Source organism: Novosphingobium percolationis (assembly GCF_020179425.1).
Classification (GTDB): Bacteria; Pseudomonadota; Alphaproteobacteria; order Sphingomonadales; family Sphingomonadaceae; genus Novosphingobium; species Novosphingobium percolationis.
The window spans coordinates 223,074-335,638 of sequence record NZ_JAILYM010000003.1; the positions used below are offsets into that span (position 1 = coordinate 223,074).

General features: G+C 65.5%; 107 protein-coding genes and 1 tRNA gene (2 of these 108 cut by a window edge). 62 read left to right on the top strand and 46 right to left on the bottom strand.

Features of this window, described 5'->3' with window-relative positions; translation table 11 throughout:
• Positions 1-376 carry the final stretch of a M16 family metallopeptidase gene (locus K3A84_RS09525; protein ID WP_404823134.1) on the top strand. 2,528 nt of this gene lie to the left of the window's left edge, so only the last 376 of its 2,904 coding nucleotides appear in the window; its start codon lies off the left edge, out of view; it ends in the stop codon at positions 374-376.
• Between the two features lie 120 nt (positions 377-496).
• Positions 497-1,870, top strand: coding sequence for a class II 3-deoxy-7-phosphoheptulonate synthase (locus K3A84_RS09530; RefSeq protein ID WP_225009107.1), 1,374 nt, complete (start codon positions 497-499; stop codon positions 1,868-1,870).
• A gap of 61 nt (positions 1,871-1,931) precedes the next feature.
• Here the strand turns inward: K3A84_RS09530 and K3A84_RS09535 are convergent, their stop codons facing one another.
• From K3A84_RS09535 to K3A84_RS09545, 3 genes are all read right to left on the bottom strand, one after another.
• Positions 1,932-3,005 (bottom strand): phosphotransferase family protein, encoded by a 1,074-nt coding sequence (locus K3A84_RS09535; RefSeq protein WP_225009108.1) that lies wholly within the window; start codon positions 3,003-3,005, stop codon positions 1,932-1,934.
• Positions 3,006-3,018: 13 nt separating this feature from the next.
• The gene (locus K3A84_RS09540; protein ID WP_225009109.1) at positions 3,019-4,110 is read right to left on the bottom strand and encodes a Zn-dependent alcohol dehydrogenase; all 1,092 of its coding nucleotides are present in this window, start codon (positions 4,108-4,110) and stop codon (positions 3,019-3,021) included.
• A 93-nt stretch (positions 4,111-4,203) separates the two neighbouring features.
• A complete protein-coding gene (locus tag K3A84_RS09545) occupies positions 4,204-5,055 on the bottom strand; it encodes an SDR family NAD(P)-dependent oxidoreductase (RefSeq protein WP_225009110.1) in 852 nt (283 codons plus the stop codon).
• 174 nt (positions 5,056-5,229) lie between these two features.
• On the opposite strand from K3A84_RS09545, the gene K3A84_RS09550 reads away from it, so the two are divergent.
• The 4 genes from K3A84_RS09550 to K3A84_RS09565 all read left to right on the top strand — a co-directional run bounded on the left by K3A84_RS09550 (position 5,230) and on the right by K3A84_RS09565 (position 9,347).
• Positions 5,230-6,393 carry an acyl-CoA dehydrogenase family protein gene (locus K3A84_RS09550; RefSeq protein ID WP_225009111.1) on the top strand — a complete coding sequence of 388 codons (1,164 nt, stop codon included), beginning with the start codon at positions 5,230-5,232 and terminating at the stop codon, positions 6,391-6,393.
• Positions 6,394-6,417: 24 nt separating this feature from the next.
• Positions 6,418-7,557: an acyl-CoA dehydrogenase family protein gene (locus K3A84_RS09555; RefSeq protein WP_225009112.1), complete on the top strand. Its 1,140-nt coding sequence runs from the start codon at positions 6,418-6,420 to the stop codon at positions 7,555-7,557.
• Between the two features lie 99 nt (positions 7,558-7,656).
• Complete coding sequence (locus K3A84_RS09560) at positions 7,657-8,460, top strand: SDR family oxidoreductase (RefSeq protein ID WP_225009113.1); 804 nt, start codon at positions 7,657-7,659, stop codon at positions 8,458-8,460.
• 5 nt (positions 8,461-8,465) lie between these two features.
• Complete coding sequence (locus K3A84_RS09565) at positions 8,466-9,347, top strand: SMP-30/gluconolactonase/LRE family protein (protein ID WP_225009114.1); 882 nt, start codon at positions 8,466-8,468, stop codon at positions 9,345-9,347.
• Between the two features lie 100 nt (positions 9,348-9,447).
• Here K3A84_RS09565 and gmk read toward each other — a convergent pair whose 3' ends face one another.
• From gmk to K3A84_RS09580, 3 genes are all read right to left on the bottom strand, one after another.
• Positions 9,448-10,113: a guanylate kinase gene (gmk, locus tag K3A84_RS09570; protein ID WP_225009115.1), complete on the bottom strand. Its 666-nt coding sequence runs from the start codon at positions 10,111-10,113 to the stop codon at positions 9,448-9,450.
• A gap of 66 nt (positions 10,114-10,179) precedes the next feature.
• Entirely contained in the window at positions 10,180-10,602 is a 423-nt protein-coding gene (locus K3A84_RS09575) for a hypothetical protein (RefSeq protein ID WP_225009116.1), read from the bottom strand.
• 49 nt (positions 10,603-10,651) lie between these two features.
• Positions 10,652-11,164, bottom strand: coding sequence for an SspB family protein (locus K3A84_RS09580; protein WP_225009117.1), 513 nt, complete (start codon positions 11,162-11,164; stop codon positions 10,652-10,654).
• A gap of 119 nt (positions 11,165-11,283) precedes the next feature.
• Between K3A84_RS09580 and hisB the strand changes: the two genes are divergently transcribed.
• The 14 genes from hisB (at position 11,284) to K3A84_RS09650 (ending at position 21,294) form a co-directional block, all read left to right on the top strand.
• A complete protein-coding gene (gene hisB / locus K3A84_RS09585; RefSeq protein ID WP_225009118.1) occupies positions 11,284-11,877 on the top strand; it encodes an imidazoleglycerol-phosphate dehydratase HisB in 594 nt (197 codons plus the stop codon).
• A complete protein-coding gene (gene hisH, locus K3A84_RS09590) occupies positions 11,870-12,490 on the top strand; it encodes an imidazole glycerol phosphate synthase subunit HisH (RefSeq protein WP_225009119.1) in 621 nt (206 codons plus the stop codon). Before hisB ends, hisH begins: the two co-directional genes overlap by 8 nt.
• Before the next feature lie 64 nt (positions 12,491-12,554).
• A complete protein-coding gene (locus tag K3A84_RS09595; protein WP_225009120.1) occupies positions 12,555-13,712 on the top strand; it encodes a glycoside hydrolase family 130 protein in 1,158 nt (385 codons plus the stop codon).
• 21 nt (positions 13,713-13,733) lie between these two features.
• On the top strand, positions 13,734-14,462 hold the full coding sequence (hisA, locus tag K3A84_RS09600) for a 1-(5-phosphoribosyl)-5-[(5-phosphoribosylamino)methylideneamino]imidazole-4-carboxamide isomerase (protein WP_225009121.1): 729 nt from the start codon (positions 13,734-13,736) through the stop codon (positions 14,460-14,462).
• 14 nt (positions 14,463-14,476) lie between these two features.
• Positions 14,477-15,238: an imidazole glycerol phosphate synthase subunit HisF gene (gene hisF / locus K3A84_RS09605; protein WP_225009122.1), complete on the top strand. Its 762-nt coding sequence runs from the start codon at positions 14,477-14,479 to the stop codon at positions 15,236-15,238.
• A gap of 32 nt (positions 15,239-15,270) precedes the next feature.
• Positions 15,271-15,591 carry a phosphoribosyl-ATP diphosphatase gene (locus K3A84_RS09610; protein ID WP_225009123.1) on the top strand — a complete coding sequence of 107 codons (321 nt, stop codon included), beginning with the start codon at positions 15,271-15,273 and terminating at the stop codon, positions 15,589-15,591.
• 1 nt (position 15,592) lies between these two features.
• On the top strand, positions 15,593-15,970 hold the full coding sequence (locus K3A84_RS09615) for a histidine triad nucleotide-binding protein (protein ID WP_225009124.1): 378 nt from the start codon (positions 15,593-15,595) through the stop codon (positions 15,968-15,970).
• A gap of 87 nt (positions 15,971-16,057) precedes the next feature.
• The gene (locus tag K3A84_RS09620) at positions 16,058-16,519 is read left to right on the top strand and encodes a YbgC/FadM family acyl-CoA thioesterase (RefSeq protein WP_225009125.1); all 462 of its coding nucleotides are present in this window, start codon (positions 16,058-16,060) and stop codon (positions 16,517-16,519) included.
• Positions 16,516-17,217, top strand: a complete 702-nt coding sequence (gene tolQ, locus K3A84_RS09625) for a protein TolQ (protein WP_225009126.1) — start codon at positions 16,516-16,518, stop codon at positions 17,215-17,217. Before K3A84_RS09620 ends, tolQ begins: the two co-directional genes overlap by 4 nt.
• Before the next feature lie 10 nt (positions 17,218-17,227).
• Positions 17,228-17,677, top strand: a complete 450-nt coding sequence (tolR, locus tag K3A84_RS09630) for a protein TolR (protein ID WP_225009431.1) — start codon at positions 17,228-17,230, stop codon at positions 17,675-17,677.
• A gap of 34 nt (positions 17,678-17,711) precedes the next feature.
• A complete protein-coding gene (locus tag K3A84_RS09635; protein WP_225009127.1) occupies positions 17,712-18,647 on the top strand; it encodes a hypothetical protein in 936 nt (311 codons plus the stop codon).
• The gene (tolB, locus tag K3A84_RS09640) at positions 18,644-20,035 is read left to right on the top strand and encodes a Tol-Pal system beta propeller repeat protein TolB (RefSeq protein ID WP_225009128.1); all 1,392 of its coding nucleotides are present in this window, start codon (positions 18,644-18,646) and stop codon (positions 20,033-20,035) included. The genes K3A84_RS09635 and tolB overlap by 4 nt, the downstream gene beginning before the upstream one ends.
• A 79-nt stretch (positions 20,036-20,114) precedes the next feature.
• On the top strand, positions 20,115-20,636 hold the full coding sequence (pal, locus tag K3A84_RS09645) for a peptidoglycan-associated lipoprotein Pal (protein WP_225009129.1): 522 nt from the start codon (positions 20,115-20,117) through the stop codon (positions 20,634-20,636).
• Positions 20,637-20,760: 124 nt separating this feature from the next.
• A complete protein-coding gene (locus K3A84_RS09650) occupies positions 20,761-21,294 on the top strand; it encodes a J domain-containing protein (protein ID WP_225009130.1) in 534 nt (177 codons plus the stop codon).
• Between the two features lie 43 nt (positions 21,295-21,337).
• On the opposite strand, the gene K3A84_RS09655 is transcribed toward K3A84_RS09650, so the two are convergent.
• Both K3A84_RS09655 and K3A84_RS09660 read right to left on the bottom strand, forming a co-directional pair.
• Positions 21,338-22,801, bottom strand: a complete 1,464-nt coding sequence (locus tag K3A84_RS09655; RefSeq protein ID WP_225009131.1) for an FAD-dependent oxidoreductase — start codon at positions 22,799-22,801, stop codon at positions 21,338-21,340.
• A 1-nt stretch (position 22,802) separates the two neighbouring features.
• Positions 22,803-23,609, bottom strand: a complete 807-nt coding sequence (locus K3A84_RS09660) for an SDR family oxidoreductase (RefSeq protein WP_225009132.1) — start codon at positions 23,607-23,609, stop codon at positions 22,803-22,805.
• 147 nt (positions 23,610-23,756) lie between these two features.
• Here K3A84_RS09660 and K3A84_RS09665 point away from each other — a divergent pair, with 147 nt between their 5' ends.
• The 4 genes from K3A84_RS09665 to K3A84_RS09680 all read left to right on the top strand — a co-directional run bounded on the left by K3A84_RS09665 (position 23,757) and on the right by K3A84_RS09680 (position 27,874).
• Entirely contained in the window at positions 23,757-24,518 is a 762-nt protein-coding gene (locus tag K3A84_RS09665) for an SDR family NAD(P)-dependent oxidoreductase (protein ID WP_225009133.1), read from the top strand.
• Positions 24,519-24,530: 12 nt separating this feature from the next.
• Positions 24,531-25,061 carry a VOC family protein gene (locus K3A84_RS09670; RefSeq protein ID WP_225009134.1) on the top strand — a complete coding sequence of 177 codons (531 nt, stop codon included), beginning with the start codon at positions 24,531-24,533 and terminating at the stop codon, positions 25,059-25,061.
• Positions 25,062-25,269: 208 nt separating this feature from the next.
• Complete coding sequence (locus tag K3A84_RS09675) at positions 25,270-26,679, top strand: aromatic ring-hydroxylating oxygenase subunit alpha (RefSeq protein WP_225009135.1); 1,410 nt, start codon at positions 25,270-25,272, stop codon at positions 26,677-26,679.
• A gap of 10 nt (positions 26,680-26,689) precedes the next feature.
• The gene (locus tag K3A84_RS09680; protein WP_225009136.1) at positions 26,690-27,874 is read left to right on the top strand and encodes an aromatic ring-hydroxylating oxygenase subunit alpha; all 1,185 of its coding nucleotides are present in this window, start codon (positions 26,690-26,692) and stop codon (positions 27,872-27,874) included.
• 209 nt (positions 27,875-28,083) lie between these two features.
• Here K3A84_RS09680 and K3A84_RS09685 read toward each other — a convergent pair whose 3' ends face one another.
• From K3A84_RS09685 to K3A84_RS09695, 3 genes are read right to left on the bottom strand one after another with little or no spacing between them, the layout of a single operon-like run.
• Positions 28,084-28,713 carry an EthD domain-containing protein gene (locus K3A84_RS09685; RefSeq protein WP_225009137.1) on the bottom strand — a complete coding sequence of 210 codons (630 nt, stop codon included), beginning with the start codon at positions 28,711-28,713 and terminating at the stop codon, positions 28,084-28,086.
• 2 nt (positions 28,714-28,715) lie between these two features.
• Complete coding sequence (locus K3A84_RS09690; RefSeq protein WP_225009138.1) at positions 28,716-29,432, bottom strand: SDR family NAD(P)-dependent oxidoreductase; 717 nt, start codon at positions 29,430-29,432, stop codon at positions 28,716-28,718.
• Entirely contained in the window at positions 29,422-30,444 is a 1,023-nt protein-coding gene (locus K3A84_RS09695) for an NADP-dependent oxidoreductase (protein WP_225009139.1), read from the bottom strand. Before K3A84_RS09695 ends, K3A84_RS09690 begins: the two co-directional genes overlap by 11 nt.
• A gap of 156 nt (positions 30,445-30,600) precedes the next feature.
• Between K3A84_RS09695 and K3A84_RS09700 the strand changes: the two genes are divergently transcribed.
• Together K3A84_RS09700 and K3A84_RS09705 are read left to right on the top strand one after the other, a co-directional pair.
• Complete coding sequence (locus tag K3A84_RS09700; RefSeq protein WP_225009140.1) at positions 30,601-32,994, top strand: TonB-dependent receptor; 2,394 nt, start codon at positions 30,601-30,603, stop codon at positions 32,992-32,994.
• Positions 32,995-33,075: 81 nt separating this feature from the next.
• The gene (locus K3A84_RS09705; protein ID WP_225009141.1) at positions 33,076-33,840 is read left to right on the top strand and encodes an SDR family NAD(P)-dependent oxidoreductase; all 765 of its coding nucleotides are present in this window, start codon (positions 33,076-33,078) and stop codon (positions 33,838-33,840) included.
• A gap of 75 nt (positions 33,841-33,915) precedes the next feature.
• Here K3A84_RS09705 and K3A84_RS09710 read toward each other — a convergent pair whose 3' ends face one another.
• Both K3A84_RS09710 and K3A84_RS09715 read right to left on the bottom strand, forming a co-directional pair.
• Positions 33,916-34,932: an NADP-dependent oxidoreductase gene (locus K3A84_RS09710; protein ID WP_225009142.1), complete on the bottom strand. Its 1,017-nt coding sequence runs from the start codon at positions 34,930-34,932 to the stop codon at positions 33,916-33,918.
• A 139-nt stretch (positions 34,933-35,071) separates the two neighbouring features.
• A complete protein-coding gene (locus K3A84_RS09715; RefSeq protein WP_225009143.1) occupies positions 35,072-37,369 on the bottom strand; it encodes a TonB-dependent receptor in 2,298 nt (765 codons plus the stop codon).
• Positions 37,370-37,859: 490 nt separating this feature from the next.
• Here K3A84_RS09715 and K3A84_RS09720 point away from each other — a divergent pair, with 490 nt between their 5' ends.
• The gene (locus tag K3A84_RS09720; protein WP_225009144.1) at positions 37,860-40,298 is read left to right on the top strand and encodes a TonB-dependent receptor; all 2,439 of its coding nucleotides are present in this window, start codon (positions 37,860-37,862) and stop codon (positions 40,296-40,298) included.
• Positions 40,299-40,458: 160 nt separating this feature from the next.
• Here K3A84_RS09720 and K3A84_RS09725 read toward each other — a convergent pair whose 3' ends face one another.
• The 5 genes from K3A84_RS09725 to K3A84_RS09745 form a co-directional block, all read right to left on the bottom strand.
• Positions 40,459-40,887 (bottom strand): nuclear transport factor 2 family protein, encoded by a 429-nt coding sequence (locus tag K3A84_RS09725; protein WP_225009145.1) that lies wholly within the window; start codon positions 40,885-40,887, stop codon positions 40,459-40,461.
• Positions 40,888-40,965: 78 nt separating this feature from the next.
• Positions 40,966-41,319 (bottom strand): Rieske (2Fe-2S) protein, encoded by a 354-nt coding sequence (locus K3A84_RS09730; RefSeq protein WP_225009146.1) that lies wholly within the window; start codon positions 41,317-41,319, stop codon positions 40,966-40,968.
• 14 nt (positions 41,320-41,333) lie between these two features.
• Entirely contained in the window at positions 41,334-41,861 is a 528-nt protein-coding gene (locus K3A84_RS09735) for a VOC family protein (protein WP_225009147.1), read from the bottom strand.
• On the bottom strand, positions 41,858-42,598 hold the full coding sequence (locus K3A84_RS09740) for a glucose 1-dehydrogenase (protein ID WP_225009148.1): 741 nt from the start codon (positions 42,596-42,598) through the stop codon (positions 41,858-41,860). The genes K3A84_RS09735 and K3A84_RS09740 overlap by 4 nt, the downstream gene beginning before the upstream one ends.
• Before the next feature lie 32 nt (positions 42,599-42,630).
• A complete protein-coding gene (locus K3A84_RS09745) occupies positions 42,631-43,638 on the bottom strand; it encodes an NADP-dependent oxidoreductase (protein ID WP_225009149.1) in 1,008 nt (335 codons plus the stop codon).
• Positions 43,639-43,767: 129 nt separating this feature from the next.
• On the opposite strand from K3A84_RS09745, the gene K3A84_RS09750 reads away from it, so the two are divergent.
• Complete coding sequence (locus K3A84_RS09750; RefSeq protein ID WP_225009150.1) at positions 43,768-44,178, top strand: nuclear transport factor 2 family protein; 411 nt, start codon at positions 43,768-43,770, stop codon at positions 44,176-44,178.
• A 113-nt stretch (positions 44,179-44,291) separates the two neighbouring features.
• Entirely contained in the window at positions 44,292-46,655 is a 2,364-nt protein-coding gene (locus K3A84_RS09755) for a putative bifunctional diguanylate cyclase/phosphodiesterase (RefSeq protein ID WP_225009151.1), read from the top strand.
• 132 nt (positions 46,656-46,787) lie between these two features.
• Here K3A84_RS09755 and K3A84_RS09760 read toward each other — a convergent pair whose 3' ends face one another.
• The 7 genes from K3A84_RS09760 to K3A84_RS09790 are packed head-to-tail and all read right to left on the bottom strand — an operon-like array spanning position 46,788 to position 54,899.
• Entirely contained in the window at positions 46,788-48,035 is a 1,248-nt protein-coding gene (locus tag K3A84_RS09760) for an NAD(P)/FAD-dependent oxidoreductase (RefSeq protein WP_225009152.1), read from the bottom strand.
• Positions 48,032-49,594, bottom strand: coding sequence for an AMP-binding protein (locus tag K3A84_RS09765; protein WP_225009153.1), 1,563 nt, complete (start codon positions 49,592-49,594; stop codon positions 48,032-48,034). The genes K3A84_RS09760 and K3A84_RS09765 overlap by 4 nt, the downstream gene beginning before the upstream one ends.
• On the bottom strand, positions 49,591-50,484 hold the full coding sequence (locus K3A84_RS09770) for an SDR family NAD(P)-dependent oxidoreductase (protein ID WP_225009154.1): 894 nt from the start codon (positions 50,482-50,484) through the stop codon (positions 49,591-49,593). Before K3A84_RS09770 ends, K3A84_RS09765 begins: the two co-directional genes overlap by 4 nt.
• A complete protein-coding gene (locus K3A84_RS09775) occupies positions 50,481-51,629 on the bottom strand; it encodes a thiolase family protein (RefSeq protein ID WP_225009155.1) in 1,149 nt (382 codons plus the stop codon). Before K3A84_RS09775 ends, K3A84_RS09770 begins: the two co-directional genes overlap by 4 nt.
• Positions 51,626-52,030, bottom strand: coding sequence for a Zn-ribbon domain-containing OB-fold protein (locus K3A84_RS09780; protein WP_225009156.1), 405 nt, complete (start codon positions 52,028-52,030; stop codon positions 51,626-51,628). The genes K3A84_RS09775 and K3A84_RS09780 overlap by 4 nt, the downstream gene beginning before the upstream one ends.
• The gene (locus K3A84_RS09785; protein ID WP_225009157.1) at positions 52,027-52,884 is read right to left on the bottom strand and encodes an SDR family NAD(P)-dependent oxidoreductase; all 858 of its coding nucleotides are present in this window, start codon (positions 52,882-52,884) and stop codon (positions 52,027-52,029) included. The genes K3A84_RS09780 and K3A84_RS09785 overlap by 4 nt, the downstream gene beginning before the upstream one ends.
• A complete protein-coding gene (locus tag K3A84_RS09790; protein ID WP_225009158.1) occupies positions 52,881-54,899 on the bottom strand; it encodes an oxidoreductase in 2,019 nt (672 codons plus the stop codon). The genes K3A84_RS09785 and K3A84_RS09790 overlap by 4 nt, the downstream gene beginning before the upstream one ends.
• 94 nt (positions 54,900-54,993) lie before the next feature.
• Here K3A84_RS09790 and K3A84_RS09795 point away from each other — a divergent pair, with 94 nt between their 5' ends.
• The 3 genes from K3A84_RS09795 to K3A84_RS09805 all read left to right on the top strand — a co-directional run bounded on the left by K3A84_RS09795 (position 54,994) and on the right by K3A84_RS09805 (position 58,380).
• Positions 54,994-55,662 (top strand): TetR family transcriptional regulator, encoded by a 669-nt coding sequence (locus K3A84_RS09795; protein ID WP_225009159.1) that lies wholly within the window; start codon positions 54,994-54,996, stop codon positions 55,660-55,662.
• 92 nt (positions 55,663-55,754) lie between these two features.
• Entirely contained in the window at positions 55,755-55,907 is a 153-nt protein-coding gene (locus K3A84_RS09800) for a hypothetical protein (protein ID WP_225009160.1), read from the top strand.
• A gap of 199 nt (positions 55,908-56,106) precedes the next feature.
• Complete coding sequence (locus K3A84_RS09805; protein WP_225009161.1) at positions 56,107-58,380, top strand: hypothetical protein; 2,274 nt, start codon at positions 56,107-56,109, stop codon at positions 58,378-58,380.
• Positions 58,381-58,414: 34 nt separating this feature from the next.
• On the opposite strand, the gene K3A84_RS09810 is transcribed toward K3A84_RS09805, so the two are convergent.
• Positions 58,415-58,489 (bottom strand) — tRNA-Gln (locus K3A84_RS09810).
• A gap of 125 nt (positions 58,490-58,614) precedes the next feature.
• A complete protein-coding gene (yghU, locus tag K3A84_RS09815) occupies positions 58,615-59,472 on the bottom strand; it encodes a glutathione-dependent disulfide-bond oxidoreductase (RefSeq protein ID WP_225009162.1) in 858 nt (285 codons plus the stop codon).
• Between the two features lie 97 nt (positions 59,473-59,569).
• Between yghU and K3A84_RS09820 the strand changes: the two genes are divergently transcribed.
• Positions 59,570-60,607, top strand: a complete 1,038-nt coding sequence (locus K3A84_RS09820) for a DNA topoisomerase IB (RefSeq protein WP_225009163.1) — start codon at positions 59,570-59,572, stop codon at positions 60,605-60,607.
• Here the strand turns inward: K3A84_RS09820 and K3A84_RS09825 are convergent.
• Positions 60,604-61,275: an HAD-IA family hydrolase gene (locus K3A84_RS09825; protein ID WP_225009164.1), complete on the bottom strand. Its 672-nt coding sequence runs from the start codon at positions 61,273-61,275 to the stop codon at positions 60,604-60,606. The two genes, K3A84_RS09820 and K3A84_RS09825, sit on opposite strands and share 4 nt — an antisense overlap.
• 62 nt (positions 61,276-61,337) lie before the next feature.
• Between K3A84_RS09825 and glmU the strand changes: the two genes are divergently transcribed.
• From glmU to K3A84_RS09885, 12 genes are all read left to right on the top strand, one after another.
• Positions 61,338-62,717, top strand: a complete 1,380-nt coding sequence (glmU, locus tag K3A84_RS09830) for a bifunctional UDP-N-acetylglucosamine diphosphorylase/glucosamine-1-phosphate N-acetyltransferase GlmU (RefSeq protein WP_404823136.1) — start codon at positions 61,338-61,340, stop codon at positions 62,715-62,717.
• A 59-nt stretch (positions 62,718-62,776) separates the two neighbouring features.
• On the top strand, positions 62,777-63,031 hold the full coding sequence (locus K3A84_RS09835) for a ribbon-helix-helix protein, CopG family (protein ID WP_225009165.1): 255 nt from the start codon (positions 62,777-62,779) through the stop codon (positions 63,029-63,031).
• A 2-nt stretch (positions 63,032-63,033) separates the two neighbouring features.
• Positions 63,034-63,399: a type II toxin-antitoxin system VapC family toxin gene (locus tag K3A84_RS09840; protein WP_225009166.1), complete on the top strand. Its 366-nt coding sequence runs from the start codon at positions 63,034-63,036 to the stop codon at positions 63,397-63,399.
• 19 nt (positions 63,400-63,418) lie between these two features.
• Positions 63,419-65,242, top strand: a complete 1,824-nt coding sequence (gene glmS / locus K3A84_RS09845) for a glutamine--fructose-6-phosphate transaminase (isomerizing) (protein ID WP_225009167.1) — start codon at positions 63,419-63,421, stop codon at positions 65,240-65,242.
• 593 nt (positions 65,243-65,835) lie between these two features.
• Complete coding sequence (locus K3A84_RS09850) at positions 65,836-66,486, top strand: sugar transferase (protein WP_225009168.1); 651 nt, start codon at positions 65,836-65,838, stop codon at positions 66,484-66,486.
• Between the two features lie 72 nt (positions 66,487-66,558).
• Positions 66,559-67,470, top strand: a complete 912-nt coding sequence (locus K3A84_RS09855; RefSeq protein WP_225009169.1) for a class I SAM-dependent methyltransferase — start codon at positions 66,559-66,561, stop codon at positions 67,468-67,470.
• Positions 67,467-68,411, top strand: coding sequence for a polysaccharide deacetylase family protein (locus tag K3A84_RS09860; RefSeq protein ID WP_225009170.1), 945 nt, complete (start codon positions 67,467-67,469; stop codon positions 68,409-68,411). Before K3A84_RS09855 ends, K3A84_RS09860 begins: the two co-directional genes overlap by 4 nt.
• Before the next feature lie 10 nt (positions 68,412-68,421).
• Positions 68,422-69,282, top strand: coding sequence for an ABC transporter permease (locus K3A84_RS09865; RefSeq protein WP_225009171.1), 861 nt, complete (start codon positions 68,422-68,424; stop codon positions 69,280-69,282).
• Positions 69,282-70,079 carry an ABC transporter ATP-binding protein gene (locus K3A84_RS09870; RefSeq protein ID WP_225009172.1) on the top strand — a complete coding sequence of 266 codons (798 nt, stop codon included), beginning with the start codon at positions 69,282-69,284 and terminating at the stop codon, positions 70,077-70,079. Before K3A84_RS09865 ends, K3A84_RS09870 begins: the two co-directional genes overlap by 1 nt.
• A gap of 11 nt (positions 70,080-70,090) precedes the next feature.
• Entirely contained in the window at positions 70,091-70,927 is an 837-nt protein-coding gene (locus tag K3A84_RS09875; RefSeq protein ID WP_225009173.1) for a beta-1,6-N-acetylglucosaminyltransferase, read from the top strand.
• The gene (locus K3A84_RS09880; RefSeq protein ID WP_225009174.1) at positions 70,927-71,784 is read left to right on the top strand and encodes a glycosyltransferase family 2 protein; all 858 of its coding nucleotides are present in this window, start codon (positions 70,927-70,929) and stop codon (positions 71,782-71,784) included. The genes K3A84_RS09875 and K3A84_RS09880 overlap by 1 nt, the downstream gene beginning before the upstream one ends.
• Before the next feature lie 7 nt (positions 71,785-71,791).
• Entirely contained in the window at positions 71,792-72,706 is a 915-nt protein-coding gene (locus K3A84_RS09885; RefSeq protein ID WP_225009175.1) for a glycosyltransferase family 2 protein, read from the top strand.
• Here K3A84_RS09885 and K3A84_RS09890 read toward each other — a convergent pair.
• Complete coding sequence (locus tag K3A84_RS09890) at positions 72,693-73,613, bottom strand: glycosyltransferase family 2 protein (RefSeq protein ID WP_225009176.1); 921 nt, start codon at positions 73,611-73,613, stop codon at positions 72,693-72,695. The two genes, K3A84_RS09885 and K3A84_RS09890, sit on opposite strands and share 14 nt — an antisense overlap.
• 390 nt (positions 73,614-74,003) lie before the next feature.
• Between K3A84_RS09890 and K3A84_RS09895 the strand changes: the two genes are divergently transcribed.
• Positions 74,004-74,627: a polysaccharide biosynthesis/export family protein gene (locus K3A84_RS09895; RefSeq protein WP_225009177.1), complete on the top strand. Its 624-nt coding sequence runs from the start codon at positions 74,004-74,006 to the stop codon at positions 74,625-74,627.
• 386 nt (positions 74,628-75,013) lie between these two features.
• Here the strand turns inward: K3A84_RS09895 and K3A84_RS09900 are convergent, their stop codons facing one another.
• Positions 75,014-76,111, bottom strand: coding sequence for an endonuclease/exonuclease/phosphatase family protein (locus K3A84_RS09900; RefSeq protein ID WP_225009178.1), 1,098 nt, complete (start codon positions 76,109-76,111; stop codon positions 75,014-75,016).
• Between the two features lie 78 nt (positions 76,112-76,189).
• Here K3A84_RS09900 and K3A84_RS09905 point away from each other — a divergent pair, with 78 nt between their 5' ends.
• Genes K3A84_RS09905 through K3A84_RS09920 form a run of 4 tightly spaced genes read left to right on the top strand, consistent with a single transcriptional unit; the run spans position 76,190 to position 82,420 of the window.
• On the top strand, positions 76,190-77,434 hold the full coding sequence (locus K3A84_RS09905; protein ID WP_225009179.1) for an outer membrane beta-barrel protein: 1,245 nt from the start codon (positions 76,190-76,192) through the stop codon (positions 77,432-77,434).
• A gap of 36 nt (positions 77,435-77,470) precedes the next feature.
• On the top strand, positions 77,471-79,741 hold the full coding sequence (locus K3A84_RS09910) for a GumC family protein (RefSeq protein WP_225009180.1): 2,271 nt from the start codon (positions 77,471-77,473) through the stop codon (positions 79,739-79,741).
• A complete protein-coding gene (locus K3A84_RS09915) occupies positions 79,738-80,886 on the top strand; it encodes a glycosyltransferase (RefSeq protein WP_225009181.1) in 1,149 nt (382 codons plus the stop codon). Before K3A84_RS09910 ends, K3A84_RS09915 begins: the two co-directional genes overlap by 4 nt.
• 13 nt (positions 80,887-80,899) lie before the next feature.
• Entirely contained in the window at positions 80,900-82,420 is a 1,521-nt protein-coding gene (locus K3A84_RS09920) for an O-antigen ligase family protein (protein WP_225009182.1), read from the top strand.
• Here K3A84_RS09920 and K3A84_RS09925 read toward each other — a convergent pair.
• A complete protein-coding gene (locus tag K3A84_RS09925; protein ID WP_225009183.1) occupies positions 82,365-83,534 on the bottom strand; it encodes a glycosyltransferase family 4 protein in 1,170 nt (389 codons plus the stop codon). The two genes, K3A84_RS09920 and K3A84_RS09925, sit on opposite strands and share 56 nt — an antisense overlap.
• Before the next feature lie 41 nt (positions 83,535-83,575).
• Here K3A84_RS09925 and K3A84_RS09930 point away from each other — a divergent pair, with 41 nt between their 5' ends.
• The 3 genes from K3A84_RS09930 (at position 83,576) to K3A84_RS09940 (ending at position 87,296) form a co-directional block, all read left to right on the top strand.
• The gene (locus tag K3A84_RS09930; protein ID WP_225009184.1) at positions 83,576-84,673 is read left to right on the top strand and encodes an acyltransferase family protein; all 1,098 of its coding nucleotides are present in this window, start codon (positions 83,576-83,578) and stop codon (positions 84,671-84,673) included.
• A gap of 281 nt (positions 84,674-84,954) precedes the next feature.
• Entirely contained in the window at positions 84,955-86,400 is a 1,446-nt protein-coding gene (locus K3A84_RS09935) for an oligosaccharide flippase family protein (RefSeq protein ID WP_225009185.1), read from the top strand.
• 11 nt (positions 86,401-86,411) lie between these two features.
• Positions 86,412-87,296, top strand: a complete 885-nt coding sequence (locus K3A84_RS09940; protein WP_225009186.1) for a glycosyltransferase family 2 protein — start codon at positions 86,412-86,414, stop codon at positions 87,294-87,296.
• A gap of 5 nt (positions 87,297-87,301) precedes the next feature.
• Here the strand turns inward: K3A84_RS09940 and K3A84_RS09945 are convergent, their stop codons facing one another.
• Positions 87,302-88,123: a thioesterase family protein gene (locus tag K3A84_RS09945; protein ID WP_225009187.1), complete on the bottom strand. Its 822-nt coding sequence runs from the start codon at positions 88,121-88,123 to the stop codon at positions 87,302-87,304.
• 108 nt (positions 88,124-88,231) lie between these two features.
• On the opposite strand from K3A84_RS09945, the gene K3A84_RS09950 reads away from it, so the two are divergent.
• On the top strand, positions 88,232-89,143 hold the full coding sequence (locus K3A84_RS09950) for an NAD(P)H-dependent flavin oxidoreductase (protein WP_225009188.1): 912 nt from the start codon (positions 88,232-88,234) through the stop codon (positions 89,141-89,143).
• A 6-nt stretch (positions 89,144-89,149) separates the two neighbouring features.
• Here K3A84_RS09950 and K3A84_RS09955 read toward each other — a convergent pair whose 3' ends face one another.
• Positions 89,150-90,199 (bottom strand): NAD(P)-dependent alcohol dehydrogenase, encoded by a 1,050-nt coding sequence (locus tag K3A84_RS09955; RefSeq protein WP_225009189.1) that lies wholly within the window; start codon positions 90,197-90,199, stop codon positions 89,150-89,152.
• 127 nt (positions 90,200-90,326) lie between these two features.
• On the opposite strand from K3A84_RS09955, the gene K3A84_RS09960 reads away from it, so the two are divergent.
• The gene (locus K3A84_RS09960) at positions 90,327-91,118 is read left to right on the top strand and encodes an SDR family oxidoreductase (RefSeq protein ID WP_225009190.1); all 792 of its coding nucleotides are present in this window, start codon (positions 90,327-90,329) and stop codon (positions 91,116-91,118) included.
• Between the two features lie 199 nt (positions 91,119-91,317).
• On the opposite strand, the gene K3A84_RS09965 is transcribed toward K3A84_RS09960, so the two are convergent.
• Positions 91,318-91,887: an SEL1-like repeat protein gene (locus K3A84_RS09965; protein WP_225009191.1), complete on the bottom strand. Its 570-nt coding sequence runs from the start codon at positions 91,885-91,887 to the stop codon at positions 91,318-91,320.
• A gap of 197 nt (positions 91,888-92,084) precedes the next feature.
• Positions 92,085-93,881 carry an acyclic terpene utilization AtuA family protein gene (locus tag K3A84_RS09970; protein ID WP_225009192.1) on the bottom strand — a complete coding sequence of 599 codons (1,797 nt, stop codon included), beginning with the start codon at positions 93,879-93,881 and terminating at the stop codon, positions 92,085-92,087.
• A gap of 192 nt (positions 93,882-94,073) precedes the next feature.
• Between K3A84_RS09970 and K3A84_RS09975 the strand changes: the two genes are divergently transcribed.
• The 6 genes from K3A84_RS09975 to K3A84_RS10000 all read left to right on the top strand — a co-directional run bounded on the left by K3A84_RS09975 (position 94,074) and on the right by K3A84_RS10000 (position 101,985).
• A complete protein-coding gene (locus tag K3A84_RS09975; protein WP_225009193.1) occupies positions 94,074-95,165 on the top strand; it encodes an acyl-CoA dehydrogenase family protein in 1,092 nt (363 codons plus the stop codon).
• Positions 95,162-96,367 (top strand): acyl-CoA dehydrogenase family protein, encoded by a 1,206-nt coding sequence (locus tag K3A84_RS09980; RefSeq protein WP_225009194.1) that lies wholly within the window; start codon positions 95,162-95,164, stop codon positions 96,365-96,367. The genes K3A84_RS09975 and K3A84_RS09980 overlap by 4 nt, the downstream gene beginning before the upstream one ends.
• A 79-nt stretch (positions 96,368-96,446) precedes the next feature.
• Entirely contained in the window at positions 96,447-97,427 is a 981-nt protein-coding gene (locus K3A84_RS09985; RefSeq protein ID WP_225009195.1) for an NAD(P)H-dependent flavin oxidoreductase, read from the top strand.
• Entirely contained in the window at positions 97,424-98,206 is a 783-nt protein-coding gene (locus tag K3A84_RS09990) for an SDR family oxidoreductase (RefSeq protein WP_225009196.1), read from the top strand. Before K3A84_RS09985 ends, K3A84_RS09990 begins: the two co-directional genes overlap by 4 nt.
• Before the next feature lie 19 nt (positions 98,207-98,225).
• Complete coding sequence (locus tag K3A84_RS09995) at positions 98,226-100,274, top strand: 3-hydroxyacyl-CoA dehydrogenase NAD-binding domain-containing protein (RefSeq protein WP_225009197.1); 2,049 nt, start codon at positions 98,226-98,228, stop codon at positions 100,272-100,274.
• 139 nt (positions 100,275-100,413) lie between these two features.
• Entirely contained in the window at positions 100,414-101,985 is a 1,572-nt protein-coding gene (locus K3A84_RS10000; RefSeq protein WP_225009198.1) for an ArnT family glycosyltransferase, read from the top strand.
• Here K3A84_RS10000 and K3A84_RS10005 read toward each other — a convergent pair.
• From K3A84_RS10005 to K3A84_RS10035, 7 genes are read right to left on the bottom strand one after another with little or no spacing between them, the layout of a single operon-like run.
• Positions 101,930-102,475 carry a VOC family protein gene (locus K3A84_RS10005; RefSeq protein WP_225009199.1) on the bottom strand — a complete coding sequence of 182 codons (546 nt, stop codon included), beginning with the start codon at positions 102,473-102,475 and terminating at the stop codon, positions 101,930-101,932. The two genes, K3A84_RS10000 and K3A84_RS10005, sit on opposite strands and share 56 nt — an antisense overlap.
• On the bottom strand, positions 102,472-103,920 hold the full coding sequence (locus K3A84_RS10010; protein WP_225009200.1) for a 2-oxo acid dehydrogenase subunit E2: 1,449 nt from the start codon (positions 103,918-103,920) through the stop codon (positions 102,472-102,474). Before K3A84_RS10010 ends, K3A84_RS10005 begins: the two co-directional genes overlap by 4 nt.
• A 12-nt stretch (positions 103,921-103,932) precedes the next feature.
• Positions 103,933-104,946: an alpha-ketoacid dehydrogenase subunit beta gene (locus K3A84_RS10015; protein ID WP_225009201.1), complete on the bottom strand. Its 1,014-nt coding sequence runs from the start codon at positions 104,944-104,946 to the stop codon at positions 103,933-103,935.
• A gap of 19 nt (positions 104,947-104,965) precedes the next feature.
• A complete protein-coding gene (locus K3A84_RS10020; RefSeq protein ID WP_225009202.1) occupies positions 104,966-105,940 on the bottom strand; it encodes a thiamine pyrophosphate-dependent dehydrogenase E1 component subunit alpha in 975 nt (324 codons plus the stop codon).
• A 13-nt stretch (positions 105,941-105,953) separates the two neighbouring features.
• Complete coding sequence (locus tag K3A84_RS10025) at positions 105,954-107,168, bottom strand: acyl-CoA dehydrogenase family protein (protein WP_225009203.1); 1,215 nt, start codon at positions 107,166-107,168, stop codon at positions 105,954-105,956.
• Between the two features lie 7 nt (positions 107,169-107,175).
• Positions 107,176-108,327, bottom strand: a complete 1,152-nt coding sequence (locus K3A84_RS10030) for a thiolase family protein (protein WP_225009204.1) — start codon at positions 108,325-108,327, stop codon at positions 107,176-107,178.
• A complete protein-coding gene (locus K3A84_RS10035) occupies positions 108,324-108,719 on the bottom strand; it encodes a Zn-ribbon domain-containing OB-fold protein (protein ID WP_225009205.1) in 396 nt (131 codons plus the stop codon). Before K3A84_RS10035 ends, K3A84_RS10030 begins: the two co-directional genes overlap by 4 nt.
• A 171-nt stretch (positions 108,720-108,890) precedes the next feature.
• On the opposite strand from K3A84_RS10035, the gene K3A84_RS10040 reads away from it, so the two are divergent.
• Positions 108,891-109,718 (top strand): esterase/lipase family protein, encoded by an 828-nt coding sequence (locus K3A84_RS10040; protein WP_225009206.1) that lies wholly within the window; start codon positions 108,891-108,893, stop codon positions 109,716-109,718.
• Between the two features lie 54 nt (positions 109,719-109,772).
• Here the strand turns inward: K3A84_RS10040 and K3A84_RS10045 are convergent, their stop codons facing one another.
• The 4 genes in view from K3A84_RS10045 to K3A84_RS10060 are tightly spaced (at most 10 nt apart) and all read right to left on the bottom strand, a layout consistent with a single transcriptional unit that may run on beyond the window.
• On the bottom strand, positions 109,773-110,354 hold the full coding sequence (locus tag K3A84_RS10045) for a GNAT family N-acetyltransferase (protein WP_225009207.1): 582 nt from the start codon (positions 110,352-110,354) through the stop codon (positions 109,773-109,775).
• Positions 110,354-111,448 carry an alpha/beta fold hydrolase gene (locus K3A84_RS10050; RefSeq protein WP_225009208.1) on the bottom strand — a complete coding sequence of 365 codons (1,095 nt, stop codon included), beginning with the start codon at positions 111,446-111,448 and terminating at the stop codon, positions 110,354-110,356. The genes K3A84_RS10045 and K3A84_RS10050 overlap by 1 nt, the downstream gene beginning before the upstream one ends.
• A 7-nt stretch (positions 111,449-111,455) precedes the next feature.
• Positions 111,456-111,833, bottom strand: a complete 378-nt coding sequence (locus K3A84_RS10055; RefSeq protein WP_225009209.1) for a hypothetical protein — start codon at positions 111,831-111,833, stop codon at positions 111,456-111,458.
• Positions 111,834-111,843: 10 nt separating this feature from the next.
• Positions 111,844-112,565, bottom strand: the 3' portion of a protein-coding gene (locus tag K3A84_RS10060; RefSeq protein WP_404823137.1) for a helix-turn-helix transcriptional regulator. 43 nt of this gene lie beyond the right edge of the window; only the last 722 of its 765 coding nucleotides appear in the window; its start codon lies beyond the right edge, outside the window; its stop codon occupies positions 111,844-111,846.

Consider the following 112,565-nt stretch of genomic DNA (forward strand, 5'->3'; position numbering starts at 1 on the left):
TTCGAGCTGGCCGCTCGACCTGCCTTCGGGCGGCTATCTGGCGGCGACGGTGCAGTTGCGGCCGCAGGATCTGCCCGCTTTCTTCGCCGCTGCCGACAAGATCGCCGCCGACCTGTCGACCAACCCGCCGACGGCGGACGAGATCGCGCGCGTGACCGAGCCGATGAAGCAGCTGATCACCCGCGCCAGCACGGGCAACGGCTTCTACATGTATCAGCTCGAAGGCGGTGCGCTGGAGCCCGGTAAGTTCCAGGACATCCGCTCGATCCTCGTCGACTACAGCACGACCACGCCCGAGCGGATGCAGGCGCTGGCCAGCCGCTACCTTGTCCGCGACCGTTCCTGGCGGTTGCAGGTGGTGCCGCAGAAGAAGTGATGCGAAACGATCGGTTGTTCCGCGCCCATGCGCGGCGCAACCGATTTCACTGATCGCAAGCCTTCCTTTGCATTTGTGGCCGCCGCCGCGTATGGCCGCGCGTCTTGAAAGGAAGGAACTGTGGCAAGCAATTGGAATGCGCATAGCTGGCGCGGGCAAGAGGCGCGGCATTTGCCGGTCTATCCCGACACGGACAAGCTGAACGCGGTCGAGCAGACCCTGACGAGCTTTCCGCCGCTGGTGTTTGCGGGCGAGGCACGCGCGCTCAAGGCCGATCTGGCCCAGGTGGCGGCGGGCAAGGGTTTTCTGCTCCAGGGCGGGGACTGCGCCGAATCGTTTGCCGAGTTTCACCCGAACAACATTCGCGACACGTTCCGCGTGCTGCTGCAGATGGCGGTCGTGCTGACCTTCGCCAGCAAGCAGCCGGTGGTGAAGGTTGGCCGCATGGCGGGCCAGTTCGCCAAGCCGCGTTCGTCGCCGGTGGAGAAGATCGGCGATGTCGAGCTGCCGAGCTACCTTGGCGACAACATCAACGGCATCGAGTTCACGCCGGAATCGCGCATTCCCGATCCCGACAGAATGCTGCGCGCCTATAGCCAGGCAGCGGCAACGCTGAACCTGCTGCGCGCGTTTTCGACCGGCGGCTATGCCAATCTGCGCCAGGTCCACCAGTGGACGCTGGACCACATCGGTAAGAGCCCGTGGGCGACCAAGTTCAGCGAGATGGCCGACAAGATCGGGGAATCGCTCGACTTCATGGAAGCCTGCGGCATCGATCCGCAGACCGTGCCCCAGTTGAAGGGCACGAGCTTCTACACCAGCCACGAAGCACTGCTCCTTCAGTACGAAGAGGCGATGACGCGGCAGGATTCGCTGACGGGCGAGTGGTACGACACCAGCGCGCACATGCTCTGGATCGGCGATCGTACGCGCTTCGAAGGGTCGGCCCACGTCGAATACCTGCGCGGCGTGCAGAACCCGATCGGCATGAAGTGTGGGCCGAGCCTGACGCCGGACGCGTTGCTGGCGATGCTCGATACGCTCAACCCGTCGCGCGAAGCTGGCCGGATCACGCTCATCAGCCGCTTCGGGCATGACAAGGTGGAAGCAGGGCTTGCCCCGCTGGTCCGCGCGGTGAAGCGCGAAGGCCATCCGGTGGTGTGGAGCTGCGACCCGATGCACGGCAACGTGATCAAGGCCGACAACGGCTACAAGACGCGTCCGTTCGATCGCATCCTGTCCGAAGTGAAGGGCTTCTTCGCCGTTCACCGCGCCGAAGGCACCCACGCGGGCGGCATTCACATCGAGATGACGGGCCGCGACGTGACCGAATGCACCGGCGGCGCCGTGGCGATCACGCAGGAAGGCCTGGCCGACCGTTACCACACGCATTGCGACCCGCGTCTCAACGCGGCGCAGTCGATCGAGCTGGCATTCCTGCTTGCGGAAATGCTCAACCTCGAACGCAGCGAAAAGCGCGCCGAAGCGGCCTGATCGCTTCAGCCTTCAGATCAAAAGGGGCGGCGTCGGAGTTTCGGCGCCGCCCCTTTTCGTTTCAGCGCGCGCCCGCCTTCCGCGCGAAGGTCCAGGCGGCCTGTGCCAGCGGCGCCACGCGCTCCGAACTTGCCTTGGCGTGGGCGGACGAGGCGGTGCCGTCGATCACGCGCTTCTTGATGCCCTGCACGATGCCGGTCAGGCGGAAGAAGTTGTAGGCGAGATACCAGTCGAGCCCGGCGACGCCATCGCGCCCGGTCTTTTCACAATAGCGCGCAACGACTTCTTCCAGTTCGGGAATGCCCAGCGCTTTGCGGTCGAGATCCTGCACGCCCGAACGCCCGGCGTTGTCGGTGAACCAGGCGACGCACAAGTATGTGAAATCGGCCAGCGGATCGCCCAGCGTCGACAGCTCCCAGTCGAGCACCGCCAGCACCTTGGGCTCGGTGGGCGCATAGATCATGTTGTCGATGCGGTAGTCGCCGTGGACGACGCTGGTCCGCGTCTGTTCGGGCAGCGTGGCCGGCAGCCATTCGATCAGCCGCTCCATCTCGGGCATCGTTTCGGTTTCGGACAGGCGGTACTGTTTGGTCCAGCGGTCCACCTGCCGCCCGAAGTAGTTGCCGGGCTTGCCGAAGTCCGACAGGCCCGCCGCTTCCACATCGACATTGTGGAGCGCCGCCAGCGTATCGACCATTTCCAGGTAGGTCGCGCGGCGTTCCGGCGGCGTCGCGCCAGGCATGGCGCCGTCCCAGATCGTGCGCCCTTCGATGCAGCCCATGACGTAGAACATCGAGCCGGCGACGCTGTCGTCGGTGCACAGGCCATATTGCGGCGGCACCGGGAAGCCGGCGCGCGAAAGGCCCGCCTGCACTCGGTGCTCGCGGTCGACCGCGTGCGCCGAGGGCAGCAGCTTGCCGAACGGCTTGCGCCGCAGGACATAGGCGCGGCCCGGCGTTTCGATGCGATAGGTCGGGTTGGATTGCCCACCCTTGAACTTGCGCACCGAAAGCGGCCCGGCAAAGCCGGCCACGTTGGCTTCGAACCAGCGGGTCAGCGCCGCTTCGTCGAGCCGGTCCGCGCCTTCGGGTTCGACCGTGCCGGTGAACGCGGCCTGGGCGTCGATCTGCGTCATGGCTTGCGGCTGCTTACTGGTCGAACACGATGACGCTGCGCGCCGTGTGACCCGCCTTCATCTTCTCGAAGCCTTCGTTGATCCCCGACAGCGGGATGCGCTCGGCGATGATGGTGTCGAGATCGAGCAGCCCGCGCATGTAGAAATCGACAAGGCGCGGCAGATCGACCGGGAAGCGGTTGCCACCCATCAGCGCGCCCTGCAGCTTCTTGCCCGAAAGCAGGTCCATCGCGCCAAGGCCGACCTTCTCGTTGAGCGGCAGCATCCCGAGGATGGTGGCGGTGCCGCCCCGGCGCAGCGTGGCGACGGCAAGGTTGGCCGAAGCAGGACGGCCCACGGCCTCGATCGCGTGGTCGACCCCGCCCTTCGTGAGTTCGATGATCTGCTTGGCCGCATCGGGATCGGATGTGTCGATCACGTCGGTCGCGCCCAGCTTCTTTGCCAGTTCGCGCTTTTCGGGGATCGGGTCGGCGGCGATGATACGCCCGGCCCCGGCGATCTTGGCGGCATTGATCGTGGCGAGGCCCACGCCCCCGCAGCCTACCACGGCGACGTTCTCGCCCGGCGTCACCTTGCAGGCGTTGAACACCGCACCGGCGCCCGTCGTCACCGCGCAACCGATCACGGCGGCCCGGTCGAGCGGCATGTCGGGGTTGATGGCGACGCAGGCGTGTTCGTGGATCAGCATCATCTCGGCGAAGGCCGACAGGTTCAGCATCTGGTTGACCATGCTGCCATCCGAGGTGCGCGTCAGGCGCGGGGCCTCGCTCGGCTTGCGGCGGGTATCACCGCCCAGGCACAGCGACATGCGCCCGGTCACGCAGAACTCGCAATGCCCGCAGAAGGCCGAAAGGCAGGTGACGACCGCATCGCCCACTTTCACCGTGCGCACTTCACTGCCCACCGCCTCGACGATCCCCGCCGCCTCGTGACCGGCCACGGCAGGCATGGCGTGGGGATAGATGCCTTCGATGAAGTGCAGGTCCGAATGGCACAGGCCGCAAGCGGCAGTGCGGATCAGCACCTCGTGCGGGCCGGGCTTCGACACGGTGAGATCGTCGATGATCAGCGGCTGACCGGCTTTTTCGAGGATGGCGGCTTTCATCGATCTTCTCCTGAACTGTTGCCGGTCACGCGCGCTGGCGATCGGGGTGTCTTTAAGTCGTCGGTTAAATGCTGCGGGAGGCTCGGGCCGAAATCAAGCCTGTGCCGTGCCCAGCGCGGCCATCGCTTCAAGCTGTTCGAAGATGCCCGGCGCTTGCGGGTCCCACGAATGGCGCGGGCCGATGGTCAGGCCGCCGTCGACGATCAGCGAGGTGCCGTTGACGAAGCTCGCCGCCTCGCTGGCCAGGAACATCACCGCCTCGGCGATGTCGTCGCCCTGGCCGCCGCGCGCGACGGGCTGTGCCTGGGCCGAGATCCCTGCGATGACCGCCTTGGCCTGCTCGGCCATGTCCTCGGACATGCCGACCGCACGGGTGAAAATGTTGGTGTTGATGAAGCCCGGCTGCACAGCGTTGACGCGGATCTGGTGCTTGGCGAGATCGGCGGCGCTGGTCTTGGTCAGGTGCAGCACGCCGGCTTTGGCCACGGCATAGGCATTGGGGGAGTAGCCCGGCCCGATCGCCGCCACGCTGGAGGTGTTGACGATCGATGCGCCCTTGCGCCCCTTCATGTGCGGCACGGCATAGCGGATTCCGAAGGCGACCGAGCGCAGCAGCAGGTCCATCGTGCGGTCCCAGCCTTCGGGCTCGATCTCGTCGATCGGGGCCATTTCGCCGCCCGCTCCCGCATTGTTGAAGACGACGTCGATGCCGCCGGTTTCAGCGGCGGCGCGGTTCATCAGCGCCTTGATGTCTTCGGTGCTGGTGACGTCGCAGCGCACGCAGCTGACCTTGCCGTTCGAGGCAGCGGCGGTGTCGGCCAGCCCCTTTTCGTCGATGTCGGCGGCATAGACCAGCGCGCCTTCACCGGCGAACTTGATCGCGGTGGCCCGTCCGATTCCCGATGCGGCGCCCGTGATCACCACGGTCTTTCCGGCAAAGCGCATGTCCCTCTCCATCTTCTGTCGTTTTGCCGCGCAGCTTAGGCGCGGGCGGGGCTTCGTCAATGCCTTCACGCTTTACGCTACGGCAAGCTGGGATGCCCGCAAACCGCAGAAATCTGCGCTTGCCAGCACGCTCCGACTCGACTTAATTTGTCGATTAAGAGAGGAGCAAATTTGATGTCGGACCTGGATACTTTCCGTCAGGAAATCCGCGCGTGGCTGGAGGAAAACTGCCCGCCGGAAATGCGCGAACCCGTTCGTGACGACGACGACGCCTGCTGGGGCGGCCGCAACTTCACGTTCAAGAACGAAGCGCAGAAGGTCTGGCTCGAACGCTGCGTGGCCAAGGGCTACACCGTGCCTGATTGGCCCAAGGCCTATGGCGGCGCCGGGATGAGCGCGGCCGAAGCCAAGATCTGGCGCGAGGAAATGGTCCGCATCAATGCGCGGCCTCCGTTGTCGAGCTTCGGCATCTGGATGCTCGGCCCGGCGCTGCTCAAGTTCGGCACGGAAGAACAGAAGGTCCACTACCTCGGCCAGATCGCGCGCGGCGAGATCCGCTGGTGCCAGGGCTATTCCGAGCCCGGCTCGGGCTCGGACCTCGTCAGCTTGCAGACCTTCGGCGAGGACAAGGGCGACCACTGGGTGGTCAACGGCCAGAAGATCTGGACGTCCTATGCCAACAAGGCCGACTGGATCTTCTGCCTGGTCCGCACCGACAAGACCAACAAGTACCAGGGCATCAGCTTTCTGCTGTTCGACATGACCACGCCGGGTGTGTCGACCAAGCCGATCAAGCTGATCAGCGGCAGCTCGCCATTCTGCGAGACGTTTTTCGACAACGTGGTCGTGCCCAAGGACCAGATCGTCGGCCAGCTCAATCGCGGCTGGGATGTGGCCAAGTACCTGCTCGGTCACGAGCGCGAGATGATCTCGGCGACCGGCGGTGCGGATCGCGCGGGCTCGCTGGGCGCCACGCTGGGGCGCAATGGCGCGCTGGAGGATCCGGTGCTGCGCGCGCAGGTTGCGCTGTTCGATGTCGATGCGCTGGCCTTCACCTGCATGAGCGAAAAGTTCATGGACGAGGTCAAGATCGGCCGCGGCCATCCCGCCCAGCCCAACATGATGAAGTACGCCGGGACCGAGCTGAACAAGGCGCGGCTCGAACTGCTGATGTCGGCGGGCGGCAGCACCGCGCTCGAATGGGAAAGCGAGGAAACCGAAGGCGGCGCGCTGCCGCGTTCGTGGCTGCGCACCAAGGCGAACTCGATCGAAGGCGGCACCAGCGAGGTCATGCTCAACGTGATCTCGAAGCGCATTCTCGAACTGCCCGGCGCCTGAGCCCTTCCTTAAGAGGAAATTCCAATGCCTTTGTACCTGAACGAAGACCAGGCGATGCTCGCCGACAGTGTCACCGGCTTCCTCGCCGATGAAGGGTCGATCAAGAAGCAGCTGCGCCACTATCGCGACATCAACTGCAAGGATGGCTTCGGCCACGCGCTGTGGAAGCAGTTTGCCGAAATGGGCCTGACCGGCATGCTTGCCGCCGAAGCCGACGGCGGGCTGGGCCTTGGCCATGTCGAAGCGGGCGCGGTGCTCAAGCAGATCGGTCGCAACCTGACGCCGTCGCCGTTCCTGACCACATCGGTCATGGGCGTGACCGCGCTGGGCGAGGCCTCGGCCGACCTCAAGGGGCGCTACCTGCCGGGCGTGATCGCGGGCGACATGGTGCTGGCCGTCGCCATCGACGAAGGCGCCAAGCACCGCCCTGAACGCATCGCCGCCCGTGCCGAGCGCTCTGGCAACGGCTTCCGCCTGTCGGGTCGCAAGGACTTCGTGGTCCAAGGCGCTTCGGCCGATGCGATCATCGTCGCCGCGCGCACCTCGGGCAGCGATAGCGATGCCGATGGCATCACGTTGTTCGCCGTGCCCAAGGATGCGGCGGGCGTGGGCCACAACTCGGTGCGGCTGGTCGACAGCGCGATGGCCAGCCACGTGACGTTCGACAACGTTGAACTCGATGGCAGCGCGGTGATCGGCGAAGTCGACGGTGGCCGTGCGCTGCTGAACAAGGTGTTGGCCGCAGGCCGTCTTGGCGCGGCGGCGGAACAGACCGGCGTCGCGTCGGGCGCGTTCGACATCACCACCACCTACCTCAAGACGCGCAAGCAGTTCGGCCAGCTGATCGGCGAATTCCAGGCGCTCCAGCACCGCGCGGCGCACCTCTATTCTGAACTGGAGATCGCCGATGCCACGGTGATGAAGGCGCAGCAGCTGCTCGACGCAGGCTCCGAAAAGGCCGAGCTGATGGTGGCCGTGGCCAAGGCCAAGGCAGGCAAGGCCTCCAGCCTCGCCGTGCGCGAAGGCGTGCAGATGCACGGCGGCGTCGGCATGACCGACGAATTCGACATCGGCCTCTACATGAAGCGCGAGCGCGCGCTCGCCGAGTTCCTGGGCGACCAGTACTACCACGCGCAGAAGGTTGCCGAACTGAGCGGCTACTGAGTGTGACGGACCAATGAACACGAAGGGCGGATCGGCAGGTGTGCGGGTCCGCCCTTTTTTCTCCCGCCGATGATGCGGCGGGCAGGGGAGAGACAGGCCATGGATTTCACCAAACTGTTCAGCCTCGAAGGCCGCGTCGCGGTTGTTACAGGCGGCTCGCGCGGGATTGGCGAGATGATCGCCGAAGGCTTCATCGCCGCCGGGTGCGCGCGCGTCTACGTCACCGCGCGCAAGGTATCGGTGGTCGAGGAAACCGCCGAGCGGCTGGGGCCGAAGTGCATCGCGCTGCCGGGGGACATTTCGACCATGGCCGGCATGGAAGCTCTCGCGGCAGACCTCGCCGCGCGTGAAGCGAAGATCGACATTCTCGTCAACAACGCCGGTGCGGCGTGGGGCGCGGAATTCGACGAGTTTCCCGAAGCGGGCTGGGACAAGGTCATGGACCTCAACGTCAAGACTCCGTTCTTCCTGACGCAGAAGTTGCACGGGCTGCTCAAGGCCGCCGCCACCGACCATCCGGCCAAAGTCATCAACATCGCCTCGATCGATGGCCTTCGCCCCAATCCGTGGGAAACCTATTCCTATCAGGCGTCGAAGTCCGCGCTGATCCACCTGACGCGGCGCATGGCCGCACGGCTGATCAAGGACAACATCGTCGCAAGCTGCATCTGCCCCGGCGCGTTCCCGTCGGAAATGAACAAGGCCGCGGCGCGCAATCCCGAAGCTTCGGCCAAGGGCATTCCGTCGCGCCGGGTTGGTACGATCGAGGACATGGCGGGCGGCGCGATCTATCTCGCCAGCCGGGCGGGCGACTACGTGGTCGGCACGCCGCTGCCGATCGATGGCGGCATCGTCAACGGCTGGGTGCCGGACAACGCCGTCGATCCTTCGGGCGGGCACTGAGGCCCGTGGCCCGCGACGTTCGCATCCTCGCCACCGGCATCCACTTCGCCGAAGGACCGCGCTGGCATCAGGATCGGCTGTGGTTCAGCGATTTCTACAAGCATTCGATCTGTTCGGTCGGCCTTGACGGCGACATGCGGATCGAGTTGACGATCGAGGACCAGCCATCCGGCCTCGGCTGGATGCCCGATGGCTCGCTCCTGTTCGTGTCGATGAAGCAGCAGCAGGTATGGCGGCGCTGGCCCGATGGGCGGCTCACGCTCCATGCCGATCTGGCGGGGATTTCGGTGTTCCGCAGCAACGACATGGTCGTGGCTGCGGATGGCCGGGCTTGGGTCGGCAATTTCGGCTTCGACCTGGACGGCATGGCGCGGGAAAAGGGCATCGAGGCGATCTTTGCCGACACGCCGCTGGCCAAACTCGCAGGAATTGCGCCCGATGGCACCGTTTCGGTCGCAGCCGAGGGCTTCGCCTTTCCCAACGGCATGGTCATCACGCCCGATGGGGGGACGCTGATCGTCGCCGAAACCTTCGGGATGCGGCTGACCGCCTTCGACATCGGGGTGGACGGCGGGCTGTCCAACCGCCGCCTGTGGGCGAGCACAGCGCCGCGCCTGCCCGATGGCATTGCGCTCGATGCCGAGGGCGCGATCTGGATCGCCAATCCCGGCGCCGCCGAATGCGCGCGCATTGCGCAAGGCGGCGACGTGCTGGAGACGATCCCGGTCGGCGATACCAACTGCTACGCCTGCATGTTGGGTGGGCCGGAAGGACGGCACCTGTTCATGCTGTGCGGCCCGCACAGCGATTCGGAGAAGGCCGCAGCAGCCCCGCTGGCCGCCATCCGCGTGGTCGAGGTGGATGCGGGAAGGGCTGGGTTGCCCTGACAGGCAACCGTCAGCCCCGCGAAGGCGGGGACCCGGCGAGGTTTGCGCTATGCCGCGCTGGGTTCCCGCCTTCGCGGGAATGACGATCGGCGGGCTGTGGTTAGGCCTGCGTCAGCTCGCGCACGAAGTCGATCAGCCCGGTCTGGCGTGTGCGGCGCATCCGTTCGGCCTCGAGAATTTGCTGTACTTTGGCAAAGCACGTCTCGACGTCATCGTTCACGACGACATAGTCGTAGCCGTCCCAGTGGCTGATTTCGGCCTGCGCGCGTTCCATGCGGGCGGCGATCACCTCCGCGCTGTCGGTGCCGCGCCCGATCAGGCGACGGTTCAGCTCATCAAGGCTCGGTGGCAGGATGAACACGCGCACCACGTCGGCCTGCGCCTTCTGGTACAACTGCTGCGTGCCCTGCCAGTCGATATCGAACAGCACGTCATGCCCGGCCTTCAACTCAGCCCGGATCTGCGCCTTGGGCGTGCCGTAGCTCTTGCCGAAGACGTGTGCCCATTCATAGAACTCGCCCGCTTCGACCATGCGGTCGAACTCGTCCTGGCTGACGAAGTGGTAGTCCTTGCCATCGACCTCGCCCGGCCGCATCGGGCGTGTCGTCACCGAAACCGACATGGCGATATCGGGAACTTCCGCCAGCAGCCGCCGCGCGATGGTCGTCTTGCCTGCGCCCGAGGGCGAGGAGAGGATGAACATCAACCCGCGCCGATGCAGCGAGTCTGCCGGGGTGGGGGCGGGCGAGGAAGCGTCGTGGGCCATGCGCGCTAGTGGCGCATCCGACCGTGCTGGGTCAAGCCGGGGCGTCACCGCATGGGCGGGGAAGGATCAGTCCTTCCTGCCCTTGTCCGCCTGTGCTTTCACTTGCGCCTCACCCTTCGCCTTCTGCGAAGCGGCGTGGCGCCGATCGTAAAGCGTCTTGGCGAGAAGACCGCCGCCCACCACGATCGCGCCCGGCACCGACCGCGTGGCGACACGGGCGAGCGCGGTGCCGACCAGCGTCTGCGTCATGCTGCGCCCCTTGACGAGGTGGCCGGCCTTCTTCTGACCGAACTTCTGGCCCAGAATTCCCGTTTCCACGCCGCGTCGCAGCAGCGCGCCGCCCGCGCGCAGCGCGATGTCGGCCAGCAGAACCGTGGTCATCGGGTTGGGGCTGGGGGGCGGCAAGCTGTCTGCGGCATCCTTGGCTGCCTCGATCGGCTTGCGTCCGATCTTGTCCAGTCGGGCCCTGGCACCTTTCAACAAACCCATGTGCTGTCCCTGTCGCCCTGTGTCCATCTCCGGCCCGGCGAAGGGCCGCCTACTTCCGCTTGCCGAAGTCCACCGTCACCACGTTGGAGCCATCGTCGGAGCGCTCAACGACCGGCTTGTCGCTCTGTTCCCCGTCGTCGTCGCCGTCACCGTCGTTGCCGGCATCGTCGAACTCCTCGTGTTCGAGATCGGCGGCCGCCTGGAACTGCAGGCCGAAATCGACTGCGGGATCGACGAAGGCGGTGATCGCGCTGAACGGGATCACCAGCGTCGACGGCACTTGGTTGAAGGTCAGCCCGACGCTGAACTGGTCTTCCTCGACTTTCAGGTCCCAGAACTTGTTCTGCAGGACGATGGTCATCTCGTCGGGGAAGCGTTCCTTCAGCCGCGTCGGGATCGACACGCCGGGGGCGCCGGTCTTGAAGGTGATGTAGAAGTGGTGGTTGCCGGGCAATTGGCCGCCCGTGGTCTCCACCTGTCCCAGCACGCGGCCGACGACGGCGCGCAGGGCCTCCTGCACGATTTCGTCGTAGGGGATCAGGCTGTCGGGGCTATCGTTCATGGCGCTACCCTTCGCCTCACAGCGCTTTGCGGTCAAGGGGCCACGCAGCGGGGACCGCCCGAAGGGGCCTGCAATGCGGGCAATTGATTCTCGCCCGGCGAAGCCTATAGGCGCTTGCCATGCGCACCGGATCGATCAAGCGGAGGACCGAGGAAACCGACATCGACGTGTCGGTCAACCTCGACGGCACGGGCACCTATCAGGTGGAGACGGGGATCGGCTTCCTCGATCATATGATCGAGCAGTTCAGCCGCCATTCGCTGATCGACATTACCTGCAAGGTGAAGGGCGATCTCCACGTCGACCAGCACCACACCACCGAGGACAGCGCCATCGCGCTGGGCCAGGCGATTTCGCAGGCGCTGGGCGACAAGAAGGGTATCACCCGCTACGGCCACACGTATTCGCCGATGGACGAGGCACTGAGCCGTGTCGCGCTCGACATTTCGGGCCGCCCGGTGCTGGTGTGGCAGGCTGCGTTCACCCAGCCGCGCCTTGGCGAGATGGATACCGAGCTGTTCGAGCACTGGTTCCAGTCGATCTCGCAGGCCGCCGGGATCACGCTCCACATCGAAAGCCTCTACGGCTCGAACAACCACCACATCATCGAAGGCATCTACAAGGGCTTCGCCCGCGCGATGCGGCAGGCTGTCGCGATCGACCCGCGCAAGGCCGACGCGGTGCCTTCGACCAAGGGCATCCTCGGTGGCTGAGGTCATCGCGCTGATCGACTACGGCGCGGGCAACCTGCGTTCGGTGCACAATGCGCTGAATGCCGCCGGGGCGCAGGGCGTTCAGGTGACGGCAGATCCCGATGTGGTCCGCGCGGCAGATCGCATCGTCCTTCCGGGAGTCGGTGCATTCGGCGCTTGCACGGGTGCCTTGCGTGCCATCGACGGCATGGTGGAGGCGATGGCCGAGCGCGTCCACGTCGGCGGCGCGCCGTTCCTCGGCATTTGCGTGGGCATGCAACTGCTGGCCGATCGCGGCATCGAGTTCGGCACGACCGAAGGGCTTGGCTGGATCGGCGGCGAAGTGCGGCCGATCGAGCGCACCGACCCTGCGATCAAGGTACCGCACATGGGCTGGAACGATGTCGAACCGGGGCTCCACCCCAGCCTGATCGAACCGGGCGAGGCCTATTTCCTCCACTCGTTCCACTTTGCCGCCACCGAAGGCCGCGATATCGCCGCGATGACCGACCATGGCGGCGGGCTGGTCGCGGCGGTGGCGCGCGACACGATCCTGGGCGTGCAGTTCCACCCGGAAAAGAGCCAGGACTACGGCCTCGCGCTGCTGGCGCGATTCCTCGACTGGAAGCCGTGACCCACCGCACCGGCGGGAACGGATAACGGCCCGGCGCCTTCCTTGGCAGTACGCAAGGAGGGCCATGCCGTTGTCATCGTTTCCCCACGACCAGCTCGTGATCACGCCACACGTGATCGACCTGTCGCGCTCGCCGCTGGCCGGGCATTTCGATGCCGAGACTTATGTGCTGGGCGCGTTCAATCCCGGCATGACCGTGCTGCCCAATGGCAACCTGCTGCTGATGGTGCGCGTGGCCGAAGCGCTGCGCGAGCCAGTGCGCGACGGCAAGGTCCACGCCATCCGCTGGGAGGATGGATGCTACGTCCTCGATGGCTGGCCGCTGGAGCTGGCCGATACCGCGGACCCGCGCAAGTTCATGCTGGGATCAGGGATTTCAGGGGGCGGCGGGTGGAAGGTGATGGCGCTGACCTCGCTGTCGTGGCTGCTGCCGGTGGAAATGACGCCTGACGGGCTGGAGATCGTCGCCGTCCACTATGACAAGGCCATCGCCCCGCAAGGCTCGTACCAGTGCTATGGCATCGAGGATGCGCGGGTTTCGCGGATCGGGGGGCGGTACTGGATGACCACCTGCTCGGTCAGCCCCGAGCGGCATTCGACCACGCTCTATACCTCCGACAATGCGCTTGACTGGACGTTCGAAGGGATCGTGCTCGATCATCAGAACAAGGACATGCTGCTGTTCGAAGGTGTCCTGAACGGCACCTACTGGGCACAGACACGCCCCTTGGGGGACTTGTACTTCGCCTACCCGCCCGGCAGCGCGTGGCGGCCGGGGCCTTCGATCAACCTCGCCACCTCGCCCGACGGCCTGCACTGGAAGCCGCACCTTGCCCCCCACATCCGCCCGCCCGCGGGCAGCGTGGCGACAGCGCGCATGGGCGGCGGCGCGCCACCGATCCTGACCGAGGTGGCGGGCCGGCGCGGCTGGCTCTCGTTGTGGCACGGGGTGGAGCCCAAGGAGATCGTCGGCATCTACCGCACTTACTGGACCCTGCTCGACGAGGCGGACCCGACGCGGATCATCGCGACTGGCGAGTCACCGCTGCTGGAGCCGGACGCGGACCTGACCCGGCCGCTGGAGGATCTGCTCTATTTGCGCGACGTGGTGTTCACCACCGGCGTGGTGGATGCCGGCGACCGCTTCATCGTGGCTTCGGGCGAGGCGGATCTGGCTTGCCGGATCACGCATGTGCCCAAGGAGGCCTTCCGTTCGGCCTGAAGCGCTGCTAGGCGCGCGACCATGATCGTATTTCCAGCCATCGACCTCAAGGGCGGCCAGGTCGTCCGCCTTGCCGAAGGGGACATGGATCGCGCCACCGTCTATGGCGACGATCCCGCGCACCAGGCCGCGCTGTTTGCGCAAGCGGGCAGCCAGTACCTGCACGTCGTCGATCTCGACGGTTCGTTCGCGGGCCGCGCCGAGAACCGCGAGGCGGTCGAGGGTATCCTCAAGAGCTTCACCGGCCACGTCCAGCTCGGCGGCGGCATCCGCACGCGCGCGGCGGTCGAGGGCTGGTTCGACCTCGGCGTTTCGCGCGTGGTGATGGGCACCGCTGCGCTGAAGGATCCCCAGTTCGTCAAGGACATGGCGAAGGAGTTTCCCGGCGGCATCGTCGTGGCGGTGGACGCGCGCGACGGCATGGTCGCGACCGAAGGTTGGGCGGACGTGTCCGACGTCGCCGTGGTCGATCTCGCCCGCCGGTTCGAGGACGCGGGGGTTGCCAGCCTGCTGTTCACGGACATCGGCCGCGATGGCCTGCTCAAGGGCGTGAACATCGAGGCGACCGTCGATCTCGCGCGCCGCGTCGACATTCCCGTGATCGCCAGCGGCGGGGTGAAGGGCATCGACGATATCCGTATGCTCAAGATCCACGAGGCCGATGGCATCGAAGGCGTCATCACCGGCCGCGCGCTGTTCGAAGGCAAGCTCGACCTTGCTTCGGCGATCGCGATGGCCGAGGCTGCCTGAGGAAGGACTCGACCATGACCGTTCGCGTCCGTGTCATCCCCTGCCTCGACGTTCGCGATGGCCGCGTGGTCAAGGGCGTGAACTTCGTCGATCTGCGCGATGCGGGCGATCCGGTCGAGCAGGCGCGGGCCTATGACAAGGCCGGCGCGGACGAGCTGTGTTTCCTCGACATTTCCGCCAGTCACGAAGGGCGTGGCACGCTGCTCGATGTGGTCGCGCGCACCGCAGAGGTCTGCTTCATGCCGCTGACCGTGGGTGGGGGCGTGCGCACGCCGGAGGATGCGCGCGCGCTGCTGCTGGCGGGCGCGGACAAGGTGGCGGTCAATTCCGCCGCGGTCGCCCGGCCCGAACTGGTGCGCGACATTGCCGAGAAGTTCGGCGCGCAATGCGTGGTCGGATCGGTTGATGCCCGACGGGTTGCGCCGGGGAAGTGGGAGATCTTCACCCACGGCGGGCGCAAGCCGACCGGCATCGACGCGCTGGCCCATGCGGAGAACCTCGCCAAGCTGGGCGCGGGCGAGTTGCTGGTCACGTCGATGGACGGCGATGGCACCAAGGCGGGCTACGACCTTGAGCTGACGCGCCTCATCGCCGATGCCGTGCCGGTGCCGGTGATCGCCAGCGGCGGGGTGGGCAATCTCGAGCACCTCGTCGAAGGGGTGACCAAGGGCCATGCCAGCGCGGTTCTGGCGGCTTCGATCTTCCACTTCGGCCAGCATTCCATCGCAGAAGCGCACGCCGCCCTGCGCGCGGCAGGTCTACCAGCACGCTCTTGACCAGTCGGGCCGCCGCCGCCATGCCCGCCTGCATGACCGACGACACGCTGTTCCGCCTCGAAGCGACCATTGCCGAGCGCCTGAAGGGCGATCCCTGCGCGAGCTACGTCGCCAAGCTCCATGCCAAGGGGCTGGGCAAGATCGCGCAGAAAGTGGGCGAGGAAGCGACCGAGGTCGTCATCGCCGCGCTTTCGGGCGATGCGCAGGAGCTGACCGGCGAAGCGGCGGACCTGATCTTCCACCTCCTCGTCCTGCTGGGTGAGAAGGGTGTGACCCTTGCCGACGTACTGGCCGAACTGAACCGGCGCGAAGGCACCTCGGGCATTGTCGAAAAGCAGAGCAGGAGCAGCTGACATGGCGGTCGACGCAACCCAGCCCTATGATGACCAGAACATCTTCGCGAAGATCCTGCGCGGCGAGATTCCGTGCCGCAAGGTCTATGAGGATGACTTCAGCCTCGCCTTTCACGATATCAACCCGCAGGCGCCCACGCACATCCTGGTGATCCCGAAGGGCGCCTATGTGAGCTGGGACGATTTCAGCGGCAAGGCGAGCGAGGCCGAGATCGCGGGCTTCATTCGCGCCGTGGGGAAGGTGGCGCGCGATGCGGGCCTTGTCGCGCCGGGTTATCGCCTGCTGGCCAATGCCGGGACGGACAGCCATCAGGAAGTGCCGCATCTGCACGTCCATCTGTTCGCCGGGCGTCCGCTGGGGCCGATGCTGGTCCGTTGATCGGCAAAAAGGGCGGATTTGCGGGGGCAAATCGTTAACACGTCCTTGCCCAACGATTCGTCGCTGGGTTAGGGTCGCGTCAGTCCCATGATGGCCCCTGATCCCCCCTCTGGCTGCTTCGACGGCCCTGTCCACCTCTTTGCGGTGCGTGTCTATTTCGAGGACACGGACCTTTCGGGTGTGGTCTATCACGCCAACTACCTGCGCTGGTTCGAACGCGCGCGGTCGGACATGCTCCGCCTGCTGCACATCGAGCAGCGCGCCGCGCATGAAGCGGGCGAGGGGGCCTATGCCGTCACCGAGATGGCCTTGCGCTATCTGCGGCCCGCCCGGCTCGACGATGCCGTCGTCGTGCGCAGTCGCGTGACCGAGATTTCGCCCGCCACCTGTCGCATCGTTCAGCAGGCGTACAGGGCCGACACGCTGCTGTGCGAAGCGCAGGTGCGTGTTGCCTTCGTTGCGCCCAATGGCCGCCCGCGCCGCCAGCCGCGCGACTGGGTGGCTGCATTCCAGACCGTTCTCAACCCGGAAGGCCTAACCCCCGCATGACCTTCGACCTGCTTGCCGCCGGCGCTGCCGCCGCGCCCACCCGGCTCAATCCCGTGGCGCTGTTCCTCCACGCCGACATCGTCGTGCAGATCGTGATGGGCGGGCTCGTCCTGGCCAGCGTCTGGGTCTGGACGATCATCCTCGGCTTCTCGCTGCGCATGATGAGCGTGGGCAAGAAGTGCGACCGTTACGAGGAGGACTTCTGGGACGCGCGCGACATCGACGCCTTCCACAAGGAGCAGAAGGGCAAGGACATCCCTTCGGCGCGGGTGGTCAGCGCGGCGCTGGCCGAATGGCGGCGCTCCACGGCGGGCAAGTCCATCGATCGCGAAGGTACGCGCCAGCGGCTGACCATCGCGATGGAAGATGCGGTGGTGGTCGAAAGCGAGAAGCTGTCGAACCGGCTCAACTTCCTTGCCACGGTGGGTTCGGTCGCGCCCTTCGTCGGGCTGTTCGGCACCGTGTGGGGCATCATGGACAGCTTCTTCAACATCGGCGCGCAGCAGAATTCCTCGCTCGCGGTGGTGGCGCCGGGCATTTCCGAAGCGCTGTTCGCCACCGCCATCGGCCTGTTCGCGGCAATCCCTTCGGTCATCGCCTACAACCGCTTCTCGCACCGCGTGAACCGTTTCGAAGGCCGCCTGTTCCGCTTTGCCGACCGCTTCCATGCAACGCTCAGCCGCGAGCTGGAGCAGTAACGGCGTGGCGATGAACCTCCAGCAAGGCGGCGGCGGCCGTGGCCGCAGGCGCCGGGGGCGCGGCGGCGGCGCGGCCATGTCCGAAATCAACGTGACGCCGCTGGTCGACGTCATGCTGGTGTTGCTGATCATCTTCATGGTGACCGCGCCGATGCTGACCGCAGGCGTGCCGATCGACCTGCCCGACAGCAAGGCCGAGGCGCTGAAGGAGGAACCGCACGAGATCACCGTCAGCATGGACGGCCAAGGCCGCGTGTTCCTCGACGACCAGGAACTGGCACCGGGCGAGCTGGCCGACCGGCTGGCCGGGATCGAGAAGGGCGAGAAGGCACCGCTCGTCACGCTGCGCGCCGACCGCAGCCTCGATTATGGCCGGGTGATCGCGGTGATGGGCGAATTGAACGCGGCGGGCTTCAAGTCGATCTCGCTGGTCACCAACGGTTCAGTCGCGGCCCCATAGCCCGATGGCGATGCGTGGATCCTCTCAAGGCAGCATGACGCGCGAGGAAGGCCTCGCGCTGGGGCTGGCGCTGGCCGCGCACGCTGCGTTGATCGCGGCGCTGACGCTGTCGCCGCCGGGCAAGGACATAGCCCCGCCGCCGCAGCGGATGACGGTGACTTTCTCGGACGAGATTGCCGATCAATCGACCTCGCCCGATCCCGCCGCGCAGGCCGCGCCCGACGTTGCGCCGCAACTGGGCGAGCCCGCGCCCGAGGCCCTGCCGCAATCGCCGCCCGAGCCTCAGCCTGCGCCGGTATCGCCAGCGCCTGTGCCGCCTGTGCCGCAACCCAAACCCCTGCCGCCGAAGCCGCAGCCTGCGCCACCTAAGCCTGCGCCAGCGCCGCGGCCGGTTCCGGCCAAGCCGCAACCTGCTCCGCCAAGGCCGGCTCCGGCCCGGCCCGCTCCGGCCAAGCCCGCGCCCGCCCCTGCGAAGCCGGCTCCGGCCAAGGCTGTGCCTTCCGCCAAGGCCGGCGCGCCCGGCAACGAAGCGCCGCGCCGTCGTCCGGACGCGCCCACGGGGGGCAGCCGCATCGGCAACGATTTCCTCAAGGGGATTCCGGGCTCGACCGCGCCCGGCACGGCAAAAACGCCGCCCGCGCAGGCGGTAGGGCCCGAAGTGAAGTCGGCGCTGGTCAGCGCCATCTCGCGCCAGATCAAGCCGAAGTGGGCCGCGCCACAGGGCGTCGATACCGAGAAGCTGGTCACCGTGCTGGCGTGGGAATTGAATCCGGACGGGAGCCTTGCGGGGCGTCCGACCGTTGTCTCGCAATCGGGGATCACCGACGCCAACCGCGCGCAGGCGCAACGCCATGCCGAACAGGCGATCCGCGCGGTCCAGCTGGCTGCGCCGTTCCAGTTGCCCGCCCCCTATTACTCCGCCTGGAAGCGCATCGCGCAGTTCCGCTTTGACAGGAAGTTGTCGCAATGAAGATCCGCAAGATCGCCCTGATCCTCTCGCTATCGGCCTTGCCGATCGTGGCTGTAGCGCAGCCCCAGCCGCTGCCTGCGTCGAAAGTCGCGCCTGCAGGGCAGGCGCCTGCCGATGACGGCGGCCTGACCGGCTCGGTCACCGACGAAAGCGAATGGCAGGATCTCGGCATCGCCATTCCCGCCTTTCCCACCGACACCGCGGTCGCCACCCCGGCAGAGGGCGGCAATACCGAAGCGCTGGGGCGCAATCTGGCGCGCGTCGTGTTTAACGACCTGAAGAACAACGGCCTGTTCAAGCCGGTCGGGCCGGACGCGCTGCCGGGTATCGGCTATCCGCAGGTGACGGCGCCTTCGTTCGACGTGTGGCGCGCCCGTTCGGCGGAAATGCTGGTGCAGGGCTTCGTCAAGGCCGCGCCCGATGGCAAACTCACCGTCGGGTGCTATCTCTATGACGTGGCGCTGGGCAGCGAGCTGATCCGGCAGGGTTATGTCGTGCAGCCCGCCGAATGGCGGCGTGCGGCGCACAAGTGTGCGGACATGGTCTATGCGCGCCTGTCGGGCGAAAGCCCGTTCTTCGACAGCAAGATCGCCTATATTGCTGAAACCGGCCCGAAGGATCATCGCCGCAAGCAGCTGGCGATAATGGACAGCGACGGGGCCAACCACCGCTTCATCACCAATGGACAGGCGACCGCGCTGACGCCGCGCTATTCGCCCGACTATTCCAAGATCGTCTACCTCAGCTACCTCAACGGCTATCCGCGCATCTACGTCTATGACATCGGCAGCGGGCAGCAGCGGCTCGTGACCGAGGGCAAGGGCCCGACCTTTGCGCCGCGCTGGTCGCCCGATGGCAAGTCGATCCTCTATTCGATGGCGCTGAACGGCAACACCGACATCTATCGCGTGTCGGCGCAGGGCGGGGCATCGACACGCCTTACCAACACGCCGGGGATCAACGTCGGCGGTTCCTATTCGCCCGATGGCAGCAAGATCGTGTTCGAAAGCGACCGTTCGGGCAGCCAGCAGGTCTATGTGATGGACGCCGATGGCTCCAACCAGCGGAGGATCAGCTTCTTCGGAGGCCGGGCGGCAACACCCGAATGGAGCCCGCGCGGCGACCAGATCGCGTTCACGCACATCGGCGGAAACTTCCGCATCGCTGTGATGGATCCGAACGGCGGATCCCTGCGTTTCCTGACCGACAGCTGGCAGGATGAAGCACCCACATGGTCGCCCAACGGCCGGATCGTGCAGTTCTTCCGTACCGAAAAGAACAGCGGCAAGACCGGCATCTGGCAGGTCGACCTGACCGGGCGCAACGAACGCAAGCTCAACACGCCGGTGGACGCTTCCGATCCTGCGTGGGGTCCGGTGTTGCCCTAACAAGGGCATCCTTCCGCCATTGCCATTTCGTCGCTCATCCGGCACACTTCGTCTCACGTCTCGCTTAAGGAGCCCCCTTATGCCTAAGCTGACCACCACCAAGCTTCCCGCTCTTGTTCTACTGACCGCCAGCCTGTCGCTTGCGGCCTGTGCGAGCAAGGCGCCCAAGGAACTGCCGCCGCAGCCGACCGCCACGTCGACGACCACGCTGCCCCCCGAGCAGCCCCAGGGCCCGGTGCCAGGCAGCCAGGCGGACTTCCTCGCCTCGGTGCTGGCCGATACGATCCATTTCGACACCGACCGCTACAACATCGATACCGAAAGCCAGGGCGTGCTGCAGAGCCAGGCGCAGTGGCTGGCCAAGTACCCGGGCAAGATGGTCACGCTCGAAGGCCACTGCGACGAACGCGGCACGCGCGACTACAACATCGCGCTGGGTGAACGCCGCGCCAATGCGGCCAAGAACTATCTCGTCAGCCTGGGCGTCGATGCTTCGCGCATCAGCGTGGTCAGCTATGGCAAGGAACGTCCGATCGCACTGGGTTCGGACGAGGCCAGCTGGGCCAAGAACCGCCGCGCGGTGACGATTACCGTCCAGTAAGCGGAACGCCCGGGGCCCAAAAGGGCTTTATGATTGGAGCGCCTTGGCGCAAGGGTCGCGAACGAGCGACTCTTGGGCAAGAGGCGCTCCTTTCGCATTTCAAGGAAACGCAGGGTAGCAGGCCATGGCGCGGCAAGGACGATCCTCCGACTGGGGCTTTCCCCGCTGGCGCGGCTATGGCAGCGCGCGCGATGCGGTCAACGTCCGCCTCTGCGATCGCGCGGGGTGCGACCAGCCGGGCAATTGCCCCGCGCCCAAATCGCCCAACAACCCCGATCGCTGGTACTTCTGCACCACCCACGCGGCCGAATACAACGCGGGCTGGAACTACTTCGAAGGGCTGGACAAGGAAGAGGCCGAGCAGCGCGAGCAGGCCGAGCGCGGCGAAACATCCGGCTTCCGGCAGGCCGCCTGGGCCGAATGGGGCGGTTCGGGCGATGGCACCCGCAGCCGCGACGAATTGCGCGCGTTGGAAGTGCTGGGGCTTGATCCCGACGCTGATTTCGAGACGGTGAAGAAGGCCTGGCGCACCAAGGCCAAGCTGGTCCATCCCGACGTCCGCCCCGGCGACGAGGCCGCGGCCCAGGAGTTCCAGCGCCTGCAGGTCTCCTACGACGTGCTGCGCACCGCCGAAGATCGCCGCACCTGGAAGGGATAGGCAGGAGCGCCGACCGGTTCGGGCCGACGCTCCCGATCCTGCATCAGCGCCAGTTGGCGCCTGCCGCGTGCGCGCCGGCACGGCGGCCGAAGTAGCTGCCGGGCCCCAAGCTGAGGCCGCTGGCATAGGCCTTGCCGGTGCGCGGGATATGCGCAGCGCTGGCGCCGACGACATAGAGCCCGGGGATCGCGTTCGACTTCAGGTCGAGCGCGCGGCCCATCGCATCTGTCTTGATCCCCCCCAGCGTGATGAACAGGTAGTGCGACTTGTCGAAGCTGATGTCGAAGGCGGCATAGGGCCCTTGGTCGAGCGGCTTGATCCAGTCGACATGCTTGTGGAAGCGCGGATCGACGCCCCGGTGTGCGCTCTCGTTGTAGGCGCGCATCGTTTCGACCAGCGAGCCGGTGGGCAGGTCCAGCCCGGCTTCCATCTCCTCGACCGTTTCGTACCCGTCGATCAGGGTGTGCTTCGCCAGCGGATTTTCGGGATAGGCGAAGATCTCGCTGTCGACGATCAGGTACGCGGTCTGGCCCGGCTGCTCCATCACGAAGTTGCCCAGACGGCCATGGTAGACGTCTTCGGACACGAAGCGCTCGCCGTTGCGGTTGACCACGATGCCCTTGATCAGCTGGCCCGGCGGATAGATCGACGCAGTGGGGATCACCCCATCCAGCGCCACCGCATGCGCTCCTGCAGAAAGCCCGAGCTTGACCCCCGCGCCGTCGTTGCTGGGAATGCCCAGCGGTTCGCTGGTTTCGCTCAGCAAAGGCAGGTTTTCCTTGATCAGGTCTTCCGACATGTTGTGGCTGCCGCAGGCGATGATCACGCCGCGCCGCGCGCGGATATACAGCTCGCCACCGACCTGTCTGACCTTCACGCCAACAACCCGGCCATCGGCATCCTGTACCAGCGCGACCACGGCGCTGTCGTAGATCGCGGCGATGCCTTCGGCCTCGCACTTTTCGAGCAGCGGCTTCATCCCCGCCGCGCCCGCGTTTTCACCGACGCCTGCCACCTTGTGCCCGCGCGGGGCGGGGCGGGCGGCTTCGCGGTAGGGCCAGGCCTTTTCATTGCCCGTCCACATCAGGCAGGTGGTGTCGTCGAGCCACACGGCCTTGCCGCCGAAGTAGCTGCGTTCGAACGGCACGCCCTGCGTTTCGAGCCAGTCGAAGTGGTCCTTGCAGTCGTTGGCAAAGGCAATCGCGGCATTGGCGTCGAGCGGGTCGCAGCTGGCAAGCAGGAACTTGGCGAGTTCCTCTGCCGTGTCGTTGTAGCCCGCCGCCTGTTGCACGGCCGTCCCGCCGCCGAGGTAGAAGATGCCGGACGAGAGGGCGCTCGCCCCCCCACCGCCCGATGCGCGCTCGACGATCAGCACGTCGGCCCCTGCGCGGTGCGCTTCCAGCGCGGCGCACGTGCCCGCAACGCCTTGCCCTGCGACAAGAACGTCGACTTCGCGGTCCCAGCCGGGAACTTCGGAAGGCGAAAGGGTGGCAGGAATCGCGACCATCTCAGGCGGCTCCCGTCGCCTTGGCCACCGACGCTGCGATTTCCTCGCGCGTGGGGTTGCGGCGCAGGGTCAGGCCGCCGTTCACCTGCAGGTTCTCACCGGTCATGAAGCATTCGTCGCTGGCAAGGAACACGGCCGCCGCGGCGATGTCCTCGGACGTGCCCCATCGGCCCAGCGGATAGCCGGCGCGGAACGCTTCGAACAGGCCGGGGACCTGGCCCGCGTCCGCCGTCATCGGCGTATCGGTCAGGCCCGGCGAGATCGAGTTCGCGCGGATGCCTTCGGCGCCGAATTCGTGCGCGATGCAGCGGATGATGTGATCGGTGCCCGCCTTGGTGCCCATGTAGATGGCATGGTCGTTGAGCATGATCTGCGCGGTGGCGGAGCTGATGGTCAGGATCGAGCCGCCGCGCCCGCCCATGCTGCGCGCCATCTTGCGCACCATCGCCTGGAAGAACTGGTGCGGGCCGACGAGCTGAAGCGCGGTCATCGCGTCAAGCTCCTCGCGCGTCACGTCGAGGAAGCCCTTGAGCAGCCCCCAGCCGGTGGCGTTGAGCGCGATGTCGATGCCGCCCATCTTTTCGACGGCGGTATCGGCCAGCGCGTTGATGCTGGCTTCGTCGGTCAGGTCGCAGGTCGCCCAGTGGCAGCCGTTGGCCGTGGCGAAGGCCTCCAGCACATCGGCCTTGCGGCCCGAGACGAGCACTTGCGCGCCTTCGTCGAGGAAGCGGCGGGCGATCACCTGCCCCATGTTGCCTTCGCTGCTCGCGCCCAGCACGATCGCGGTCTTGCCTTCGAGACGGCCCATTTCATGCACTCCCGTTTTGCGTTGGCGGTGAGCTATCATGCAGCACGCGTTGCCATTCCTGATAAAAAGGGCAGTGCCCCCTCGCGCGCTCGCGGGGCAGGGTGCGTAGCAATCAAACGCGCATCCGCGCGATCGAGGGAGCACGTCATGGATCTGGGCCTCAAGGGCAAGAAAGTCATTCTCACGGGCGGCAGCCGTGGCATCGGCCGCGCCACCGTCGAACTGTTCGCCGCCGAAGGCGCCGACATCGCGTTCTGCTCGCGCAATCCCGAGCAGGTCGCTGAAACCGTCGCCGCGCTCGAAAAGTTCGGCGTCAAGGTCCATGGTTCGGCCTTCGACATGGAAGCTGGCCCCGACGCCTATCGCGAATGGCTCAAGGGCGCCGAAGCCGCGCTGGGCGGCTGCGACGTGTTCGTGCCGATGATCTCGACCTCGGGCGCAGGCGCCACGGGCGATTGGCACAAGACGCTCGATTTCGACATCATGGGTGCGGTCATCGGCGCCGAAGTGCTGGACGAGGCGCTGAGCAAGAGCGGCGAAGGCTCGATCGTGATCACCGCTTCGACGGCGGGTCTCGAAACCTTCATCGTGCCGCAGGGCTACAACGCGCTGAAGGGCGCGCTGATCGTCTATGCCGGCCAGCTCAGCCAGGCGCTCGGCCCCAAGGGCATCCGCGTGAACACCGTTTCGCCCGGCCCGATCAAGTTCGCAGGCGGCAACTGGGAAGTGATCGAAACCGCCGTTCCCGCGCTGCACGACGCAACGCAGGCGCAGTTCGCGCTCGGCCGCTGGGGCGGGCCGGAAGAAGTGGCCAAGACCATCGTCTTCCTCGCCAGCCCGGCGTCTTCGTACACCACCGGCACCAACGTCGTGATCGACGGCGGCTTCACCAAGCGCGTCCAGTTCTAAGGAACACCTGACATGAGCATCGGGGCACGTGGCATCCAGCATATCGGGGTGTCCGTCCCCGATCTCGACAAGGCACGGTCGTTCTACATCGACCTCCTCGGTGCCGAGGAGGTCGGAACGCCGCTTGAATGGCAAGCGCCCAATCCCTTCATCGATGCGGTGGTGGGGCTGGAAGGCAGCGCCGCGCGGCAGTTCATGTGCCGCCTCGGCAATGCACATATCGAGGTGTTCGAATACCTCGCGCCGCGTTCGCCCGATCAGGATGCGAACCAGGGCGTCTACACCTTCGGCTATACGCATTTCGCGGTGCAGGTGGAGGATATCCAGGCCACCTACCAGCGCCTGCTCGAAGCGGGCATCCGCGTTCACACGCCGCCGTCGATGGACGGGATCACCGTGGACGAACAGGGCCGCAAGCAGGGCTATGCCGCGACCTATTGCCGCGATTTCTTCGGCAACGTGTTCGAGATCATGGAAATCTACTCCGACGACCAGATCCGCCCGGTCTGGCGCGAAGGCGAAGGCGTGATCGCGCCTTCATGAGAGCTGCGTCGCAGGGGTGATTCGGAAAACCGGCAATTTGGCCTGTTATCCGGCCGCGCCCCTGCGGAATGCTGGGTTTTCTTGTCCCGAAAAGTTCAGTTCCTAACCAAAGTCAGAGGGGTTTCGGCCCCTTTTTCTTGACGTCGATCAAACGACCCGAGCCGCCTTCGTGAGAGATTCCGCTGCATCGGAAGATGGAGAGGAATTCATGGCTGATCGCGATCCCGGCGCTCTTGAACGCGCCCGCTGCCCCGGCACGAGTTGGGAGGACATCCTGGCCGGCGACGACGTCAAGCCGCCGGTGTTCATGGAAGAGGACCGCTATGCGTACCTCGGCTCCGAGCCGATCGACGCGGCGCGGTACTACAGCCCTGAATTCTTCAAGGCCGAATGCGAGAAGATGTGGCCTAACGTGTGGCAGTTCGCCGCGCGCGAGGAAGACCTTCCCGAACCCGGCGATTACGTCACTTATGACAATGCGGGCCGCTCGTTCCTGATCGTGCGGCAGGACGATGGCAGCGTGAAGGCGATGCACAACGTCTGCCTGCATCGCGGCCGCAAGCTCAAGACCGACAGCGGCAGCGCCGACCAGTTCATGTGCCCGTTCCACGGCTTTTCATGGAACACCGACGGGTCGCTGAAGAACATTCCCTGCCGCTGGGACTTCGGCCACCTCAGCAACGAGAAGATGCAGCTTCCCGAAGCCAGCGTGGCGCAGTGGGGCGGCTACATCTTCGTGCGCGAAAATCCCGAAGGCCCGACGATCGAGGAATTCCTCGATCCGCTGCCCGAATTCTTCAAGCGCTGGAAGCACGAGGAGTGCGTGACCGTCGCGTGGGTCGGCAAGGTGGTCGACGCCAACTGGAAGATCACGATGGAAGCTTTCATGGAAAGCTACCACGCCTACGTCACGCACCCGCAGCTGATGCCGTTCACGGGCGATGCCAATGCGGCCTACCACGTCCTCGGTCGCCACGTGAACGTCAACTACACGCCCTTTGGCGTGATCAGCCCGCACATCGAGGCGCAGGCGAACGACGAACACTGGCCGCAGCAGCGTATCATCGATGAATTCCGCAAGTACAACGGTCGCAGCGCCGACAACTACGACGCGGAAAAGGACAGCTACGCGATCGACGTGCCCGCAGGGCTGACCGCGCGCCAGGCGCTGGGCGCGAAGATGCGCGAAGTGTCGGAAAAGCAGTTCGGCGGCGATTACAGCGGCGTGTCGGAAAGCGAGCTGCTCGACGCGCTGGTGTTCAATGTGTTCCCGAACTTCGCGCCGTGGGGCGGGTTCATGCCCAACATCGTCTATCGCTGGCGGCCCTGGCCCGATCAGGACAAGTGCCTGATGGAAGTGCGCGTGATCGCCCGCGTGCCGGAAGGTCAGCCGCGTCCGCATGGCGTGCCGATGCACATGCTTGGCGCGGACGAAAACTGGTCCGATGCGCCTGAACTCGGCGTGCTGGGCGCGGTGGTCGATCAGGACATGACCAACATGGAACTGACCCATCAGGGCCTGAAGGTCTCCAAGAACCAGGCCGTGGAACTCGCGGATTACCAGGAAGTGCGCATCCGCCACATCCACCAGACGCTCGACAGCTACCTGAACGCGTGAGGCAGATCTCATGACCGGAATCTATGAAAAGTATGGCGATGCAGCCGAACGGATGCTGCACTTCGTCGAGACCAAGACCACCGACCAGGCCAGCGACGTGCTGCGCGTGCCCGTGGCCGACTACCTGAACGAAGAGCGCTGGAACACCGAGATCGAGCGCATCTTCAAGCGGTTGCCGCTGATGCTGGCGCTCACGATCGAGCTGCCGAACATCAACGACTACAAGGCGATGGACGTGATGGGGATGCCGATCCTCATCACCCGCGGCAAGGATGGCAAGGCGCGCGCGTTCCTCAACGTGTGCAAGCACCGCGCCATGCACCTGGCGCCTGAAGGCAAGGGCAACTGCGCGCGCTTTGCCTGCCAGTATCATGGCTGGACGTATGCCAACGACGGCAAGCTGATCGGCATCGCCGAAGCCAGTACCTTCGGTGACGTGGACCGTTCCACCCTGCACATGACCGAACTGCCGTGCGACGAAGCCGCGGGCCTGATCTTCGTCATCCTCACGCCCGACCTGCCGATCAATGCGATCGAGTGGATGGACGGCATGTACGAGGACTTCGCCGCGCTGAAGCTGGAGACGTGGTACTACCACAAGGCCAAGGTGATGAAGGGCGCGAACTGGAAGGTCGCCTATGACGGCTATCTGGAAGGCTATCACTTCCAGGCCGCGCACACCAACACGGTGGCCACGCGCAGCCCGTCGAACCGCGCGACCTACGAAGGGTTCGGGCCGCACATCCGGCTCGGCTTCCCGCAGAACTCGATCACCCGGCTGCACGATCTGCCGCGCGAGGAATGGGGCCGCCAGGAGAACAACGGCTACGACTTCATCCGTATGCTGTTCCCCAACATGAGCTTCTTCCTCGCCCCCGAAATGGGCCAGCTGGCACAGCTGTTCCCCGGGCCGAAGGCGAACCAGAACAGCACGGTGATGAACTACATCTTCCCGACCAAGCCGGAGACGGAGGAAGGCTTGGCCAAGCTCGACCAGATGTGCGACTTCTTCTTCGACGTCGTCGAGGAGGAAGACTACTTCCTGGGCCTGAAGGTGCAGAACGGCCTGGAATCAGGCGCGATGACGCACCAGACCTTCGGCCGCAACGAGCCGGGCAACCAGTTCTTCCACAAGTGGGTGGCGTACTATCTCGACGAGAGCGGCGCGACGCCCAAGCCGGTGATGAAGGAATAGTTGGGACGCTAACCTGACGGGTAAAAAGGGGCCGCTGCCGGGGTGCCGGTGGCGGCCTTTTCGCGCGCGCATTCTGCCCACCCCCGCTGCGACTAGGCGCCTTTCAGGAACCAAGTCTCGCGCCCCTCCCGCCTGCGGGAGGGGAAGGCAGTGTCACTCCTCCCCTCCCGCAGGCGGGAGGGGTTGGGGGTGGGCTTGCTGCGCGAGGCTTATCGTACTTCGCGGAAGGCCCAGAACTGCGAACGCGAATGGTCGATGAAGTTCTTCTCGTCCTCCAGCGCCTCGGTCGCGACGTCGGCGCGCGAGAGCTGGCGGACGAAGGCGTCGACATCGGGGAAGTGGACTTCGACCATGCCGTCATAGGTGGACGCGGCAAGGTCTGCCTGCGCGGCGAGCGCCCCTGTTGCGGCCTCGTCGGCGTGGATCTGGTGGTAGGTGTAGGGCGGGATCAGCCGCCGCCCGATCTGCGCGTGATGGTTCAGCCAGTAATCGTGGAACGCCGCCCGCGTGAGATTGGGCAGGCGGCGCAGGCCGAAGAACAGGCGGATGGCGTCACCGCCCGACAGCACCGCATGGCGCGTGCCCGCCAACGCGCTGCCACGCTGCGCATCCGAAAGGGCAATCAGCGCCGCCGCATCGGCCCCATCGGGCAGGCGCACCAGCGCATCGGGCACCTGCGCATCCCGCCCCGCCGCGTGGGCGAGCGCGGGCAGCGCGCTGTCGGGCAGCGCGAGGGCGAGCGTGGCGCCCGTCGGTAGCGCGGCCAGCAGCCCGGCTTCGAACGCCGCCTCGCCCATTCCGGCGGGACGGAACAGCAGCAGGTGGCGTTCGAGCGCCATGCTCAGTGTCGCACCATCGCGCCGCCATCGACCCAGACGCCGTGGCCCGACATGAAGCGCGCATCGTCGCTGCACAGGAAGGCGATGACGTCGGCGATGTCCTCGGCCCGGCCCAGCCGGCGCAGCGGGGCCTTGTTCTCCCAGAACGTGCGGTATTCGGGCATCTGGGTGAAGGCGGGCGCGGTCATCGGCGTGTCGATTGCGCCGGGTTGCACGCAGTTGGCGGTGACGCCGAACGGCCCCAGCTCCGCCGCAACCGATTTGGTGAAGCCCAGCACCGCGTGCTTCGACGCGGAATAGGCGCACAGGCCTTCGTCGCCATAGCTCGATGTGGTCGAGCCGATGGTGACGACGCGCCCGTTGCCCGCCGCCTTCAGGTGCGGCACTGCATCGCGTACCAGCCGGAACACCGCGAACAGGTTCACTTCGATCACGCGCTCGAAATAGGCGTCATCGTGGCCTTCGAGCGGGGCGAAGGCGCTGATCCCCGCACAGGGCACCAGCGTATCCAGCCCGCACATCGCCGCCACGGCGCGAGAAACCAGATCGGTGTTCGCGCCGGGCGCGGTGAGGTCGCCCACGAAGTCGACATCTCCCTTCACGTCGGCGGTGAAGACTTGCGCGCCATCGGCCCGCAGGCGCGCCGCGACGGCTGCTCCGATGCCCGAGCCTGCGCCGGTGACGATGGCCTTGCGGCCCGCGAGACGGTCAGAGGCCATCGGCGATCTTCAGCACGAGCTTGCCGGTGTTCGCGCCCGAAAACAGGCGCATGAAGGCGGCATGGGCGTTTTCGAGGCCCTCCTGCACGTCCTCGTCGATGCGCAGGCGGCCTTGCGCCATCCATTCGGCCATGACCGCGCCGCCTTCGGCAAAGCGCGGGGCGTAGTCCATGATCAGGTAGCCATAGAGCGTCGCCTGCTGGGCGAGGATCTGCCACAGGTTGCGCACGCCGACCTTCTCGGGCGAATTGTATTCGCTGATCAACCCGCACAGCACGATGCGCGCGTGCTTGGCGAGGTTCATCAGTTCGGCTTCCATCACGTCGCCGCCGACGTTCTCGAAGATCACATTGACGCCTTCAGGTGCGGCGGCGCGGATCTCGGCAGAAAGCTGCTCGACACTCTTGTTCTTGTAGTCGATCGCAACGTCGAAGCCGTAGTCATCGATCAGGCGGCGGCACTTGGCTGCGCCGCCCGCGATGCCGATCACGCGCGCGCCCATGATTTTGCCGATCTGGCCCACCGCGGAACCTACCGCACCCGCCGCGCCCGAGACGAGCAGCGTTTCACCGGGTTGCGGCTTGGCGACATCGACAAGGCCGAAGTAGGCGGTGAGGCCGACCGCGCCCAGCGCGGAGAGGAACTTGGACGGCGATTCCACCAGCGAGGGATCGACCTTCATGGTGAAGCCGCCAGCCTGGTTGACCGAATAGTCCTCCAGCGCATTGAGGCCCATCACCCAGTCGCCCACCTGGAATTCATCGGTCTTCGATGACGCGACGACGCCGACGGTGGATGCACGCACCGGATCGCCCAGCGGGATCGGCGGCATGTAGCTGGGTGCATCGTCCATCCACCCGCGCTGCGCCGGATCGAGCGAGGCATAGCAGTTGCGGACGACGAAGCCGCCCTCCGGCGCATCGGGAATCGGTTCCGAAACGAATTCGAAATCCTGCGGCACGGGTTCGCCATGGGGGCGGCGAATCAGCAGAAAACGGCGATTTTCGGACATGGCTCAGGACTCTCCCTTAATGCGCTTGGAGCATGACGTGCGGCACGAAGGACACACCTGTAACAAGTTGCAGTTGGTTCAGGCAGGCTCCGTGTCAGGATTAAAGGCGTCGGGGAGGCGCCTACGATGCGTCGCCCCCTTCATGGGAGGGTTTCTATGAGTTACGCGTTCGCGCGTTCGGCCGTTCTGGCCGCGCTTGCCGGTACTTCGGTTCTCGCTTTTTCCGCGCCTGCCTTTGCCGCCGACGAACAGGCTGCGCCTCAGGCTGACAGCGCTGCCACAGCGGATGATACCGGCGCCATCATCGTGACGGCCCGTCGCCGCGACGAAACGCTGCAGTCGACCCCGGTCGCGATCACCGCGGTCAACACCGCCATGCTCGAAGCCAAGGGCGCCGTGAACATCGGCGATCTTCAGGGTGCCGCACCGGGCCTGCTCATCACGCAGCAGAATTCGGGCGCGCAGGCCGCCAACATTTCGATCCGCGGCCTGACCTATGCCGACATCGAAAAGTCGCAGACCCCGACCGTGGGCGTGGTCGTCGATGGCGTGACCATCGGCACCAACACCGGCCAGCTGCAGGATGCGTTCGACGTCGCGCAGATCGAAGTGCTGCGCGGGCCGCAGGGCACGCTGTTCGGCGCCAACACCATCGGCGGCGTGATCAACATCACTCGTTCGAAGCCGACCATGGAACCCGGCCTCAAGGCCGAAGTGACCTATGGCCGCTGGAACAGCTGGGCGGCCAAGGCGATCGCCAACTACGGCGATGGCGAGACCTGGGGCGTCAAGGCCTGGTACTTCCACAACCAGACCGACGGTTTCTACCACAACGCGACCTATGACCGCAGCGCGGGCGGCAGCAAGGGCGACAGCTACGGCGCCAGCATGCTGTTCAAGCCGGCGGGCAGCGCGTTCGATGCGCAGTTCACCATCGAAAACGTGGTGCAGACCTTCGATCCGGTGGTCAGCAACATCGCCAAAACCGGCGAAGCGTTCTGCACCCAGGGCATTCTCGACTATATCGCCAGCCTTTACGGCAAGCCCGCCGGCACGGTGCTGGCGGAACCTGCGGCGCAGTGCAACCGCAACTCGCGGTCGGACATCTACACCACGTTCGGTGATCCGGCGCGCAGCAACTATCGCGCTCCGAACGGCACGCTGCAGATGAACCTCGATCTCGGCGCGGTGAAGCTCAGCTCGATCACGGGCGTGCGTCACAGCCGCGAACAGCAGACGCAGGACTTCGACGGCTCGTCGCGCGATCTGTACTACGTTGATCGTCGCCAGCACTACAAGCAGTTCAGCCAGGAACTGCGTGCTGCGGGCAAGCTAATGGATGGCTTCGACTACGTCGTTGGCGGCTACTACTTCAAGTCGAGCTACGACCTGACGCAATTCTCGCGCGTGTTCGGCGGCGCCTTCCTGACCAAGACCACCGACCTTTCGACCGGCACCTATGATGCCGATGGTCAGCACGTCGAAGGCCAGACCGAAAGCTATGCCGTGTTCGGCGACTTCAACTGGGCGATCGTGGACAAGGTCCGCCTCTCGTTCGGCGGTCGCTGGAGCCACGACAACAAGAAGCTGACCAACAGCTTTGCGGTGACCGGTCCCGTCGGGTCGGGCAATGCGAGCTTCAGCAAGTTCACGCCGAAGGTCGGCCTCGACTATCGTCCCAACAACGATGTCATGGTTTATGCCTCGTGGTCGCGCGGCTACCGTTCGGGCGGCTTCAGCCCGCGCGCGGCAACGGCTGATACCGCCAGCACGCCGTTCCAGCCGGAAACCGTGGACGCCTACGAAATCGGCGCCAAGTTCGCGGCCTTCAACCGCAAGCTGGAAGTCAACCTGGCCGGCTACGTGTCCGACTACAAGAACATGCAGCAGAACCTGACCGTCCCCGGTGGCCCGACGGGCAACCAGACGATCACCGGCAACGTTCCGGGTGGCGCGATCATCAAGGGCGTCGAAATGGACGGCTCGCTGCGCGTGACCGACCATCTCAAGATCACCGCGTCGGCGGCCTACATGGAATCGCACTTCCGCAACTTCGTTGCTTGCGGTGCCTACGCTCTCGGCCCGGTCGCCACCAACGACTGCGGTGCGGGGCTGCTGCCGGTCGATTACTCGGCCAACAACCTGATCTACGCGCCGAAGTTCTCCGGTTCGCTGGGTCTCGAGCACACGCTGCCGACCAGCTTCGGCAAGGTCATCTCGAACATCGGCTGGCGCCACATCAGCCCCTACGACGAGCAGCTGTCGGTTGCTTCGCAGACCGTTGCCACCAACGGCGCGGGTGAAGCCACCGGGGTGACGATCAACGGCAACGATCCCCGTGTCCGCACGCGGATGCAGGATCTGGTCGATGCCAGCCTGACGGTGAACTTCAACCTCGCCAACGGCTCGGAAGCCTACGTCCGCGTGTTCGGTCGCAACCTCGCCAACATCAAGACCACCACCCACGCATTCACCGTGGCCGGTCTCTGGTCGTTCGGCATGGGCCTCGAACCGCGCACGTATGGCGCTACGGTCGGCGTCAAGTTCTGACGAGCTGACGGTGTAAACTCTCTACCACCCTGTGGGGGGCGGAACTTCGGGTTCCGCCCCCTCTTTTTTGGAGAACGATGGATGGCCCGTCTTTCCGGCAAGATCGCCCTGGTTACCGGCGGCGCTTCGGTCCCCGGCCTTGGCAGCGCGACGGCACGGCGCTTTGCTGAAGAAGGGGCGAAAGTGTGGATCACTGACCGCGATGGCGCAGGCGCGCAGGCGCGAGCGGACGAGATCATCGCTGCAGGCGGGCAGGCACGCGCGCTGGCGCACGACGTGACCGACGAAGCGACATGGGACGCGGTTTTCGCCGCGATCGAGGCCGAGGACGGGCGGCTCGACGTTATCGTCAACAACGCCGGGATCGCCGTGCTGCGCCCGATCGGCGAGATGTCCACCGCGGACTGGAAGCTGCAGAACAGCGTCAACCTCGACAGCGTGTTCTACGGCACCAAGCGCGCGGTGCAGTTGATGCGCAAGACCGGCACCAGGGGGTCGATCATCAACATCAGTTCGACCGCCGGCCTTGTCGGCGTGCCGGCGTGCAGCGCCTATGCCGCGGCCAAGGGCGGGCTTCGCCTGTTTTCCAAGACGGTGGCGGTGGAAACCGCGCGCGAGGGCATCCGCGTCAATTCGGTCCACCCCGGCATGATCCTGACCAACATCCAGGGCGTGGCGCAGGAAGACAATGCGGCGAATTATGACGCGGTGCTGGGCGCAGTGCCGATGGGCTGCATGGGCGAGCCGGACGATATCGCCAACATGAACCTGTTCCTGGCCTCGGACGAGGCCAAGTACGTGACCGGCGCGGAATTCGTGGTCGATGGTGGCATGACCGCCGTCTGACCGCGCGACGCTCTGTGAGGGGGGGAAGGGCTGGCCGGCGACATGCCGGACCAGCCCTTTTCCGTTGCGGAGGCCTCAGGCGTCCCCGGCGACCTGCACGATGACCTTGCCGATGGCCTTGCCGCTCAGCATCCGGTCGTAGGCGACGAGCGTGTTTTCAATGCCTTCGCTCTGGTCGAGCGGCACCGCCAGGCGGCCCTCGTCGTGCCACTGGCGCAGCACCGGCAGGAACTCGGCGCCGCGGTGCAGGAAGTCGGGGATGAAGAAGCCTTCGATGCGCAGGCGGCGCATCAGCACCTGGTCGAAGCGCGCGGGGCCGGGAAGGGGGGCGTCGTTGTCATAGGCAGCGACCATGCCGCAGACCGCAACGCGGCCATAGTGCGCCATGTTGGGCAGGATGGCATCGAGCAGCGGCCCGCCGACGTTGTCGAAATAGGCATGGACGCCGCCTTCGATCTCGCCAAGGCGCGCCGCGATGTCATCGGCCTTGTAATCGAGCGCGATGTCGACGCCGAGTTCGTCGGTGAGGAACTTGCACTTGGCCGGGCCCCCGGCAATGCCGATGACCTTCGCGCCCAGTGCCTTGCCCACCTGACAGGCGAGGCTGCCCGTGGCCCCGGCTGCGGCGGAAACCACCAGCCATTCGCCCGGCTTCACCGCCGCGACTTCCTTGACGCCGACATAAGCGGTCCAGGCGTTCATTCCGAGCGCGCCGAAGTGCTGGCGCACGTCGGGCACGGTATCGTCCAGCACTTCGAGGCCCGCCAGTGCCGGAACCATCGTTGCGTATTCCGCCCACTGGCCGAAGCCGCGCACCAGTGCGCCGACCGGATAGGCCGGATCGCGGCTCTCGGTCACGCGGCCCAGCACGAGGCCGACCATCTTCGCGCCCAGCGGCAGCGGCGGCTGATAGCCGTCGGTGCGCGGACTCATCCACATGCGCGTGCCGGCGTCCATCGAAAGCCAGCCGGTGCGCACGCGCACTTCGCCATCGGCGAGGGGGGCAAGCTCCTCCTGCTGGAGCGAGAGCGCCGAAGCGAAGTCGTTGCCCTTGGGATGGTGATCGAGTTGCCAGAAGCGGTTTGTGGTCATGGGGATCCTCTCAATTGACGCAGGGATCGCAATCGCTTCGTCGTGCGGCAACTGGCCAATCCCCGAGGTCGGCATACTAAAGCGCCCGCCTTCCTGAAGGAAAGCGGGCGCTTCGCACGTCAGCCGAGGCTGACTAGTCTTAGAACTCGACCTGGGCTTCGATGCCCCAGGTGCGGTTCGGGATGCGGTCGCTGAACCAGAACGGCCCGGCGTAGCTCGACCGCACGATACGGCCACCGCTGTGGAACGCGTCGTTCACGAAGGCCGAGATCTTGTATTCCTTCAGCGAGGCGAGGTGCCCCGTGTAGGTCAGCGAAGCGTCGACCGCGGTGTGCGACGGGATGATCTCGCGGCCAAGGCCGGCCGGATCCACGCTCGATTCGGTCGCGTACTTGTCGACGTACTTCAGGTTCGTGCCGAACACGATCTGGTCGCCGCCCGCGAGGTCGAAGGTGTAGTCACCGCCGACGCTGGCGTTCCACTTGGGCGCATAGCGCAGCTGCTTGCTGGCGCTGACGTCCTTGCCGGTGCCGTCGATGAACTGAAGGTACTTGGCCTTCAGATAACCGGCCGACGCGAAGAAGTGCAGTTCGGGCACCGGACGCACCTGCGTTTCAAGCTCGACGCCCTGGAAGCGCGCCTTGCCGGCGTTTTCAACGAAGGTGATCGTCGAGGTCGGCAGCACCGGGTTCGAACGGATCTGGTCTTCCTGCTTGTTCTTGTACTCGGTCTGGAACAGCGTCAGGTTGAAGATCGCCTTGTTGTCCCAGAACTTCGAACGGAAGCCCACTTCGTAGCTGTCGACGGTTTCAGGCTGGTACGGCCCGATCGAGTCCGGGGTCGAACCCGGACGGCCGTTCCAGCCACCCGAACGGAAGCCGCGCGACCACGACACGTAGGTCATGATGTCCTTGGCCAGTTCCTGGTCGACCGACACGCGCGGGGTGAAGCGGTTGAACGCCAGGTGCGGGTTGCGGCACGGTGCGTAAGCCGAGTTCACGTCCGGGCACTTGTAGGGACCGCCTTCGGGCAGCGTGACGGCGGGCTTCTCGACGTGGAAGTCCTTGGTTTCGTGCGTATAACGGCCACCGACGGTGATGCGCGTGGTCGGCGTCACCTTCCAGTAGGTTTCGGCAAACGCGGCGTACGACTTCACCGTCTGGCCAGCGCTGAACGTGTCGACACGGGCGCCAGGGTTTTCCGTGGCGTCGGCCACGTAGACGCTCTGGTTGTCGAGCGAGTAGGTCGACTGGAAGTAGTACACGCCCGCGACCATGTTGAACATGCCGTCGAAGTCGGTGTCGATACGCAGTTCCTGGCTGAACTGGTCGCCATGGAGCTTGCGGACCGGGTGGAACAGCGGCACGTAGGCCGGATTGGCCGGGTCAGCGCTGACATTGAGCGCATCACCGATGTTGTCGATGTTCAGCGAGTCCTTGTTCTTCATGTAGCCCGTGACCGACACGATCGAGAAGTTGTCGGCCTTGTACTTCATGTTGAGCGTGACGTTGTCGGCATCGAGAGGAGCAGAGAACGGAAGGCCGCCATAGGAGGCGCGATAGCCGCTCTTTTCATAGTCCGCCGCGTGGCCGCACAGCCCGAACGCGGTGCAGGCCAGTTCGCCGCCATAGGTGACGTTGCCGCTGGCGTCCTTCTGCTCGCCGACCGACTGGTTGACCGGGTTCGGATAGTGCGAACGGTCGCGCAGGTGTTCGTAGGTCAGCAGCGCTTCGAAGTTGGCGGTCGGCGTGAAGAGCAGGCTGCCAGTGATGTCGAGGCGATCCAGGCCCGGCTCGGCCTTGCGCGACCTTGCGTCGTAGGTGAAGCTGTCGCTGTTGATCGAGAACACGCCGATCTTGGCGGCCAGCACGTCCTTGATGATGGGCGCGTTGAAGATCGCCTTGTAATCGTTGCGGCCATAGGAGCCGACGGTGGCCGACAGCTTGGCACCCAGTTCACCCGTGGGGCGCGAACGCTTTACGTTGATGATCCCGCCGACGGTGTTGCGACCGAACAGCGTGCCCTGGGGGCCGCGCAGCACTTCGATCGATTCCACGTCGAACATGTCGACCAGCGCGCCAGTGTTCGAGGCAAGGAAGATGCCGTCGATGGAGGTGGCGACAGCCGGTTCGAACGAGCGTTCGATGTCGGCGAAGCTGATGCCGCGGATCGAGGCCGACAGCGTGGCGCCCGAGTACTGGACCTGGCCCAGCTGGACGTTCGGGATGTACTTGGCGACGGCGCGCACGTCGGGCACGAAGCGGGCTTCGAGCGCCTTGCCGCCGATGGCCGACACGGCGAGCGGAACGCTCTGCACGTCTTCGACGCGCTTACGCGCGGTAACGGTGATCTGTTCGATGCCGTTGTCAGCGGACTTGTCGGCCGGCGCGGCTTCTTCGGCGAACGCGGGCGCGGCGGCCAGCATCGTGGCGGTCATGGCCGCAGCCTTCAGTGCAGTGCGTGCACGAAAAGCGGGTGTTGCGAACTTTCTGGTCATATTCCCCCCCATGGGTAACACGCCCGATCGTTACGCCCCCATCGGCGCAACAGTCGGGCAATGGTGCGGGATCGGGCCGGAGGACGCTGCAGATCCATCAAGTTGGAAGCGACGGAAAAGCCCCATTTTCCCAACTGCAACTGGATGATGCAAAGCACGAAGGACAGATCTGTTTTCTATCCTCGAAGTGCGCGCCGTTTCGGCTTCTCTCCCGTTGACATCGCTAGTCCCAATGCAAATTGCACCCTACTGCAAAAAAGGTCAGTCGGAAGGCTTCCCTATCCAATTGGCTAGGGTCTCCGGAAATTTCGCAACTGCGGCATCTGTCTGTTTCACCTGTTGAAATGGCTAGTCTGACGGAAGTGGCAGGCCTGAAAATCCCGATGAGCCGCTAGGCGACGCGCGCATATCTTCATCAGGGAGGAACAGAATGAAGGGCACCATCAAGGGACTGTTGCTGGCATCGTGCATGCTCGGCGGCACCAATTTCGCTTACGCGCAGGAAGCGCAGGCCGGTGACGCCGCTTCGGCAGGCGGTCTCGAAGAAATCATCGTCACCGCGCGCAAGCGCGAGGAATCGGTGCAGACCGTTCCCGTGGCCGTGACCGCGATCTCGGAAAAGGTCATCCAGCAGCGCGACATCACCTCGATCGAGAAGATCGCGGCGGCGACGCCGAACCTCAGCGTCGGTCGCGCCTCGAACGGCTCGGGCGCGCAGCTCACCATGCGCGGCATCGGTTCGTCGTCGACCTCGATCGGCATCGAACAGTCGGTCGCCGTGGTCGTCGATGGTGCCTACTACGGCCAGGGCCGCGTCATCCAGGAAGGCTTCTTCGACCTCAAACGCGTCGAAGTGCTGAAGGGGCCGCAGGCGCTGTTCTTCGGCAAGAACGCGACCGCCGGCGTGATCTCGCTCACCACCAACGATCCGGGCAGCCAGCGCGAATTCATCGCCAAGGCGGGCTACGAGTTCAAGGCGCAGCAGTACATGGGCGAGTTCATCGCCTCGGGCCCGCTGAGCGACACCTTCGGCGTGCGCCTCGCGCTGCGCGGCAGCAAGATGGACGGCAGCTACTACGACAACGTTTCGACCGTGCGCACCTACACCACGGCTGACGTTGCAAACGGCTTCGCCACGACCGCGCATGACGCCACCATCGCTTCGGATGGCCCCGGCGAGAAGGAATTCCTCGGTCGCCTGACGCTGAAGTACACGCCCACCAACGACCTGACCGTCACGGTCAAGGGCAGCTTCGATTACAGCAAGACCAAGAACTCCTCGTGGAACTACGTGGCGTACAACTGCCCGGCCGGCACCAGCCAGCTGACCGGCTATGCCTGCACCGGCGAGTTCGTCACCCACCAGAACAACATCCCGACCGACATCGCCAAGGACTTCCCGTTCTCGCAGGAAGACGGCCAGCTCTACAACCGCTACCGTTCGTGGGCGATCAACGGCAACGTCACCTACAACGTCGGCGACGTGACGCTCAGCTCGGTCACCAACTACAACACCAACAACAACCGCTGGGCCTGCGCCTGCGACTTCCAGTCGAGCGACAACGGCACCTGGGCGACCGAGAACTCGACCTGGCGCGCGTTCAGCCAGGAACTGCGCGCGCAGACGGCCTTCGACGGCCCGATCAACCTGATGGTCGGCGGCCTGTACCAGAAGACCAAGCGCATCTTTAACCAGTACGTGATGTTCGCTGGCCTCGAAAACAGCGGCGCCTCGGCTGCGAACCGCTACCTTGCGAGCACCAAGGCCAGCACCACCGACGGCGAGACGCAGGCCCTGTTCGGCCAGGTCACGTGGAAGCTGGTGTCGACGCTCGAACTGGCGGGCGGCGTTCGCTACACGCACGAAACCAAGAAGAGCTTCTTCACGCAGCCCTACAATAACCCGTACCTGACCGCCGGCGGCGGCCTGCCGATCTTCCGTGGCCAGGATTCGGCCGACGGCCTGGGCGAAATCCGTGCCAACCAGGCGTTCAACGACTGGTCACCGGAAGTGACCCTGACCTGGAAGCCGCAGCGCGGCATCCTCGTCTATGGCGGGTACAAGACTGCCTACAAGTCGGGCGGCTTCTCCAACGGCGGCATCAACTCGTTGCTGTCGGGCGACCCGGTGGGCGATCTCACCTTCAACCCGGAAAAGGCGCGTGGCTTCGAAGCGGGCATCAAGTCGACCCTGCTCGACAACCAGCTCCGTCTCAACCTGACCGCCTTCACCTACAAGTACGGCGATCTGCAGGTCGACTTCTTCAACTCGCCGATCTTCGCGTTCCAGACCCTGACCGCCGACGCGCGCACCAAGGGCGTGGAACTGGAGTTCGAATTCGCGCCGCGTGGCGTTGATGGCCTGAACGTCCATGGCTCGATCAACTATACCCGCGCCCGCTACACCAACTTCCCCTATGCGCCGTGCTATGCCGGCGAAACGGCGGCGGAAGGTTGCAAGGTCGTCGAACCCGTCAGTGGTGCGCTGCGCCAGAACCTTGACGGCAAGCCGCTTTCGGTTGCGCCTGAATGGACCGGCGCGTTCGGCGTCGGCTATGAAGCGGCGGTCGGCAACGGCCTGAAGGCGGGCGTCAACGTCGATGCGCGCTATTCGTCGAGCTACCTCGCCTCGGGCTTCAACGCGCTCCAGTCGCGCCAGGGCAAGTACGCCACGCTCGACGCCGGCCTGCGCTTCGGCGCCGAGGACGACAACTGGACGATCGCGGTGATCGGCAAGAACCTGACCAACAAGTTCTATGTCAGCGGCGTGGTCGATGGTCCGTCGACCGGCGGCGCGACCCATGCCGACCAGCTGGGCTTCGGCAACCTGCCGCGCACCGTGCAGGTCACCGTGACCAAGCGCTTCTGATCGTTTCGGTCTGAAGTTCGGAATGAGGCCTCGTCCGGCAACGGACGGGGCCTTTTTCGTTCTGGCCGAGGAGCGGCGTCGTCGCCCTGCCGCCGCAGCAAAAAGGGCGCGGGAAGCATCTGCTCCCCGCGCCCCTTGCGCGTGACCCGAAAGGCCCGGTTCAGCAGCCCTTGGGCGCGTGCTGGCGGTGGATGTTGCGGAACGAGCGGCTCTTGAACAGCCACTTGCCGCCCACCTTGACGCAAGTGTCCTCGTAAACGCCGCGATCGCGCTTGGTCACGCCATCCTGGTCGTAGACTTCCGAGGTGTAGCTGCGCATCTTCGCGGTATCGCCGTCCACCTCGATCGAGCCGGGCCAGGCTTCGAACATGATGCCCGGATAGCCCTTCATCGCTTCGACCCACATCGCGCGGATCGCGGCGCGGCCCTTGGTGGTGCCCAGTTCAGGATAGTCGGGCAGCGACCATTCGCCGTCTTCGGCCCACGTGGCGGACCAGTCGTCGGCGTCGATGCGCGTCACCGCGTCGGCATAGGTTTCGAGCAGCTCGCGAATGGCGAGGCGGTCTTCGGCGGGGCCGGTGAAAGGCATGAAAAAACTCTCCCGTGGTTGCTTGCACGGGAGAGTACCAAGTCCGTTTGTGCGGCAAACTGTGGGTTAGGTCAGGTCTCAGCTCGTCACGACGGGCAATTCGTCCATCCCCGGCGCTTCATCAGGCAGCGACACTTCGATCGTGCCGTTCTCGATGCGCAGCGGGAACGTGCGCAGGTCCTTGTAGGTGCCGCCAAGGCAGCGCCCGGTGGCCAGTTCGAAGCGCGCGCCGTGCAGCGGGCACATTACCGCGCCGCGCCGGATGCGGCCGGTGGAAACCAGCGCGGCCTGATGCGTGCAGCGATCGTTAACCGCGTGGTAGCCATCGTCGGTCTTGCCCACCAGCACGTACCAGCCGCCCAGCTTGGTGGCGAGCTTGCCCTCGGCCGGAAATTCGCTTTCAGCAATAACGGTATGCCAGCTCTCGCTCACGTCGGTTCGATCCTTCAGGAAAATGCGATGGTGGTGATGATATCGCCCCCGCGATAGTCCGTCGCGGCCTGCGATACCATTGCATAGAAATCGGTCAGCACGGGCACGGGGGTGTAAAGCTCGGTCATGTGTCCCAGCGTGGCGCTGGTATCGGCAAAGGCGAAGACGAAGCCGTCGTTCATTTCCGCGCGCAGCGCGCAAGGGCTGCCCGCAGCGGCGAAACGGGCAACTTCTGCATCCACGTCATCCACCCACAGCGCGACGTGATGCACGCCCCAACGGCCCGATCCTTCGGGATACATATCGTGAAAGGGCGAGGGGCCGGCATTGTTCTGCTGGACGAACTCAACCATCACGTCGCCCCATTGCCCATAGGCGCTCGAATGGTCAAGCAGGCGCTCCACCCCGCGATGCGCCGCGCGGGCGAGCGGGATGTTGTCGGCCACGAAGTATGGCCCCGATCCGTAGAGCGCATGATGCGCCCGCGCCGCCGCGCGCACGTCTTGGCAGAAATAGGCAATCTGGCGGATTGGCAGGCTCAAATCGAAGCGCCCCCGTCGATGCGGAATTCCGCGCCGGTGGCAAAGGCGCTCTCGTCGCTGGCAAGGTAGATCGCAATGGCCGCAATCTCTTCCGGCTTGCCGAGGCGACCGATCGGATGCGTGGCGACGAAGCTCTGGTACAGGGCCTCGGGATCGTCCGACTGTGCCAGCACCTTGTCGATGATGGGCGTGTGGATCGCGCCGGGATGGATCGAGTTGCAGCGGATGCCATAGCCCTTCTGCGCGAAGTGCAGCGCGCAGGACTTGGTCATCAGCGTCACCGCCGCCTTGGCCGCGTTATAGACCACCAAGTTGGCCGAAGCGCTGATTCCGGCGAGCGAGGACATGTTGATGATCGAGCCGCCCCTGGCCTTCATCTTCGGCAGCGCGGCCTGGATGCCCATGAATACGCCGAGCACGTCGATGTCGAGCTCATGGCGGAACTGCGCCACGGTGCAGTCCTCGATCGAGCCGAGCGTGGTGATCCCCGCGTTGTTGACCAGCACATCGATGGCATCGCAGGTGGCGATGGCCGAGGCCCACGATTCCTCGCTCGTCACATCGAGATGGACGAAGCGCGCGTTTCCAAGCTCCGCCGCCAGCGCCTGCCCGGCGTCATCGTCGATATCGGCGATGACCACCGACGCGCCTTCGGCCACATAGGCCCGCGCGATGGCCGCGCCCAGGCCCGAGGCCGCTCCGGTAACGAAGGCAATCTTGCCTGCAAGGCGCGCCATGTCTCTCTCCCGCTTTCGTCTGATCAGATCTGTCAGATCAGGACCAGGGTTTTCCCTGTGGTCTTGCCGCTCATCAGTTCGATGAACGCTTCAGGAAGCTTCTCCAGCCCCTCGCGCACATTTTCAAGCGGCTTCAGCCCGCCGCTGGCGAACAGGCTGTCGAGCATGGCCTGCGCCTCGCCCAGTACTTCGGGGTGGTCGTAGGTGATAAAGCCGCGCATGTTCAGGCGGTTGACCACCAGCTGCCACAGGTTGCGGTTGCCATGCGGATTGTCGGCGTCGTTGTACTGCGCGATCATGCCGCACACCGCCACGCGGCCATGCAGGCGCATCAGTGGCAGGATGGCGTCGAGCGTCTCGCCGCCGACATTGTCGAAATAGACATCGACGCCTTCGGGCGCGGCTTCGTGGATGGCGGCGGCAAGATCCGGCACGGACTTGTAGTCGATGGCGATATCAGCGCCGAGATCGCGCACGATCTGCGCCTTGGCCGGGCCACCGGCGAGGCCGATCACGCGGCAGCCCGCCGCCTTGGCCAGCTGGACCACGGTGCTGCCGGTCGCGCCGGCGGCGGCGCTGACCACCACGGTCTCGCCCGGCTTTGCCTTGCCGATCTCGAAAAGGCCGACCCAGGCGGTCAGGCCCACGGGGCCGAGCGCGCCCATATAGTGCTGCAGCGGTACGCCGGGAGCGGCATTGACCTTTTCAAGACCAAGCGCATCGGCGCCGATCACATAGTATTCCGACCAAGTCGCCATGGTGCGGACCAGCGTGCCGACCGGCCAGTCGGGATTGTTCGATTCGACGATCTCGCCCAGCGACATGCCGTTGATCGGCGCGCCGAGCGCAACCGGGGGCAGGTAGCTGGGACGGTCGTCGAGGAAGCCGCGGATCGCCGGATCGCACGAACACACGCGCATCCGCACGAGCATTTCGCCGGGGCCGGGGCGCGGCATCGGTGCGCTGGCAAGCGCGAAGTCTTCAGGAACCGGCGCGCCGGTGGGGCGGCGGGTCAGCACGATCTGGCGAATATCTCCCATTGCCCAGCCTTACCGCATGGGCGGGCGTGGCCATGGCTGGCTATTCGGCTAGGTTCGGCGGGCACGCCAAATGGGAGACAAGGCGCGCCAAGGCCCGCGCACGGGCCGCAATGCGAGGAGCCACAGGCCATGACGTCCGAAGAAATGCAGCAGTTCGTCGTCGATCTCTATGCCGCCACCGGCGTTGGCGATTGGGACAAGGTTTCCACCATGCTGACCGACGACTTCGTGTGCAGCGAAGCCGATACCCTGCCGATGAAGGGTCTCTATCACGGCAAGAACGCGCTGCGCGAGCTGTACACCAAGGTCATGGGCATGATGGACGTGGCGGGGCTTGACGTGGTCGAAACCACCGTCGGCAAGGATCACGCGGTCACCATCCTGTCGTTCCGGTTCGCCGACCCGGCGCTCGATCGTGCGCACTTGTGCGAACTGTTCCGCTTCCGCGATGGCAAGGTCTGCGAAATCAAGCCCTACTACTATGATCCCGCGCCCATCGTCGCCGCCTGCGCGGCCAAGGCGGCAGCCGCCACGGCCTGAGGCGTCGAGACGCAAGCAAGGTTCTGATTTTCCCCGGGTTGGATGAAATCCGGGGCGGTCAGAACCGGGCTTGCTTACGATTGCGCAAGGATTTTGCGCTAGGCCCTGCCATCGTGAGCAGGACCATAGACACCAGCGCCAATGCGCTCCCGCGCAAGCTGCCGGCCCTGGCTGTGCTGGGCCTGTCGGAGCCGGACGACGGCGACTGGGGGCGGTTGCGCGGCCTGCAATATTCCAGCCTTGCCCGCCTGACGCCGGCCCGGATGGTTGCGCATGGCCTTGCCGCTCTGCTGGCGGTGCAGGCGCTGGCGGGTGCGGTGCACATGGCGTTCCTGCTCGGGTGGGTGGCGCTGCTGTTCGGCGTGCTGATCTACGGCGCGCGGTTCGATCGCAGTCTCGAAGACGCCGATCGCCGCCGCATGACGCAACAGGAAATCCACCACCAGACCATCAGCACCGTTGCCGCAGCCTTCGCGTGGGTCGTGCCGATGCTGGCCTTCTCGCCGTTCGGCAGCGAGACGCAGCGGTTGCTGTTGTGGTCGATCATGGCGCTGCTGATGACGGGCACCTCGGTCGCCTTTGCCGCCGTGCCGCTGGGGACGGTGCTGTTCTGTTCGATTCTGGGGATTGCCGGGGTCGGCACCTTCGCCTTCGTGGGCGACTATGTTGCCGCTGCCGTGGCGCTGACCTTTTCGATCGTGGTGTCGATCGGCAGCCTGGAGGCGGCGCGCACGTTCCTTGGTGGCAAAGTTGCCGAAGCCGGGGTCGCCGAAAAGAGCGAGGTCGTCTCGCTGCTGCTACGCGAGTTCGAGGAAGGCGAGGCCGACTGGCTGTGGCAGGTCGACGGCGCGCGCCGCGTGCGCTCGGTCTCCCCCCGTTTCGCCTTCGCGCTCGGGCAGGATCCCGAGGACGTCCAGGGCATGCCGCTGATCCAGCTGATTGCGGGCCCTTCGTGGGAAAGCGGTCATTTCCACTCCTCGCTCCACGACCTGGCCGAAAAGCTCAAGCGGCGCGAAAGCTTCTCGAACCTGCTGGTGCGCGTCACGCTGCACGGCCAGCATCGCTGGTGGGAGCTTTCTGCCTCGCCCAAGGTGGATGACAACGGTAGCTTCACCGGCTTTCGTGGCGTCGGCTCGGACGTGACCGAACAGCGAGAAAGCGCGGAAAAGATCGCCTATCTCGCGCGCTACGACACGCTGACCGGCCTGCCCAACCGCATGATGCTGACCGAGACGCTGGGCGCGGCGATGACAGCGGCGGACCAGTGGCGCACGCGCTGTGGATTCCTGATGATCGACCTCGATCGCTTCAAGGCGGTCAACGATACGCTTGGCCATCACGTCGGCGACCAGTTGCTGGCGATGGTTTCGGAACGGCTCAAGGCGCTGATGACCGACAACGAGCTGTGCGGCAGGCTCGGCGGCGACGAGTTCGCCATCGTCATCCGCGATGCGTCGGACACCGAGCGCAACCACGCCGTGGCGCAGGCGGTGATCTACACGCTGTCGCAGCCCTACGAGGTCGACCACCACACGCTCTACGTCGGCGCCAGCGTGGGCTCTGCCATCGGCCCGCGCGATGGCGCGACGGTGGAGACCTTGATGCGCAACGCCGATCTTGCGCTCTATCGGGCCAAGGACGAAGGTGGCGGGCAGCATTGCACCTATGAGCCTTCGCTCCACGCCCATGCCGAGGAGCGCCGCCAGCTTGAGTTCTCGCTGCGCCGCGCGCTCGAACGGGGCGAGATGACGCTGCACTATCAGCCGGTCGTTGACGCGACGAGCGAGCAGATCCTGAGCTTCGAGGCGCTGCTGCGCTGGAACAGCGCGGAGCACGGCTTTGTCAGCCCCGCCAAGTTCATCCCGCTGGCCGAGGACACCCGCCTGATCGTGCCGATCGGCGAATGGGTGCTGCGGACCGCCTGCCACGAGGCCATGCACTGGCCCGCCCACGTCAAGGTCGCGGTCAACGTTTCGGGCGAGCAGTTGCTCGATCCCTATTTCGCCGAAGTGGTCGTCAGCGCGCTGGCGCAGAGCGGGTTGCCGCCGCATCGGCTGGAGATCGAAGTGACCGAAAGCGTGTTCGTGCGCGATGGCACCGCCGCGCAGGCCACGCTCGAACGGATCATCTCGCTCGGCTGCGGCGTCGCGCTCGACGATTTCGGAACGGGCTATTCCTCGCTCGGCTACCTGCGCAAGATGCGCTTTTCGACCATCAAGGTCGATCGCAGCTTCGTGCAGGGCGCGGCGCGCAACAATGCCGAAAGCCTTGCCATCGTGCGCGCGGTGGTAGCGATGGCCGACAGCCTCGAAATGTCCACCACGGCAGAGGGCGTCGAGACCGAGGTCGAGCTGGAAACCATCCGGCGGCTGGGTTGCAAGAAGATCCAGGGCTATTTCTTCGGTCGCCCGATGGCCGCGACCGACGCGCGCGGTCTGTTCCACCAGGTTGCGCTGCGCGCCCGCGGCGCCGCCTGAGCATCGTCGCCACGAAAAGGGGCGACCGCTCCCTCAAGCAGCCGCCCCACCCGAGCCGCACTGGACAAGCGGCCGTGGTTCGATCCGGCCGTGCTCGTCCCTCAACGGCGCGACCGGAACGTCTGGTAATGCTCAAGCAAAAGCGGGCGTCTCTCCCAGCACGCGCGCAGCGTGAGCTGTCGTGAAGACCTCGGGCGGCACGATGTCCGGCCCGCCAAGAACGGCGGCGGCGTGCATCCCCACGGTCGGGTCGGCAGCGCTCAATTCGTGATAGCGATGGCGGCGCGCCTTCGCTGTTTCGCCGAACTCCATGTCGAGCGTTGCCTGGATATGTGCGGTGAAGCGCAGGCGGCGCATGCGCTCGCGGCGTTCTTCCTCGTAGGGGCGGAAATCCGGCGTTGCGCCGCTGGCGGTGTCCTTCAGGATGTCGGTCACCGTGCGTACGTCGCGATAGGTGATCGACTGGCCGAGACCCAGGATCGGGTCGTTCCAGCCCGCCGCATCGCCCACCAGCACGCCACCCGGCGCGTAGGGCACGTCCACGATCGAACAGTTGTTGTAATAGGCGTAGAGCGGCCCGGCAGGCCTGCCTTTGGCGATCGCCTCGTTGCCCGGTGCGCTCTTCATGCGGAAGGCGGCGAGGAACTTGTCCGCGCCATCAGCCCCGGCAAAGCGCTTGGCCTGATCGAGCGCCCATCCGCCATAGACGCGCACCCGCGTGCCGCCCTGCGGGAAGGCGAGGAAGGCAAAGTCATCCTCGGTGCCGATGGCCTGACGACGTTGGTCCCATGCATGCACTTCATCAACAAGCAGCCCGGCGAACCAGTGGTGCGGCTTGTCCTGCAGCAGCGTCCGTTCGGCCACGCGCCGCACCATCGACTGGCGCCCTTCCGCGCCCACTACCAGCGGCGCATGCGCCGTATGCTCAACGCTGCCATGGACGTACGTGACTGACGGCTCGGCCCCAAGCCGCACCTCCCTGACCTCGACACCGCGCAAGGTCGTCGCGCCATCCTGTCCGGCCTTGTCGAACAGCGTCTGGCAATGCACCGGGTGGCGCAGGCACAGCGGGCCGGCGACATCGGCGGCAAAGATGCCAAGGTCGATGGCGTGCGCTTCGGCTTCGGCCGGCGCCAGCGTTTCGTCATAAGTGACGTGGCTGGTCAGGTGATGCCCGCCCGCCGCCATCAGCGTGTCGTAGAGGCCCATGCGCTTCACTTCAGTCACGCCCCAGGGCGCGATCCATTCGCCGCGCACGCGATCTTCATAGACCGTGGACTTTTCGAGCAGCAGCACGTCGCGCCCGGCGCGCGCCATGACCGAGGCGAGTGCCGATCCGGCAAGGCCACCGCCGACGACAATCAGGTCATGGCGGCTCATGATGCCGCCACCGTGGCATAGGCGGCGCGCAGGGCCTTCTTGTCGGGCTTGCCCACGGCGGTCTGCGGGATCGCGTCGATGAACACCACGCGCTTGGGCGCCTGCACCGGCCCCTTGTGTTCGCGCACCAGTGCGATCAGCTCGCCGTCCTCCACGCTCTGGCCGGGGCGCAGCACGCAGGCCGCCCACACCGCTTCGCCCCACTTTTCATCGGCAATGCCGAACACCGACACTTGCGCCACGGCAGGGTGCTGGGCGATCACGTTTTCGACTTCGCTGGGGAAGACGTTGAAGCCGCCAGTGACGATCATGTCCTTCTTGCGGTCGACGATGCGCAGGAAGCCGTCGGGGTCCTTCACCGCCACGTCGCCGGTATGCAGCCAGCCGCCGCTCAGCGTCTCGCGGTTCTGCTCCTCGCGGTCGAGGTAGCCGTCCATCACCAGCGGCCCGCGCACGCAGATCTCGCCAGGCTCGCCATCCGCCACGGGCTGGTTGTCATCGCCCAGCAGCGCCACGTCGACGTAAGGCACCGGACGCCCGCACGAGGCGAGGCGCTGCGGATTGTCGGGATCGTGCTCGCTGCGGCGCAGGACGCTGACCGTCATTGGCGCTTCGGCCTGCCCGTAGAACTGGAAGAACACCTTGCCCAGCCGCTCGATGCCTTCCTTCAGCCGCGCCGGGCTCATCAGCGAGGCGCCGTAGAAGATCGTTTCGAGGCTGGAGAGGTCGTATTTGTCGAAATCGGGATGGTCGAGCAGGGCATAGATCATTGTCGGCACCAGCATGGTGCAGGTGATCTTGTATTTCTCGATCGCGGCCAGCACGGCGCCCGGCTCGAATGCGGGCAGCACCACCATCGTGCCGTGCTTGAGCAGCATCGGACCGAACAGCGACCCGCCCGCATGGCTGAGGGGCACGACCGCGAGCACGCGCGGTTCGATCGGCCATTCCCACTCGCTCATCATGATCGACAGTGCGGTGCTGCCGGTGCGCGGGTTTCCCGGGATCGCCTTGGGCTTGCCGGTGGTGCCGCCCGAATAGGACAGGCGGGTGATCGTGCCCGGGTCCATGACGGGGGGCACGAGCGGGCCGGGCGTATACTGGCGGGCGAGCGCGAGCAGGTCCTGGCCGCTTTCGCCGTGGCCCAGCGACAGCACGACCTTGAGCCGGGTGGTGCGCGCTACCAGTTCGGCGGCGCGCCGCTCGAACTTCTTCGGATCGTAGAGCAGCACTTCGACGTTCGCGTCCTCGATCGCGAACAGATGGTCGTCGGCCGAGCCCATCGGGTGCATGGCGACAAGGCAGCCTCCGGCATAGCCGATGGCGTTGTGCAGCAGCAGCACTTCGACCGAATTGCCCGCCAGCAGCGCGATGCGCGTGCCGTTGCCGATGCCCGCCGCGATCAGCGCCTGCGTGATCTGGCTGGTGGTGTCGAGGATCTGGCCTCCGGTCCAGGCAGTCTCACCGGCGACTTCGACCAGAGGCTTGTTGCGATCGCGTTCCAGCGCGTTGAGGACGGCGTTGACCGGATAAAGCGAGGGGTGGAGAAATTCGGTCATTGGGCGGCCTCCTTCATGCCTTCGAGCAGCGGGGCGATAAGGTTGGGATACCAGTTCTGCGCGGTGGCGCGGCCAAGCGCGATGCCTTGCGCGATGGCCTGAGAGCCTTCATCGGTGAAGTTCGGCAGAACGTAGAGATCGCCGTTCTGAACCGCGCCATAGACCAGCCGGACCAGCTCGGATCGCGGCAAGCCATTGTCGACCGCCTCGCGCATCGAGGCTTCGACCGCGGCCAGCACCGGGTTGTCGAGCCGGTGCGCCACTTCGCCTTCCAGCGCTCCGCTGGTCTTTTCGGGGAACATGATCTTTGACTGAACTACGCCCGGCATGACTACCGTGACGCCGATGTTCGGCACCCCTTGCGTCTGCAGGTCGAGCCACAGCGCTTCGTTGAGCGCGAGCACCGCGTGTTTGGTCATCGAATAGGAGCAGAAGCCGGGATTGACCGTGATCCCCGCGCCCGACGAAACCGTCACTACGTGGCACTCGTCCCCTTGCGCGATCATGCGCGGCACGAACGCCTTGATGCCGTGGATCACCGAGCGTTGGTTGACGCCGATCACCCATTCGTACTGTTCAAGGCTGACTTCCCACGTCACGCCTGCCGCAAACACGCCTGCGTTGTTGATCAGCACGTTGACCCTGCCGAAGCGGTCGACGGCGGCCTGCGCGAGCGCCTCGACATCCTCGTACTTCGCAACGTCGCCCTTGATGCCCAGCACCTCGCCTTTGGCCGAAAGGCTGGCGACGGCATCGGCCAGCGTGTCCTCGCGAATGTCCGAGATCACGACCTTGGCCCCGCGATCGAGCGCGCCTTCTGCCAGCGCATAGCCGATGCCCGATGCGCCGCCCGTGATGACGACGACCTTGTCCTTGAAATCCTGCATCATGCCTTCTCCAGCACGTGGATGGCGCAGGCGGTGCCCATGCCGGGACCGCCGCCGACGACGTGGGTAAGCCCGATCTTCGCGCCTTCGACCTGCCGCGCGCCCGCCGTGCCGCGCAGGTGGGTGGCGACTTCGTAGATGTTGGCGATGCCGGTGGCCCCCAAGGGATGGCCCTTCGACAGCAGCCCGCCCGAAACGTTGACCGGGACCTTGCCGCCCAGTGCCGTCACGCCATCGTCGATCAGCCGGCCGGCCTCGCCATCGGCGCAGAGGCCGAGGTTTTCGTAATGCACCAGTTCCGCCGTGGCGAAGCAGTCGTGCAGTTCGACGAGGTTGACGTCCTCCGGCCCGATGCCTGCGCGCTCATAGGCCATCTTCGCAGCGAGGCGCGTCGCCCCGCTGAAATCGGGCATGGCCATCTGCCGTTCGGCAAAGGGATTGCTGCTCATTTCCGACGCGCGCACGCGCACCGCGCGGTCCATCAGGCCCATCTGGCGGACCTTGGCCTCCGACATCAGCACGGCGGCGGCCGAGCCATCGACGTTGACTGAACACATCAGCTTGGTGTTGGGGTACGCGATCATCTCCGCGCCCATCACTTCCTCGAGCGGCGTTTCCTTGCGGTACATCGACTTGGGGTTGAGCGTGGAGTGGTGGTGGTTCTTGACCGACACCTTGGCGAACTGTTCAAACGTCGTACCGTACTGGCGCGCGTGCTCGATGCCGATCTGTGCGAACATCGCGGGCATGGTATACGATCCGACGAGGCCCTCGGGCGAAGGCCCGCCGCCGGTGCCGCCGAGCAGGCCCTTGCCCATCTGTTCGACGCCGACGGCCAGCACGGTGTCGTACATCCCCGCCTTGATCGACATCCACGCATCGCGGAACGCGGTCGCGCCGGTGGCACAGGCATTGGCGACGTTGACGACGGGAATGCCCGTCTGGCCGATTTCGGCCAGCATCCGCTGGCCCACCATGCCGTTGGCCTGCCCCAGATTGCCGCAGTACAAAGCCTGCATGTCGCGGATCGAAAGCCCCGCGTCATCGAGCGCCAGCAGCGCGGCTTCGGCGGCAAGGCCGGGGACGGTGCGATCGGGGAAGCGACCGAACCGGATCATGTCGATGCCGACAACGTAGACGTCGCTCATGCCGCTGCTCCTTGCGCGGGGACGAACAGGTAGGTGAGGTAGGGCTTGTCCGCGCCCGCGGGCACCGCCTCGCGGAACACCATGCGCACGGGCATGTCCGCGCTCACCGCTTGCGGATCGACATCTACCAGCGTGCCCTTGATGTGCGCGCCATCGTCGAGATCGACGATCACGTCGACGAACGGGGTGGCGACACCGGGGAAGCTGCGATGTACCACGGTCCAGGCCCAGACCTTGCCGGTTTCGGCCAGATGGACAGGTTCCATCGCATCGCGGGCGGTGCACTTGGCGCAGACTTCGCGCGGGCCGACATAAACGTGGCCGCATTGCGTGCATCGGCTGCCCGCCACATAGGGCTTGCCGTCGTTCGGTTGGATGATCGGCAGCAGGGGCTCGCTCATGCGGCGTCCTCCGGGGTGGGGGCGTGCGGGGCCATGGCGACGTGGATCGGCAGCAGCGCCTCCGGGTTCCACGAAATGCGCTGGCCCACGGTGATGCCGCCATCGACGACAAGGTGCGTGCCGGTGACGAACGAGGCGTCCTCGCTGGCGAGGAACACAGCGGCGCCCGCGATGTCGGCAGGTGCGCCCGCGCGGCGGATCGGCTGCATCTGTCCTGCGCTTTCCACCAGCGCCGCGGTCATCTGGTCGGCGGCGGCGCGTTCGAGGCCGATCGACATGCCGAAGATCGGCGTCACGATCACGCCGGGGCAGATCGCGTTGACGCGGATGTTGTGCACCGCAAGGTCAGCCGCAGACAGCTTCGACAAGTGCAGCACGCCCGCCTTGGCGACGCCATAGGCAAGGCCCCAGCCCGCCTCGAACGCCGCGATCGAGGCGATGTTGACCACCGCCCCGCCACCGCGCGCGATCATCAGCGGGGCGGCGTGCTTGGTGCCCAGCATCGGCGCGCGCAGCAGCAGGGCCTGCGTCCAGTCCCAGCCCTCGGCCGTGGTGTCGAGCGAGCCGGTCGGCGGCCCGCCCGCGCCCGCGTTGTTGATCAGGATATCGAGCCCGCCGAACTCGGAGGCCGCCGCCGCGCAGGCTGCGGCGATGTCTGCTTCCTGCGTCACGTCGCAGTGGCGATAGGCAACCTTGCCGCCAAAGCGCGCTTCGAGGTTCGCGCCCTTTTCATCCTGCACGTCCGCCGCCAGCACTTTCGCGCCTTCGGCCACGAAACGTTCGACGATGCCAAGGCCGATGCCCGAGCATCCGCCGGTGACGAGGGCGACCTTGCCCTGAAGTCGCCCGCTCACTTGACGGTCCTCGACAGGTAGGCCGCTTCGTGGATCGCGTTGGCATACGATCGCGGTGTGCGCGCATCGCCGACGACGTGGACGGTGATCGGCTTGCCCATGAACGCGCGTTCGAGACTGTTATCCTTCTCGCGGCCCGAGCAGATCACGATCGTGTCGGCCTCGATCCGCACTTCGCCATCGGTCCCGGTGAACACCGCCGCGCCACCCTCGATCCGGGAGAGCGCAAGGCCCGGCTCCGCTGTCAGCCCTGCATAGGCCATCATGCCCATGATCGCCCACACGCGCGATCCGATGTAGTTGGCCGGCGCATAGGCGGGACCCGCCTCCACCAACCGAACGTCATGCCCGCGCAGCTTGTAGTCGACGGCCAGTTCCGCGCCTTCGGCCGCGCCCACCACGACCACGCGCTTGCCGATGGCAGGCGGATTATCACGGCGCATGGCCTCGTCGATACGCAGGGCAAGGCCACTGGCGCGGGCCTCTGCAAGGCCGGGCACTTCGATCGCGATGGGCTTGGCGCCCGTGGCGATCACTACCACGTCGGGTTCTTCGGCAAGGATCTCGGCTACGCCCGCATCAACCCCCAGCCGCACGTCGACCGACGACTTCTCGATCATCTTGCGGTGGTAGTTGGGCTGGTAGCGCAGCATCTCCATGTTGGGCAGGCCCGGATAGTTGCCCGCCCAGTCCATCGCGCCGCCCAGCGTGCTGCCCTTTTCGAACAGGATCACGTTATGGCCGATCTCGTCGGCGGTGAGGGCATATTCCATGCCGCCCGATCCGCCGCCTACCACCACGATCGTCTTGGGCTGGTTGGTGGGAATGATGCGGTATTCATCCTCGCGCCCGAACACCGGGTTCTGAGCAGACCCTGCCCAGCCCTTGCCGAAGATATTGCCCTGCAGCAGAGACGCCCCGGTGTGGGTCGAAAGACGGATCTCGTCCTCGCGGCCCTGCATCATCTTGTTGGGGAAATCGGGATCGTCGAGCGACAGGCGGCACACGCCCGCAAAGTCCGCGCCCGCTTCTTCCACCATGGTGTGCAGATGCGCAGGGGTGATCAGGTTGGCCGATCCGATCAGCGGCATGTCGATGCCACGCTTCTGCAATTCGGCGCGCAGGGTCTGGATGTTGTCCTTGTTGACGACCTTGGGCGTGTAGAACGAAGGGCCGATGAACTCGGTCGAATGGATGTCGGCGCGGCGGCTGGGCGCGCCCAGCATCGAACCGAACGTGCAGTCGAGCGCCGCGATGCCCAGCGCGTGGAGGCGCGGCGCATAGTGCTCGGCGAAGTATTCGATGTCGTAGCCGCCTTCGAGGTTTTCATCGCAGCACAGGCGCGGGATCAGCGGGAAGTCCTTGCCGCATAGTTCCTGCGTGCGCTGGATGATCGCCTCGCACATGTAGAAGCGGTCGGCGTACTTGTCGGTGCGGCCCTGGTTCGCCAGTAGCGACAGGTTGGTGTGCGGCAGCGAGCCGTGGCAGAAGTGGAACGAGAGGAAGTCGAAGCCTGCTTCCTTGGCGCGGCGCCCGGCCTGCGCGAAGCTCTCCACGATGTCGTCATAGACTTCGGTGGGGACGACACCGCTTTCGGCATTGCCGATCACGTACTTGTTGCTCGGCCCCCATGCGACCGTGCCCGGAATCCAGCCCTTGCCGGGTTCGAGCGGAATCGTGGTGCCAAGACCGGGGATCAACCCGCCGTAGAACAGCTGGATGCCCGCCAGCGAGCCGTTGTTCTTGATCTCGGCCACCGTGTCGCGGAACTCGATGACATAGTCCTCGTCATACAGGCCGAGCATCCGTTCGTTGATCAGGCCATCGCGCCGCACGCAGGTCGCGCCCACGATCACCGCCGCATAGCCGCCCTTGGCCAGCGAGCCATAAGCCGCGGCGAGACGGCGCGTGGCGTAGCCCTGCGGGTCCGACATGTTGAGCGTCGTCGGTACGTGGATCAGGCGGTTCTTGAACGTGAGCCCCTTCGCTTCGAAGGGCTCGAACAGCTTGCTCATGGTCATCCTTTCCCGGTGCCGCCTTTTGGTCTAGCGGTCGTTCACAACGCTAAGTCATATGACTTAATTGAACGATTAACTACAGGCGGGCGCAGTGCAAGTCAATTCACTCCCGGCGGTCGAGGAAAGCGAAAGCGACACCTCTCGCCTGCTGCTCAAGACGGCCCGCAAGTTGTTTGCGGAGCGCGGAATCCGGGCTGTTACGGTGCGCGAGATCGCGCGTGAGGCAGGCCAGCGCAACCAGGGCGCGGTCGCCTATCACTTCGGCACCAAGGACGCGCTGGTCGAACGCATCCTCGTCGACGGGGCACAGCGAATCGAGGCGCGCCGCCACGCCTACCTGGCCGTGCTGGAAGCCGATGGGGGGCCGCGCACCGTACGCGAGGCGGTCGCCGCGATCGTCGTGCCCTCGGTCATGTTCGCCGACGAGGACGCAGAGCACGGTTCGTACTTCAATCGCTTCCTGATGCGGCTGGCGCTCTACGATCCGGGGCTGATCGATCGCACGCTCGCGGGGCGCTACAACGCGGGCTACCAGCGCTGCCTTACCCACTTGCGCCGCCTGCTGGCCGACCTGCCGCGCGAAGCGCAAAGCCGCCGCTTCGGCTTTTTCGGCAGCTATATTTCCGCCCTGCTGGCCGAGCGCGAGGCGGTGCTGGCCGAAGGCCCGCAGGAGCGCCGTCGCTGGCGTTCGGACAAGGCGCTGGACGATCTGATCGCCACCGCCGCAGCGCTGCTGGAGGCAGGCTTGACCGAACGGTGATCCCGCGAACGAGGGATTTGGCATTTGGTCTGAATGGGTAGAGACTGCTCCGGCGGCGGTGACGTGAATCCTCCCGCGGCAGGGGACATGGAATGTTCGGACGATTGTGGTGCCTGCTCAACCGCCACGCGCCCAAGCGCAGCGCGGTGCAATGGGATGGCGATGTATTTGTGGGCCATTGTCGTCATTGCGAACAGCCTATCCAGCGCGTGCGCCACGGCCACTGGGTTGCGCGCGAAGGCTGACGTTGCCGATGTCGTGACATTTTGCACAGGCATTGTGCCTGACTTATCAGTATTCTCCGCAGCAAAGCGTTAGGAACTGCGAGAGGGTACTGGGATGGCAACGTATCATTTCAATGACTTGGGGCCAGATCCACTGACAACGTTCGATCCGGCACATGATGTGATCGCGTTCGATTCGACAGGTATTTCGGCTGCGTCCGTGCAGTTGAATTTCCTTGGTGGCGATCTTTTCGTGATCAGCCGAGGCTATGGCGTCGGAATCAAGCGCATTGCGCCGGGTGATTTGTCGGATGGTTCGTTCACGTTCGCCGATGGTTCGAAAATGCTGCTCGGCGCCAGATCCTTCAGCGACGTTCTCGATTCCTGGGGGCGCTCCTACGATCTCACCGGCGCATCCGGGTCCGATCAGGTCTGGGGTCTCGGGGGAGCGGACATCGTACTGGCCGGTGCCGGCAACGATTATCTGGTAGGCAATGCCGCGCTGACCAGGATCAACCATGTTTCGCGCAATGGCGGCACCGGCTCGCCCGAGGCCAGCTATCGCCCCACGGTGAGCCATGACGGGCGGCTGGTGGCGTTCGAGGGCGACTGGACCGGGTTCAAGACGAAGGGCTATGAAGGCATCATCGTCAAGAACATGGATACCGGCGCGCTGTCGAACGAGCATCGCAGCGCCTTGGGCGTACCCGGAGGATCGGGCGCGGGATCGCCGGTGCTGTCGGCTGACGGGCGCTTCGTCGCCTTCTCCAGTGCATCGTCCAACCTCCTAGGCGAGCCTTACAGCGGCGCGCTTTATGACATCTATGTCGCCAGCACGACCGGCAGCAGGATCGTGCGCGTGTCCACTGCGAGCGACGGCACGCTGGCGGCCGACGGGCGCGCGCTCAACCCCGACCTGTCCGCCAATGGCCGCTACGTCACCTTCGAAAGCACGTCTTCGAACCTCGTCGCCGGCGGATCGACCGCGCAGACCGACGTGTTCCTCAAGGACACCGTCACCGGCACGACAACGCGCCTGTCCACCAGTCTGTCGGGTAGTGATGGCAATGGCGAAAGCATCAACGCGCACATCGCGGCCAACGGCAAGATGGCGGTGTTCCAGAGCGATGCCAGCAACCTCGTCGACAACGACGCCAACGGATATTCCGACATCTTCGTATGGGATGCGGCCAGCGGCGCGGTGCGAAACGTGACCAAGGATCTGGTCGCCGTGTCCAGTCCGAACAACGGTGCGTTCAACCCCGACATAGCGGTGACCGCGGACGGCGACACGATCGTGGTGTTCGAAACGGGGCGCAGTCTCGTCGCGGCGGACGACCACAATTCGTCCGACATATATGCGCTGAACGTCACCCGAGGGACGATCCAGCTCGTGTCGGCGCGGGCCGATGGGACCGGCGTAGGCGCGTCGAGCTACGACGCTTCGATCTCCGACGACGGGCGCTGGGTAGTCTTCACCAGCGGGTCGGACAGCCTCGTCGCCGACGACAACAATGGCTACGCCGATGTCTTCGTCAAGGATCTCGTCACCGGCGAGATCGGGCTGGTCTCGCGTGCGGCCAACGGGAAGGTCGGCAACCAGGCGAGTGGCCACGCCGCGATTTCGGCAGGCGGCGACTTCATCGTCTTCGAAAGCGGCGCGACCAACTTTGCCAGCACTGATGGCAATGGCGGGTTCTCCGATGTGTTCCGGGTCTCCAACCCGCTGCTCAAGGACAAGCTTGTCGGTGGCGCGGGGAATGACACTTACGTGCTCGATCGCGCTGACACGGTGGTCGAGGAGGTGGGCGGCGGCAGCGACCTGATCCGCGCATCGTTCAGCTACACGCTCGGCGCCAACGTCGAGAATTTGCAGTTGACGGGCACTGCCGCGATCAACGGCAAAGGCAACGAACTTGGCAATGGCATCTATGGCAACGAGGCCAACAACGTACTCGACGGCGCCGCCGGGGGCGATCTTTTGCGCGGTGCAGGCGGCGATGATCGCCTGCGTGGCGGCGCGGGGGCGGACCGGCTTGTCGGGGGCAGCGGCAACGACGTGCTGACCGGGGGAACCGGCGCGGACACGTTCTTCCTGGACAGCCGCATCGGTTCGGACCTGATCACCGATTTTGTCTCCGGCACCGACAAGATCCGGTCGGCGCTGGCGATCGGCGATGGCGACTCGGTGATCGAAAATGCTGCGGTGCGCGATGCGGCGGGCGGTTTTGCCGGCGCCGCCGAACTGGTGATCTTCACCAAGGACGCCAGCGGCCTGTCCCTCGCCGACGCGGTGGCGACCATCGGCTCGGCCAGCGGCGCGATCGCGACCGGCCAGACCCGGCTCTATGCGATCGACAATGGCCACGACAGCGCGGTCTACCTGTTCAAGTCGGCGGATGGCGATGCCGTGGTGTCGGCCAGCGAACTGACGCTGCTGGTCACGATGACGGGAACGCCATCGACCGCGCTGGCGGACTACGCGCTGCTGTAAAAGCGGCAGGAGCGATCCTGCGGGCTGGGCCTGCTGGCTGGGGCGGCAGGATTCGAACCTGCGAATGCCGGTACCAAAAACCGGTGCCTTACCACTTGGCGACGCCCCAGCAGGAGGCGCGCTTATAGCGAGGCCTGCCGGATTGAAAAGAGGGGCGCGCAGGCTTTCCGCAAGGTTGCCTTGCCTGCGCGCTCGGGGTGCATCGGGGTGGGCTCTGGTGCGCTTAGGTGTCGTTCAGGACGCCTTGGGGGCATCGAAATCGGCGGCGGAATGGCGCTCGGGAATGCCGCGCTGGATGTTGTTCACCAGCCGCCCGCGCTGCGCGCCCGGCCGAGCGTCGATCTCGCGCACCCAGCGCCCCACGTTCTCGTATTCGTGCATCGACAGGAACGTTGCCGCATCGCCATAGGCTTGCCCGTTGTAGAGCATGCCGAACCAGGCATAGGTCGCGATATCGGCGATGGTGTAATCCTCGCCCGCCAGGAACCGGCTCTCGCCCAGGCGCCTGTCGGCCACGGAGAACAGCCGCTTGGTCTCCATGGCGTAGCGGTTGATGGGGTATTCCATCTTGAACGGCGCATAGGCGTAGAAGTGCCCGAAACCTCCGCCGATGAAGGGCGCAGATCCCATCTGCCAGAACAGCCACGACAGGCACTCGGCGCGGCCCTGAGCATCGGTGGGGATGAAGCGGCCGAACTTTTCGGCAAGGTGCAGCAGCATGGCGCCCGATTCGAACAGGCGGATCGGTTCGGGACCGCTGCGATCGACCATCGCCGGGATCTTGGAATTGGGGTTCACGTCGACGAAGCCGGTCGTGAACTGGTCGCCTTCGAAGATCTTGATCAGCCAGGCATCGTATTCAGCCTCGGCAACGCCCGCTTCGAGCAGTTCCTCGAGCATGATCGTCACCTTCTGCCCGTTGGGCGTGCCCAGCGAATAGAGCTGGAAGGGGTGTTCGCCGACCGGCAGTTCGGCTTCACGGATCGGGCCTGCGATCGGGCGGTTGAGGTTGGCGAACACGCCGCCGTTGGGCTGATCCCAGGTCCAGACCTTGGGCGGAACGTAATCTTCGGGCTTCGGCTGATCGGACATCGGATGGGATCCTTGATCGAACGCGGGGCGCGTCCCCGTGCGGGGCAGGTGGGTGGCTGGGGCAGGAACCGCAAGGGGGCTATCCCGTTCGCCGGATATGACCAGCAAACCCCAAGCGCTGCAATTCGGCAAGACCCGGCTGGTCTATGTCGATGATTCGCTGCCCGGCATCCATCGCCGCCGCTGCGGCAAGGGCTGGGCCTATCGCGACGCCGAAGGCCGAAGTGTGACCGACCGGGCCGAGATCGACCGGCTGAACGCCATCGGCCTGCCGCCTGCCTATCAGGACGCATGGTTCTGCCCCGCGCCCAACGGCCACATCCTGGCCACCGGGATCGATGCCAAGGGGCGCAAGCAGTACCGTTATCATCCGGAATTCCGCACCGTGCGCGAAGGCGAGAAATTCGACGGCTGCGCCCGCTTCGGCCACCTGCTGCCGCTGGTGCGCAAGCGGGTGGAGGACGATCTGTCCAGCCCCGGTCTTACGCGCGAACGATGCATCGCCTCGGTGGTGCGCCTGCTCGATACCGGCGGCATCCGCATCGGCAACGAGGCCTATGCGCGGGCGAACGAAAGCTTTGGCGCGACCACGCTGCGGATGCACCACGCCGCCATCGCGGGGAAGGTGTTGCGGCTGCGGTTCAAGGCCAAATCGGGCAAGCTTCGCGAGATGAACATCTCCGACCGGAGCCTCGTCCGCTTCGTTCGCAAGGTGCAGGATCTTCCCGGCCAGCATCTGTTCCAGTACCTCGACGAACACGGTGAGGCCTGCCCGGTGGGGTCCGCCGACGTGAACGCCTACTTGCGCGAGACGATGGGCGAAGACTTCACCGCCAAGCATTTCCGCACATGGCACGCGAGCGCGCTTGGCTTCGAATTGCTGGCCGACGCGCGAGAGAAGGTGCCGCTCAAGTCTCTGCTGCTGGAGGTATCCGAGCGGCTGGGCAACACGCCAGCCATTGCGCGCAAGTCCTATGTCCACCCTGCCGTGCTGGGGCTGGTGCCGGAACAGGAGGAATGGCGCGCGGACTTGAGGCTGCCGCGCGCCACGCGCTGGCTTTCGCGCGCCGAACGCGGCCTTGTTGCCTTGCTGGAAGAAGGCCCGCGCGCAGTGGAATTGTTGCGGGCGGGTTAGCCCAGGCGCTGCAACACCGGTACCAGTTCGTCGAAGTGGTCGATCACCGCATCGGCCCCCAGTTCGTCGGGCGGCAGATCCCAGAAGCCGAAGCGGCAGGCCACGACGGGCAACTGCGCCGCGCGGGCCGCGCCCACGTCGAAGGTGGTGTCGCCCACGAAGGCCGCACTGGTGCCGTTGCAGCGACGGACCATTTCGTGGAGCATGTCCGGCGCGGGCTTGGCGCGGCCGGGGCCGAGCGTGTCGCCACCGATCACGCAAGTGAAACGCTGGGTCAGGCCGAGCGCATCGAACAGGCGCAGCGCCATATCCTCGCGCTTGTTGGTGGCAACGGCGATCTTCACGCCGTGCGCATCGAGCGCGTCGAGCATGGCCTCGCCGCCCGGGAACAGGCGGGAATGGACCGCAATGTTCTGGCCGTAATAGTCCAGCAGGCTGGCTTGCAGCGCGGGGAAGGCGGCTTCGTCCACGCCGCCGCTTGCCAGCAGGGCATTGCGCAGCATCTGCGCTGCCCCACCGCCGATGTACTGGCGCACGCTGTCGAGAGCGACCGGCGCGCGACCGGCAAGAGCGAGCGCATGGTTGAGCGCTTTGCCGAGGTCCCAGGCGGTGTCGAGCAGCGTGCCGTCGAGGTCGAAGCCGACCACGTCGAATGGAAATTTGGTCATGTTGGACGCAACTGCCGCCGCGTTCTGGAAACTGCAAGCAAATGCTGGCAATAGCCCCACCCATGACCACTGCCATGACCGACCCCGCCTCTCCGCTCGCTATCGTCGTCCTTGCCGCAGGCAAGGGCACCCGCATGAAAAGCGACCTGCACAAGGTGCTGCACCCGATCGCCGGGCGGCCGATGCTGATGCACCTGCTGGCGAGCGCGGCCGAGCTTGCGCCGCAGCATCAGGTGGTCGTGGCTGGCCACGGGCGCGACCAGCTTGAAAAGGCGCTGGCGGGCGCGGCGACGATCGCGGTGCAGGACCCGCAGTTGGGTACGGGGCATGCGGTGCAGCAGGCAGAAGCCGCGCTCGCCGGTTTCGAAGGCGACGTGCTGATCCTCTATGGCGACGTGCCCTTCGTGCGTGCCGAAACCATGCGCGCGATGCTTGAACGGCTGCATGGGGCTGACAATCCGGCGGTCGTGGTGCTGGGCTTCGAACCGGCGGACACGCTGCAATATGGCCGCGTCATCGCGCAGAATGGCGTTGTGGCCAAGATGGTCGAGCACAAGGACGCCAGCGAGGCCGAGCGCGCCTGCCGTCTATGCAATTCCGGGCTGATGGCGGTTCGTGGCAGCGAACTGTTCGGCCTGTTGGCACGCGTCGGCAATGACAACGCGCAGGGCGAATATTACCTGACCGACATCGTCAACGTGGCCAATGGCGACGGGCGCGTCTGCGCGGTGGTCGTGACCGACGACGCCGACGAGGTGATGGGCATCAACAGCCGCGGCGAACTCGCGATTGCCGAGGCGCGCTGGCAGGACAAGCGCCGCGCCGCCGCGATGGCCGATGGCGCCACGCTGGTCGCGCCCGAAACGGTCTGGTTCGCGTGGGATACCAAGGTCGGTCGCGACGTGACGATCGAACAGAACGTGGTGTTCGGCCCCGGCGTGACCGTGGCCGACAAGGTGGTGATCCACGCCTTCAGCCACATCGAGGGCGGATCCTTGCACGAAGGCGTCTCGGTCGGCCCCTTCGCGCGCATCCGTCCCGGCTCGGTGCTGGAAGAGGGCAGCCGCATCGGCAACTTCGTGGAGATGAAGGCCACCAGGCTGGGCAAGGGGGCCAAGGCCAACCACCTGACCTACCTCGGCGATGCCGACGTGGGCGAGAGCGCCAACATCGGGGCAGGGACCATCACCTGCAACTACGACGGCTATTTCAAGCACAAGACGGTGATCGGCGCGCGCGCGTTCATCGGCTCGAATTCGTCGCTGATCGCCCCGATCAAGATCGGCGCGGACGCCATCGTCGCGGCGGGCAGCGCGGTTTCGCGCGATGTCTCGGACGGCGAGCTGCGGCTGGTCCGTGCCGAACAGCTGATCAAGCCGGGCTGGGCCGACCAGTTCCACGACGCGATGAAGAAGAAGAAGGCCGACAAGGCGAAGGGGTGATCAGGGTTGACGGGGTGATCAGGGTTGACGATATCACGATATGATATCATGATATCGTCATGACTCGCATCCTCGCCGATCTTCCGGATGAAGATATCAAGTGGCTCGATGCGCGCGCGGCCGAGCAGGGCAAGTCTCGTGCCTCGCTGGTGCGCGAGGCGGTGGCGAGCTTTCGCGCCTTGAGTCCTGCATCGGGCAGCAAGGACTGGATCGAGCGCGGCGCCGGGTACTGGAAGCGCCGCCCTGACATTCGCGATGGCGTGGACTACCAGCGGGCCATCCGCGAGGATCGTCGCCCCCATGACGAGCCCTGACCGTGTCGGACCCTTTCTTCGATACCAATATTCTGGCCGACTGGCTGATGGGCCGGCCGCAGGCGGCGGCGGAACTGTCCCGCTATGCCCGGCATCGCATCAGCCGGATCGCCTGGGCCGAGGTGTTGGCGGGCGAGCCGCTGGAGACCCGCGACCATGTCCGCGAATTAATCGCTCCGTTCGAAATCGTTGAGGTGGACGGACGTATAGCGCTGACGGCGTCGGACATTCGCCATCGTACCCGCATGAAGTTGCTCGACGCGCTGATCCTGGCGACCGCGCAGGTCAACGGGGCGATCCTGGTGACCAGAAATATCAAGGACTTCCCGGCAGCGATGCCGGGTATCCGCGTACCTTATACCCTCTAAGCGAAGGCTTGTTGCTCCCATGTGCGGAATCATCGGAATCGTCGGCAAGGAAGACGTCGCGGACCGGCTCGTCGACGGCCTGCGCCGGATGGAATATCGCGGCTATGACAGCGCGGGGATCTGCACGGTCGTGGACGGAGCGCTGGTCCGCCGCCGTGCTGAGGGCAAGCTCAACAATCTCGTGCTCGAACTGGCGCGCAATCCCGCCTCTGGCACTATCGGCATCGCGCACACCCGCTGGGCGACGCACGGCGCGCCGACCACCAGCAACGCGCACCCGCACGCGACCGGCGAAGTGGCGCTGGTCCACAACGGCATCATCGAGAACTTCCGCCCCTTGCGCGAGGCGCTGATCGCGCGCGGACGCAAGTTCGAAAGCGAGACCGATACCGAAGTGGTGGCGCACCTCGTGTCCGAACAGGTGGAAGCGGGCTTGTCGCCGCAGGATGCGGTCAAGGCGGTGCTGCCGCAGTTGCGCGGGGCCTTTGCGTTGGCCATCGCGTTTCGCCAGCATGGCGACCTGCTGATCGGCGCGCGGCTCGGCTCGCCACTGGTGGTGGGCTATGGGGAAGGGGAGACCTATCTCGGTTCCGACGCGCTGGCGCTGGCGCCGCTGACGCAGCGCATCACCTATCTCGAAGAAGGCGACTGGGTGGTCATCACCCGTGAGGGCGCGCAGATCTTCGATGCGGACAACCAGCCGGTCAGCCGCGCCATCGTGGCCTCGGGCGCGACCGCGGCGGCGATCGAGAAGGGCGATTATCGCCACTTCATGCAGAAGGAGATATTCGAGCAGCCAACCGTGGTGGCGCAGACGCTGCGCAGCTACTTGCGCCGCGTCGACCAGTCGGTGGCGCTGCCGCAGATCGATTTCGATCTGTCGAAGATCAACCGCGTGACCATCGTCGCCTGCGGCACGAGCTATTACGCCGGCATGGTCGCCAAGTACTGGTTCGAACAGTTCGCGCGCCTGCCGGTCGATATCGATGTGGCGAGCGAGTTCCGCTATCGCGATCCGGTGCTGGAGCCAGGCGGCCTTGCGCTGTTCATCTCGCAGAGCGGGGAGACCGCGGACACCCTTGCCGCGCTGCGCCACTGCAAGGCGGCGGGCCAGACGATTGCGGTGGTGGTCAACGTCCCCACGAGTTCGATGGCGCGCGAGGCGGACCTGCTGCTGCCGACGCACGCGGGGCCGGAGATCGGCGTCGCCTCGACCAAGGCGTTCACCTGCCAGCTTGCCGTGCTGGCCGCGCTCGCCGCACACCTTGCGGTCAAGCGCGGGCGTCTGAGCCGGGCCGAGGAGGCCGATCTGGTCGACCAGCTGGTCGAGACGCCCGCCGCGCTCAATGCCGCGCTGGCGCATGACAGCGAGATCGCGGCGATGGCGCACCTGATCGCGCCGGCCCGCGACGTGCTCTACCTCGGGCGCGGGCCGGACTATCCGCTGGCGCTGGAAGGCGCGCTGAAGCTCAAGGAAATCAGCTACATCCACGCCGAAGGCTATGCCAGCGGCGAGATGAAGCACGGGCCGATCGCGCTGATCGACGAGGCTGTGCCGGTGATCGTGCTGGCGCCTTCCGGCCCGCTGTTCGAAAAGACCGTCAGCAACATGCAGGAAGTGCGCGCGCGCGGCGGCAAGGTGGTGCTGATCTCGGACGCCGAAGGGATCGCCGAGGCCGGGGAGGGGTGCCTTGCCACGATCGAGATGCCAAAGGTCCATCCGCTGATCGCGCCGCTGGTCTATGCCGTGCCGGTGCAGTTGCTGGCCTACCATGTCGCGGTGGCCAAGGGGACCGACGTCGACCAACCGCGCAACCTTGCCAAGAGCGTGACGGTTGAGTGACTAATCGCAGTGTTGCATTAACCAACCATCGATAGGGCTGGGCTGCCCCTTCTGGACCGCCGCAAGCGATTGGCGCAGGCCGTTTAAACGGGGTCGGACCTGGTTTTTGCCGCAATCCGGTGCAGCCTCAGCTGCGCCGGAATGGCGTGGAGTGGCGAATCAACGCAGCCGTCTGCGTGTCGCCGTTCTCCCCCCGCGCCGGCCGAAGCGACGGAATGAGCGCCATTGCCCTTCGTATTCATGCCGAGGGTGCGAAAAACCCCATCGCAAGGGCATCGGTGCGACGGAATATATCTGAACAGAATCCGATAGAAAGCTCCAGCGCGGTCGCAGTTGACGCCTTGGTCATGGTGCGCTGCACAACAATTGGGTTGACGGCTCCCCCCAAGTTCCGCGAAGTTGCGGCGTCGGAATGAAACACGTCCGAAAAAGGGGGATATCTGCAGCTTATGACGGTTAACTTCACGAAAGTTAATGGCGTCACCGACGTAAAGCTACGTGGCGACGACGTTGTCTCGCCGCGTCTCTTTCGCCGTCGCAGCAAGGGGCTGCATGGCGGCGACGCTTTCCGTCGAGCCGAACTGCAGTCCCCCGTGGCTGTTGCACCCCCGCCTTCTCCGGCTGCCGGTCTCGTGTCCGAATGGCTGCACCGTGCGTTCGACATCGCCGTGTCGCTAGCCGCGATCATTGCCCTGCTGCCGCTGTTTCCGGTGCTGGCGCTGCTGATCAAGGTTACCAGCCCCGGCCCGGTGCTGTTCAAGCAGATGCGCGTCGGTCGCAATGGCGTACTCTTTCCCTGCCTCAAGTTCCGCTCGATGGTGACCAACTCGCAGGAAGTACTGGAAAGGCTGCTGGCGAACGATGCCGAGGCCCGTTCGGAATGGGCCCGTGACCAGAAACTGCGGCACGATCCGCGCATCACGTGGATCGGCAATTTCCTGCGCCGCAGCAGCCTCGATGAACTGCCGCAGTTGTTCAATATCCTTGCCGGGCAGATGAGCATCGTCGGGCCGCGGCCCATCCTGCCGACCGAAGTGGTCCGCTACGGCTCGCGCATCGCCGACTATTGCGGCGTCCGCCCAGGCCTCACCGGACTGTGGCAGGTCAATGGTCGCAACGATCTGCCCTATCCTACGCGGGTCCGCCTCGATGCGTTCTATTCCTTCCGCAAGAGCGTGATCTACGACTTCGGAATCTGCCTGCGGACTATTCCGGCCTTGCTCGGTCGCAAGGGCAGCTACTGACGCGGGTTCGTACCGGCGGTAATTCCGATCGATTTGGCAATGGTATGCTAACCCCCCGGATGCTAGGGCCTGATGGATCGGGTGCGCAGGTCGGGGGGCCGGAGCGCGACGACCTCGCTGGCGCTGGTCCGTGTGGTTGTCTGGCCGGATCAGGCGTGCAGGGGCGAAGGCAGCGGGGCGGGCGTGTTGCAGAAGATCGCGGCCAGGTTCGGCCGAAATTCACCTATCGTCTTGCGGCGCGGGCTGATGCGCGCACTGCGGAAAGCCTTGCGGCGCACGCCCGAGCGTCCGTTCGCTGCGCTTCCAGCCGGCTTGTGGTCGCCGCCTGTGGGGCGCATCGACTTCGGCCATCTCGATCGCACAACGCCCGTCGGGGAAATATTCGGACCCGACCGCGGCCAGCCGATCGACAGGCTGTTCATCGAGGAATTTCTCGGCCGCAACCGTGACGCCATCAAGGGCCGCGTCCTGGAAGTGGGCGACAGCAGCTACACCATGGGTTTCGGCGGCGCGGCGGTGACGCGCGCAGACGTGCTGCACGTGTCCGGCGACAATCCGATCGCGACGATCGTCGGCGACATCGCCGATCCTGCCACGCTTCCCGAAAACGCCTTCGATTGCATCGTGCTGACGCAGACGCTGCATCTGATCTTTGACATGCCCGCGGCGGTTCGCAACCTGCATCGCGCGCTCAAGCCCGGCGGCACCCTGCTGCTGACCGTGCCGGGCGTTTCCGCGATCGACCCGTGGGAATGGCGCGACACCTGGCTCTGGTCATTGGCGCCGCCCGCGCTGGAACGCCTTCTCCAGGCCGAGTTCACGCCAGCCGACATCGCCCTGACCTCGTTCGGCAACGTCTATTCTGCCATCGCCTTCCTGGCAGGCGCCGCGGTGCCCGATGTCGATCCAGCAAAGCTGGCAGTCGAGGATGCGCGCTTCCCCGTGGTGGTTGCAGCCAGGGCCTTCAAGGGATTTTCCGCATGATCGGGCGCGCCATGAATTTTGCCCGCTGGCAGGTGGCCAAGCGCGTCGGGCGTCAGCTTCCGGTGGTGCTGATGTACCATCGCGTCGCCGACCTCACGCTCGACCACTATCACCTCGCAGTCAGTCCCGCGCGGTTCGAGCAGCAGATCGCCGCGCTGGTCAAAGTGCGCAAGGTCGTGCCGCTGGAGCAATTGCTCGATGCGCCGGAAGATGGCGAGGCGCTTGCCGCGATCACCTTCGACGATGGCTATCGCGATGTCGTGACCAACGCTCTGCCCGTGCTGGAACGCCACGCGTGCCCGGCGACGCTGTTCCTCAGCACCGCAATGGTGGGCAGCGCCCGCGAATTCTGGTGGGACGAACTGGTGCGCATCGTGTTCGAGACCACACTTACGCAAGAGGTCGAACTCGACGTGTTGCGTTCGGGCCGCAAGTGGCGGATCGGTCCCGCGACCCGCCGGGCCGACCGCGCCCGCGTCGTCGAGGAGCTTTCCGGCGTACTGCGCTATCTTCCGGTGCAATCGCGCGCCAACGCCATCGCGCGCATGGCCGCGGCCTGCGGCATCGATCTGGCGATGCGGGACAGTCACGCGATCGTCACCGCCGACGAAGTGCGCGCGCTTGACGGTACGCTGCTTTCGATCGGTGCGCACAGCCAGCATCACGTCTCGCTGCGGCACTGCGACGCGGCGACGCAGGTGCGCGAAATCAACGGTAGCCGCGACGATTGCGAAAAGCTGACCGGCCGGGTCCCGAAGACGTTCGCCTATCCCTTCGGCGATTACGATCCGCGCGTGGTTGAGCGCGTGCGCGAGGCCGGGTTCGCGGCGGCGGTGACGGTCGATCGCCGCTTGCTTCGTCCCGACGGCGACCCGCTGATGCTGCCCCGGATCGAAGTGCGCGACTGGTCGGTGCAAGACCTGATGCGCCGCCTGCCGTGAGGGCCCTGCAATGACCCATCCGGCGGCAGGTGCGCACTACCGGCTGATCGCCCGTCGCCGCGGCCTGGCGCTGCCGCGCTGGCGCGAACTGCTTGCCTATCGCGACCTGCTGCGCGCCTTCGTGGACCGTGATCTCAAGGTCAATTACCAGCAGACGATCCTGGGGCCGCTCTGGCTTCTGATCCGCCCCCTGGTCACCACCGCCATTCTGGTGCTGATGATGTCGCGCGTGACGCAGGTGGGCACCGATGGCGCAAACCCTGCGCTGTTCTACTTCGCCGCGACGATCATGTGGACCTACTATGCCCAGATCGTGCAGATGGTTGGGCAAGTCTTCGTCGCGCACGAATACCTGTTCAGCAAGGTCTACTTTCCGCGCGTGATCATGCCAGTTTCGATCGTCGTGTCGAACCTCATCGGCCTCGTTCTGCAGCTGGCGTTTCTCGGCCTGTTCGCGCTCGTTCTGGTGCTGCTAGGCGTGGTTGTGCTGCCTCTAGGTCGCCTTTGGATCATGCCGTTGACGCTGGTCCCGCTGGTGGCATTCTCGCTCGGCAGCGGGCTGATGATCGCCAGCATGACCACGCGCTATCGCGACCTGGTCAATGCGCTGCCCTTTGCGCTCCAGTGCGGCTTCCTGCTGACGCCGATCGTCTATCCGCTGTCGAAGGTGCCTGAGGACTGGCGGCTGGCCTATGCCCTGCTTAATCCGCTGGGTGTCGTTTCCGACCTGTGGCGAGCGGCGCTGACGGGCACGACGATCGTGTCGACGGGGGGGCAGATCGTTCTGGCCACCGGCTCGGCGGTGGCGCTGCTCGTGGTTTCGCTCTCACTATTCCAGGCGAGCGAGCGCACGGCGGCGGACACGATCTGATGACACAGGCCGATCTCGCCCAGAATCTCGCGATCGACGCGCGCGGGTTGACCAAGCGCTATCGCCGCGGGGTCTTTACCGCCTCGACGCTGCGCGACGAGTTTTCCGGCCTGTTTTCCGCGCGCAGCGAAGCGCAAGAGGACGCCCATCACTTCTTTGCGCTGAAGGATGTCAGCTTCACCCTGCCGCGAGGGACGATCTGCGGCATTCTGGGGCGCAACGGATCGGGCAAGACGACCCTGATGAAGATCCTCGCCGCGATCACCGAGCCTACCGATGGCGAGGCGCACCTGTTTGGTCGCGTCAGTTGCCTGCTGGAAGTGGGCGCAGGCTTCGACGTGGAACTGACCGGCCTCGACAACATCTACCTCAATGGCGCGATCCTCGGCATGAGCCGCGCGGAAGTGACTGCCAAGCTCGACCGCATCGTTGCCTTTGCCGACATCGGCCCGGTGCTCGATACGCAAGTGAAGCGCTATTCGTCGGGGATGTACACGCGGCTTGCATTCGCGCTGGCAGTCAATCTCGATTCCGAGATCATCCTGCTCGATGAAGTGCTGGCGGTAGGCGACATCCCGTTCCGCGAGAAATGCGTGGCCGCGATGAAGGAGCTTGCCGCGCAAGGTCGCGCGATCATGTTCGTCAGCCACAACATGGATCTTGTGCGTAGCGTGTGCGACCGCGCGGTGCTGCTCGACAAGGGGCGCCTGCTGGCAGCGGGCCCGGTGGATGTGGTGGCCGAGCGCTATCTCGACATGGTGCGGAGCGATCCGCCGCCGGTCGCGGACGCAGGATAAGGCGCCTGCGCATGGCGGTCGGCTATGTGATCGTGGCGCATCACCGGCCTGCGCAACTGCTGCGTCTGGCGCGCGCGATCCGTTCGGGAAGCGCGGGGCCGATCGTAATCCATCTCGACCGTCGCGCGCGCAGGGTTTTCGCTGCGGTCGAGGGCGATCTGCTTGCGCTGGGCGATGTGGCGATCCTGGCGCAAGTCGCCGTGCGCTGGGCCCACTTTTCGCAAGTCGAAGCCGAACTGGCCGCGCTGGAGATCATGCTCGAGAGGTTTCCGCAGGTCTCGCATGTTCAGCACCTGACCGGGCAATGCTATCCGATCCGGCCGCTGGCCGACTTTGAGCGGACCGTGATGGCCGGGGCGGGCAAGAGCTTTGTCGATTGCGTGGACCTGCCGCAAGCCGGCTTTGAGAGCTTGTGGCGGCACATCGAGCGTGTTCATTTCGTCGGCCCCCGACGGCGGGTGCTGGCACTGCCGTGGTCGCGACGCCTGCCGCCGCGCCGCTTTGCAGCAGGATCACCCTACTGGTGCCTGGCGCGCGACCATGCCCGCCATCTGCTTGAACTGCCCGCTGCCACGCGGGGCTTCTACCGGGGCGTGCTTTCGCCCGACGAGGTGTTCTTTCAGACCGAACTGCGCAATTCGGACCATCGGGACGCGGTGGTCCAGGCAGACTGGACCTGGACCGATTGGGACGGCGATGCGCCCAGCCCGCAACTGCTGACCAGCGCCCATGCGCAAGTGCTTGCCGAACGGCCCGAGTTCTTCGCCCGCAAGTTCGACGAAAGCGTCGATGCGGCAATTCTCGACCTGCTGGACGCTCGGCTGGCGAGCCGGGGGCAGGGCCGGTGATGCCGCGCGTATCGGTCGTGATCCTGTTCCACGACGAGGTCGACTATCTCGACGGGGCGGTGGAAAGCGTCGCCCTGCAGGGGGGGGGCGACTACGAGATCGTGCTCGTCGATGGCGGGGCCACGCCAGCCTGCCTGGCACTCGCGCGAAAGCTCTGCATGGCCGACCCGGGGCGGCGGCGCATTGTTCAGCATCCCGCACGCGCGACGATCGGTGTCAGCGCGCTGCGCAGTTTCGGGCTTGCTGAAGCCAGGGGCGAGTTCCTGGCCTTTCTTGATGCCGACGATGTCTGGTTGCCGGGAAAGATGGCGGCGCAGGTGGCGCTTCTCGACGCCCATGCCGACGCGGTGATGGTCTATGGCCGCACGCAGATGTGGTTCAGTTGGAGAGAGGCCGCCACGCAAGCCGATTTCTGTTACGACCTTGGCGTTGAGCCGGACCGGATCGTCGCGGGGGCAGAGGCCATGGCCCTGCTGGTGCGCAACGAGGCCCAGACCCCGACGACGTGCAACGCGATGATGCGCGCAAGCGCCGTGGCCGCCGTCGGTGGATGCGAGGCGAGGTTCCCCGGCATGTTCGATGACCAGGTACTCTTTGCCAAGCTGTACACGCGCGGGCCAGTCTACGTTTCGGGCGCCTTGTGGGCGCGCTACCGCCAGCGCGAGACGAGCCTGTCGCATGTCGCCGACCACTTGGCCGTCGCGCGCGAGCGGGTGCGATTCCTCGGATGGCTGGCGGACTGGTTGCGGCAGGTGCGCTGGACGGATGAGGCGGTTGCCCGTCTGCTGCGCGCGGAGCGGCGCAAGGCGCGCGGCAATGTCGCGCGGCTGCTGCTCAAGCGCCTGTGGGGGCGTTGATATCGTGGTGCAATTCAGCATCATCATGCCGGTTCTCGACCAAGAGCGCTATCTCGCCGAGGCGATCGGCAGCGTGCAGGCGCAGACCTTCGACGATTGGGAACTGCTCGTCGTCGATGATGGCAGCACCGATGCAAGCCTGGCCATCGCGCAGCGTTTTGCGCGCGACGATCCGCGTATCCGCGTACTGCGGCATCCCGACGGCGGACGGCACGGGGCTGCGGCGAGCCGCAACTTCGCCATCCGGCAGGCGCGAGGGCGCTGGCTCGCGTTCCTCGATGGCGACGACCTGTTCCTGCCGCGGCATCTCGCCACCCATGTCGCTGCCTTTGCTGCCTGGCCGCAAGCGCGCTGCATCTACGGCGCGACGCGCTGGTTGGACGAGGCGAGCGGCGCGACGCGGGATGAAGATCTAGGGCCGGTCGCGGGGCACTGCCATGCGCCGCCCGACCTGGTGCGCCGCATCATCGTCAACCACGAAGGCGAAGTGCCATGCACCAACATGGTCACCATGGAACGCGCCATCGCGCTCGAGGTCGGCGGGTTCGAGGAGGCGTTCAACCTGTTCGAGGACCAGACTCTGTGGGTGAAGGTCTTTGCCCGCCACCCGGTCGGCGTGATCGCTGATTGCTGCGCGATCTATCGCCAGCATCCGCGGTCCACGTCCGCGCGGTCGGAGCGGGGCGATTTGCCCGGGTACGTATCGCCGCAAGAGGCATCGCGACAGTTCCTGTGCTGGATGCGCGACTGGCTGGATCAGCACACGGCCCCGGATGCCGCGCTGGACGGGGCGCTGGGCCTCTGGCTCGACCGTTTCGACGCGCGCGCGACCGTGCGCCTTAAGGCGCGGCTTCGGGTTCGCGCAGCCATGGTCGGGCGCCGCCTGCGCTGGCGCATCGCAAGGCGGTTCAGCCGGCGATGATGCCTGCCGCCTGAAGGCCCTGCTGATGGACTTGCCGGTGCGCGCGGCCTGATCGGTATCCTTCCAGCCGCCCCATCGCGACCGTCCATGCCAGCAAGGCACGGCGCGGATTGGTCAGCGCGAAGCGCGCGGCATTGGCGATCGAGCGGCCGGCCCAGTACGCGACGGCGCCGCGCCCATAGCCGCGTCGGCCAAGCACATAGCCCATGCCGCGGGCATAGGCGCGGATCTTTGCGATCATCGGCGCATCGGGTGCGGATGTGTCGATCTCGGCATGGTAGCCGAACAGAGCGGGGTCGAAATGGCACACGTAGCCTTGGCCCAATGCGCGCAGGATAAAGTCGGGGCCTTCCGCCGCCTGCCAGGGGGTATCGGCGCCGATGCCGATGGTTTCGTCGTATCCGTCCAGCGCTTCGAGCAGGTCGCGCCGCACAAAGGTCATGCCTTCCATCTGGCTGATCCACACGTTGTCGCGCGTGATTGGCCCCGCCTGTTTGGCAAAGCGCGCATTGATGCTGCGCCCGTCGAGATTCGAGCAACGGCCGGACAACAACTGCGCCCTCGAGCTGTCGAGCAGGCGGAGGCCGGTTTCGAGATAGTCGGCCGGATACCAGCAGTCGTCATCAGGAAAGATCACGGTGGCGGCGCGGGCCTGGCGCCAGCCGAGATTGCGTCCGCGGCTGACGCCGCGGCCTGCCGACATCGGCAGGCGGCGCAGGGCAAAGGTTCTGGGCACGGCGAGAATCGAGGCGAGGCGGTCGTCGCCGTTCTGATCGACCACGATCACTTCGAAATCGCGAAAGGACTGCACGTCGAGGCTGTCGAGCAGGCGCACCAGTTCGCGCGTGCGCCCGAGCGTCGAGACCACGACGCTGACGGCGAAGACAGGCGGAATAGGTTCGTTCACCGGGGATTCGAACCTCTCTGCAACGCGCAGGCCAGCCCGCATACCGGGCGAACGACCCCGGCTTCCCGCTGCGTATTGGCAGAGGGATCGGTACAATCAATGTTTGTTCCGCGCTGCATCATCGCTTTGCCTATCGGAAAATTTTCTGAAACGGTAGTTTGGAGTTGGCGATTTGTATCGGCAAACGGACGAAAGATTGCCTCAACTGTGGACGCAATGCGCGTGGCAAGTTGGTGGATGATCATGATAGATAGATATGCATATTTACTAAGGTTATATTTTGGGCTGGAGCAACCGCTGACGTGGCAAACTGTGTTGCGGTGCAGTGAAGACCCCTTTAACAACCACTGCGTGAGACGCCGTTGCGTCGACACGGCTGAGGTCAGGTACATGAAGTCGTTCAATGTGGTTGCCGTGAAGCGCGCGGGCCGCCCTGGTGCAGGGCGCCTTCCGGTCCGTGCGCTGGGGGCTGTGGCGGGTGCGGTGATGCTGGTGTTCGCAACTGGCGCAGCAGTGGCGAGCAAGTTGCCGGAGCGCTCGATTTCGCTGGAAGAGGCCGTCTATCGCCTTGGCGTGGGCGACGTTCTCAAGATCACCGTGTTCGGCGAGGAGAAGCTCACCGGTACCTATCCCGTCAGCGGCGACGGCCAGATCTCGTTCCCGCTGCTGGGCCGGATCGAGGCGAAGGGCAAGACCCAGCGCGAACTGGAAGTGCTGATTAAGACCCAGTTGGCCGACGGATTCGTCAACAATCCCAGCGTCGTGGTCGAGGTCGCGAACTTCCGGCCCTATTATATCCTTGGCGAAGTCAACAAGCCTGGCGAATTCGCGTTTGCCGACGGCCTCACCGCTTTCAGCGCGGTCGCGCGCGCGGGTGGCTTCACCTATCGCGCCGATCAGAAGCGGATCTTCATTCGCCACCATGACTCGTCGCAGGAAGAGGCCTTCCGCCTCGATGGCGGCACGCCCGTGCTGCCGGGCGACACCATCCGCATTCCCGAGCGCCGCTTCTAAAGCGACGCCAGCGCGGCAAAGATCGCTCCCCACAGGGCAAGCCCGCAAAGCACCGCCGCGAGCCACCATGGCCAAAGTATGCCGGGGCGCTCCGTGGCGGCCGGAAAATGCGCCGCATCCTCGGGCGGTCGCGGCCTAGCCCGAGCGTCGACACGTCGGGCGCGTTCGGGAGAAGCGCCGTGATCGTGATCCGGCAGTGCCAACCTCTGACGGTTCGGCTGAAGCTCGGGCCGCATCGTCCCCCCTTTCCATTCGCCTCGGTAGGTGCAGGGATATTGATCCGTTTTGAATGCAAATACAACCAAAGTTATATTTATCATTTACTTTGGATTTTCTCCAGTATCTCGCACTCAAAATGCCGTCACGCCTATTGTGCGGCGCAACATTCAGCGCTCGCAGGGAATGGTGAGGTCCGTGACCATCGGTCGGTGATCCGATCCCAGATGGGGGCCACGGCTGACAGCGCGAATGGCGATCGCGCGGCCGACATAAATCTGGTCGAGCGGCAGCAAGGGCGTGCCCATCGTGCCCGATGGCCAGGTTGGCCGCGCTCCTGATGCAAGGCGCAATTGTCCTGCCCGCGCGAGGCGGCGCATCGCAAAGGTCCAGGGAGCGGAATTGAAATCGCCGGCCAGCACGCCGCCGCGTCCCTCGGTCCGCAGCACTTGCGCCAGCGTTCGCAGTTCCTGGCGTTGCCAGCCCAGCGGCCAGGGTCGCGACAGATGCACTGCCGTGATCGGAACCGACGCACATCCTGTATTTACCAGAACGGTGACGGCAGAGAGCGCCTTGCGGTTTTCCGGATCGCCTTGCGCGTGATGCCAGGCCATCGCGAAGGGGTGGCGTGCAAAGATCGTGGTCGAACAGCGCAATTGGGGTGCGCAGGCCTCAACGAAAGGAAATTCAAGGGTTAGCGGAAGAAAGGCGGAGTTGTCCAAGGGCATCGCTTCGAGCAGGACGACCGCATCAGGCTTCTGCGCCAAGATCCATGCCACCGCCTCATGCACCTGCGCGTTGTCACGATAGATGTTGAAGCTGATCATCCGAAATGGTGTGTTTGGCGTCGGCAAGTGCGTGGGTGCGGGCGATTGCAATGGTGCCGCCAACGCCCAACCCCAGGCGAGGGCGGCGGCGAACCAACTCCAGCCGAGCAGGCGATCGCCGGGCGATGGCGCCGTTCCGCCCGCGATCAGCGCCAGCAGCGCAGCGGCAGGAACCAGGGCGGGTGCCGCGATCTGGAGGCTGTCGGCGCGGAACGCGGCGGCCCCTGTAACCGACGCCAGCAGGAGAAGCAGTGCAGCCGCCTGCGCGCCTCGCGCTACGATAGGCAGCATGGCGGCGGTTGCGCGGATCGTCGTTTTCATTCTGGATCCAACTGCCATTTGCGCCGCAGTGTAGGGATGAAACGCCTTTGTGCGCTGCATCATAGCGCTTTTCAGGAAAGCGTCGATATGCGATAGGTGTTTTCCGGGGCCAGACGCCATGCTTGAATATGTTAAGGGGGAAACATGAGGAGCATCAGTCTCCGTCGCTTCAAGGTGCTGCGTTGGGCCAAGTCCCTCATGAAGATCCAAGTACTTCTAGCGGGATCGACGGCCTTGTCTGCGGCGGCTTCGGCGCAGGAATTGAATTTTCAGGAGCCGCAGGATGTGGCGGGCAATCGCCCGCAGCCGAGCTATGACGCTCAGGGCGTGCGCGTCTCCGGCGATATCTTCGCCTATCCGGAATTCGGCGTGGTGACCGAGTATCAGTCCAACGTCTACAGTCGCGCGTCGAACGGCGTGGGCGACGTGTCGTTCACCGCGTTGCCTGCGCTGATGATCCAGCAGAACCGCCCCGATGCGCGATTCCGCATCTCGGGTGACGCGCGCATCCGGCGCTATGCCACCTACACCAGTGAAAATGACGTCCAGTATTCTGGGCTGGCCTCGTTCAACCTCGATCGCGCAGCCGGGCTCGGGGTCTCCGGCGAAGTGGGATACAACCGTTTCACCGCGCAGCGCGGAACCGTGCTCAACAGCTTCCAGACCGGCAAGCCGCTCCAGGCGCGCGATCTGACCGGCCGACTTAAGGTGTCGAAGGAATTCAACCGGCTGCGCGTGACGGTCGATGGTTCCTATCGCCGCACCCGTTACGATGATCTGGACCTGGGCAATGGTGGCCGCATCGACCAGAGCTTCCGCGACCAGCGCCGCTTCGATGGCGAAGTCGAGGTCCGCTACAATGTCAGTCCGCGCTTCGGCCTTGCTGCGACCGGCGGCCTTACCGATGACAACTTCACCGATCCCAATCCGCTGACCAACCGCGATGCGACCGGCAAGCGGGCGCTGGCGGGCGTGCGCTACGAACTGACGAGGCTGATCGAGATCTCGTTCGACGCGGGCTATCGCTCTTACAGCTTCTCGAACAAGCTCTACCCAGACAGCAAGGGGCTGGCGCTGCACGGGCGCGTGCGTTGGTATCCGGACGAACTGGTGTCGGTGCGCGCCGACCTGCGGCAGGAAAACCAGACGAGCAACTTCGGCAACGTCAGCACCGTCGTCGTGACCCGCCTCGACGTTGCGACCGACTACGAATTTCGCCGCAATGTCGTGTTCACGCTGCGCGCGAGCGGTGCGAACGAGCGCTATGAAAACGTCCGCCAGACCGCGTTCTCGTACTATGGCAGCGGTTCGGTCACCTGGAAGGCGAAGCGCTGGCTGAACGTAACCGGATCGCTCGGCTACGAAGGGCGCGATCACGGATCCACGGTAGCGCCAACTTATAACAATTTCCGCGCCATGCTCGGCGTGAAGCTGGTACGCTGACCCGGCGAGCCCCGATAGAATCGCGAAAGCTCAGAAATGAACCTGCCTACCGTTTACGATGGTTCCGACAGTCTTCCGCAGACCGGGGCCGGACGCCTGCTTCCCGGTGCGCCGCTGGTGTCGGACGAAGATGAGCGGGTCAGCTTTTCGCGCCTGATCGGTTTTTTCCGGCGTCGCAGCTGGATCATCTGGCTGGCGATCGGGCTGAGCCTGGCGACCGGCGCGCTGCTCACCGCGTTGCAGCCACGCATGTTCACGGCCTCGTCGGTGGTTTTGCTGCGGCCGCAGAGCGACCAGCTCGAAGACCGCCTGTCTACCAAGCCGGTGGGCGCGCCACAGCCGCAGCAGGTAAGTGGCGACTGGGACGTCAATACCCAGATTGCCGTCATCACCTCGACCGAAGTGGCCGAGCGCGTGGTCGATGCGCTGAAGCTCGATACCGATCCGCGCTACAATCCCGTGCTGGCGGTGCAACCCTCCTCACTGGGGCGGCTGGTCGGGCAGAAGCCCCGGATCGTTCCGCTCGCCTCGGTTCCCAAGGCCGATCTGGCGGCGGGCCGGATCGAAGTCATAAGCGAACTCAAGGACAGCCTTTCGGCGGTCCAGATCGGCACCTCCTATTCGATCAAGGTCACCTATAATGACCGCGATCCCGAGATGGCGGCTCGTATCGCCAACGCCTTTGCCGACGAATATGCCAACTCGCAGATCGCGCAGAAGCAGCAGACCGCGCGCGAGGCGATGGACTTCCTGGAAAAGCGCATCGCCGAACTGCGCGAGGAAGCGCGTCGCGATTTCGCAGCCGTGCAGACGTACCGCATCCGCAACGGCCTTCTGAGTAGCCAGGGCAACTCGCTGACTGAACAGGATATTTCAGTCTACAACCAGCAGGTCGCAACGGCCAAGGCAGAAGCTGCCGCCGACCAGGCGCAGCTTGCCACGGCGCGGCGCCAGTTGCGCAACGGTTCCAACGGGGCCGACGTGGGCGAGGCGCTGTCGTCGTCTGTCGTCGGCAGCCTGCGCACGCAACGTGCGCAGATAGCCGCCCGAGTCGCCGATCTCAGCGCACGCTACGGCGCCAAGCATCCCGAACTGCTGCGCGCCAAGCAGGAACTGGCCTCGGTTGATGGCCAGATCCAGGAAGAGATCGACCGCGTCATCTCCAACCTCGAAGCCAAGGCCAACGTGTCCAACCAGCGGCTCGGTTCGCTGCAGGGCTCGCTTGGCCAGGCGCGCGGCACGCTGGCAGCCAACAACGGCGCGATGGTCGCGCTCGATGATCTCCAGCGCCGCGCCGAGGCGTCGCAAGGGCAGTACGAAACCTATCTTGCCCGCTACCGCCAGATTTCGGCGATGAGCGGCACCGAACAATCGCGCGCGACGGTCATCAGCCAGGCGACCCCGCCCGATGGCCCGTCGAGCCCGAAGGTCGTGCTCAACATGGTGCTGGCCGGGGTGATCGGCGTGCTGCTGGGCGGCGCTATCGCCTTCGTCGTCGAAATGCAGTTCAGCGGCCTTACCACCTCGGACGAGGTGATGAAGGTGCTGGGTCTGCCCTTCCTCGGTTCGGTGCCCGACAACGCGCGTCTCGATGGCACGGCTGAAACGCCGTACGAGACCGTCCGCACGCAGCCTAGCTCGATCATGGCCGAGGCGGTTCGTGGCATCTACAGCGCCAGCCACATCCACGTGCCAGATCGTGGCCGCGTACTGGCGATCACTTCGGCCATGCCCGAGGAAGGCAAGACCTCGCTTTCGGCTATGCTGGCGCTGACTGGTGCGGAACTGGGCGCGACGACCGTGGTGGTCGATTGCGACGTTATCGTGCGCGGCCTGAGCAAGCTGCACGGTCGCAGCGAGGGACTTGGCCTGCGCGAAGTCATGGCGGGGACGGCGGAGCTTGATCAGGCGCTGGTCGAGATCCACCCCAAGCTGCATCTTCTGCCGCTCGGTTCGGTCGCGGCCGAAGGCGAACGGCTCGTCGCCGATGGCGGCATCCATCGCGTTGTGGCGCAGTTGAAGGAGCGCTTCGAATTCGTCGTGCTCGATCTGCCGCCGCTGCTCTCGATCGCCGAAACGCGCGAGATCGCGGGTCTGGCCGATGGTGTGATCCTGGCCGTGCGCTGGCGAGCCACCAGCCGCGAGCGGGTCAAGTCTGCAGCGCGCCTGCTACCGCCGCGCCTGCGTGATTTCATCGGCGTCGTGCTGACGCGGGTCGACCTCAAGAAGCAGGCCAAGTACGCGCCGGACGAGGCCAGTTCCAGCTACTATGATGCCTACGCTACGTATCTGATCGGCGCGCGATGACCTCGCTTTCCGTCGGTGGCGGGCAGCGGAATCTGCGTGTTGCGATCGTCCATTATTGGCTGGTCGGGATGCGCGGCGGCGAGCGCGTGCTCGAACGGTTCCTGCGCCTCTATCCGCAGGCGGACATCTTCACCCACGTGGTGCAGCCCGACCGGCTATCAGACGCGATCCGGGCGCATACCATCCACACCAGCTTCATCCAGAAGCTGCCGGGCGCGGTGAAGCACTACCAGAAGTACCTGCCGCTGATGCCCTATGCGCTCGAGGAGCTGGACCTTTCGGGCTACGATCTGGTGATCAGTAGCGAAAGCGGCCCGGCCAAGGGTGTCATCGCCGGGCCCGATGCGTTCCACTTGTGCTACTGTCACTCCCCGATGCGTTACTTGTGGGATCACTATCACCCTTACAAGGCCAGGGCCGGGCGGCTGACTCGTGCGCTGATGCCGGTGCTGTTCCATGGCCTGCGCCAGTGGGATACCGCGTCGGCCCAGCGCCCCGACAGGATCGCCGCGAACAGCGCCTTCATCGCCCGTCGCGTACGCAAGGCCTGGAACCGCCAGGCGGACGTGGTGCACCCCCCGGTCGAGGTTGACCTGTTCGGCCCGACGGGCACCGTCACCGACCGCTATTTGTGGGTGGGCCAGATGACGCCCTACAAGCGCGCGGATCTTGTCGCCGACGCCTTCACGCGGCTGGGGCTGCCGCTGCTGATGGTGGGCGATGGCGAGCTTTCCGCCGACATCGCGCGCCGGGCCGGGCCGAACGTCACGATTGTCCCTCGGCTCGATTTCGCCGGCTTGCGCAAAGCCTATGCCGAATGCAAGGCGCTGCTCTTCCCTGCCGAGGAGGACTTCGGGCTCGTCCCGGTCGAGGCCAATGCCTCGGGCCGTCCGGTCATCGCCTATGGCCGGGGCGGCGCGCGCGAGACGATCGTCGATAGGGAGACGGGGTTGTTCTTCGACGAACAGTCGGTCGATTCGCTGATCGATGCGGTCGAGCGCTTCGAGCGCTGGCAGGGCGATTTCGCTCCCCAAGTCGCGCTCGCCAATGCCCGTCGCTTCGCGCCCGAAGTGTTCGATGCAAGGATCGCGGGCATCGTCGGTGAGGGCCTTTCCGGCCGGTTCGGCGCCGCAAAGGCGAACTGAGCGGGAAAACCCCATGATCCCCACGATCCACGGCCTCATCACGATCGCCATCGGCATCTGGCTGCTGACGCGCGGCGGGATACTGCCGGTTCTGCTCGGTGCGCTGGCGGCGGGCGTGTTCGACGCTTCGGCGGCGCTTCAGCTCCCTGCACTGGGTGGGTCGACCGTGCCCCCCTCGCGGGTGATGCTCGCGTTTCTGCTGATCGCGGTTTTCCGCGCGGTGGGCCAGCGCACGGGCCTGTTGGCCGATGCGCTGCGCAATAACGGCCTGCTGCTGCTCTACGCTACCTGGGGGCTGGTCGCGGCGTGCACGTTGCCCTTCGTGTTTGCCGGGCAGGCGCAGGTCGTGCCCATGTCGGCGGGTGAGCAGATCATCCACCTCTACGACGTGTTTCCACTTCGCTTTACTCCGCAGAACATCACCACTCCGGTTTACATGATGGGCACTGCGTTGACCGCCATGGTCGCGTATGTCGCCGGACGTACCAGTCAGCGGCCGCAGTCGATCGTCCGGCTCGCGGCGATTCTGGTGTGGGTGCAGGTGATCACCGGGATCGCCTCTATCACTCTTGCGGGTACGGCCTGGGACATGGTCGTCGATTTCATCCGCAACGGCAATTATGGCCAGCTCGACCAGTATTTCGGTGACCTCCGGCGCATGGACGGCGTGATGAGCGAGCCGTCCTCGTTTGCGAGCTTCACCTTTGTATGGTTCGTGGTCTGCTTCGAAAGCTGGTTGAATGATATCGATCCAGTGCGAAGCGGTCTTGCAGCCTTGGCTGCGATGGTCGTCCTGATGATCAGCACGTCGACCACGGCCTATGCCGCCATCGCCATTTATGGTCTGGTCGTGGCGATTCGCCTTGCCGCAAGCGCGCGCAACATTCCCGTCACCAAGGTGGTTGTGCTGGTCACGTTGGGCCTCATCGGATTGGCCGCCGTGATCGCATTGATGCTGCTCAACCCGGAGCTCGCCGCCTGGGCGAGAAATCTGCTCGAGGTCAACACGGTCAAGAAGGCGACGTCCGCATCCGGCTTGCAGCGTGCTTTCTGGGCGCGGCAGGGTATCGACATGTTCCTACTGTCGCACGGCCTTGGCGTGGGGCCGGGGACGTTCCGATCGTCGGGCTTCGTGCAGTCTGTCGTCGGCTCGTGCGGGGTGATCGGCTGCGTGCTGTTTGCGGGCTATTTGCTGCAGTTCGGCATTGTCGGCCAGTTCGGTGCGATCGATGCGCAGAAGGGGCGCTTGAAGATCGCCCGCATCGTTGGATGGGGTGCGGTGGCAGTGCTGATTCCGGCAATCCTGTCCGGCCCTTCGCCCGATCCCGGGGCGATCTTTGCTTCGCTGGCGGGGTTTTCGATCGGTCTGCGTCGCCCTTTCGTGGCGTTGCGCCGACAAGGCGCCCATCGGTCACCGGGCCATCCGCAATCGGCACAGGGGCAGTGGGGGCAAGCCGAGGCCCAGCCACCATCGCGTTTCAGCGAAGCGCCAGCAGTTCCTCGACCAGACGCGTGGCGGCGTCGCGCCAGGTGAAGCGCGCGGCCTGCGCGCGCCCGCGCGCAGCGAGATCGGCGCGCAGGTCGGAGTCGATCGCGAGTTCGGAAAGTACCCTGACCCAATCCTGCGGATCGTGGTGATCAGCGTATAGGGCTGCATCGCCGCAAACTTCCGGCAGCGCCCCGGCACGGGCGACGATAGCGGGGCAGCCTGCCCGCATGGCTTCAAGCGGCGGAAGGCCAAAGCCTTCGGTGCTCGACGGGAAGGCGATGCAGAGCGCCTTTTCGTACAGCGCCTGCAATTCGGCGTCGGTGACACGGCCAGCGAAAACCGCATTGTCGGGAATCGCATGACCGAGCACGCGAAAATCATCGGCCTTGGCCGAGCCGAACAGTACCAGTTTGATTCCAGCCAGTTCCGGCGCCGCAAGGGCCCGCAACAGCATGGGGATATTCTTGTGCGCCTGCGTATTGGCGAGCGTGACGGCGAACCTGCCGGTTTCGAGCCCCAAGCGGTCGAGGATCCTGCTGTCAGCATCCATCTGGCCCAGATGGTCGATGCCGTTAAGGATCACGCCGACCTTGTGCTGCGGTGCAATGCCGTAGTGGGCCAATTGCTGGCGCGAAAATTCCGAAACCGTCAGGATACGTTCGTGGCGACGACCGGAGATGGCATGCTGGAAACGATACCACAGCCGGAACGGTATGCTGTAGCTGTCGGGTGTGCTGCGCACCTGGGCATCATGGATCATCGTGACCGAACGATGTGCGGCCACCACGCCGACATTGCACAGCGACAGGATGATTCGCTTGCCGGCCTTTCGGGGCAAGGTGATCTGCTCCCATGCGCGCCCGGAAAGCGGAGCGACGACCCGGAACGGCACGCCCAGTTGCCGCGCCCTCTCGGCGCCTCCAGCCGGCACCCAAAGCTCCAGAGCAAGGCGTTGCGCCAGATCATTTCGTTCTGCCAGAAGCTGATAGGCGTGGGTGATCAGTTCCGAGGCCACGCGGTGCACCCCGGTCGCTTCGGCAATGAGGAACTTGCCGTTGATGATGATCGTACGCGGCAAGCTCAAGTCAATATGCTCCGAAGCGGGGCGTTTCGACGTATCTGTCTCCCCACTAATTGCCGCAAGTGCGAAATAGTGCAAGGGTCTCGACCTGGGCTAGACGGTCGTATGATGGGGGTATCGTGCTAGAGGCGAAATTGACGCTGGGGAGCGGCGCCGACAAGGATCGTCCGTCCTCCGGAGAAAAGGTGTACAATATTCAGGCCCTGCGCGCGATTGCCGCATGGGCGGTGGTGTTTCACCATCTCGTGGACAGCCTGCACAACTACATCGCGCCCGGACGCTCTTTCCCCTACCCCGCTATCGGCAGCTATGGGGTCGAGATATTCTTCGTCATCAGTGGCTATGTCATGATGATGACCGTGAACAACCGGCCATCGCGCCCACTGCCGTTTCTGGCTGAGCGCGCTTTACGCATCAGTCCGCCCTACTGGTTGCTGACGTTCGCCGCGTTCGGCGCGATCTTCTCTGGCCTCAAGATGTTCAGCCAGAAGCAGGCAACCCTCGATCGCCTGTTTGCGTCGCTGTTCTACTTGCCCTATTTCGGGCCGAACGGGCTTGAAAAGCCGGTCGTCTTTCCGGGGTGGACGCTCAACTATGAAATGATGTTTTATGTGCTGTTCGCGCTATGCCTGCTGCTTCGATCTGAGCAGGCGCGGATCAGTGCGATTGTCGCGGCGCTTATGGTCGCGCTGGCCGGGCAGATGCTCACGCAGTCCGAACTTATGGACTATGTCGGCCGCGACATCATCTTGGGCTTTGCGCTGGGCGTTCTGTTATGGCCTTTGCGCCATGTGCGTCTTGGTGCGACAGCGGCATCGTTCATGATGCTCGGGGGCCTGATCGGGCTGTTTGTCTGTGACACGGTACCGTTGCGCGACTGGGAGCACGTGGAACTGCCCGTCTCCTTGTCTGCGTTCCTGATCGTGGCCGGGGCTATCCTATTGGAAAAGGAGGGGATTCGGCTTGATGCACGTTGGTTGGTCTTCCAAGGTGATGCCAGTTATGCGCTCTATCTGATCCATCCCTTCGCTTTGCAGGTGGTGGGGAAGATTTCCATCTTGCTGGGCATCAACCGCACGCTCCCAGGCATCTACGCGACGCTCCTGGCGATGGTTGCCGCCTCTGCGATCGCGGCTGCGCTGTTCCATGTATTGTTTGAGCGTCCGGTGCATCGCCGCGCCCGATGGTTGCTTCCGGCAAAGCCGCGTGGCACCTGATACGGGTCGGGACGCCGGGATTGCTATTCTGATGGCACGAATTCTGTTTCAGTAAGATCAGTGCTATAGCTAAAGAAATATTTTGTAAATAACTAAAGATAATATTGCGGAGACGTTGGATAAATTGCTGATTTATGAAATGTAGTGGATTTGTTCTGTGCGATTGCTTGCGGTTATGCACATTGCACCTTTTTAATGTTGCCAATGCGGGCCGATAGGTCGTACCTTGCGGCGGTGATCGCCAATGGGATCTCGACTTGAAGTTTCTGGATCCCCAACTGTTGAACCGTTTTGCGGGGGCGACGGGGCTCGCGTTGGTGCGCGTGGCCTCGCAGGCTTTTCAGTTCCTGCTGTTTCTCTATGCGGCGCGCGTGCTGTCGACCGCCGATTTCGGCATTTTCAGCATGGCCTATGCCGTCGTTCTCGGGCTGACCGTGCTCGCTGAAGCGGGGTGGCGCGAATATGTCATTTGTTGCGACGAGCCCGACGAGGTCCGCGAAGCGAGCACGATCGCGCTCGCCAGTGGCGCGACAATGAGCCTTCTGGGCATGGTCGGGCTTGGTCTGGCGCAAGTTGCGGGCACGACCGGGGCGTTCGGGGTCATCGGCCTGATGCTGTTGCCTTGGATCCTGTTGCGGCCGCTCACGGTTGTCCAGGTCGGCGTGCTGACGCGAGACGGGCGGCTGGGTGCGGTAGCTGCCGTGCAATGGAGCGCCGAACTGGCGAGTTTTGCGGCCGGCGCGCTGGCGCTGTGGCTGGGGCAGGGCGTGATTGCGCTCGCCTGGGGCAAACTGGCGCTGTTGGTGGTGGAACTGGGCGGCTACATCGTGTGCAATCACCGGCTGGCGTTTCGTGTTCCTGACCGGGCTGCGGTGCGCAAGATGGTGGTCTTCTCGCGCGAGATTCTCTCGGCGCGGGTGCTGTCCTACCTGCAGGGCAATTTCACCACGCTGGCGATCGGGGTATTCTTCAACGCCGCGGCTGTCGGCATCTACCGTGCGGCAACGCGGCTGAGCGGGACCGCGCAGGAAGTGATCCGCGAACCGGCGCGCTTCCTCGGCTGGTCGTGGCTGCGCCGCGCGCGCGATGCGGACGAACAGGTCGGCGCGGACGGCACTGCGTTCGAATCCGCTTCGCTGCAATTCCTCGAAATCGTGCTGTCGCTGGGTGCGGCCTTGTTGGCATTGATGGCGGTGATGGCGCACCCGCTCATCCACGTGCTGCTGGGGGCCAAGTGGAACGATGCGGTAGTGCTTCTGACGCTGCTGTGCATCGGTGGCATAACGCGGCTGGTTTCCACGCTGACCGACCCGATCTTCCCTCTGCTGGGCAAGCCGCGGCTGACGCGCACACTCGCCATCCTGACGACGGTCGCGAGCGTCGTCACCTTTGCGCTGGCTTTGCCGTTCGGGATCGTCGCGGTGGCGGCCTCGGACATAGTCGCCGGCATCCTCGCACTGGGTGTCGCGGTGTTCTTTCTGGTCAAGGAAGGCGGAATCCGGATTTCGCAATTGCTGGTCGTGGCCATTCCCAGCGTGCTTGCGGTGCTGGCGGTGTTCGCCGCCGGCGCTGCTGTCGGTGAGTTGCCGCAATTCGCCGAGGGTCCGAACCTGATCAATCTCGTGGCCGAGGGTCTTCTTCTTGCCGTCGTTTATGCGGTAACGCTGGCTGCGGGGCGTTTGCTGGTCCCGCGCCGCAAGTTCGCGGCCGGCCCGATCACCGCCTGAGGAGACCGACCATGCACAGCACTGCCGCGCGGGTGGCCGTGATCATCGCCAGCATCGGACGCCCCGACGATCTGGCGCTCGCGGTGAAGCGGCATTTCGAACAGACGTTGCTGCCGTCGCGGATGATCCTGTCGTGCGTTGCCGCATCCGACGTGCCTGCCGATCTCGACCCGCGCGTCGAAGTGATCATGGGGCCGAAGGGATCGGCGGTGCAGCGCAACACCGGCCTGCGGTATCTGGCCGGCGATGCCGACATCGTCACGTTCTTCGACGATGACTATCTGCCCTCGCGTCACTGCCTCGAACGGATCGCCGCGTTTTTCAATGCGCATCGCGATGTCGTCGGGGCCAATGGCCTGCTGCTGGCCGATGGCATCAACTCCCCCGGCATCAGCGTGGGCGAGGCCGAAGCGTTGCTCGACGCGCATGATCGCGAAGTTGCGCCCTCGCTCGACGTGCTGCGCGATCTCGAAGGCCTGTACGGCTGCAACATGGCCTATCGTGCCAGTGCCACCCGGGATGTGTGGTTCGACGAGAGGCTCCGGCTCTACGGTTGGCAGGAGGACATCGACTTCGCCACGCAAGTGGGGCAGCGCGGACGCACGGTCCTGACCCATGCCTTTGCCGGGGTGCATCGCGGGGTGAAGGGCGCGCGCACTTCGGGTGTGCGGCTGGGCTTTGCGCAAGTGGTCAACCCGCTCTACCTCAAGCGCAAGGGCACGATGAGCGCGGGTTTCGCGCACAAGCTGATGCTGCGCAATGTCGTTGCCAACCACGTCAAGGTGCTGCGGCCCGAACCCTGGGTCGACCGCTGGGGAAGGGTGAAGGGCAACTGGATCGGTTTTGCCGATGCGCTGCGCGGGCGGCTCGAACCCGAGAAGATCGAGCGGATCTAGGGCGATCAGCCGCGCATGGGTAAGGATTTCGATTCGTGCCCCGGTGCGACAAAGATCGTCTGGAAGCCGCGCGCGAACACGCCCTCGACATCGCCAAGGATGTTGCGCGCGGTGCCGTGGCCGTTGCCCGCCATGTGCGTTTCGGCGTCGAGCACGAACCAGTCGCCCACCGGCATGCGCAGGAACTGCACGGTGATGTCGAGATTGGCGAAGGTCCATTCGCGCGCGTCGGTCGCCGCGCCATAGCCGTTCCCGAAATCGGCGAAGATCGCGGCCTTGGCGAAGTTCGACGGCGAACGGCCCGCCACGATCTCGCCATCCATGCGCAGCCAGCACAGGCCACGCCCGACGTGGCCCGGCCCGCCCAGCACGCGGCGGGTGCGGATCGCGCCGCCCATCGCCGCGCTGCGCGGGGTGTCATCGTGATCGGGAAGCGTATCGGGCAACGGATAGTCGTGGAGCACCGGCACAACCGGCGTTTCCAGTCGGCGCACGCGAAGCACGTGGGCCTGCGCGGCGGGGCGATCTACGGCCATCAGCGTCACGCGGTGAAGCTTGGTCTGGCGGCCATCGCGCAGGGTTTCGTTGATAAAGTGCAGGCGTGCATGTGGTACTTTGCCGAAGATATCGACCGAGAAGCGCGCGATCTCGAAATCGGCGTCAAGGTTGGCATCTTCTGCGCAGGTCGCGAGCAGCGCGCTGACCGGGCCGCCTGCGATGGCGGCGCGGTCCCACGGGCTGCGCGCGAGGCCGGTCGGCGCGAACAGGCCGTTTTCCTCGACGTAATAGCACGGCGGAACGCGGTGTCCGGCCTCGGCGTGTCGCATGATGCGTCCTTGTGTGGTCTTGCGTTGCGGGGCATTGATTAGTCGATTGATTAAGTCCATCAAGAGCGAATGTTCGAAAGCCTTTCCGCCCCCCTGATGTGCGCGCCGATGAGCATTGCCTCGTCGGTCGATCTTGCCACCGCCTGTTCGCGCGCTGCTATCATCGCCGGTTGGCAGGGCGGGACGTATACGCAGATGGACGAGTTCGAGCGCTATCTCGAGGCGCTCGCGAGTCAGGCCGACAGTGGCCAGCCCGGCAGTGGCCCGCCGATCGTCAACCTGCCCGCACGGATCGCGACTGAGCCGACCGGCCCGGCCAAGCTCGACCTGCTCGAAAAGCATCGCGTGCCGCTGGTGCTGACCAGCCTTGGCGATCCGTCGGCGGTGGTCGAGCGGGTTCATGGCTGGGGCGGGCGCGTAATCCAGGACGTGACGACGATGCGCCACGCCGAAAAGGCCATAGCGGTCGGAGTCGACGGGCTTATGGTGACGTGTTCGGGCGCGGGCGGGCATACCGGCTTCCTGACGCCGCTGGCCTTCGTGCCCGCGGTGCGGCGGATCTGGGACGGGCTGCTGATCGTGGCAGGCGGGATCGCCGATGCGGCGGGCATGGCGGGCGCGCTCGCACTGGGCGGCGACATCGCCTGCATGGGGACGCGCTTCATCGCCACGCCCGAGAGCGGGGTGGTCGAGGGCCATCGTCACCACATCGCGCGGGCCGGGGTGGACGGGATCGTCGTATCCGCGGCGATCAATGGCGTGCCTGCCAACTGGATCCGGGATTCGCTGGCCGAGGCCGGGCTGGACGACCTGACCATCCGCGCGCCGGGCAAGGTGGACCTGCCCGAAGGCATGGTCGGCTGGCGCGACACCTTCAGCGCCGGGCAGAGCGTTGGGCTTATCGACCGGATCGAGCCGGTGGCCGATCTCGTCGCCAGGCTGTCGGCCGAGTTTGCAGCGCGCGTCCCCGGCGACGGCTGGCGCAAGCGCCTGGCCGCCGTCGAGGCCGGTTGGCGGTAACGCGGATCAGGCGGGAGCGAGCGTCGCCATGTCGATCACGAAGCGGTACTTCACGTCGGCGCGCTCCATCCGTTCGAAGGCGTGGTTGATCTCGTCCATGCGGATCATCTCGATTTCGGGCAGCACCTGATGCTCCGCGCAGAAATCCAGCATTTCCTGCGTTTCGGGAATGCCCGCCACGCCCGAGCCGGTGACCGCGCGACGACCGCCGAGCAGCAACCCTGTGTGCAGTTCGGGCATCATGTCGATCATGCCGACGATGCACAGCGTGCCGTTGCGATCGAGCAGGTAGAGGTACTTCGTCACGTCGTGGCGCACGGGCACGGTATCGAGCACGAAGTCGAACTTGCGCGTGGCGGCGCGCATCGCGTCCTTGTCGCTCGACAGCAGCACGGCATCGGCGCCCAGCAGCTGCGCGTCGGCGACCTTGGAGGGCGAGCCGGTGATCATGGTGACATGCGCGCCCAGCGCCTTGGCGAACTTGACGCCGAGATGGCCAAGACCGCCGAGGCCGATCACCGCGACGCGGGTGCCGGGACCGACTTTCCAGTGGCGCAAGGGCGACCACGTGGTCGCGCCCGCGCAGAGCAGCGGGGCGGCTGCGGCCATGTCGAGATTGTCGGGCACGCGCAGGACATAGGGTTCGGCGACGACGATGCTGGCGGAATAGCCGCCGTGGGTGGGGCTGCCGTCGTGGCGGTCCTTGCCGTTGTAGGTGCCGGTGTTGCCCTCTTCGCAATATTGCTCGTCGCCGTGCGTGCAGGCGTCGCAGTGACGGCAGGAATCGACGATCGTGCCGACGGCAACGCGGTCACCGACAGCGAAGCGGGTCACGCCCGCGCCGACGGCGCTGACCACGCCGCAGATCTCGTGGCCGGGAATGGCGGGGTAGACCGTGCGGTGCCAGTCGTTGCGCGCGGTGTGCAGGTCCGAATGGCACACGCCGCAATGGGTGATCTGGATCGCCACGTCCTCGTCGCGAAGCGCGCGGCGTTCGATCGTCAGCGGGGCCATTCCCGAATCCGGCGCGGTGGCGCCCCAGGCAGCAGTCGACATGCTCGTTCTCCCATTGCGCGCGACTTCAGCGCGTTGCGGAGTGCAACTTATAACGCATTCGGGATTTGGCCAGCCTCTCAAACTTGGTGAGGCGCGCACAGGATCAATCACAGGAGAGGAAGAAGCGATGAAGATCGACAGTTCGGTTGCCGCCGTCGTTACGGGCGGATCGTCGGGCCTTGGCCGCGCCAGCGCCGAAGCGCTCGCCGCCGCCGGGGCCAAGGTCACCATCTTCGACATCAACGAGGATTGGGGCCAGAAGGTCGCCGCCGAAATCGGCGCGACCTTCGTGAAAGTGGACATCACCAGCGAGGAATCCGTTATCGCCGGCTTCGAGGCGGCGCGCGCGGCCAATGGGCAGGAGCGCGTGCTCGTCCACTGCGCGGCGACGATGAAGGGCGGCAAGACGCTGGCCTGGGATCGCGAAAAGGGCGCCTACAAGCGCTTTTCGACTGAGGACTACACCTATTCCGCGCATGGCGTGCTGATCGCCAGCTATCGCCTGGCTTCGCTTTCGGCGCTGGGCATGGCGAGCCTCGAACCGCTGGAAGACGGCGAGCGCGGCGTGATCACGCTGACCGCCTCGGTCGCGGCGCAAGACGCGCAGATCGGGCAGATCGCCTATGGCTCGCTGAAGGCGGGCGTGAACGGGCTGGTGCTGCCGATGGCGCGCGACCTGATGGACATCGGCATCCGCGTGAACTCGATCATGCCCGGCATCTTCGCCACGCCGCCGATGCTGGCCGTCAAAGACCGTGCGCCCGCAGTATTTGAAGGACTGGAACGCTCGGTGCCGTTCCCCAAGCGCCTTGGCCGTCCGCCAGAGTTCGGCAGCCTCGTGCTGGAACTGGTGCGCAACGGCTATTTCAACGGCCAGAACCTGCGTCTGGACGGCGCGATCCGGATGCCGCCGAAGTAACGCAGGAAGGGCAGGTGCGAGGGGGTTACCCCCTCGCGCTCCCATGACGTCGTCCGGCGCTCATGGTGCGCTTGGGGCGGGGTGTCATGGTGTAACTGGCACGGCCCGGTCGCTGGAAGACGCCAACAGGGGGCAGGGATGGCAACTCCCTGTCTTTCTACCTTTCCTTGCCCTCGCGGCCCCGGTGCGACCGCACGTTTCAGTCGGTGACGCGTCCATCGGCGAGCCAGGCCTTGTGCAGGTCCGTGGCCACCTCGTCGCCGCCCTGTTCGGCGCGCTTGATCCATTTGAGCGCGGCGGCGGGGTTCTTGTCCACGCCGCGGCCGGTCATGTAGAGTTGGGCGAGGATGCGCATGGCGATGGGGCTGTGCTGGCGCGGGCCCGCCGGGGTGATCGAATCGCCGAATCCGATCGAGGAGCCTTTCATCGCCTGGGTCATGGCGGTGCGGCCGCTGATCGAGCTGGCGGTCTTGACCGGATCGCCAACCATCACGCCAAGCACGTCGAGCATCTTGGCATATTTGGTCGGCTGGTCGGCCATGTACGATTGCACCAGTCGCAGACCCGCATCGTTGCTGCCTGCAAGGAACCAGCAGCGCACCGTCTGCTCCTGTTCGGGCGTCAGGACGATCGCCGGGTTGCCGGGATAGGGTGTGTTGGGACAGTTGTCGCCGGGGTTGCGCACCGGGCCGGGATGAAATTGTGCATGAAGCGGCGTCGTCGCGGCAAGAGCCGCAAAAAAGCCGAGGCACACCAAGCGACGTTTCATGGAAATTCGCCTTTCAGTCGATTCAATGGCATAAGGTTTGCCATAATCACGATGCTCCGCAAGTGGATGCTATTCGAGAACGGCACCACGAACCGGTCTGGCATGACCGGACATGGCGTGTGGTTCGAACAGTTCTTTCGCCGGGAGACATGAACAGGGTGCAGGGATGGTAAATCCCGGCCTGTCTTCCCCTTTTCCTACCGAACCAGCGCCGCCGGAACCTTGATCGGCATATCGAGCAACTGCTGCGCCTTGCCCTTGGCGAGGGGATCGAGGCGGAGCGAGGAGAACTGTCCGCCGCCCAGGGCATCGAGGAAGTGCAGGTTGACGGCGTCGAGGCCGGGGAGATCGTAGCGCAGCACGGCGGGGTTGGCGCCGCCTTCGAATTCGTGCGCGAACCATTTGAGCATGGCTTCGGGCGAGAGCGCGGCGCGGATCCAAGGGAGGGCTTGCGGCTTGCGCGCGATGATGCCGATGTTGAAGGCATCGCCCTTGTCGCCGCTGCGGCCCCACGCGACATCGACGAGGGGGACTTCGACCAGATCAACCCCATCGGCCACGGGTTCGGCGGGGGGCGTCGGGCGTTCGATTTCGGCGGGGTTGAAGACCTTCGCGGGGACGGGTTCGGTCAGCGTCTCGATCTTGTCGCCCAGCGTGATCGTGGCGGGCACGGCGTCGCGCGCGATGGCGACCGAGAACACGCGGAACACGGGCGTCACTTGCGCGCGGGCGCCGAACCAGCCGGCGGTACCGACCGACATCGAGGTGGTGGGGCTGTCGAATTCGCGCAGGAAGGGCTTGAAGGCGTCTTCGTCGTCGTGTTCGGCGGCGAGCTTGTAGACCACTTCGCGGGTGTCCGTGTTGCGGGCGTTGGCACCGTAGCTCGACTCCGCGCCGATCAGCTCGATGCGGCTGGTGCGATACGGCCCCATGTTGCGATCGCGCAGCATGCGGTTGCAGCGGGCCAGAACGGCTTCGGCCTGGCGTTGCGCCTTCTTCGCCGCGTCGCGGCCGACCAGCGCCATGAAGCCCATGCAGCGGAAGCCATCGGCCCAGGTGACGCAGACCTTGTACTTGCCGGTGGGGGCGCGGCCGATCGAGCCGGTGACGCGCACGCGGTTTTCGCCGACCTGTTCGAGGTGGACTTGCGTGAAATCGCAGGCGACGTCGGGAAGGAGGTAGGCCTGCGGATCGCCGACTTCGTAAAGGATCTGTTCGGCGACGACCGCCTTGTTGACGAGGCCGCCGGTGCCTTCGGGCTTGGTGACGACGAAGGAGCCGTCGGCGTGGGCTTCGACGATGGGGTAGCCGATGTTTTCCCAGTCGGGCACGTCTTCCCAATCGGTGAACAGGCCGCCCGACCCTTGCGCGCCGCATTCGATGACGTGGCCGGCGAGGCTGGCCTGGCTGAACTTGTCGTAGTCGGTCGGTCCCCAGCCGAACTCGTACATGCAGATGCCCAGGGTCAGCGCGGAATCGACGCAACGGCCGGTAATGACCACGTCGGCGCCCATGGCCAGCGCGCGGGCGATGGGGCCGCCGCCCAAGTAGGCATTGGCGGTAATGATCTTGTCGCGCGGGGGGAAGGGCGCGTGCGTGAACATCTCGGTCTGGTCGGCGATTTCGTCGAGGCGATCGAGCATGTCGTCGCCTTCGACGTAGGCGATCCTGAAGTCCGGGTAGCCCGCTTCTTCGGCGATGGCCTGCATCCGCGCGAAGCAGGCCTGCGGGTTCACGCCGCCGGCGTTGGTGACGATCTTCGTGCCGGTGGCTTTCAGCGCGGCGAGGTTGTCCTTCCACACCCATTCGGTGAAGTCGCTGGCATAGCCGAGATCGGGCCGGTGGCGCTTGAGGCTGCCCAGCGCGGACATCGTGGCTTCGGCGAGGTAGTCCAGGATGATGTAATCGACCCCGCCCGCGATCAGCTGTGTCGGCGCGACGCTCGAATCGCCGAAGAAGGCGCAGGCGCCGCCGATGCGCACGGTTCTGGACATTTCGGCTTTCCTCTCATTGACTTGTTTAACTGCTGAATTAACACGCGGGCAGGGCATGGCAACCCGTTAGTGCAGCGCGATTTCCCCGCTTGCCTTGCCGCGGCTTCCGGTCCAGTTTAATCGGGCGATTAAACAAATCGTTGCGACGCCGATCACGCGCGTCGGACAAAGCTGGGACAGGAAAACGCAAGGATGTCGATCCTTTACGATGAGGGGCAGCAGGCGATCGCGACCGAATCGCGCCGCGTGCTCGAAGCCCGGACGAGCAAGGACCGCTTGCTCAAGTTGCTCACCACCACCGGCGAAGTGGACCAGCCGTTCTGGGATACCGCCGTCGAGCAGGGCTGGACCGGTCTTGCTATCCCCGAGGAACATGGCGGCCTTGGCCTGACGCTGGCCGAACTGGGCCTCGTGGCGCAGCAGACCGGCGCGGTGATTGCAGGCGCGCCTTACCTGACCGTGGGCTATGGCGCTTCGCAGGCGCTGGTCGCGGCGAGCGTTGCCGAACTGCAGGCGGCGTGGCTGCCGAAGCTGTCGGCGGGCGAAGTGCTGGGCACCGTCGCGTTTGCCGAAGGCACCGATCCGCTGCCCGCCGCGCCCGCGACGACATATGCCGATGGCAAGCTCAACGGTACCAAGCCGGGCGTAACGGCGGGTCTGACCGCCGACATCGCGGTCGTGCTCGCCAGCCATCAGGGCAGGCCCGCGCTGGTGCTGGTCGAACTCGCAGACGCGCAGCGCAGCGTTATCGACAGCTATGACAACACGCGGCTCTATGCCGACCTGACCTTTGCCGACACGCCCGCGACGCTGCTGGTGGACGGCGAGGCGGCGGCCACGCTGGCGCTCGACCTGCTGGCGCGCATGGCCGTGATCACCGCGCACGAACAGACCGGCGCTGCCGAGGCGCTGCTGTTCACCGCACGCGACTATGCCCTGACGCGCAAGGCGTTCGGCCAGCCGATCGGTGCGTTCCAGTCGGTCAAGCACCGCATCGCCGAGTTGTATGGCTTCGTCGAGATCGCGCGCGCCAACTGCATCCATGCGGTCGCCAGCGAGGGCAAGGACAACTTCCTGATCGCCGCTGCCGACGCGCGGATTGCGGCGACCGACGCCTATGACACCGCTGCGCGCGATACCGTGCAGATCCACGGCGGCATCGGCGCGACCTGGGAAGGCGGGCTGCACCTGCACATGCGCCGCGCCCGCAGCCTTGCCGTGGAGCAGGGCAACCTGATGTTCTGGGAAGACCTGCTGGTCGATCACCTCGGAGATGCGGCATGACCGATTTCGAAGCCTACCGCGCCAGCGCGCGCGCCTTCCTCGATTCCGTCGCGGGTGAATTCGCCAAGGACGCGCGCAAGGGCCTGACGGTCGAGGAAGACCTTGCCTTGGGTCGTCGCTACATGGCGACCAAGTACGACGCCGGGTTCGGCGGGATCAGCTGGCCCAAGGACTATGGCGGGCAGGGGCTGACCCACACGCACAAGCTGATCTTCGATACCGAAGAAGCCAAGTACGGCATGCCGGTGGTCTATTTCGGCATTTCGCTGGGCATGCCGGTGCCGATCCTGATGCACCACGGCCAGGACAAGGAATTCGCCAAGGAGCGCGTGATCAAGGCGCTGCGCGGCGAAGAGATATGGTGCCAGCTGTTTTCCGAACCGTCGGGCGGGTCTGACCTTGCAGGGCTTCGCACCCGCGCCGAAGTCGACGGCAACGGCTGGAAGCTAAACGGCCAGAAGCTGTGGACCAGCTGGGCGCAGTATTGCGACTATGGCGTGATCGTGGCGCGCACCGATCCGACCGCGCAGAAGCACAAGGGCCTGACGTACTACTGGGTCGACATGAAGGCGCCGGGCGTCGACGTGCGCCCGGTCAAGCTCGCGGCGGGTGACAGCCACGTCAACGAAGTGTTCTTCGACGACGTGCGGCTGGAAGACAGCCAGCGCATGAGCCCGGTGGGCGGTGGCTTCGCCGTGGCGATGCACACGCTGATGATCGAGCGCTATATTGCGACTGACAGCGCAGGCTTCGGCCCGCCGCTCGACCTGTTCGTGGAGCTGGCGAAGACAACCGACTATCGCGGGCGTCCGGCGATCGAGGACGGGCGCATCCGTTCGCAGATCGCGCGCAACCACGCGATGCGTGCAGGCCTCGATTCGATCACCGCGCGTGCCATGCTGATGATGCAGGCGGGTATGGAAGCGGGGCCGGAAGGTTCGCTCAACAAGCTGGTCGCGGTGCGCAGCCGTCAGAGGCTGTCGGAACTGGCCATGGACCTCAAGGGCCAGTCGGGCTTTGCCTATTCCGAGCACAATTCCCCGCGGGAGGAGTGGACCAACAGCTGGATCAGCGCGCCGACGGGCCGCATCGCGGGCGGCGCGGACGAGATGCTGCTCAATACGATAGCGGAAAGGATTCTCGGCCTGCCGCAGGATCACCGTCCGGACAAGGGCGTGCCGTTCAACCAGATCCCGGCCTGATCGCCGGACCCGCTTTGCCCGCCGCCTTTGAGGGAAGGCGGCGGGCATTCCTGTTTTCAAGTTTCCATCGGAGGGCCAGATGGCTTTCAAGACGCGCATTACCGAAATGCTCGAAATCGAGCATCCGATCGTCCAGGGCGGCATGATGAACGTCGGCACCGCCGAAATGGCCTCAGCCGTCTCGAACGCGGGCGGGCTTGGCATCGTTACCGCGCTGACCCAGCCGTCGCCGGAAAAGCTGCGCGAGGAAATCGAGCGCACGCGGAGCATGACCTCCAAGCCGTTCGGCGTGAACATGACGGTGTTCCCGACGATCAATTCGCCCGATTACAAGGCCTATGCCCAGGCGATCATCGACGGCGGGGTGAAGGTGGTCGAAACCGCTGGCACACCGGCGGTGCGCGAGATCTGGGAGCAGTTGAAGCCCCACGGGATCAAGATCCTGCACAAGTGCACTGCGGTGCGCCATGCCGTTTCGGCCGAGAAGGCGGGCGTGGACGTGATCTCGATCGACGGGTTCGAATGTGCGGGCCATCCGGGAGAGGACGATATTCCGGGCCTGATCCTGATCCCCGCCGCCGCCGACAAGGTGAAGATCCCGATGCTTGCGAGCGGCGGCTTCGGTGATGGGCGCGGCCTCGTCGCGGCGTTGTCGCTCGGCGCCGAAGGCATCAACATGGGTACGCGCTTCTGCGCCACGGTCGAGGCGCCGATCCATGACAACGTCAAGCAGGCCTATGTCGACAACGACGAGCGCGGCAGCTTCCTGATCTTCCGCAACTTCAAGAACACCGCGCGCGTCGGGCGCAGTGAAGTGTCCGAGGAAGTCGTGCGACGGCTCGCCCAGCCCGATGCGGTGTTCGAGGACGTGCGCGAACTGGTGGCGGGTACGGCGGGCAAGGAACTGCTCGAAACCGGCGACCTGTCGAAGGGCGTGTTCTGGGCGGGCATGATCCAGGGCCTGATCCACGACATCCCGACCTGCCAGGTGCTGATCGACCGGATCATCAGCGAGGCCGAAGCCATCATCAAGGGCCGCCTGCAGGGCTTCCTCGCATGAAGATCGACGCCAGCATCGCGGCGGTGGTGACGGGCGGGGCCTCGGGCCTCGGCCGCGCGACCGTCGAGGCACTGGCGACGGCAGGCGTGAAAGTCGCGATCTTCGACCTGAACGAAGAGCTGGGCGCGCAAGTGGCTGCGGCCACGGGCGCGCTGTTCGTGAAGGTCGACATCACCGACGAGGCTTCAGTCGAAGCCGGGTTCGCCACGGCGCGCGCGGCGCAGGGGCAGGAACGGGTGCTGGTCCATTGCGCCATGGTCAACCGCAAGGGCAAGACCGTGGGCCGCAATCGCGAGACGGGCGGATTTACCCGCTTTTCGACCGAGGACTATGCCTTTGCCGTCCACGGCATCCTTACCGCCAGCTACCGCGTCGCTTCGCTGTCGGCGCTGGGCATGGCGGGGCTGGAGCCGATGGAGGACGGCGAGCGCGGCGCGATCGTACTGACCTCGTCCGCCGCCGCGCAGGACGCGCAAGTGGGCCAGATCGCCTATGGCTCGGCCAAGGCGGGGGTTTCGGGTCTCGTCCTGCCAATGGCGCGCGACCTGATGGACCTTGGCATCCGCGTCAACGCGATCCAGCCGGGCATTTTCAATACCCCGCTGCTCGCCCGCAATACGCAGAAGGTGCTGGACGGGCTGAATGCCAGCGTTCCGTTCCCCAAGCGCATGGGCGAGCCGCACGAATTCGCCAGTTTCGCGATGGAACTGGTCCGCAACACTTACTTCAACGGGCAAAGCGTCCGCCTCGACGGCGCGATCCGCATGGCCCCGCGATAAGCACAAGAGGAGTTTGAATATGGGTCAGGTAGGCACGACCGAAGTCGTCGACGGCATCGGCATTCTCACGCTCGACAATCCGCCGGTGAACGCGCTGAGCGCCGCCACGCGCCAGGCGCTCTACGACGGGTTCACCCAGTTCGCCGCCGATGACAGCGTCAAGGCGATCGTGCTGATCTGCGCAGGGCGCACCTTCATCGCAGGCGCGGATATCTCCGAATTCGGCAAGGGCCCGAGCGGTCCAGACCTCAACGCAGTATTCAACATCATCGAGGAAGGCACCAAGCCGGTCGTTGCGGCGATCCACGGCACCGCGCTGGGCGGTGGCTATGAAACCGCGCTGGTGTGCCATTACCGCATCGCCGTTCCCTCGGCCAAGGTGGGCCTGCCCGAAGTGGCACTGGGCCTGCTGCCCGGCGCTGGCGGCACGCAGCGCCTGCCGCGCATCGTGGGTGTGCCCGCCGCGCTCGACATCATGACCGGCGGCAAGCCGATCGGGGCGAAGAAGGCGCTGGATCTCGGCATGATCGACGCGCTCGCCGCCGAGGGCAGCTTGCGCGAAGACGCCATCGCGTTTGCGAAGAAGCTGGTGGCCGACGGCGGCCCGCTCGTGCGCGTGCGCGACCGGCAGGACAAGGTCGAGGAATCGCGCGGGAAGCCGGAGATCTACGCCGACTACATCAAGGCCAATGCCCGCGCCTTCCGGGGCTTCAAGGCGCCTTTCAACATCATCAAGGCGATCGAAGCCGCCGCCGAACTGCCGTTCGACCAGGGCATGGCGCGCGAGCGCGAGCTGTTCCTTGAACTGATGGCCAGCACCGAAAGCGCGGCGCAGCGCTATTACTTCTTCGCCGAGCGCGAAGGGGCAAAGGTGCCCGACCTGCCCAAGGGCACGCCCGAGCGCGACTACAAGAAAGTCGGCGTGATCGGCGCAGGCACGATGGGTGGCGGCATCACCATGAACTTCCTCAACGCTGGGATCCCCGTGACGCTGGTGGAAATGAACCAGGCCGCATTGGATCGCGGCGTGGGCGTGATCCGCAAGAATTACGAGAACACCGCCGCCAAGGGCCGCATGACCACAGAGCAGGTGGAACAGCGCATGGCGCTGATCACCCCGGCGCTGGGCCTTGAAGCCCTTTCCGACGTCGACCTCGTGATCGAGGCGGTGTTCGAGGAGATGGGCATCAAGAAGGATGTGTTCGGCAAGCTCGACACGATCTGCAAGAAGGGCGCCGTCCTCGCCTCGAACACCTCGTTCCTGGATCTCGACGAGATCGCCTCGGCGACCTCGCGTCCGCAGGACGTGGTGGGTCTGCACTTCTTCTCGCCCGCCAACGTCATGCGGCTGCTGGAAATCGTGCGCGGGGCAAAGACCGCGGACGACGTGCTGGCGACGGCGCTCAAGGTCGCCAAGACGATTGCCAAGGTGCCGGTCGTCAGCCGCGTCGGACCGGGCTTCATTGCCAACCGCGTGATGGCACCGCGTTCCTACGCCGCCAATGCCCTGGTGCTCGAAGGCCCGACCCCTTCGGACATCGACGCCGCGATCTTCAATTATGGCTTCGCCATGGGGCCGTTCGCGATGACCGACCTCGTCGGCCTCGACGTGATCGGACGCGGCAGCAACGAGCGCACGCTCTCGGGCGATCTCGTCAAGCTGGGCCGCCTCGGCCAGAAGTCGGGCGGCGGGTTCTACGACTATGACGAGAAGCGCAAGGCATCGCCCAGCCCGGTCGCCGCACAGGTCATTGCCGACTTCGCCAAGGCCAAGGGCGTGACCGCGACCGGCGCGCTGAGCGAGCAGGAAATCGTCGCGCGCCTGCTCTACCCGGTGGTCAACGAAGGCGCCAAGGTGCTGGAAGAAGGCGTGGCGATCCGCGCCAGCGACATCGATGTGGCCTGCATCCTTGGCTACAACTGGCCGCTCTACACCGGCGGACCGATGTTCTGGGGCGACACGGTCGGCCTGTCGAACGTGGTCGAAGGACTCAAGGCCGCGGGCATCGAGCCGTGCAAGCTGCTGGTCGAGAAGGCCGCGAGCGGCGGCAGCTTCACGCGCGGCTGATCGTCGCTTCGGTGAGGAAAAAGGGAAGGGCGGTCCATGCGGGCCGCCCTTTCTCCTTGCGGGCGGCGATCGTGGTTAAGAACTCGGAAACGCGCCGGCGATAGGGTGCGCGGGATCGAGGGAACAGCCGGGGCAGGCCATGGATACCGTTACCGCGCACGACGCGCAGCACGCCGACCGGCGTGCGCAAGTGGGCGTCCTTGCCTTCATCGCGGTGGCCACGTTCGCCTGCCGCATCTGGTGGATGACCAGCCCGGCAACAGACGTGGATTCGCCTTTCTATTCGCTGATGGGCGAGGCGTTGCTGCACGGGCAACTACCCTATGTCGACGTGTGGGATCGCAAGCCGATCGGGCTGTTCCTGATCTATGCGGCGGCGCACGCGGCGCTTGGCCCGCAGCCGGTCGCTTACCTCGTCGTGGCGGCGCTGTTCGCGGGCGCAGGCGCGTGGTTTGCCTGCGACATTGCACGTCGCCTGACTTCGCGCGGGACGGGGCTGGTGGTGGCTGTCCTCTACCTGCTGGGCATGGACGCCTATGGCAGCCGTGGGGGTCAGAGCGAGGTGTTCTATACCGGGCTCTGCCTCGCCATGGCGTGGCTTGCGTTGGCGCGGCCGCGTTCGCTGCGTGCGACCTGCCTGGCCATGCTGTTGGGCGGGGTGGCGCTCCAGATCAAATATTCGGTCGTACCGTTCTGCGCGGTGTTCGCGCTGGTGGCCCTGCGCACGCGCTGGAACGTTCATCGCAAGGTGTCGCGGCTGGCGGGGGAGGCGGCGCTGTTCGCTGCGCTGGGGCTGGCCCCGACCGCGCTCGCCTTTGCGACGTATGCCGCGCTGGGCCATGCTGACGCTTTCGTCTTCGCCAACTTCGTGTCGATCTTCCTGCGCCCGGTCGTCTATGGTCGGTGGCCCGCGCAGACGCTCGCCGCGGTCGGCCCCATCGCGCTGACTGCCATGGTCGGCCTCTGGGCCTTCCTGCGACTGGAGCGCGACGTGCCGCGCGAGGCCTACCTGACGGTGCTGGCGCTGTTTGCGGGCGCTGTGGCGTCGGTGTTCAGCACGGCCAATGTGCTGGCGTTCTACTATGCCTTTCTGGTGCCCTGGGCGGTGCTGCTGGCCTGCCCGTTCATCGACCTGCGCGCAAAGGCGGGCAGGATCGGGGCCGGCCTGCTGGTGGCGGCCTACCTCTTGGCGGCGAACCATCCCCACCGCATCGCGGTCGAGCGCGAGGACCGCAAGACGTTCGATCGCTTTGCGGGGATCGTCATGGCCGCGGGCCAGCCGCGCAGTCTCTACCTGTTTTACGGCCCGACCTCGCTCTACGCGGCGACCGGCACGCACGGCGGGCGCTACCCGTTCCCTTCGCACCACAATGCCGCGTTCGAGGATGGCGCGCTGGGTGTGCCGCAGGCCGTGCTGGTGGCGCAGGCGCTTGCCCGACACCCCCGCTTCGTGGTGTCGCTGACCGACTGGCGCACCGATCCCGCATCGACCATCGCACCGCGTGTCGATACGACGTTGCGTGCGGGGTATCGCCGGGTGGCGCGGGGCCCGATGCTGGATCAGGACCTGACCTTGTGGGAACGCCGGGACGGGCGCCGAAACGAAAAAGGCCCGGCGCAATGCACCGGGCCTTTTCTGTCTTATGCGTGCGAAATCAGCCGAGCTTGCGCAGCGGCTCGCTGCCGTCCCAGTTCTTGCCGGCGTCCTTGATCATCTGGAAGATGCCCTCGGCGCCGGTCATGTTCTGGAGCAGTTCGATCACGTGCCCAGGGCCACCCCCACCATTCTTGGCGCCCGGATCGACGTAGATCACTTCACCATCCCCGCCGACCTTGCCTTCGACCAGCACTTCGGCGCCGATTTCGGCACAGACCGCGCGGGCTTCGGCAATGGATTCGACGAAGATGCAGATGTGGTGAAGCTGGTCGGTCACCGCGTATTCGCCGCAATAGATCGACGGTTCGCGGTTTTCCGGGCGGATCAGCTCGATCTGGACATCGCCCCAATAGGCGATGGCGATCGAGAACACCGCGCCGGTGGGCACGCCCTTGTACTTGGCTTCGCCGAGCGCGACGTTCTCCATCAGGTAGAACGGCCCGACGCCCATCGTCTGCGTCCAGTACCTCACTGCCGCATCGAAGTCGGAGGGAAGGTAGGCGAGCTGGCCGACGGGCCCCAGTTCGTGAAGTTTGCGCGTCACTGGAACAGTCCTTCGGGTGCTTCGAGCAGGCCCTTCAGCGTCTGGAGGAACTGCGCGCCGAGCGCACCGTCGATGGCGCGGTGATCGACCGACAAGGTGAACGAGATGCGCGTTTCGAAGCCGATATCGCCATTGGGCAGTTCGACCGCGACCTTGTTCGCGCCGCCGACCGCGAGGATCGCACCCTGCGGCGGGTTGATGATCGCGTCGAAGTTCTCGATCCCGAACATGCCGAGGTTGGAGACGGAGAAGGTGCCGCCGTCCATGTCCTCGTAGCCCAGACGACCCGCCTGCGCCTTGTCGATCAGCGCGCGCGTTGCCTGTGCGAGCTGGGCGATGTGCATGCGATCGGCCTGACGCACGATCGGGGTGACGAGGCCCTTGGGGCTGGCCACCGCGATCGCCACGTCGGCGTGCGGATAGATGTGCACCGAATCGCCGTGCACCTGCACGTTGACTTCGGGGTGCTTGACCAGCGACAGCGCCACCGCCTTGACGATGTAGTCGTTGATCGACGCCTTGGTGCCGAGCACGAGGTTGGCCGTCTTGCGCAGCGCGATCAGCTCGTCCACCGCCGCCGAAACGCGCAGGTAGAAGTGCGGGATGGTCTGCTTGGCTTCGGTCAGGCGCTTGGCGACGACCTTGCGCACCTTGTCGAAGGGCTGCACCGCCGCGCGGTTTTCAACTAGTTCGAACGGCGCACCGAACGCGACCGCACCTGCCGGGGCCTTGGGCTTGACCAGCGCGAGCACGTCGGCCTTGCTGATACGGCCGCGAGCGCCGGTGCCGGTGATCCCCGACAGGTCGATGCCATGCTGTGCCGCCAGACGACGCGCGAGCGGCGAGGCGAACACATTGGTGTCCTCCACCAGCGTTGCGGTGCCCTTGTAGGACACGGCGCGATCGGGCTGGAGCGCCTGGAACACGTCCTGGTAGGTGATGCGCCCGTTGCGACCCGACCCTGTGATGGGATCGATGTCCACGCCTTCGGCTTCGGCAAGCTTGAGCGCTTCCGGGCTGATCGGGCGGTTGGTCACGATCTTGACCGGCTGGCGCGCGGGTGCGGCGGCAGGGGCCGTCGCTGCCGGGGCAGCCGGAGCCGCCGCCGGGGCGCTGCCGCCACCGGACTTGGCCGCAACCGCGGTATCGGCCGGCTTGAAGCCTTCGACAAAGGCGTCGATTTCGGCGTCGGTCGTATCAGCATCGGCGAACACGGCGAGCAGGGCGCCCACCGGGTGCGCGTCTTCGCTTGCGGGCACGAGCAGGCGCTTGAGCACCGCATCATACTCGGCTTCGACGTCATTGGTGATCTTCGCCGTTTCGATCAGGCAAAGCGTCTGGCCCTTCGAAAAGGCCTCGCCTTCCTTGACCATCCATTCGGCGATGGTCCCCTCGGTCATCTCGATGCCCCACTTGGGCATGCAGAAGGGGCGGATATTGGCCATCAGTTGCGCTCCTCAGCGGTAGGCCAGAACCTTGCGCACCGCCGCCTCGATCTTGTCGGCCGAGGGAAGGTAGGCAGTTTCCAGCTCGCGCGCGAACGGGACGGGGGTATGCGGCGGGTTGACCGCCTGCGGCGGCGCCTTGAGGCTGGCAAAAGCCTTGTTGGCGACGGTGGCGCAGATGTCGGCGGCCAGGCTGCAACGCGGCGGGGCTTCGTCGACGACGACGAGGCGGCCGGTCACTTCGACCGAATCGAGGATCGCTTCCTCGTCGATCGGGCTGGTGGTGCGCAGGTCGATCACGTCGCAGCCGATGCCTTCGGCGGCGAGCTTGTCGGCCACCGCTTCGCAGAAGCCCAGCAGCAGGCCGGTCGACACGATCGTCACGTCATTGCCGGCACGCGACAGGCGCGCGTGGCCGAAGGGGATGACGTAGTCCTTATCGTCCGGCACTTCGCCCGAAACGCCGTAGAGCGCCTTGTGTTCGAGGAAGATCACCGGATCGTCGTCGCGGATGGCTTGCCGCAGCAGGCCCTTCACGTCGGCGGGCGTGGTCGGCATCACGACCTTGAGGCCGGGCATGCCGGTCAGGATCTGGTGAACCGACTGGCTGTGCTGCGCGGCGGCGTTGTAGCCCGCGCCGTAAGCCATGCGGATCACCGCCGGGCACTTGGTCTTGCCGCCGAACATATAGCGGAACTTGCCGATCTGGTTCCAGATCTGGTCCAGCGACACGCCGATGAAGTCGGCGAACATCAGTTCCGCGATCGGGCGCTTGCCCGACAGCGCGAGGCCGGCGGCCGCGCCCATGATCGCGCTTTCCGAGATCGGGGTGTCGATCACGCGGTCCGCACCGAACTTGCCGAACAGCCCAGTCGAGGTCGACCAGATGCCGCCGATGGCTTCAGGGCCACCGGGCGTGCCCATGCCGCCCACCACGTCTTCGCCCAGCACGACGACGTTCTCGTCGCGCTCCATTTCCTCAGCGATCGTCGTCAGGACGGCGTCGCGATACATCATTTTTGCCATGGCTTGTCGCTCCCCGCCCTCAGTACGAAATGTAGACGTCGGTGAGGACGTCTTCTGCGGTGCCGCGCGGGGCGGCCTTGGCCTGACGCACCGATTCCTCGATCGCTTCGAGCACTTCAGCGTCGAGCGCGTCGAGATCGCCATGCTCGAGCAGCTTGGCGTCGGTCACGCTCTTGCGGAAGTTCTTGAGGCAGTCGCGCAGTTCGCGGATGCGGTCGAGTTCACCCGGACCACGGTAACGCTGCGGATCGCCTTCGAAGTGGCCGAAGAAGCGTTCGGTGTCGAATTCGACCGCTGCCGGGCCGTTGCCGGGCACGCGGACGTATTCCAGCACTTCGCGCATCGTCTCGTAGACCGAGAAGAAGTCGGTGCCATCACCGCGCCACACCTTCATGCCGAACGCTTCGGCGCGGCTGGCGATGTCCTTGGTGGTGCCGACCGCGTATTCGAAGCCGGTGTGCTCTGAATAGTGGTTGTTCTCGAACACGAAGATCGTCGCGGCCTTGGTCACCACGGCCATGTTCATGGCTTCGAAGGTGGTGCCCTGGTTGCACGCGCCGTCGCCCGAGAACGCGATCGAGACCGCGCCCTTGCCGTCGATCTTGGCAGCGATGCCCGCGCCCACCGCGATCGGCGCGCCGCCGCCCACGATGCCGTTGGCGCCAAGCATGCCCTTGTCGACGTCGGCAATGTGCATCGAGCCGCCCTTGCCCTTGCAAAGGCCGTCGCGGCTGCCCCAGATCTCCTTCATCATCCCGTTCACGTCGCAGCCCTTGGCAAGGCAGTGCCCGTGGCCACGGTGCGTCGAGACGATCTTGTCGTCCGCCGAGAGATGTTCGCACACGCCCACCGCGACCGCTTCCTGGCCGCAATAGAGGTGCGTAAAGCCGGCGATTTCGCCGGTCTGGATGTCCACGTGAAGGCGTTCTTCGAACTCGCGAATAACCTTCATCTGACGATAGGCGCGCAAAAGCGCCTCGCGGCTCAGCTGCATCCTGCTCCTTCCCTCAAAGACCTAGTACCGTTCGGGCGATGATGCCCGACTGCACTTCGTTTGTCCCACCAAAAATAGTCCACGCACGAGAATTGAGATAGCGTGCGGCGGCGACTTGCGCTTCGCGCCCGTTGACGGGCGGCGGCGCGTTGTCGCCATAAAGCGGACGGATCGTATCAAGCTGCAACCCGGCCGGGCCGAGCACGTCGACCGCCAGAAGGTCGACGTCCTGCCGCAGGTTAGACGCCAGCATCTTGGTCAGCGAGGTCTGCGGCCCGGGCGGGCGGCCCTTGGCCACTTCCGACAGGATCTTCAGCTCGATCATCTCCAGCGCCTGCACGCCGAGGCGCACCTTGGCGACGCGGCGCTTCCAGTCGCGGTCCTGCGCCAGCAGGCCACCGCGCCCATCGGGTTGCGCCCTGGCGATGACTTCGACCTGGTCGAGGTCATAGGCGAGCTTGGGCGCGTGGCACGAACCGCCGCGCTCGTTCTCGAGCAGGAACTTGGCAAGCTTCCAGCCATCGCCTTCCTCGGCGATGCGGTTTTCGACCGGCACGATCACGTCTTCGAGGAAGACCTGGTTGACCTCGTGATCCCCCGCCAGCGTCAGGATCGGGCGCACCGACACGCCCGGCTGGTTCATGTCGATCAGCAGGAAGCTGATGCCGGCCTGCTTCTTGACCTCGGGGTTGGTGCGCACGAGCGTGAACATCATGTTCGCCCAGTGCGCGTGCGTGGTCCAGATCTTCGAGCCGTTGACCTTGTAGTGCGTACCATCGGCGCTGAGTTCAGCGCGCGTCTGCAGCGAGGCAAGGTCGGAACCGCTGCCGGGTTCCGAAAAACCCTGGCACCAGTAATCCTCACCCGACAGGATGCGGGGCAGGTACTTCGCCTTCTGCGCGTCGGTGCCGAAGGTGTAGATCACCGGGGCCACCAGCTTCAGGCCCAGCACCGTCAGGTTTGGCGCGCCCGCGAGCGCACATTCCTTTTCGAAGATGTAGCGCTGCACCGGGCTCCAGCCCGTGCCGCCTGCCGATTCGGGCCATTGGTAGCCCAGCCAGCCCTTGGCGTTGAGGATGCCGTTCCACTTCTGCCCGATGTCCGGTTCGACGAACACGGTGGGCGAAGCGGCAGCGCCGTCCTTCACGTCCTGCGGCAGGTTTGTCGCCAGGAAGCCGCGAACTTCGTCGCGGAAGGCCAGTTCTTCGGGGGAAAGATCGATGTCCATTGGTTCTTCAGCGTTCGAGAATGGTGACGGCCGAAACGCCCGGCGCGCCATAGACATGGGTATAGGCGGTCTTGGGATCGCCCTGGACCTGACGGCCACCGCCGTCACCGCGCAGTTGCACGACGTTTTCGTAGACCTGGCGCAGGCCCGACGCGCCGATCGGCTCGCCACAGGCAAGGCAGCCGCCATCGGTGTTGACCGGCAGCTTGCCGCCGATCTCGGTCAGCCCTTCGGCCAGCCAGCGTTCCTGTTCGCCGTCCCTGCAGAAGCCGTTTTCGGCCATGTGCATGATTTCGGCGCCGCACTCGGTGTCCTGCAGCTGCGCGATCGCGATGTCCTGCGGGCCGATCCCGGCCATTTCGAACGCCGCGGCCGAGGCGATCTGCGTTGCCGTGGCGGTGCCGCCGCCGATCTCGATCGAAGGGGCGAACACTTCGAAGCTCTTGGGCGGGCGGGTGCGCATCGCGGCGGCCTTCAGGCGGATGATCGGCTTGCCGAGTTCCCGCGCCTTCTTCTCGCTGGCGAGGATCAGCGCCACGCCGCCTTCGGCGGGCGAGCAGAACATGTACTTGCTGTAGGGATCGGACACCATCGCGCCTTCGAGGATCTCCTCGAGCGCGACCGGCTCGCGCCGCCAGGCATGGGGGGCGTGGACGGCGTTGCGGAACGCCTTTTCGGCCACCCGGCCCAGCGTCGTCCGGCTGATGCCGTGCAGGTGCATGTAGCGCGTGATCTTGTTGGCGAAGAACTGCGTCGTGACCATGTAGCCAGCATCGCCGTACCAGTCGGGCAGGTTGTATTCGCTGGGCAGGGCGTTGAACGCGCCGCGCGGGTGCTTGTCGAAGCCCACCGCGATGCCGATGTCGAATTCGCCCGACTTGATCGCCATCTGCGCCGAAAACAGCGCCGAGCCACCCGCTGCGCAGCCGTTGCGCACGTTGATGAACTGCACTCCGGTCAGGCCGAGGCGATCGACCATGGTGTCCGGGTTGCCCGCCGCGTCCGAGCCGCCATAAGCGAACTGGATATCCGGCCATTCCACGCCCGCGTCGGCGAGCGCCTGGCGCACCGCGAACACGCCTTGGTCAAGGCCAGAAACGCCATCGGTGCGCCCGAACGGATGGATGCCGATACCGACGATGCAGACGTCGCCGCTCATGCCGTTGCTCCTACAGGCTGAAACGCATGGATCAGGACCGGATCGGCCGCGTCCGGATCGAGCGGCACCAGCGTCATTTCCAGATCCATGCCGATCTTGATGTCTTCGAAAGCCACGTTGGCAAGCCGCGTCTCGACAATCACTTCGCCGGGCAGCTCGACATAGCCGACCGCCCACGGCCGGAATGATTCCGGACCGGAATAAGGCGGTGTCTTGGGCCTGAAACGCTGGATGGTGTACGACCATAGCGTGCCGGTGCGCGGCAACGCGTGCGGTTCGAAGCGATCACCGGGCGGGCACGGGAAAACGATCCGGCCGGTGTCCTTCTCGCGGCCACCGATCAGCCGAGGCGGATTTTCCGCAGTAAACAGCCCTTCGGCAATGTCGCGCATCTCGCCCCTGTCCTGGTTTCGACGATTCCTTCGAGCCTCCCTTAAGCCCCACGATCCGGTGCTTGTGCGACTCTGCAAAACGCTAGGCTTGTCCCTTTTGCCAGTGTGGCATTGTGCGACTGCGAAAAAGGCGGTGCTCGGGAGCACTGCACTAGGGAAGGGTCGCGGGAAATGGCCATCGTCAAGTTCGAAAAGCCGCAGCACCGTGCGCGCGCCACCGCCGCGCGATCGCCCGTTGCGGACATCCGCCGCCCGCATCTGGGCTGGACCCTGTTCGAGACTCCGCGCTTCCTGGCCGAGACCGGGGCGCTCGCGCTGTCGTGGCCGCTGCTGTTTTCCGCGCCGCGCGGCGATGGGCACCCGGTGATGATCCTGCCGGGTTTTGCCACCAACGATGCGATGACGGCGCTGCTGCGCCGCTACCTGCGGCTGATCGGCTATGAGGTGTTTCCGTGGGATCTGGGCTGGAACCTCGACCAGCATAGCGCGGGCGAGAACGGCGAACACGTCGCGCGCCGCATCGAAGAGATTGCTGACAAGACCGGGGCACGCGTCAGCCTTGTCGGCTGGAGTCTGGGCGGCGTCATCGCGCGCGAGGCGGCCCGCCGCGAAGGGCCGAACGGTGCGCTGCGCCAGGTCATCACGCTCGGCAGCCCGTTCACCGGCAACCCGCGCGCCACCAGCCTCACGTCGCTGTACGAGCTTCTGACCGGGAACAAGGTCTCCAGCCACGAGACCGCCGCGCGCTATGCCTTCGGCCACCACCCGCTGCCGGTGCCGTCGAGCGCGATCTACAGTCGCACCGACGGGATCACCGCGTGGGAAAACTGCGTCAGCGAAACCGATGCGCAGACCGAGAACATCGAGGTGCACAGCTCGCACTTCGGCTTCGTGTCGAACCCCGGCGTGTTCTATGCGGTGGCCGACCGGCTGGCCCTGCCCGAAGGGGCATGGCGTCCGTTCGAAAAGGCCGGCCCTTTCGCGGCGTTCTATCCGTAAGCTGGAAATCCTCCCCATTTGCGCCTTCGGCAAAAACGGGGAGGATCGGCAACTTCACCCCATGCCGTAGACCGACTTCAGGCCGCCCTGGCGGTCGATGTTCAGCGACATGATCGCGATGTCATGCGTCTCGCCCTCGGCATCGCGCACATGGTCGCGCAGCAGCGCCTCGGGGACGAAGCCCATGTCTTCGAACACCTTGAGCGCGCCCGCCTGATCGGGGGTGAGGCGGGCCATGATCTTGGTCACGGGCAGGTCGAGCGCCTGCGCCATGCATTCCTGCGTGAAGGCGCGGCCGAAGCCGCTGCCGCGCAAGGACGGATCCACCACGATGCGGATTTCGGCGACGTGGGGTGACCAGCTCAGTTCATCGCGCACCAGCGCGGTGCAGCCGACCACCTTGCCCGCCGCGTCGTGCGCGATCAGGCTGACCATTGCCCCGCGCTCGACCTGTTCGACCCAGGCTGCGACCACCTTGGGATTGCGGATGTCGCGCAGCAGGAACAGCAGGTCGTGCGCCGGGATCGAGCGCGCGAAGGCGACGACGTCGTCGGCGTCGCCCGCCTGCATCGGGCGCACGGTCATGCGGTGCTGCTTGGCGATGATGGTGCGGGGGTACGGAGGGGTATCGGGCATTAAACGGACCTCTTGCCAAGCCAGTCGTCGATCAGCGGCCAGAGCCGCCGCAACGCTGCGGGACCGGCCACGAGACTGACGTGGCCGCCCTTCGAAATGATTTCCTCGCGGTCGGTCGACCCGGTCAGCGTCATCAGCGGCCCCGCCGCCTCGCGGCTGACCACGTGATCGTGCTGCGCGATGATGTTGAGGATGGGGCAGGTGATGGCCGAGAGGTGGGCCAGCCGCCCGGCGATCTCCAGCCGGTCGTTGACCAGGCCGTTGTCCCACATCAGCTTCTTGATCTGTTCGCGGAAGTATTCGCCCGGAACCGGCAGCGTTTCCGCCGCCCAGCGGTCGAACATGCGGTAGGAACGGACGAATTCGTCGTTCCACATGTTGGTCCACAGGTGCATCCGCCCGGCCGTGCGGTTGGCGGGCCGGGCGAGATCGAAGGCGCCGAGCATCAGTTCGGGCGGGATCACCCCCAGCCGGTCCACCATCATGTCGACATCGAAGTGCTTCTGGTCTGCCCATTTCTGGAACAGCCGCATCGTCGAAAAGTCGATCGGCGTGGCGAACAGCAGCAGGTTCCGGATGCGGTTGGCCTTGCCTTCGCCCATGTGCAGCGCGGCGTGGATCGTCGCCAGCGTGCCGCCCATGCAGTAGCCAGCCAGCGTCACGTCGCGCTCGCCGGTGATCTCCTCGATCCGCGCCATGCTGTCGGGTATGAAGCGGTCGACGTAGTCCGACAGGCCGAGATGGCTTTCGTCGTGGCGGGGCGGTGCCCAGTCGAGGTTGAACACGTCAAAGCCGCGCTGAAGCAGGTATTCGACCATGCTCTGGCCGGGTGCCAGGTCGAAGATATAGCCCTTGTTGCTGGGCGGCGAGACGATCAGCAGCGGCACGCGGTAGATCTCGTCCACGATCGGCGTGAAGCGATAGAGCATCGCCGTGCCTTCGCGGTGGACCAGCTCCTTCTTCATCGCGCCGACTTCCTGCCGGCCGGCGGTCAGGAATTCGAGCCCCTTGATGTTGCGCTTGATCGCCCGGTCGACTTCGCGGCGAACCCGCTCGGCAACGTCTTCGCGGCTCGGTTCGGTTCCTTCTGCCAAGATCCCGTTATCCCTTCGCCGCGGGCTTGCGGGTCCGCTTGGGTTCGGGAGGCGGCGGCGGCGCATCGACCGGGGCGTTGCCGGGCGTCAGCGCCCGCGCCTCGATGGCGAGGCGCAGGCGGTCGATCGAATCCTCGATGCCGGCCATGCGCTCGGCCAGTTCCTCGACTTGCGCCTTGGTCGGCATGGCGAGCGTTGCCAGCATCGACTCCATCTTCTCGGCGACCATGCGCTGCACCACCAGCTGGATGCGCGACACGTTGCCCACCACGGCGCCGAACTGCTCGTTGTCGGTCAGCTTGGTCGACCAGCTGTTGATCTCCTGCTCCCATTTCTGGACCATGTCCGCCCAGGCGGCGACGGGATCGAACGGCTTGTCGGTCATGCAGGTCCCTTCAGGTGTTGAGCGAAATGTAGCCGAGCTGCGCGGCCTTGAACACGGTCTGGCTGCGGTTCACGGCATTGAGCTTCATCGAGGCGTTGTGGATGTGGAAGCGCACGGTCGCGCGGCTGCGGCCCATGATCATGCTGATTTCCAGATCGGTCTTGCCGATTGCGGCCCAGCGCAGGCATTCCACTTCGCGCTTGGACAGGCGCGACCCCGGCGGCAGCGCCTGGACCGAGCCCATCGCGTGGACGTAGCTGGCGATGAACGTGCGCGAATAGACCCCGAAGGCGTCGCCGTGTTCAAGGAACACGTCGTCAAGCTCGGTCACCGTCGGATCGAGCGGGTTGTAGCTGACTGCGCCGATCTGGCCGAAGGGCAGGTGAACCGGCACCACGATCGCGGCGCGGGTCATCGCGCGCGTCTCGAAGTTGGTGAGGTCGATGGCGTTGAGGTAGTGGTTGGGCTGGCGCGTGTGGAAGCCGCTGGCGTTTACCCAGAACGGCTCGCTTTCGAAGCGGCAGGCCGACGTGATCGGGGAATCGAGCGCAATGCGCGAATTGCGCCACCACACCTTTTCATCGCTCCACCCGAAGACATCGTTGGCAAGGATGTTGCCCTCGGCATCCACGGGCGTGCGCTTGTCCGCGATGTCGTGTGCAGGCGCGGCCCGCATACCAGCGGCCAGCGCGACCTTGTTCAGGGCTTCGGCAGCGCGCCGCACGTCTCCGG

Excerpts from the sequence above, each read along its gene's own strand:
- tolB (WP_225009128.1), top strand. The coding sequence starts at position 18,644 with ATGAAGATCCGCAAGATCGCCCTGATCCTCTCGCTATCGGCCTTGCCG.
- tolQ (WP_225009126.1), top strand. The coding sequence starts at position 16,516 with ATGACCTTCGACCTGCTTGCCGCCGGCGCTGCCGCCGCGCCCACCCGG.
- K3A84_RS09860 (WP_225009170.1), top strand. The coding sequence starts at position 67,467 with ATGATCGGGCGCGCCATGAATTTTGCCCGCTGGCAGGTGGCCAAGCGC.
- K3A84_RS09615 (WP_225009124.1), top strand. The coding sequence starts at position 15,593 with ATGGCGGTCGACGCAACCCAGCCCTATGATGACCAGAACATCTTCGCG.
- K3A84_RS10045 (WP_225009207.1), bottom strand. The coding sequence starts at position 110,354 with ATGCCCGATACCCCTCCGTACCCCCGCACCATCATCGCCAAGCAGCAC.
- K3A84_RS09580 (WP_225009117.1), bottom strand. The coding sequence starts at position 11,164 with ATGAACGATAGCCCCGACAGCCTGATCCCCTACGACGAAATCGTGCAG.
- K3A84_RS09870 (WP_225009172.1), top strand. The coding sequence starts at position 69,282 with ATGACACAGGCCGATCTCGCCCAGAATCTCGCGATCGACGCGCGCGGG.
- pal (WP_225009129.1), top strand. The coding sequence starts at position 20,115 with ATGCCTAAGCTGACCACCACCAAGCTTCCCGCTCTTGTTCTACTGACC.
- hisF (WP_225009122.1), top strand. The coding sequence starts at position 14,477 with ATGACCGTTCGCGTCCGTGTCATCCCCTGCCTCGACGTTCGCGATGGC.
- K3A84_RS09655 (WP_225009131.1), bottom strand. The coding sequence starts at position 22,801 with ATGGTCGCGATTCCTGCCACCCTTTCGCCTTCCGAAGTTCCCGGCTGG.
- K3A84_RS10010 (WP_225009200.1), bottom strand. The coding sequence starts at position 103,920 with ATGGCCAATATCCGCCCCTTCTGCATGCCCAAGTGGGGCATCGAGATG.
- K3A84_RS09880 (WP_225009174.1), top strand. The coding sequence starts at position 70,927 with ATGCCGCGCGTATCGGTCGTGATCCTGTTCCACGACGAGGTCGACTAT.
- K3A84_RS09555 (WP_225009112.1), top strand. The coding sequence starts at position 6,418 with ATGCCTTTGTACCTGAACGAAGACCAGGCGATGCTCGCCGACAGTGTC.
- K3A84_RS09975 (WP_225009193.1), top strand. The coding sequence starts at position 94,074 with ATGTCGATCCTTTACGATGAGGGGCAGCAGGCGATCGCGACCGAATCG.
- K3A84_RS10000 (WP_225009198.1), top strand. The coding sequence starts at position 100,414 with ATGGATACCGTTACCGCGCACGACGCGCAGCACGCCGACCGGCGTGCG.
- K3A84_RS09920 (WP_225009182.1), top strand. The coding sequence starts at position 80,900 with ATGATCCCCACGATCCACGGCCTCATCACGATCGCCATCGGCATCTGG.
- K3A84_RS10020 (WP_225009202.1), bottom strand. The coding sequence starts at position 105,940 with ATGCAGCTGAGCCGCGAGGCGCTTTTGCGCGCCTATCGTCAGATGAAG.
- K3A84_RS09595 (WP_225009120.1), top strand. The coding sequence starts at position 12,555 with ATGCCGTTGTCATCGTTTCCCCACGACCAGCTCGTGATCACGCCACAC.
- K3A84_RS09610 (WP_225009123.1), top strand. The coding sequence starts at position 15,271 with ATGACCGACGACACGCTGTTCCGCCTCGAAGCGACCATTGCCGAGCGC.
- K3A84_RS09695 (WP_225009139.1), bottom strand. The coding sequence starts at position 30,444 with ATGTCCGAAAATCGCCGTTTTCTGCTGATTCGCCGCCCCCATGGCGAA.
- K3A84_RS09750 (WP_225009150.1), top strand. The coding sequence starts at position 43,768 with ATGACGTCCGAAGAAATGCAGCAGTTCGTCGTCGATCTCTATGCCGCC.
- K3A84_RS09790 (WP_225009158.1), bottom strand. The coding sequence starts at position 54,899 with ATGAGCAAGCTGTTCGAGCCCTTCGAAGCGAAGGGGCTCACGTTCAAG.
- glmS (WP_225009167.1), top strand. The coding sequence starts at position 63,419 with ATGTGCGGAATCATCGGAATCGTCGGCAAGGAAGACGTCGCGGACCGG.
- K3A84_RS09575 (WP_225009116.1), bottom strand. The coding sequence starts at position 10,602 with ATGGGTTTGTTGAAAGGTGCCAGGGCCCGACTGGACAAGATCGGACGC.
- K3A84_RS09970 (WP_225009192.1), bottom strand. The coding sequence starts at position 93,881 with ATGTCCAGAACCGTGCGCATCGGCGGCGCCTGCGCCTTCTTCGGCGAT.
- K3A84_RS09560 (WP_225009113.1), top strand. The coding sequence starts at position 7,657 with ATGGATTTCACCAAACTGTTCAGCCTCGAAGGCCGCGTCGCGGTTGTT.
- K3A84_RS09855 (WP_225009169.1), top strand. The coding sequence starts at position 66,559 with ATGGATCGGGTGCGCAGGTCGGGGGGCCGGAGCGCGACGACCTCGCTG.
- K3A84_RS09710 (WP_225009142.1), bottom strand. The coding sequence starts at position 34,932 with ATGACCACAAACCGCTTCTGGCAACTCGATCACCATCCCAAGGGCAAC.
- K3A84_RS10040 (WP_225009206.1), top strand. The coding sequence starts at position 108,891 with ATGGCCATCGTCAAGTTCGAAAAGCCGCAGCACCGTGCGCGCGCCACC.
- K3A84_RS10015 (WP_225009201.1), bottom strand. The coding sequence starts at position 104,946 with ATGGCAAAAATGATGTATCGCGACGCCGTCCTGACGACGATCGCTGAG.
- K3A84_RS09675 (WP_225009135.1), top strand. The coding sequence starts at position 25,270 with ATGGCTGATCGCGATCCCGGCGCTCTTGAACGCGCCCGCTGCCCCGGC.
- K3A84_RS09950 (WP_225009188.1), top strand. The coding sequence starts at position 88,232 with ATGAGCATTGCCTCGTCGGTCGATCTTGCCACCGCCTGTTCGCGCGCT.
- K3A84_RS09990 (WP_225009196.1), top strand. The coding sequence starts at position 97,424 with ATGAAGATCGACGCCAGCATCGCGGCGGTGGTGACGGGCGGGGCCTCG.
- gmk (WP_225009115.1), bottom strand. The coding sequence starts at position 10,113 with ATGGCCCACGACGCTTCCTCGCCCGCCCCCACCCCGGCAGACTCGCTG.
- K3A84_RS09620 (WP_225009125.1), top strand. The coding sequence starts at position 16,058 with ATGATGGCCCCTGATCCCCCCTCTGGCTGCTTCGACGGCCCTGTCCAC.
- K3A84_RS09740 (WP_225009148.1), bottom strand. The coding sequence starts at position 42,598 with ATGGCGCGCCTTGCAGGCAAGATTGCCTTCGTTACCGGAGCGGCCTCG.
- K3A84_RS09995 (WP_225009197.1), top strand. The coding sequence starts at position 98,226 with ATGGGTCAGGTAGGCACGACCGAAGTCGTCGACGGCATCGGCATTCTC.
- K3A84_RS09770 (WP_225009154.1), bottom strand. The coding sequence starts at position 50,484 with ATGATGCAGGATTTCAAGGACAAGGTCGTCGTCATCACGGGCGGCGCA.
- K3A84_RS09765 (WP_225009153.1), bottom strand. The coding sequence starts at position 49,594 with ATGACCGAATTTCTCCACCCCTCGCTTTATCCGGTCAACGCCGTCCTC.
- K3A84_RS10035 (WP_225009205.1), bottom strand. The coding sequence starts at position 108,719 with ATGCGCGACATTGCCGAAGGGCTGTTTACTGCGGAAAATCCGCCTCGG.
- K3A84_RS09800 (WP_225009160.1), top strand. The coding sequence starts at position 55,755 with ATGTTCGGACGATTGTGGTGCCTGCTCAACCGCCACGCGCCCAAGCGC.
- K3A84_RS09940 (WP_225009186.1), top strand. The coding sequence starts at position 86,412 with ATGCACAGCACTGCCGCGCGGGTGGCCGTGATCATCGCCAGCATCGGA.
- K3A84_RS09875 (WP_225009173.1), top strand. The coding sequence starts at position 70,091 with ATGGCGGTCGGCTATGTGATCGTGGCGCATCACCGGCCTGCGCAACTG.
- K3A84_RS09980 (WP_225009194.1), top strand. The coding sequence starts at position 95,162 with ATGACCGATTTCGAAGCCTACCGCGCCAGCGCGCGCGCCTTCCTCGAT.
- K3A84_RS09550 (WP_225009111.1), top strand. The coding sequence starts at position 5,230 with ATGTCGGACCTGGATACTTTCCGTCAGGAAATCCGCGCGTGGCTGGAG.
- K3A84_RS09700 (WP_225009140.1), top strand. The coding sequence starts at position 30,601 with ATGAGTTACGCGTTCGCGCGTTCGGCCGTTCTGGCCGCGCTTGCCGGT.
- K3A84_RS09705 (WP_225009141.1), top strand. The coding sequence starts at position 33,076 with ATGGCCCGTCTTTCCGGCAAGATCGCCCTGGTTACCGGCGGCGCTTCG.
- K3A84_RS09900 (WP_225009178.1), bottom strand. The coding sequence starts at position 76,111 with ATGGCGTCTGGCCCCGGAAAACACCTATCGCATATCGACGCTTTCCTG.
- yghU (WP_225009162.1), bottom strand. The coding sequence starts at position 59,472 with ATGTCCGATCAGCCGAAGCCCGAAGATTACGTTCCGCCCAAGGTCTGG.
- K3A84_RS09535 (WP_225009108.1), bottom strand. The coding sequence starts at position 3,005 with ATGACGCAGATCGACGCCCAGGCCGCGTTCACCGGCACGGTCGAACCC.
- K3A84_RS09955 (WP_225009189.1), bottom strand. The coding sequence starts at position 90,199 with ATGTCGACTGCTGCCTGGGGCGCCACCGCGCCGGATTCGGGAATGGCC.
- K3A84_RS09985 (WP_225009195.1), top strand. The coding sequence starts at position 96,447 with ATGGCTTTCAAGACGCGCATTACCGAAATGCTCGAAATCGAGCATCCG.
- K3A84_RS09680 (WP_225009136.1), top strand. The coding sequence starts at position 26,690 with ATGACCGGAATCTATGAAAAGTATGGCGATGCAGCCGAACGGATGCTG.
- K3A84_RS09780 (WP_225009156.1), bottom strand. The coding sequence starts at position 52,030 with ATGAGCGAGCCCCTGCTGCCGATCATCCAACCGAACGACGGCAAGCCC.
- K3A84_RS09670 (WP_225009134.1), top strand. The coding sequence starts at position 24,531 with ATGAGCATCGGGGCACGTGGCATCCAGCATATCGGGGTGTCCGTCCCC.
- hisB (WP_225009118.1), top strand. The coding sequence starts at position 11,284 with ATGCGCACCGGATCGATCAAGCGGAGGACCGAGGAAACCGACATCGAC.
- K3A84_RS09685 (WP_225009137.1), bottom strand. The coding sequence starts at position 28,713 with ATGGCGCTCGAACGCCACCTGCTGCTGTTCCGTCCCGCCGGAATGGGC.
- K3A84_RS09910 (WP_225009180.1), top strand. The coding sequence starts at position 77,471 with ATGAACCTGCCTACCGTTTACGATGGTTCCGACAGTCTTCCGCAGACC.
- K3A84_RS09835 (WP_225009165.1), top strand. The coding sequence starts at position 62,777 with ATGACTCGCATCCTCGCCGATCTTCCGGATGAAGATATCAAGTGGCTC.
- K3A84_RS09720 (WP_225009144.1), top strand. The coding sequence starts at position 37,860 with ATGAAGGGCACCATCAAGGGACTGTTGCTGGCATCGTGCATGCTCGGC.
- K3A84_RS09540 (WP_225009109.1), bottom strand. The coding sequence starts at position 4,110 with ATGAAAGCCGCCATCCTCGAAAAAGCCGGTCAGCCGCTGATCATCGAC.
- glmU (WP_404823136.1), top strand. The coding sequence starts at position 61,338 with ATGACCACTGCCATGACCGACCCCGCCTCTCCGCTCGCTATCGTCGTC.
- K3A84_RS09825 (WP_225009164.1), bottom strand. The coding sequence starts at position 61,275 with ATGACCAAATTTCCATTCGACGTGGTCGGCTTCGACCTCGACGGCACG.
- K3A84_RS09895 (WP_225009177.1), top strand. The coding sequence starts at position 74,004 with ATGAAGTCGTTCAATGTGGTTGCCGTGAAGCGCGCGGGCCGCCCTGGT.
- K3A84_RS09820 (WP_225009163.1), top strand. The coding sequence starts at position 59,570 with ATGACCAGCAAACCCCAAGCGCTGCAATTCGGCAAGACCCGGCTGGTC.
- K3A84_RS09690 (WP_225009138.1), bottom strand. The coding sequence starts at position 29,432 with ATGGCCTCTGACCGTCTCGCGGGCCGCAAGGCCATCGTCACCGGCGCA.
- K3A84_RS09945 (WP_225009187.1), bottom strand. The coding sequence starts at position 88,123 with ATGCGACACGCCGAGGCCGGACACCGCGTTCCGCCGTGCTATTACGTC.
- K3A84_RS09650 (WP_225009130.1), top strand. The coding sequence starts at position 20,761 with ATGGCGCGGCAAGGACGATCCTCCGACTGGGGCTTTCCCCGCTGGCGC.
- K3A84_RS09760 (WP_225009152.1), bottom strand. The coding sequence starts at position 48,035 with ATGAGCCGCCATGACCTGATTGTCGTCGGCGGTGGCCTTGCCGGATCG.
- K3A84_RS09545 (WP_225009110.1), bottom strand. The coding sequence starts at position 5,055 with ATGCGCTTTGCCGGAAAGACCGTGGTGATCACGGGCGCCGCATCGGGA.
- K3A84_RS09960 (WP_225009190.1), top strand. The coding sequence starts at position 90,327 with ATGAAGATCGACAGTTCGGTTGCCGCCGTCGTTACGGGCGGATCGTCG.
- K3A84_RS09660 (WP_225009132.1), bottom strand. The coding sequence starts at position 23,609 with ATGGGCCGTCTCGAAGGCAAGACCGCGATCGTGCTGGGCGCGAGCAGC.
- K3A84_RS09745 (WP_225009149.1), bottom strand. The coding sequence starts at position 43,638 with ATGGGAGATATTCGCCAGATCGTGCTGACCCGCCGCCCCACCGGCGCG.
- K3A84_RS10030 (WP_225009204.1), bottom strand. The coding sequence starts at position 108,327 with ATGAGCGGCGACGTCTGCATCGTCGGTATCGGCATCCATCCGTTCGGG.
- K3A84_RS10055 (WP_225009209.1), bottom strand. The coding sequence starts at position 111,833 with ATGACCGACAAGCCGTTCGATCCCGTCGCCGCCTGGGCGGACATGGTC.
- tolR (WP_225009431.1), top strand. The coding sequence starts at position 17,228 with ATGAACCTCCAGCAAGGCGGCGGCGGCCGTGGCCGCAGGCGCCGGGGG.
- K3A84_RS09865 (WP_225009171.1), top strand. The coding sequence starts at position 68,422 with ATGACCCATCCGGCGGCAGGTGCGCACTACCGGCTGATCGCCCGTCGC.
- K3A84_RS09965 (WP_225009191.1), bottom strand. The coding sequence starts at position 91,887 with ATGAAACGTCGCTTGGTGTGCCTCGGCTTTTTTGCGGCTCTTGCCGCG.
- K3A84_RS09665 (WP_225009133.1), top strand. The coding sequence starts at position 23,757 with ATGGATCTGGGCCTCAAGGGCAAGAAAGTCATTCTCACGGGCGGCAGC.
- K3A84_RS09715 (WP_225009143.1), bottom strand. The coding sequence starts at position 37,369 with ATGACCGCCACGATGCTGGCCGCCGCGCCCGCGTTCGCCGAAGAAGCC.
- K3A84_RS10025 (WP_225009203.1), bottom strand. The coding sequence starts at position 107,168 with ATGGACATCGATCTTTCCCCCGAAGAACTGGCCTTCCGCGACGAAGTT.
- hisA (WP_225009121.1), top strand. The coding sequence starts at position 13,734 with ATGATCGTATTTCCAGCCATCGACCTCAAGGGCGGCCAGGTCGTCCGC.
- K3A84_RS09915 (WP_225009181.1), top strand. The coding sequence starts at position 79,738 with ATGACCTCGCTTTCCGTCGGTGGCGGGCAGCGGAATCTGCGTGTTGCG.
- K3A84_RS09905 (WP_225009179.1), top strand. The coding sequence starts at position 76,190 with ATGAAGATCCAAGTACTTCTAGCGGGATCGACGGCCTTGTCTGCGGCG.
- K3A84_RS09635 (WP_225009127.1), top strand. The coding sequence starts at position 17,712 with ATGACGCGCGAGGAAGGCCTCGCGCTGGGGCTGGCGCTGGCCGCGCAC.
- K3A84_RS09775 (WP_225009155.1), bottom strand. The coding sequence starts at position 51,629 with ATGAGCGACGTCTACGTTGTCGGCATCGACATGATCCGGTTCGGTCGC.
- K3A84_RS09725 (WP_225009145.1), bottom strand. The coding sequence starts at position 40,887 with ATGCCTTTCACCGGCCCCGCCGAAGACCGCCTCGCCATTCGCGAGCTG.